Here is a 115,343-nt window from a genome sequence, read left to right as displayed (position 1 = left end):
TGGCCGCGAAGTTCATCGTGATGAGGCCGAGCGCCGGATGGCCCGCGGGCACGCCCGGCATGAGCCGCCGGAACAGCGGGCCGAGCAGGCGCGCGAGCCAGCCGACCAAGCCCGCCGCTTCCGCGATGCGCAGGAAGCCGAGCCACAGCGTGAGCGTGCCGAACAGCAGCACCATCACCTCGACCGCGAGCCGCGCCATGGCGAACAGGCTTTCGACGATGGCCGCAAAAACGGCCGGATCGCCGCCCACGAGCCAGCGCCCGAGCGCCGCGAGCATCGCCATTCCGAAGAAACCCAGCCACAAGCCGTTGAGCACGCGTTTTCTTTCCCTTTTTATGAGCGCGATCATAGGGGGCCGCACGCGCGCGTCGCGCGCTCCAGCTACAGTTCGGCCCATGCGCGCTTCCCTCGTCCGCAGTTTTACAGCCCTCGTGGGGGTGCTTGCGGCTGCATGGCTGACCGGTTGCGTCAGCCTGCCTCCGCCGGAGCCGCGCGCGGCGGTCACGGCTTTCACCGACGTGGCGCAGACCGAACTCGGGCAGCTCGCGGCCAAAGACGCGCCGGGCAACGCCGCCGCGCTCTCGGGCTTCCGGCTCTTGCCCGAGGCGGCCTTTGCGTTCGATGCACGCATTTCGCTCGCGCGCCACGCCGAGAAGTCGCTCGACGTGCAGTACTACCTGATCCAGAAGGACGACGTGGGCCTGCTGTTCCTCAAGGAACTGCGCGAGGCGGCCTCGCGGGGCGTGCGGGTGCGGCTCCTGGTGGACGACCTCTACACGGCCGGCGAGGACGAGGTGTTCAGCACCTTCGCCGCCTTTCCGAACGTCGAGGTGCGCCTCTTCAATCCGCTGCCGTCGCGGGCCAACTCGCTGACCACGAGGCTGTTGTTCTCCCTCACCGATTTCGGCCGCATCAACCACCGCATGCACAACAAGATGCTGATTGCGGACAACAGCTTTGCGGTCTCGGGCGGACGCAACATCGGCAACGAGTACTTCATGCGCAGCACGGCCGCGAACTTCATCGACATGGACGTGATTTCGAGCGGACCGATCGTGCGGCAGATGTCCGACGGCTTCGACCGCTACTGGAACAGCTCGCACGCCTGGCCCATCGAGCGCATTGCGCCGCTGCGCACCACGCCCGAGGCCGCGCAGGTTCGTTTCGACGAACTGGTGCGCGCGGCCGTGCCCGACGTGCCGATCCGCCCGCGCGACGTGCTGAACAGGTCGCCCGTCGGCGAGCAGCTCATCACCGGCAAGATCGACCGCTACTGGGCGCCGGGCACGCTGTTCATCGACGACCCCGAGAAGATCACGCGCAAGGCCGAGGAGGCCTATGCGGGCAGCGTGACCGAGGGCGCGCTGGGCGTGATCAACGCGGCGCGCAGCGAGGTCGTCATCGCCTCGCCGTATTTCATTCCGGGCTCCAAGGGCATGGAAGAGATGCGGGCCTGCATCGCCAAAGGCGGGCGCATCGTCATCGTGACCAACTCGTTGGGCGCGACCGATGAGCCGCTGGCCTATGCGGGGTACGAGCGCTACCGCGCCGACATGCTGAAGATCGGCGTGATCATCTTCGAGATTGCGCCCACGCTCACGGGCCGCTCGGGCCGCTTCGGCGATTTCGGCCAGTCGATCAGCCGGCTGCATGCCAAGCTCGCGGTCGTCGACAACGAGCGCTTCTTCGTCGGCTCGATGAACCTCGACCACCGCTCGGCCGCCGTCAACACCGAGGTCGGCCTGGTCATCGACAGCCCGGAACTGGTGCGCGACTACAACCAGTTCATATCGGGCGCGCGCGTCAACCTCGGCTACCGCCTGCGCCTGGGGCCCGAGAGCCGGCGCGTGCAGTGGCTCGAGTACGACGACGCCGGCGGCGACATCGTCCATGAAGACGAGCCCGGCGAGTTCCTCTGGCTGCGCTTCAAGAACTGGCTGCTGCTGCCGATCGTGGGCGAAGAGCTGCTGTAACGCGTACTCAGGCCACCTCGATCAGCAGGTTCGGCCGAAAGCCCTCCTGTTCGCCCTTGCCCTTGTAGCCGAGCGGATTGGCGACCACGCGGCAGCCGTCCTTCACATAGTCGAAGGGGCAATGCAGGTGGCCGTGCAGCCACAGCTGGGCGCGGGGAAGCAGCGCATCGAGCGAATTGCAGAAGCCCGCGGTGCCCGGCGTGAGGCCGTAGCGCGGATCGGCGCTCGCAAGACTCGGCGCGAAGTGCGTGACAGCGACGGTGGTGCCGTCGAAAGGCTCGGCCAGCGCCTGCTCGAGCCAAGCCTGGCATGCCAGCCCCTGTTCCCGCATGGCACCGGCCATGAACGGCTGGCCGTGGCGCACGGTGGCGGCTTTCTCCAGGTAGAAGTCGGCCGCGCGCATCGCCTTGCCGCGCTTCTTGAGCGCGTCCGCCAGGCCGTCGGTGGGCGTCACCAGCGCGTCGAAGTCGGCCCAGAGGGTGGTGCCGATGAAGCGGATGCCGTCGATGACCGCGGTCTCGCGTTCCAGCCACAGGATGTCGAGTTCGTTGCAGAGCGCGCGCAGGCGCTCGTGCGTTTCGTCGAAATCGGCGTTGTCGTACTCGTGGTTGCCCGGCACGTAGATCACGGGCACCGGCCAGCCGTTGCGCGGCGAAAAGCGGCCCAGGCCGAAGTCGGGGTCGGTCAGGCGGGAGCCTTCCTGGTAGGAGCCGATGTCGCCCGCCAGCACCAGCATGTCGGCGCCGGACACCGGCTCGGCGTGGAAGCGCGGATGGGATTCCAGGTGCAGGTCGGAGAGCAGTTGCAGCTTCATCGTCCAGCCAGTCTAGGGGAATGAGCCCATGCATAAAGCGCATGAGGTGGGGCTTTCAATATTAGGGATAACCCCTATTCTTAGGACATCAACCACTCCAGCGCAGCCAAGAGCAGCGCACTGTCATGTTCAGCCTTATCGCCCAAGTGGCCCGTTTCTTCCGTTCTTCGAATGCCAACGCCTCGGTCAGTCATGCCGCCGCGCTGATGGAAAGCGCCGATGCCCGTGCCGGCCTCGACGCCTACCAAGCGCAGGAACTGCGCGTTGCAGCCAGCGCCTGGCTCTCGGTCATTCGCTAAGAAAACCCCGGCCGGTCATCCGGGCACCTTCTGCCCGAGGACCGAATCCGCGAAAGCCGCCGCGGCGGAGCGCAGCAGCGCGGTGCGCAGCCATTCGTGCGAATGCAGGTGCTGTGCGCGCCGGTGCCAGATGGCGTCGACGTGCACCATCGGCTGGTCGAAGGGCAGGTCGCGCAGCACCAGCTGGTCGTCGATGCCGGTCACGGTCACAAAATGCCGCGGCAGCACCGTGAGCAGGTCGGAGTTCGCAACGACGCGCCCGGCCGTGAAAAACTGGTTCACGGTCACCACGATGCGCCGCTCGCGCCCCAGGGCGCCCAGCGTCTGGTCGATAAAACCGTACGGCCGCCCCGAAAAACTCACGAGCAGGTGCCGGGCGGCGCAGTAGTCGTCTAGCGTGAGCGGCGCGTCCGCGAGCGGATGGCCGCGCCGCATCACGCAGACATACTGGCCCAGGTAGAGCCGCTGTGTCTCGAACGCCACCCCCACGCCCGACTGCCCACGCGCCGCCAAGCTGGCGATCACGGCCGGAAAGTAGCCGATGGCCATGTCGACTTCTTCCTGCTCGAGCATCCGCCGGGGGTCGCGGGTGGTCAGCGGCAGAACGCGCAGCGAGATAGCGGGCGCTTCCTTCTCGACGATTCGCACCAGCCCGGGAATGAGCTCGGCAGCGGTCGCGTCGGCCATGGCCAGCAGGAAAGTGGTGTCGGCGACCGCCGCGTCGAACTCGCCCGGCGCCAGCGTGTGCTGCAGTTGCCGCAGCGCGTCCCGCACCGTGGGCCAGAGCGCCAGCGCGCGCGGGGTCGGCTCGACCCCGGCGCCGGCCCGGCTCACCAGCTCGTCGCCGAGTACATCGCGCAGGCGGCGCAGCGCATTGCTCACGGCCGGCTGGGTGATCGACAGGTTGCGCGCGGCCCGCGTCAGGTTGCGCTCCGCCATGACCTCGTCGAAGACACGAAGCAGGTTGAGGTCGAGTGTGCGGAAATTGACGTCCATCAGTGTTGTGAATGATAAACATCAGAAAGATAAAGTGGCGAAACACTAGGGCAAACCCTAATATCTCCCCATCGGCACCAGCCATTCATCCCACGGAGGGATTCATCATGACCAGCTTTGTCCACGTTGACCAACCTACTGTCCACCCCGGCGTCCAGCGCGCCGAGGTCCTGTTCGGCCAGATCAAGGCCGCACGTGCCGGCGCCAGCGGTTCGCGTCCGCTGATCGCCCTGCTCATCGTCGCCGTGGTTGCGGCGGTGCTGGTGGTGGGCGACAAGCTCGTTTCCACCTGGGACGAAGGCGCGCTGCTCGCCGCCTGGGCCGTGCTCTGCGGCGCCGTTTTCGCCGGCTTGGCGCTGTTTGCCGGTTCGCTGCGCAATGCGGCCGCCAAGGTTGCAGGCCTCTGGAACGCGGCCGCCCAGCGCCGCGCCGCCGATCGCGCCGACGCCCGCTTTCTCGCCACCGCACACAGCGACCCGCGCGTGATGCAGGAACTGCAGGCCGCCGTCTGGCGCCAGCAGTCCGAAGGCAAGGCTTCGGTCGCTGCCGTTGCCAAGGTGGATGCACTGGCCCGCGCGGCCGAACGGTCCAACGCCGCGCGCATGCCGACGCTTTACGAAGCCATGCGCCGCATGAACAGCTCGCGCTACTACTGATCGACTGGCTGGTCCGGCCAGCCCGAGAGTCAAAAAAAGAGCCGCCCTTGGGCGGCTCTTTCGTTTGTGCGGCCGGGCCGCCGCACAACGGGCGGGAATCAGGCCGCCAGGCGCTGCTCGATGGCGGCCTTGGTTGCCGGCAGTTCCTTCGGCAGGTGGTGCGCCAGCTGCTGGAACAGCTCGGCATGCAGCTTCAGCTCGGCCTGCCACGCGGCCTTGTCGATGCTGGTGACGGTGGCGAACTGCTCGGCGCTGAAATCCAGGCCGGTCCAGTTGAGGTCTTCGTAGCGCGGGCTCACGCCGAAGACATGGTCCACGCCCTCGGCCTTGCCTTCGATGCGGTCGATGATCCACTTGAGCACGCGCATGTTCTCGCCGTAGCCGGGCCAGACGAACTTGCCGTCCGGACCCTTGCGGAACCAGTTGGTCGTGTAGATCTTCGGCTGCTTGGCGCCCGATGCTTCCAGCTTCTTGCCCAAGTCGAGCCAGTGCTGGAAGTAGTCGCTCATGTTGTAGCCCATGAAGGCCAGCATGGCGAACGGATCGCGGCGCACCACGCCCACCTGGCCGACGATGGCGGCGGTGGTTTCCGAGCCCATGGTGGCGGCCATGTAAACGCCTTCGGTCCAGTTGCGGCCTTCGGTCACCAGCGGCACCGTGGTCGAGCGGCGGCCGCCGAAGATGAAGGCGTCGATCGGCACGCCGGCCGGGTCGTCCCAGGCCGGGTCGAGCGCCGGGTTGTTGGTGGCGGCCACGGTGAAGCGCGAGTTGGGGTGCGCGGCCTTGGCGCCGGTTTCCTTGGCGATCTGCGGCGTCCAGTCCTTGCCCTGCCAGTCGATCAGGTGCTCGGGCAGTTTCTTGCCGGGCGCGTCGTCCTCGAGGCCTTCCCACCAGACGTCGCCGTCATCGGTGAGCGCCACGTTGGTGAAGATCACGTCCCGGTCCAGGCTCTTGAGGCAGTTGGGGTTGGTCTTGAGGTTGGTGCCGGGGGCCACGCCGAAGTAGCCGGCCTCGGGGTTGATGGCGTACATGCGGCCATCCTTGCCGGGCTTGATCCAGGCGATGTCGTCGCCGATGGTCGTCACTTCCCAGCCGTCGAAGCCGGCCGGCGGCACCAGCATCGAGAAGTTGGTCTTGCCGCAGGCCGAGGGGAACGCGGCGGCCACGTGGTACTTCTTGCCCTGGGGCGAGGTCACGCCCAGGATCAGCATGTGCTCGGCGAGCCAGCCCTCGTCGCGGCCCATGGTGGAGGCGATGCGCAGCGCGAAGCACTTCTTGCCCAGGAGCGCATTGCCGCCGTAGCCCGAGCCGTAGCTCCAGATCTCGCGCGTCTCGGGGTAGTGAACGATGTACTTCGTCTTGTTGCAGGGCCAGGCCACGTCCTTCTGGCCGGCCTCGAGCGGGGCACCCACGGTGTGCACGCAGGGCACGAACTCGCCTTCGGTGCCGAGCACCTCGTACACGGCACGGCCCATGCGGGTCATGATCTTCATGTTGACCGCCACGTAAGGGCTGTCGGAAAGTTCGATGCCGATGTGGGCGATGGGCGAGCCGAGCGGGCCCATGCTGAACGGCACCACGTACATCGTGCGGCCCTTCATGCAGCCGTCGAACAGGGGCTGCAGCGTGGCGCGCATTTCGGCCGGGGCCATCCAGTTATTGGTCGGGCCGGCGTTTTCCTTCTGTTCGGAGCAGATGAAGGTGCGGTCTTCGACGCGCGCGACGTCGCTCGGGTCGGACGCCGCGAGGAACGAATTGGGCCGCTTGGCCGGGTTGAGCTTCTTGAAGGTGCCCGCGTCGACCAGTTGCTGGCACAGGCGGTCGTACTCTTCCTTGCTGCCGTCGCACCAGTGAATGGCCTCGGGTTTGCAAAGCGCGGCCATGTCGGCCACCCAGGCAATCAGTTTTGCGTTCTTGACGTATGAGGGTGCCTGAATGGCGAGGCCCTGCATCGTGGGTGCGTTCATCGGAAATCTCCTAAGTTGAAAAATCGTCTTTCCGAACGGGACGCCACGCCATCGAGGCACGGAGGTCCGTTTGAGAAAACGTTTCGCGTTGGGAGACTGCGTCAACGCGGGCCGCAAAGCCCGCGGACGAAGACGCAAATGGCTGTCAGGCCAAGTAGACGGCGATGGATGCGAGCAGCAGCATCAGCACGCCGCCGGCCAGCGGCAGCACGAGCGGCATCAGGTGCACGACCGATTCGACGGCGTCTTTTTCAACGGCGGCCGCGTGGTGCGGCTCGACGGGCGTAGGGTTGGACATGGAAAGTACCTCGAAGACACAAATACAAAAACTGCGGGCATTTTACCGATGGGCCCCGGCCCGGCGGTCTAGGGGCTTGCCAGGGCCCCCTCAGTGCTGCTCTTCGGCCTCGAAGCCCGCGTCGTGCAGCGCGCCCAGCACGCTGGCCAGGTGAGCCCGTCCGCGGGTCTGCAGCACCAGCTCGATATCGACATTCTGCGCTGCCAGCATGGTAAAGGCACGTTGATGGTGAACCTCATCGACGTTAGCGCCCGCTTCCGCTACAGTGGCCGTGATCTGGGCCAATGAGCCCGGCACATCGCGTGCGCTGACCCGCACGCGGGCCAGCCGGCCGGCGCGCACCATGCCGCGCTCGATGATCGCCGCGAGCAGCAGCGGATCGATGTTTCCGCCCGAAAGCACCAGCCCCACGCGCTTGCCCTTGAAGCGCTCCGGATGCCGGATCAGCGCCGCGAGCCCGGCCGCGCCGGCGCCCTCGACCAGCGTTTTTTCGATTTCGAGCAGCATCAGCACGCCCTGCTCGATGTCGCCCTCGTCGACCAGCAGCAGGTCGTCGACGTGTTTGGCGATGATCTCCCGCGTGAGCACGCCCGGCGTGCCGACCGCGATGCCCTCGGCGATGGTGCTCTTGCCCTGCAGGTGCTGCGTGCCCTTGACGGCATTCACCATGCCCGGAAAGCGCGTGGTCTGAACGCCGACGATCTCGATGCCAGGCTTGCGGTCGCGCGCCGCAACGGCCATGCCCGCAATCAACCCGCCGCCGCCCACCGACACCACCAGCATGTCGAGGTCGGGCACCACGTCGAGCATTTCGAGCGCCACGGTGCCCTGGCCCGCGATGATGGCCTCGTCGTCGTACGGATGAACGAAGGTCAGCCCTTCGCGTTCGGCCAGCTCCAGCGCATGTGCGCGCGCCGCGTCGAGCGTGTCGCCGTGCAGCACCACTTCGGCGCCGAAGCCGCGCGTGCGCTCGATCTTCACGCCCGGCGTGAAGCGCGGCATCACGATGAGCGCGCGCAAGCCGAGCCGCTGCGCGTGGTAGGCCACGCCCTGGGCATGGTTGCCGGCCGACATGGCCACCACGCCGCGCGTCGTTTCCTGGCCGTCGCCGCGAGCCCCGTTTTCCGAAAGATCGACCAGCTTGTTGCACGCCCCGCGTTCCTTGAACGAAGAGGTGAACTGCAGATTCTCGAATTTCAGGAACACCTGGGCGCCCACGATCTCGGAGAGCGTGCGCGACTCGACGCAGGGCGTATTGAGCACCTGACCCTGCAGGCGCGCCGCGGCGCGCCGGATTTCTTCGATTCCGACCATGGCGGGCATTGTGGCTGGAATCGCACCATCAGGGTTTTTACCGTTCCTGCGTCTTCCCGAAGGGAAAAGTCTGCGTTAAGGTCGCCCCAGGAAGTTCCTCGTCCGGAGGTTGTCTGATGGTCAAGCGTGCAGGTGTCGATGTCGTGGCTGCTGCGGTACGCGGGCAGGCATTGCCGTCGCCTGGGCTCAAGGGTGCGCCGGTGCTCGAGCTGATGTGCTCGCACTTCGTGCTCACGCTCGCCGCCAAGCAGGGGCCGCGCTTCAACGTGCGGCGCGACATCAACGGCCTCTTGTCGCTCACCGGCCGCCATCTGGTGTGGCCCGTCGCGGTGCTTCAGCGGCTGCGCGAATTCCTCGGCCGGCGCTGCGCGGGCAACGAGGCCTGGAAGGGCGTCGAGAACTTCGACGGCCGCACGCTGCTCGAGCGGCACGGCGTATGGCGCGGCCCGTATGAAGAAGGCACGCTCTTCTTCTATCTGGACGAGTACGCCAAGGACTACCCGAAGGATCTGCTCTCGGTACTGGCCGTGACGCGCGACTGGCTCACCCATGCGCTGCGCAAGCAGTCGACGCTGGTCGAGAAGAACATCGATGCGCTGGCGGGCCTGTTGCAACTCAACAAGGCCGAGCGCGCGCTGCTGCTCTACGGCACGCTGGCGCGCTACCAGCGTGACCTGCGCTCGCTCTTGGTCGAGTTCAAGGTCAACAACGCGCCCGAGGCTTATGCGGCCATTGCGGACATCGCAGGCGTCAATGCGAGCGAGGTGGGCGAGGCGCTGCGCGCGGGCTCGCGGCTCGAGCGCATCGGGCTGGTCGAGAACCTGATCTCCGAGCACAACATCACCGACTTGGCCGACCTGATGAAGGTCAGCGAAAAGCTGCCGCCGGTGCTGATGCGCGAGTACCGCGACCACAACGAGCTCATGGCCGTGTTCACGCGGCCCTCCGCCAAGAGCACGCTCACGGCGCACGACTTTTCCTTCGTCGAGGAAGATGCGCAAATGCTCGTCACGCTGTTGCGCGCCGCAGTGGCGCGCAAGGAGCCCGGCGTCAATGTGCTGCTCTACGGACCCCCCGGCACCGGCAAGACCGAACTCGCCAAGGTGGTGGCGCAGGCCGCAGGCCTCGAGCTGTTCGAGGTCGAATACGCCGACCGCGACGGCAACTCGCTGAGCGGCCGCGACCGCTACCGCTCGCTGCAGATCGCGCAGGTGTTCCTCAAGGGCAGCGCGCAGGCCGCGCTGCTGTTCGACGAGGTGGAGGACGTGTTTCCGCCCATCAGCACCGAGGCCGCGCAGTTCATGGCGCGCGCCGAGCAGATTCCGGCGCCCACCAGCGGCAGCGTGAGCGGCAAGGCCTGGGTCAACCAGATTCTCGAAGCCAACCCCGTGCCCACGCTGTGGGTCACCAACCGCATCGAGCAGATCGACCCCGCATTCCGGCGCCGCTTTGCGTACCACCTCGAACTCAAGTCGCCGCCGCCCGGCGCGCGCGAGCAGCTGGTCAAGAAAACGCTCGAAGGCATCGTCGTGTCCGAGGCCTTCACCGCCAAGCTGGCCGAGCGCAAAGGCCTCACGCCCGCGCAGATCCGCACCGCCGTGCGCTTTGCGGGGCTCGCGCAAACCGACGGCGCATCGATGGAGACGCTGATCGAGCGGCAGCTCAAGAACGCCGACCTCGCGCTGGGCACGCTCGACACCGGCCTGGGCGAGCGGCGCAGCGTCACCACCTACGACCTCGACATGCTCAACGTCGAGACCCGCTTCGAAGTCCCGCGCATCGTCGCGGCGCTGAAGGCGCGCGGCCACGGCACGCTGTGTTTCTACGGCGCGCCCGGCACCGGCAAGACCGCGCTGGCCGAGCACATCGCCAAGGCCATCGGCCGGCCGCTCATCATCAAGCAGGCCAGTGACCTCATGAGCAAATACGTCGGCGAGACCGAGCAGAACATGGCCGCCATGTTCAAGGAAGCGGAAGCCGAAAAGGCCGTGCTGCTGCTCGACGAGGCCGACAGCTTCCTGCAAGACCGGCGCGGCGCCCAGCGCACCTACGAGGTGACCGAGGTCAACGAGATGCTGCAGGGCATGGAACGCTTCAACGGCGTCTTCATCTGCACCACCAACCTGCTCGACCGGCTCGACCAGGCGGCGCTCAGGCGCTTCACCTTCAAGATCAAGTTCATGCCGCTCACCGCACTCCAGCGCGAGCGCATGTTCGTGACCGAGGCGCTGGCCGGCGATGCCGCGCTGCTGACCGGCGAGATCAAGGCACGCCTGGCGAAGTTGACGCAACTGTGCCCGGGCGATTTCGCGGCCGTGAAGCGGCAGACGGACATTCTCGCGGTCGAGTTTTCGGCCGCCGAATTCCTGGACCAGCTCGAGGCCGAGCACCGCATCAAGCCCGAGGTGCGCGAATCGCGCGGCATCGGTTTTGTGCAGTAGGTAGACAACAGCCAGTCACCGCCGCCGAACACGGCAGACAGAAAAACACCGTCCGTCGCAACGGACACGAGGAGGAGTTCGATATGAAAGCGTTCGACGCGCACGCGCGGGAGATGCCGCGTTCCACTGCACGCACCGCGGCCGCATCCGCGCTCGCTTGGGCAGCCTTCGTCCTGGCTGGTTGTGGCGGCGGCGGAGGTGGTGGCGGTGGCGGCGGGCTGCCGATCTTCCTGCCGCCCACCACCACGCCTCCTGCCGCCGACAACGATGCCATCGTCGCCTCGTCCACCGTGGCCGGCCTGTGCGCCGCGCCGCGTGGCGGCACGAATCCCGAAACCGGCGCGGCCTACCCCGACAAGGCCGGCATGCTGACCGACGAGAAGCGCTGGGTGCGCGGCTGGATCGACGAAACCTATCTCTGGTACGGCGAGGTGCCCGCCACGCTGAAGGCCGCCGACTACGCCACGCCCGTCGCTTACTTCAGCGTGCTCAAGAGCCCGGCCGTCACGGCATCGGGCCGCGCGAAGGACCGCTTTCACTACGTGTACGACACCGAGCGCTATCGGCAGCTCTCGCAGAACGGCGTGTCGCCTGGCTACGGCATGGAGTTCGCGTTCGTGCGCAACTCGCGTCCGCGCGACCTGCGCATCGCATTCACCGAGCCGGGGTCGCCCGCGGCCTCGGCCGGCATCGCGCGCGGTGCGAAGGTGCTCGAAGTCGATGGCGTCGACGTGATCAACGGTACCAACACCACGGTCATCAACCGCGGCATCTCGCCCGCGGCCATCGGCGAATCGCATACCTTCAAGCTGCAGGAAGGCACCGCGACCCGTACCGTGACGCTGGCCGCGGCAAGCGTCACGCGCACGCCGGTGCAGAACGTGAAGACCATCGACACCGCGAGCGGCCGCGTGGGCTACCTGCTCTTCAACGACCACATCACGACCTCTGAAGCGCAGCTCATCGATGCGGTCAACCAGCTGAAGGCCGGCAGCGGCATCCAGGACCTGGTGCTCGACATGCGCTACAACGGCGGCGGCCAGCTAAACATTGCCAGCCGGCTCGCGTACATGGCGTCCGCGCCGGCCGCGACCGATGGCAAGACTTTCGAGCGCCTCGTGTTCAACGACAAGAACCCGTTCCACCTGACGCCGGCGCAAACGATCATTCCGTTCTACGGCACCAGCCGCACGGGCACGGCGCTCCCGAGGCTCGGCCTTTCACAGGTCACGGTGCTGGTCGGCCCCGACACCTGCTCGGCGAGCGAATCGGTCATCAACAGCCTGCGCGGCGTCGACGTGAAGGTCAATCTCGTGGGCGGCGCCACCTGCGGCAAGCCCTATGGCTTCTCGCCGCAGGACAACTGCGGCACCAGCTACTTCGCCATCCAGTTCCAGGGTGTCAATGCCAAGAACTTCGGCGACTATGGCGACGGCTTCCCGGCTGACTGCGCCGTGGCCGACGATTTCGACCATGCACTCGGCGATCCGGCCGAGGCTCGGCTCGCGGCCGCGCTGGCGATTCGCACCGGCGGCGCTTGCCCCGCATCAGCTTCGGCCAAGACTGCGCCGGGGCTCGAGAAATCCGGCACGTCCGAGGAGCAGCCCTACCTGCTCAACCGCACGCCGCTGCGCGAAATCCGCTTGCTCGAAGCCGCGCCCTCGCCGAGCTGAGTCGCTTCGGCGGCGTCGCGGTTACCCCTTGAAACCTTGCCCTTCGCCACGCCCATGGCTCGCCTATTAGAGTTCAAGCAAACGTTTGCGCAATCGTTTGGCATTTAGTTCTACACGGCGAGAGCCACAGAGAAGGAGCCCGGAATGAAGATTCAGATTCAGCGCCGCCAATGGATGGCCGCGGCCTTGCTCGCCACGGTGCTGTCGGCCTGCGGCGGCGGTGGCGATGGCGGCAACGGCGGCATCGGACTCGCCCCGGGCTATGGCGCAGCCCCGCCTCCCGCGCAAAAGATCATCATCGACAGCGACTACAACACCATGAGCGACGACGGCCAGCTCGGCGTCATGGCCGCGCAGCTGCAGGCCTCGGGCAAGGTCCAGGTCATGGGCATCAGCGTGGTCTCGGGCAACCAGTGGCTCAAGCAGGGCGTGGCGGATGCGTTGATGTCGGTCGAGCGGCTCGGCGTCGGCAACCGCATCGGCATTTATGCGGGTGCGAACTACGCGTTCAACCACGACTACGCCACCATCGAAGCCGAGATGGCTGCCGGCTCCGGCGGCGACGGCTACCTGGGCGCCTGGAGCTCGCCCGAGCCCAAGACCGATGCCGACCTGAAGCCCTCGCCGGACGGTTTTGCCACCCACACCGTGTTGCAGCGCAAGACCGCTGTCGACTTCATCGTGGACACCGTGAAGGCCAACCCGAACGAGATCACCATCCTGGCCATCGGCCCGCTCACCAACATTGCACTCGCGGTGAAGCAGAACCCCGAAATCGTGCCGCTCATCAAGAAGATCATCTACATGGGCGGCGCCATCGACGTGGCGGGCAACACCACCAAGTTTGCCGAATTCAACTGGTGGTTCGACCCCGAGGCCGCACAGTTCGTGGTGCGCCTGCCGATCCCGCAGGTGGTGGTGCCGCTCGACGTGACCGACACCGTGTTCCTGACCAAGCCCATCTACGACCGCATCGCGCATCCGGCCAAGCCGACTGCGGTGACCGAGGTGTTCCGCAAGCTCAACGGCTACGGCTTCAGCGGCACCAACGGCTTCGAGAACAACCCGGCCTACACGCAGAACATCTGGGACACGTTGACGCTCGCCTATCTCATCGACCCGAGCTACGCCACGCAAACGGTGGAGCGCTATGTCGACGTGGTCGCCAAGCCCGGCGCCGCCGACAACGGGCGCTCCGTCGGCTACGGCGCGCAGCCCGCAGGGCCCACGCTGCAGAAGATGACGGTGGTGAAGAAGTTCGACAACGCGCGCTTCTTCGAGCTCTATGTCGATCTGCTCACGCGGCCGGTGCCGATCACGCTGCCGCCCGCGAGCTGACCGATACGCGGTCGACGACGGGCCTAGAAAGCCGAGGCGACCCGCAGCACCTCGGCGCCGTAGGCCTCGAGCTTCTTGGTGCCGATGCCGCTGATGCCCTGCAGGTCTTCGAGCGTGGCGGGCGCGCGTTCGGCAATGGCCGCCAATGTGGCGTCGTGAAAGATCACGTAGGCCGGCAGGTTGTGCTCGCGCGCCACCTCGGCGCGCCAGGCCTTGAGTGCCTCGAAGCGCTTCTTGCCGGTGTCGTCGAGCTTGGCCGCAGCCGGTGACGGTGCGCCCTTGGCCACCTTCTCGCGGCGGGGCTTGCGCTCCGCCGGCGACGAGATCGACTCGCGCAGCGTCACGTTCGCTTCGCCCTTGAGCACCGGGCGCGATCCTTCGGTGAGTTTCAGCGTGTTGAAGGCCTCGGCATCGACAGCCAGCGCGCCCGTCGCGATGAGCTGCCGCAGCACGCCGCGCAGCTGCACTTCGCTGAACTCCGCGCCGAGCCCGAAGGTGCTGATGCGCTCGTGCCCGAACTGCTTGACCTTCTCGGTTTCCTTGCCGCGCAGGATGTCCATGATGTGGCCCGCGCCAAAGCTGATGCCGCTGAGCTGCTGGACACGGTAGATGGTGGAGAGCAGCTTGCGCGCGGCATCGGTCCCATCCCACACCTGCGGCGGGTTCAAACAGTTGTCGCAGTTACCGCAGGGTGTGCTCTTCTCATCGAAGTAGCCGAGCAGCCGCACGCGCCGGCAATCGCTTGCCTCGGCCAGCGAGAGCAGTGCATCGAGCTTGCCGCGCATCACCTGCTTGAATTCTTCGCCGGCCGGGCTCTCGTCGATCATGCGGCGCTGGTTCACCACGTCGTTCAGGCCGTAGGTCATCCAGGCGTCGGCGGGTGCGCCGTCGCGGCCCGCACGGCCGGTCTCCTGGTAGTAGCCCTCGATGTTCTTGGGCATGTCGAGGTGGCCGACGAAGCGCACGTCGGGCTTGTCGATGCCCATGCCGAAGGCGATGGTCGCGACCATCACGATGCCTTCTTCGCGCAGGAACCGGTCCTGGTGCTTCTGGCGCACCGCGGCGTCGAGGCCTGCGTGATAGGGCAAGGCGTTGATGCCCGCGCCCTGCAGCGTCACGGCCACGTCTTCCACGCGCTTGCGGGACTGGCAATAGACCACGCCCGCATCGCCCTCGTGCTCGCGCTCGATAAAACGCAGCAGCTGCGTGGTCGCGTCCTTCTTCTCGACGATGGTGTAGCGGATGTTCGGCCGGTCGAAGCTGGAGACGAACTGCCGTGCTTCCTCGAGTTGCAGCCGCTCGACGATGTCGGCGCGCGTGAGCGCATCGGCCGTGGCCGTGAGCGCGATGCGCGGCACGCCCGGGTAACGTTCGTGCAGCACCGTGAGCGCGCGGTATTCGGGCCGGAAGTCGTGGCCCCACTGGCTCACGCAATGTGCTTCGTCGATCGCGAACAGCGAGAGCTTGCCGCGCTCCTTCAGCGAATCGAGCTGCGAGAGAAAGCGCGGCGTGTTCACGCGCTCGGGCGCCGCGTACAACAGCGTGATCTCGCCGCGCAGCATGCGGCGCTCCACGTCCTGCGTCTGTTCCCAGTCGAGCGTCGAATTCAAGAAGGCCGCGTTCACCCCGGCCTCATGCAGCGCGCCGACCTGGTCGTGCATCAGCGCAATCAGCGGCGACACCACCACCGACACGCCGTGCCCCGCGCGTTGCCGCGCAATGGCCGGGATCTGGTAGCACAGCGACTTGCCGCCGCCGGTAGGCATCAGCACCAGCGCATCGCCGCCGCCGACCACGTGATCGACGATGTCTTGCTGCGGCCCGCGGAACTGCGAGTAGCCGAAGACTTCGTGAAGGATGTCGGCGGGTGCGCTGCTGCTGCCGGGGGCGTCGAGGGGAAGGGGAGCGAGCGAGGACACAGGCAGCGGATGGGAAGGGCGGGGGCAAAAAAGGGGGAGCGCCGATTGTCCCCCAGCGGCATCGACATGACTGTGGCACGAGGTTTGCAATCGCAAAACCTGTCCCGCCACCCTCCCTGTATAGACAGCAATCTGGTGCGTTTTCCTGAAGGAATGCACCGAAATGGCTCTCTCGGGTTATCCTGTATATACAAGGTGGGGCGCTCGGCAACAATGCGAAGCGCGCGCAGCCCGGCTCCGGGTGCACCGCCGACCTTTTTCCCAGAGAACAGAACCAGGAGTACCCATGGTCAAGACCGTAGATATCAGTGCCCCCGAACCTGCCGCTGCGCGTCAGGCCCCCCGAGGGGGCCCCGAAAACTTGGGGCGGCCCGGCGTTTTCTTAAAAGTCGCTTCCCTGCTGGCAGCAGGCGCATGTGCAGCGGGCATGGCCGGAACAGCCGCCGCGCAGGACACCAAGATTGCGCTCGGCATGTCCGGCTGGACCGGCTTCGCGCCTCTCTCGCTGGCCGACAAGGCCGGCATCTTCAAGAAGAACGGCCTGGACGTCGAACTGAAGATGATCCCGCAGAAGGACCGCCACCTGGCCCTGGCCTCGGGCGCCATCCAGTGCGCGGCCACCACGGTGGAAACGCACGTGGCCTGGAACGCCAACGGCGTGCCCATCGTGCAGATCTTCCAGATGGACAAGTCCTACGGCGCTGACGGCCTCGCGGTGCGCAACGACGTGAAGAGCTTCGCCGACCTCAAGGGCAAGGCCATCGGCGTGAGCGCGCCCGGCACCGCGCCGTACTTCGGCCTGGCCTGGATGCTCAGCAAGAACGGCATGACGCTCAAGGACGTGAAGGTGGTGTCGCTCGAGCCGCAGCCCGCCGCCCAGGCCTTCGTGGCCGGCCAGAACGATGCGGCCATGACCTATGAGCCCTATCTTTCGACCGTGCGCGCCAACCCCGCCGCCGGCAAGATCCTGGCCACCACGCTCGACTACCCGATGGTGATGGACACCGTCGGCTGCGCGCCCACCTGGCTCAAGGCCAACGCCAAGGCCGCGCAGGCGCTCACGCAGTCGTACTTCGAGGCGCTCGACCTGATCAAGGCCGACCCGGCCAAGGCCAACGAGCTCATGGGCTCGGCCGTCAAGCAGACCGGCGAGCAGTTCGCCAAGTCGTCGGCCTACCTGCGCTGGCAGGACAAGGCCGCCAACCAGAAGTTCTTCGCGGGCGAGCTCACCAGCTTCATGAAGGAAGCCACGGCCATCCTGCTGGAGGCCGGCGTGATCCGCAAGGCGCCTGAAGACTATGCAGCCACCTTCGATGCAAGCTTCGTCAAGTAAGGCCCTGCCGCAGGTGACGCCGCGCGCGGCGGCGCCTGCATCGGCCCATTCCCCTCAGGCCGCTGCCGTGCCCACGCGGCGCCGTTCGCTCGCGCCGCTCGAGCCCATCGGCGCGCGCGCCCGGGTGCTGCTCGGGCTGGGCTTCTTCGTGGTCTTCGTGCTCGTGTGGTCCATTGCCACGCTCGGTGGCTTCGTGCCGCCGACCTTCCTTGCCAGCCCCGTCACCATGCTGAAGGAAGGCTGGCTGCTGTTCACCGAGTTCGGCTTCATCGGCGACGTGGGCATGACGGTGTGGCGCGTGTTCGGCGGCTTCCTGCTGGCCGCCGTGCTGGCGGTGCCGCTCGGCATTGCCATGGGAACCTGGAAGGCCGTGGAAGCCTTCTTCGAACCCTTCGTTTCGTTCTGCCGCTACCTGCCGGCCTCGGCCTTCATTCCGCTGCTGATCCTGTGGGCGGGCCTCGGCGAAATGCAGAAGCTGCTGGTGATCTTCATCGGCTCGTTCTTCCAGATCGTGCTGATGGTGGCGGTCACCGTGGGCGGCGCGCGGCGCGACCTCGTCGAGGCGGCCTATACGCTGGGCGCGAACAGCCGCGGCATCGTGGCGCGCGTGCTCATTCCGGGTGCCGCGCCCGGCATTGCCGAAACGCTGCGCCTCGTGCTCGGTTGGGCCTGGACCTACGTGATCGTCGCGGAGCTCATCGGTTCTTCGTCGGGCATCGGCCACATGATCACCGACAGCCAGGCGTTGCTGAACACCGGGCAGATCATTTTCGGGATCATCGTGATCGGCGTCATCGGGCTGGTGTCCGACTTCGCTTTCAAGGCGCTGAATCGCCGTCTCTTTGCATGGGCGGCACTGTGATGATGACGAACAACCAACTTTCCATTCAGGGCGTGTCGCGCATCTTCACCGGCACCAAGGGTCAAAGCACGCAGGCGCTGCTGCCGATCGACTTCGAGGTGAAGGAGAACGACTTCGTCACCATCCTTGGTCCCTCGGGCTGCGGCAAGTCGACGCTGCTGCGGATCGTCGCGGGGCTCGACTTTCCGACCACCGGCCAGGTGCTGCTCGATGGCGAGCGTATCGAAGGCCCGGGCGCCGACCGCGGCGTGGTGTTCCAGAGCTACACGCTGTTCCCATGGCTCACCGTGGCGCAGAACATCCGCTTCGGCCTGCGCGAGCGCGGCATGAGCGAAGCCGATCAGAAGGAGCGCAGCGAGTTCTTCATCGCCAAGGTGGGCCTGCGCGGCTTCGAGCACCATTTTCCGAAGCAGCTCTCGGGCGGCATGCAGCAGCGCACCGCGATTGCGCGCGCGCTCGCCAACGACCCCAAGATGCTGCTGCTGGACGAGCCCTTCGGTGCGCTCGACAACCAGACGCGCGTGCTGATGCAGGAGTTGCTGCTGGGCATCTGGGAGTCGGCGCAGAAGACGGTGCTGTTCGTCACGCATGACATCGACGAGGCGATCTTCATGGCCAACCGCGTGGCGGTGTTCAGCGCGCGCCCCGGTCGCATCAAGACCGAGATCGTGGTCGACTTTCCGCATCCGCGCAGCTACACGATCAAGACCTCGCCCGAGTTCATGGAAATCAAGGCACGGTTGACGGAAGAGATTCGCGCGGAGTCGATGGCTGCTGCGGAGCACTAGGGTGAAAGCTTGTTCTTTTATTGGTCGCAGTAGGGGGCATTCAGGGCGCGCTCCCGCCGACGGGGTACCTTGCTCCGCGAATGTCCCCCGCCCTTCGGGCTCCTCCTTGATTTCGCTGCGCAAGGCACCCCATCGACGAGAGCGTTGGAAAGAGCGGTTGTTGATCAGTCGCGCACCAGCAGCGTGCCCAGGTGCACAGGGCATCGGGTGCTCCCCGCAGCGAAATCAAGGAGGAGGGCGAAGCCCGGGGGACATTCGCGGAGGGGAGCACCCGGTGGCCTTTGCACAAGCCCTGAACGGCGGCGCCACGACAACAGCGTGCTTGGAACGCTGACATGAAGCGCGACCTCCCCTCTCTCGCGCTCTATGCGCAAGTCAAGGACCACATCTCCCGCAAGATCCAGGACGGCACCTGGCCGGCCGGCCACCGCCTGCCGTCCGAAAGCGAGCTGGTCGCCCAGTTCGGCATCTCGCGCATGACCGTGAACCGCGCGCTGCGAGAGCTCATGGAGCAGGGCCGCATCGTGCGCACGGCCGGGGTCGGCAGCTTCGTGGCCGAGAACAAGCCCCAGTCCACGCTGCTGCAGATTGCCAACATCGCGAGCGAAATCCGCCAGCGCGGCCATGACTATCGCTGCGAGATGCTTGCCGTGGAACGCCTGTCCGCCTCGCCCGACGTGGCGGCCTGGCTCGACATGCGCGCAGGCACCTCGGTGTTCCACAGCGTCTGCCTGCACCTGGAGAACGACACGCCCGTGCAGCTGGAAGAGCGCTACGTCAATCCGCTGGTCGTGCCCGACTACCTCGAGCAGGACTTTGCCGCCGTGCCGCCCAGCGAGTACCTGGTGCGCAACGTGCCGTTCGACCAGATCGAACACGTCGTCGATGCCGTGCTGCCCACCGCGGAGCAGGCGGGCCGGCTGGCCATGGAGCCCACCGACCCCTGCCTGCTGCTCACGCGCCGCACCTGGACGCGCAACACGCCGGTCACCTGGGTGCGCTGCCTGCATCCCGCCTCGCGCTACAGCCTGGGCAGCCGTTTCAAAGCCGACGGCAACCCGTCCTTCGGCTGATTTTTGTCGCTACGGAAACCGAAGGTTTTCCTTGCAACCACTTGTATAGACAGGTTCATATGCCAACAAGCAAACACACCGCCACGACCCTGACCCTCACGCCCGGCAAGGTGGACCTCGCGATGCTGCGCCGCCTCCAGGCCGGCGGCGTGCGGCTGGCGCTCGACCCCTCCGTGCAAGAGGGCATGGCGCGCGCCGAAGCGGCGGTGCGCCACATCGTCGAGAACGACCAGGTGGTCTACGGCATCAACACCGGTTTCGGCAAGCTCGCGAGCACGCGCATCGGCAACGACCACTTGGCCGACCTGCAGCGCAACCTCGTGCTCTCGCACAGCGTGGGCACGGGCGAGCCGCTGGCCGCGCCTGTCGTGCGCATGGTGCTCGCCACCAAGGCCGTGAGCCTGGCGCGCGGGCATTCGGGCGTGCGGCCTGCGCTGGTCGATGCGCTGCTGGCGCTGTTCAATGCGGGCGTCACGCCGAGCATTCCGTGCAAGGGATCGGTCGGCGCTTCGGGCGACCTCGCACCGCTCGCGCACATGGCCTGCGTGCTGATCGGCGAAGGCCAGGCGACGCTGGCCGATGGCAAGGTCGTCAGCGGCGCCGAGGCGATGCGCAGTATCGGCCTCGAACCTTTCGTGCTCGGGCCGAAAGAAGGCCTGGCGCTGCTCAACGGCACCCAGGTGTCGACGGCGCTGGCACTGGCCGGCCTGTTCGGCGCGGAAGACGTGTTCGCCGCCGCGCTGATGTCGGGTGCGTTGTCGCTCGAAGCGATTCAAGGCTCGATCAAGCCTTTCGACGCACGCATCCACGCCGCGCGCGGCCAGCCCGGACAGATCGCGGTGGCGGGCGCGGTGCGCGCGCTGCTCGAAGGCAGCGAGATCGTGCCGTCGCACGCCGACTGCGGCCGCGTGCAAGACCCGTACTCGGTGCGCTGCATTCCGCAGGTGATGGGCGCCTGCCTCGACAACCTCGCGCATGCGGCGCGCGTGCTGGTCATCGAAGCCAATGCCGCATCGGACAACCCGCTGGTGTTCACCGATACCGGCGAAGTGATTTCAGGTGGCAACTTCCACGCCGAGCCGGTCGCCTTCGCGGCCGACATCATTGCGCTGGCCGTGAGCGAAGTCGGCGCGATTGCCGAGCGCCGCATCGCGCTCTTGCTCGACACCGGCCTTTCGGGCCTGCCGCCATTCCTCGTGCGCGACGGCGGGCTGAATTCGGGCTTCATGATCGCGCAGGTCACGGCCGCGGCCCTTGCGTCGGAGAACAAGTCGCTCGCGCATCCCGCCAGCGTCGACAGCCTGCCCACTTCGGCCAACCAGGAAGACCATGTGTCGATGGCCACCTTCGCCGCGCGCCGCTTGGGCGACATGGTCAACAACACGGCGGTCGTCGTCGGCATCGAAGCGATGGCCGCCGCGCAAGGCATTGAATTGAAACGTGGGCTCAAGAGCTCCCCGCTGGTCGAAGCCGAATTCGCCACCATCCGCCAGAAGGTCGCTTTCCTCGAACGCGACCGCTACCTCGCGCCCGACATCGAAGCCATGCGCCAGTGGGCGCTCGCGGCCGAGCTGCCGGCCGCGCTGCTGAACATCCTGCCGAGCCGCTCGTAAGACATCACCCCATTAGGAGAACCACGCCATGAACGCTCCGGAAAAATTTGCGCTGAACAGCAGCAACCCCGATGCCGCCGATCCGCGCCACGACCCGACCCGCGTGATCCGCGCCCCGCGCGGCAGCACGCTCAGCTGCAAGAGCTGGCTCACCGAGGCGCCGTTCCGCATGCTGCAGAACAACCTCGACGCTGAAGTGGCGGAGCGCCCGCAAGACCTCGTGGTGTACGGCGGCATCGGCCGCGCGGCGCGCAACTGGGCCTGCTACGACCAGATCCTGGCATCGCTGAAGGAACTGAACGACGACGAGACGCTGCTCATCCAGTCGGGCAAGCCCGTCGGCGTGTTCAAGACGCACGAGAACGCACCGCGCGTGCTGCTCGCCAATTCGAACCTCGTGCCCAAATGGGCGAACTGGGAGCACTTCAACGAGCTCGACCGCCAGGGCCTTTTCATGTACGGCCAGATGACGGCGGGAAGCTGGATCTACATCGGCAGCCAGGGCATCGTGCAGGGCACCTTCGAGACCTTTGTCGAAGCCGGCCGCCAGCACTACGACAACAGTCTTGCGGGCAAATGGATTCTCACCGCCGGCCTTGGCGGCATGGGCGGCGCGCAGCCGCTCGCGGCCACGCTCGCGGGCGCGGTGTCGCTCAACATCGAGTGCCAGCAGTCGAGCATCGACTTCCGCCTGCGCACGCGCTACGTCGACAAGCAGGCGCGCGACATCGACCACGCGTTCGAACTGATCAAGCAGCACTGCGACGCGAAGGAAGCCGTGTCGATCGCGCTGCTCGGCAATGCGGCCGACATCCTGCCCGAGCTCGTGAAGAGCGCGAAGGCTGGCGGACTCAAGCCCGACCTCGTCACCGACCAGACCTCCGCGCACGACCTCATCAACGGCTACCTGCCCTCGGGCTGGACGGTGCCGCAATGGCAGGCCGCGATGAAGGACGCCTCGCAGCACGACGCGCTCAAGAAAGCAGCCGCCAAGTCGTGCGCCGTGCACGTGCAGGCCATGCTCGACTTCCAGGCCATGGGCATTCCCACGGTCGACTACGGCAACAACATCCGCCAGGTCGCGTTCGACGAAGGCGTGAAGAACGCCTTCGACTTTCCGGGTTTCGTGCCGGCCTACATCCGTCCGCTGTTCTGCGAAGGCAAGGGTCCGTTCCGCTGGGTGGCGCTGTCGGGCGACCCCGAAGACATCTACAAGACCGACGCCAAGATCAAGGAGCTGTTCCCGGAGAACACCCACACGCACCGCTGGCTCGACATGGCGCGCGAGCGCATCGCGTTCCAGGGGCTGCCGGCGCGCATCTGCTGGCTTGGCCTGGGCGAGCGCCACATCGCGGGCCTGGCCTTCAACGAGATGGTGAAGAACGGCGAACTGAAGGCGCCTATCGTGATCGGCCGCGACCACCTCGACACCGGCTCCGTCGCCAGCCCCAACCGCGAAACCGAGAGCATGAAAGACGGCACCGATGCCGTCTCCGACTGGCCGCTGCTCAACGCGCTGCTCAACACCGCGGGCGGCGCCACCTGGGTCAGCCTGCATCACGGCGGCGGCGTGGGCATGGGCTACTCGCAGCACTCGGGTGTGGTCATCGTCTGCGACGGCACCGACGCGGCGGCCAAGCGCATCGAGCGCGTGCTGTGGAACGACCCGGCGACGGGCGTCATGCGCCATGCCGACGCGGGCTACGACATTGCTGTCGCCACCGCGAAGAAACAGGGGCTCAAGCTGCCGATGGTGCGCTGAGGAAACGCGGCGCCGGCGAGGCATGGAAGCTGCATTGCCCGCAGGGCCGACGTCACGGGCTAGTCGCTCCGGCGCACTGCGTCAGTCGCTGCTGCATCCACTTTTTTCAACTCCACGGAAGCTTTTTCAAATGAACACCCGCCGCACCCTCATTGCCGCCGCACTCTCCAGCCTTGCGTTCTTCGGTTCCGCCGCCACCGCACACGCCCAGGGCGAGCCGCTGCGCGTGGCCACCGACGCCACCTTCCCGCCGATGGAATACGTGGAGAACGGCAAGCGCACCGGCTTCGACGTGGAACTGGTCGAGGCCATCGGCAAGACGCTGGGCCGCAAGATCGAATGGATCGACATCGACTTCAAGGGCCTTGTGCCGGGCTTGATCTCCAAGCGCTTCGACATGGCCGTGTCGGCCATCTACATCACGGACGAGCGCAAGAAGGTCGTCGACTTCACGACTCCGTACTACGCGGGCGGCCTGGTCGTGATGGTGAAGGACGGCAACACGGCCATCAAGACGCCGGCCGACATCAACGGCAAGAAGGTCAGCGTGCAGGTGGGCACCAAGTCGGTGGCCTACACCAAGGAGAAATTTCCGCAGGTGCAGTTGATGGAAGTCGAGAAGAACCAGGAGATGTTCAACCTCGTGGACATCGGCCGCGCCGATGCCGCCGTGACCGGCAAGCCCGCCGCCTACCAGTACGTGCGCACGCGCGGCGGCCTGAAGGTGCTGCCGGAGCAGATCACCACCGAGGAATACGGCATGGCGATCCGCAAGGACACGCCCGAGCTCACCAAGGCGGTGAACGGCGCCATCGAGAAGCTCAAGGCCGACGGCACCTATGCGCAAATCGTCGCGAAGTGGTTTAGCGCGAACGCGAAGTAACCCGGCCGGCTCATGGATTTCGATTTCTCGCCGGTCTGGCAAGGCTGGCCCGACCTGCTGCGCGGCGCGCTGGTCACGGTGGAAATCACCGCCTGCGCGCTCGCCCTCGGCTGCGTGCTGGGCCTCGTGGTCGGCATCGGCCGGCTCAACCCAAAGCGGCGCTGGCTCTACGGCCTGTGCACGGCCTACGTGGCGGCGATTCGCGGCACGCCGCTGCTGGTGCAGCTGTTCATCCTGTTCTTCGGACTGCCGCACTTCGGCATCCTGCTGCCGGCCTTCCTGTGCGGTGTGCTGGGGCTGGGCGTGTACTCGGGCGCGTATGTGTCGGAAATCGTGCGCGGCGCCATCCAGTCGATCGACAAGGGCCAAACCCTGGCGGCGCAGTCGCTGGGCATGACGCCCGGTGTCGCGATGCGCGAGATCGTGCTGCCGCAGGCGGTGGTGCGCATGATTCCGCCGCTGGGCAACGAGTTCATCGCGCTCATCAAGAACTCGGCGCTGGTGTCGCTCTTGACGATCCACGACGTGATGCATGAGGGGCAGAAGATCATCAGCGTGTCGTACCGCTCGCTGGAGGTCTATTTGGCCATCGCGCTCGTGTACTTCGTGCTCACGGGCACGATGACGCTGGTTCTCAGGCACTTCGAGCAGAAGCTGCGGCAGGGCGGGCTGGTGCGATGAGCCTGCTTCGGTTTTCCCGCGCCACGCTGCCCGCCATGCCCTGGAAAAACGGCGGCGGCACCACGCAGCAGATCGCCAGCTGGCCGCAAGGCGCGGCGCTCGACAGCTTCGGCTGGCGCGTGAGCATCGCGACCATTGCGGCGGCGGGGCCGTTCTCGGTGTTCGCGGGCGTCGACCGCAGCATCATGCTGCTCGAAGGCGACGGCGTGCGGCTGTTCACACACGACGGTCGCGTCGACCATGCGCTCGACGTACCGCACCGGCCGTTCGCCTTCAGCGGCGACGAAGCCATCGACTGCACACTGCGCGGTGCGGCATCGAGCGACTTCAACGTGATGACGCGGCGCGGCCTGTGGCGCGCGGATGTCCGGGTGCTGGACCGCGCATCGTCCGTCGAAGCCGCGCCGCATGGGGTTGTGTTGGCTCTGCGCGGCACGTGGCGCTTGAATCGCGATATCTGCCGCGAGGGCGAGGGGCTGTGGTGGGCGGACGGAACGCAGGCGTGGCAGCCCACACCGGAGAGTGAGCACGCACGGCTGGTGGCGGTTCGCATCGTGCCGGCGTAACCTCGGGAAGAGAAAAGATGATGATGATGAAACCTGCAAGCGAATACCCATCGGCCGACGGCCTCTGGACCGGGCTGCGTCTCGCGCCCGATGCGGCGTCCGGGGTTGCGCTGGAGGCCGGGGCCGAAGCGGCTATCGTGGTGGCGCAAGGCGCGATCCGCTGGGTCGGGGCCCGCAGCGTGCTGCCTGCCCAATTCGCGGGCCTCGCCACGCACGACGGCGGCGGTGCGCTCGTCACGCCAGGCCTGGTCGATTGCCACACGCACCTGGTCTACGGCGGCCAGCGCGCCAACGAATTCGCGATGCGGCTCGCGGGCGCGAGCTACGAAGAAGTGGCAAAGGCGGGCGGCGGCATCGTCTCGTCGGTGCGCGCCACGCGCGAGGCCGATGAAGACACGCTCTTTGCGCAAGCCGCGCTCCGGCTCGAGCAGCTGCTGGCCGACGGCGTCTGCGCCATCGAAATCAAGTCGGGCTACGGCCTTTCGCTCGAACACGAACGCAAGCAGCTGCGCGTGGCGCGCAGGCTGGGCGAGACCTACGGCGTCACCGTGCGAACCACTTTTCTCGGCGCGCATGCGCTGCCCCCCGAATACGCGGGCCGCAGCGGCGCCTACATCGACCTCGTGTGCCGCGAGATGCTGCCCGCGCTCGCAGCCGAAGGGCTGGTCGACGCGGTGGACGTATTCTGCGAACGCATCGCTTTCTCTCTCGAGGAAACCGAGCAGGTCTTCAAGGCCGCGAAGGCATTGGGCCTGCCAGTGAAGCTGCATGCCGAGCAGCTCTCCGACATGGGCGGCGCCGCGCTGGCCGCGCGCTACGGCGCGCTCTCGTGCGACCACATCGAGCATCTGTCGGCCGACGGCATCGAGGCGATGCGCCAATCGGGCACCGTGGCCGTGCTGCTGCCAGGCGCGTACTACACGCTGCGCGACACGCACCTGCCGCCCATCGCCGCGCTGCGCGCTGCGGGCGTGCCGATGGCGGTATCGACCGACCACAACCCCGGCACCTCGCCGGCGCTGAGCCTGCTCCTGATGATGAGCATGGCGTGCACGCTGTTTCGCCTGACCGTGCCCGAGGCACTGGCCGGCGTCACGGTGCATGCGGCGCGAGCGCTGGACCTTCAGCAAACACACGGCGTGATCGCCGAAGGCATGCCCGCCAACTTCGTGCTGTGGAATGTGCGCGAGGCGGCCGAGCTCGCCTACTGGTTCGGCCAACGCCCACTGCGCATCGCGGTGCGCCAGGGCCGTATTTGTATTTCTTTTCCCTCTCCCTCTGGGAGAGGGCAGGGTGAGGGCCTGCGGCCATGAATACGACGACGGCGTTATCAAAGGCCGACAGCCCTCACCCCAACCCTCTCCCAGAGGGAGAGGGAGCAAGACAAACGCTTTTCGCAGCCGACGCGCTGCTGCCCACGGGCTGGGCGAAGAACGTCCTGCTGGCGTGGAACGACGCCGGCCAGCTCCAGCAGGTGAAGTCCGCCACGCAATCGCCCGCAGGCGCGCAGGTGGCGACAGGTCCCGTGATCCCCGGCATGCCCAACCTGCATTCGCACGCCTTCCAGCGCGCCTTCGCCGGGCTCACCGAACACCGCGCGGAACAGCAAGACAGCTTCTGGAGCTGGCGCACGCTGATGTACCGTTTTGCCGCGCGCCTCGGTCCGCAGCATATGGAAGCCATTGCCACCTGGCTCTATGCCGAGATGCTCGAAGCGGGCTACACCAGCGTGTGCGAGTTCCAGTACGTGCACCACGACGCCGACGGCCGTCCCTACGCCGACGACGCCACCCTGAGCCTCGCATTGCTGCGCGCCGCGCACAAGGTGGGCATCGGCTTCACGCTGCTGCCCGTGCTCTACCAGACCAGCGGCTTCGGGGGGCTGCCACCCACCGAAGGGCAGCGCCGCTTCATCCGCTCGACGGATTCGATGCTCCGCCTGCTCGAAACGCTGAAGCCCGTGTGCAACGCGCAGGGCGCACGGCTGGGCCTTGCACCGCACTCGCTGCGCGCCGTGCCGCCCGATGCGCTGCGCGAAGCCATCGCCGGCCTTGAAGCCATCGACCGCAGCGCACCGATCCACATCCACATCGCCGAGCAGACCAAGGAGGTCGACGACTGCATGGCCTGGAGCGGCCAGCGCCCGGTGGCGTGGCTGCTCGACCATGCACCGGTCGATGCCCGCTGGTGCCTGGTACATGCCACGCACATGGACATGGCCGAATACGAGCGCGGCGCAAAAAGTGGCGCCGTAGCGGGCCTGTGCCCGACCACCGAAGCCAACCTTGGCGACGGCATCTTCGATTTCTCCGCCTGGCGCCACCATGGCGGCGCCTGGGGCCTAGGCTCGGACAGCCATGCCACGGTCAACGCGGCGGAAGAGCTGCTGATGCTCGAGTACAGCCAGCGCCTGGCGCGGCGGCAGCGCAACGTCGGTTCCGACGCCGCCCAGCCCCACGTGGCCACCGCGCTCACGCTCGGCGCAGTGAGTGGCGGTGCGCAGGCGTCGGGCCGGGCCATCGGCGGGCTGGCCGCAGGGCAGCAGGCCGACTTCGTCGTGCTCGATGCCGGGCAGCTTGCGCTGCAAGGGTTGCCCGCGCCCGACATGCTGTCGTCGCACGTCTTTGCCAGCCACCGCACTTCGGCCATCGATGCCGCGTGGGTGGCGGGCCGGCCGCGCGTGCAGGCGGGCCGCCACGCACTGCACAACGAGGCCGCCGCCGCATTCGTCACGGCGCGCAATCAACTTCTTTCGGACAATTGAGCCCATGAGTTTCACCACCACCGAACCCGCATTCCGCTTTCGCCAGGGCACGCGTCCCTTGCTGATCTCCATGCCGCACGTCGGCACCCATGTGCCGCCCGCGCTCGCCGCCCGCTTCACCGAAGAGGCGCGCCAGGTGCCCGACACCGACTGGCACCTCGAACGCCTCTACGACTTCGCCGACGAACTCGGCGCCTCGGTGCTCGTTGCCACGCATTCGCGCTACGTGATCGACCTGAACCGCCCGCCGGACGGCGCCAGCCTGTACCCGGGCCAGAGCGTCACCGGTCTGTGCCCGGTCGACACCTTCGACGACACGCCCATCTACGCGTCGGGTGACGACCTGCCGAACGACGAGGAAGTCGCCGCGCGCCGGGAGGCCATCTGGCGGCCGTACCACCAGCAGCTGCAGGCTGAGCTCGACCGCCTGAAGGCCGCCCACGGCACCATCGCGCTGTGGGACGCGCACTCGATTCGTTCTGTGCTGCCGCGCTTCTTCGAGGGCAAGCTGCCCGACCTGAACCTGGGCACCGGCAAGGGCACGAGCTGCGACCCGGCGCTGGCGCAAAGGCTGCGGGGCATCGCCGAAAGCGCCACGGGCTACACCGGCGTGCTCAACGGCCGCTTCACCGGCGGCTACATCACCCGCCAATACGGCAACCCCGCTGGCGGCGTGCACGCGGTGCAACTCGAGATGACGCAATCGAGCTACATGCAGGAGCAGCTGCCCTTCGACTACCTGCCCGAGGTGTCGGCCGGCGTGCAGCCGCATGTGCGGCGCATGATCCAGGCGGTGCTGGCCTTCGTGGAAAGCCGCTAAAGCACTGACGGCGGCCAAGGGCAGCTCCGCTTCCTACAATCAGGGGCTATGAAGCCCGTCATCTACACCCGCGGCCAGGCACTCGCCGGCATCCTCGAAAAGCGCATCGCCATCCTCGATGGCGCCATGGGCACGATGATCCAGCGCTTCAAGCTCACCGAAGAGCAGTACCGCGGCGAGCGCTTCAAGGACTTCGAGCGCGACGTGAAGGGCAACAACGAGCTGCTCTCGCTGACGCGGCCCGACGTGATTCGCGACATCCACGAAGGCTATCTCGCGGCGGGCGCCGACCTCATCGAGACCAACACCTTCGGCGCGACCACCATCGCGCAGGAGGACTACAAGATGGCGCACCTGGCACGCGAGATGAACCTCGAATCGGCCAAGCTCGCACGCGCCGCCTGCGACAAGTTCAGCACGCCGGACAAGCCCCGCTTCGTGGCGGGCGCCCTCGGCCCCACGCCCAAGACCGCGAGCATCAGCCCTGACGTGAACGACCCGGGCGCGCGCAATGTCGACTTCGAGCAGCTGCGCGCGGCCTACTACGAGCAGACCGAGGCGCTGGTCGAAGGCGGTGCCGACGTGATCCTGGTCGAGACGATTTTCGACACGCTCAACGCCAAGGCCGCGCTGTTCGCGGTCGACGAGTACTTCGACAACAGCGGCCAGCGCCTGCCGTTGATCATCAGCGGCACCGTGACCGACGCCTCGGGCCGCATCCTGAGCGGCCAGACCGTGACCGCGTTCTGGCACAGCGTGCGCCATGCGCAGCCGCTGGCTGTCGGCCTCAACTGCGCGCTCGGCGCGGCGCTGATGCGCCCCTACATCCAGGAACTGGCGAAGGTGGCGGGCGACACCTTCATCAGCTGCTACCCGAACGCCGGCCTGCCCAACCCGATGAGCGAAACCGGCTTCGACGAAACGCCCGACGTCACCTCGCGGCTGCTGCACGAGTTCGCGGCCGAAGGGCTGGTCAACATCGTGGGCGGCTGCTGCGGCACCACGCCGGACCACATCGCGGCCATCGGCCAGGCCGTGGCGCCGGTGCCTGGACGGCTCTTGAACAACAACGCCGGCTTCTACCGCGAAGCAGCCTGAGCAGGCACCGAGGGTTCGCGCCCCCGGCTGATTGACGGCATCCGGGCCGCCGCCTAGGCTGGCGGCGCAAAGGAAGCCATTCATGAACAACAAACTCTCCATGCGCTGGATCGGCGTTGGCGCGCTCGCCGTGGCGCTGCCACTCGCGGCGACAGCGCAGCAGGCCTTCACGCGCGGCACCGTCAACATGCGCGCGGGCCCCTCGGGCGACTATCCGCTGGTGGCACACCTCGGGCCGGGCCAGCCCCTCGACGTGATCGGCTGCACCGGCGGCTACAGCTGGTGCGACGTGGTGCTGCCCGACGGCGGACGCGGCTGGGTCTGGGCGAGGAGCCTCGACTACGCCTACCAGCAGCAGCGCGTGCCGCTGGCGACCTATGGCGCGGCGATCGGCATACCCGTCGTGACGTTTGTGATCGGCAGCTACTGGGCCGACTACTACCGCGACCGGCCCTGGTACGGCGAGCGCCGCTGGTGGGGCAGCCGGCCACCGCCGCCGCCGATGCCCGGCTGGCGTCCGCCGCCGCCGGTGCGGCCGGCCTGGCAGCCCAGGCCGTGGCCGGGGCCGGGTTTCAAGCCCGCACCGGGGCCGGGCGTTCGCCCGCAGCATGCGCAAGGGCACCGTCCGCCGCAGCCCAGGCCGGACTTCCGCCCACCTTCGGACCCCGGCTTCAAGCCGCCCCGGCCGCAGCCAGCGTTCCGGCCTGGACCGCCGCCCGGCCGGCCGCAGATGCATTCGGGAGGCGGCGGAGGCGGGCGGCATGGCGGTGACCGGGGCGGTGGTGGAGGGGGCGGTCGCCACGGCGGCGGAGGTGACGGCGGCGGCAAGGGTGGAGGCCACGGCGGAGGCGGTGGCAAGGGCGGACACGGCCACCGCGATTAACTAGCCCGCAGGCGCAATCCCCGCCGCGGCCTGCCGGTCGCGCGCAATCAGCGCCACGAAGCGCTGCGCGCCCAGTCCCAGCGGGCGCTCGCGTGACCACACCACGTCGACCCACAGGTCGAGCCCGTTGCTCAAGTTTTCGAACGGAATCTCGACCAGCGCGCCGGCGGCCACGTGGGGCTTGGCGAAATTGCGCGGCAGCCATCCCCAGCCGAGGCCGGCGGTGATCAGGCTCAGCGCGGCCAGCGCGTTGTCGGTGCGCCAGACGTGGCGTGCGAATACGAAGCGCGGATCGCTGGTGGCCAGGTCTCGCCCCGCCACCACGATCTGCCGCGTGTTCGTGAGGTGCTCCTCCCGCAGGCGCTCGCCCGCGGCCGCCATCAGCACGGGATGGTGGGGTGCCATCACGGCCACCATGGTGTCGCTGCCGACTTCCTGAAAACCTTCTCGGCCGTCGAGGCTCGGGCGCTCGAACACCAGCGCCAGTTGCGCGCGGCCGCTGTGCAGCAACGCCAGCGCGTCGGCCTGCGGTGCGGCCAGCACCTCGACCTGCAGCAGCGGATATTCCTCGGCCAGCGCGGCCAGCGGCCCGCTCCAGGGCGCCGCCAGCAGCTCGGGCGCAATGGCCAAGGTGAGGCGGTTCTCGAGCCCCTGCGTGAGCGCCAGCGCCTGCACCTGCAGCTGTTTCAACTGGGCCGCCAATAAACGCGCCTGCGGCTCCAGCGATCGGGCCGCCGCGGTCGGCTGCGGCTCGCGGCCGCTGCGGTCGAACAGCGGCAGCGCCAGTTCGGCCTCGAGGTTGGCAATGGCCATGCTGACGGCCGAAGGCACCTTGTGCAGCGAGCGCGCGGCAGCCGAGAAGGAGCCGTGGTCGATCACGGCCAGGAAGACTTCGACGTTGTCACTTGAGAAGCTCATCTATCAATAAAACTGAAATAAGTTGACTTTTTATATCAGCAGCCAGCACATAAAGTCCAACCATCACCTTCACTTGCCAGAGGAATTTCATGCAGGGATTTCAGCGTCGCGTCGTCTACATCACCCTTTACGAAGGGATCGCCATCATGGCCGCCAGCGCCGGCCTGGCGCTGATGACCGACGCCGGGCTGGGCCACTCCGGCGTGCTGGCGGTGGCGGCCTCGGTCATCGCGGTGATCTGGAACCTGGTCTTCAACGCCCTGTTCGAGCGCTGGGAGTCGCGCCAGGCCGTGCGCGGGCGCAGCGTGCGCCGGCGCGTGGCGCATGCCATCGGCTTCGAGGGCGGGTTGATCGCGTTCCTGGTGCCGCTGTTCGCCTGGGGCCTGGGCGTCACGCTCTGGCAGGCGCTGGTGATGGACCTCGGGCTGGTGGTGTTCTTCCTGGTCTACACCTTCGTCTTCAACTGGGCCTTCGACCGGGTGTTCGGTTTGCCGGCGTCGGCCGCGACCATCGGGCCGGCCGCGGCGGCCGGGCAGGGGGCCTGAACAGCCCCAACGGCCGCGGCCCTTGCCGCAGCCGGTAAAATTGCGCTCCCTTCCAAGGAGCGTTGCAGCGGCGGCCCATCATCAAGAGGCCCGCCGTCAGGCTTGGAAGGCGCCCTGTTCGCCAGGGCGCAAGCCGCAAACGACGCTCACCTGACGTTTTTTCCTGCACAGGTGAGCTCCATGTCCACGCCCTACGTTCCCCCGATGAAGTTGTCCGGCCTCGAACCGGTGGCCATCGACGCCGGGTCGCTGTTCGTCAACATCGGCGAGCGCACCAACGTCACCGGCTCCAAGGCCTTCGCGCGGATGATCCTGAACGGCCAGTTCGAAGAGGCCTTGGCCGTCGCCCGCCAGCAGGTCGAGAACGGCGCGCAGGTCATCGACATCAACATGGACGAGGCCATGCTCGACAGCAAGGCCGCGATGGTCCGCTTCCTGAACCTGATTGCGAGCGAGCCCGACATCGCGCGCGTGCCGGTGATGGTCGACAGTTCCAAGTGGGAAGTCATCGAGGCGGGCCTGCGCTGCATCCAGGGCAAGGGCATCGTCAACTCCATCTCCATGAAGGAAGGCGTCGACAAGTTCAAGCACGAGGCCAAGCTCGTGAGGCGCTACGGCGCCGCGGCGGTGGTGATGGCTTTCGACGAAAAGGGCCAGGCCGACACCTACGAACGCAAGGTCGAGATCTGCGAGCGCGCCTACCGCATCCTGGTGGACGAGGTGGGCTTTCCGCCCGAGGACATCATCTTCGACCCGAACATCTTCGCGATTGCCACCGGCATCGAGGAGCACGACAACTACGCGGTCGACTTCATCAACGCGGTGCGCTGGATCAAAGAGAACCTGCCGGGCGCCAAGGTGTCCGGCGGCGTGAGCAACGTGAGCTTCAGCTTCCGCGGCAACGACCCGGTGCGCGAAGCCATCCACACCGTGTTCCTGTACCACGCGATCAAGGCGGGCATGGACATGGGCATCGTCAACGCCGGCATGGTCGGCGTGTACGACGACCTGGAGCCGACCTTGCGCGAGCGTGTGGAAGACGTGGTGCTGAACCGGCGCCCCGACGCCGGCGAGCGCCTGGTGGAAGTGGCCGAAACCGCCAAGAGCGGCGCCAAGGACGACAGCAAGAAGCTCGAATGGCGCGGCACGCCGGAGAATCCGGTGCATGTGAACCAGCGGCTCTCGCATGCCATGGTGCACGGCATCACCGACTTCATCGTCGAAGACACCGAAGAGGCCTACCAGCAGATCCTCGCCAAGGGCGGCCGCCCGCTGCACGTGATCGAAGGCCCGCTGATGGCCGGCATGAACATCGTGGGCGACCTGTTCGGCCAGGGCAAGATGTTCCTGCCGCAGGTGGTGAAGTCGGCGCGCGTGATGAAGTCAGCCGTGGCCCACCTCATTCCCTACATCGAGGAAGAAAAGCGCCAGGACGAGGCCGCGGGGCGCGACGTGCGCACCAAGGGCAAGATCATCATCGCCACCGTGAAGGGCGACGTGCACGACATCGGCAAGAACATCGTCACCGTGGTGCTCCAGTGCAACAACTTCGAAGTGGTGAACATGGGCGTGATGGTTCCGTGCCACGAGATCCTGGCCAAGGCGAAGGTCGAGGGCGCGGACATCGTGGGCCTCTCGGGCCTCATCACACCGAGCCTCGAAGAAATGCAGTACGTGGCCGGCGAGATGCAGAAGGACGACCACTTCCGCATCAAGAAGATTCCGCTGCTCATCGGCGGCGCCACCACCAGCCGCGTGCACACGGCCGTGAAGATTGCGCCGCACTATGAAGGCCCGGTGGTCTATGTGCCCGATGCCTCGCGCAGCGTGAGCGTCGCGCAAAGCCTCCTGTCCGACCAGGCCAGCGCGTACATCGATGAGATCAATGCCGACTACGACAAGGTGCGCACGCAGCACGCCAGCAAGAAGCAGGTGCCGATGTGGCCGCTGGCCAAGGCACGCGCCAACAAGACGCCGGTAGCTTTTGCGAACTACCTGCCGCCGGTGCCCAAGTTCATCGGGCGGCGCCTGTTCAAGAACTTCGACCTGACAGAGCTTGCGAAGTACATCGACTGGGGGCCGTTCTTCCAGACCTGGGACCTGGCGGGCCCGTTCCCGGCCATCCTGAAGGACGAAGTCGTCGGCACCGAGGCCGTGCGCGTGTACGCCGATGGCCAACGCATGCTCAAGCGCCTCATCGAAGGCCGCTGGCTCAGCGCCAGCGGCGTGGTCGGCTTCTGGCCCGCCAACACGGTGAACGATGACGACATCGAGCTCTACACCGACGAGACGCGCAGCGAAGTCGCCATGACCTGGTACGGCATGCGCCAGCAGACCGAAAAGCAGGTGATCGACGGTGTGACGCGTCCGAGCCGTTGCCTGGCCGACTTCGTCGCGCCGAAGGACAGCGGGCTCAAGGACTACGTGGGCGTGTTCGCGGTGACCGCGGGCCTGGGTGTCGAGAAGAAAGAGAAGTACTTCATCGACGACCTCGACGACTACTCCGCCATCATGCTCAAGGCATTGGCCGACCGGCTGGCCGAGGCCTTTGCGGAAGCGCTGCACCACCGCGTGCGCACCGACCTCTGGGGCTATGCGCCCGACGAGGGGTTGAGCAACGAGGACATGATTGCCGAGAAATATCGCGGCATCCGCCCCGCGCCCGGCTACCCGGCCTGCCCGGACCACAGCGTGAAGCGCCCGATGTTCGACCTTCTGGGTTGCGCGGACATTGGCATGACGCTGACCGAAAGCCTCGCTATGATGCCGGCCGCCAGCGTGAGCGGCTTCTACCTGAGCCATCCCGACTCGACGTACTTCAACGTCGGCAAGATCGGGCACGATCAATTGCAGGACCAGGCGGCGCGGCGCAAGCAGAGCGAATCCGATCTCGAGCGCCTGCTGGCGCCGAACCTTTGAACCTGCCGGCCGGCTTGGCCGACCGGCGCCGGGAGTTGCTATTCAGAAGTTGATATTTGCCGCCGCGCACTACGCGGCACTGGCGGTCTTTGTCGTGGGCTGCTGGGGTTTCGGACGCGCGCTGCTGGCCCGCTTGGCCCCGCCGCCGCGCCGCGATGCCTGGCTCGACGCCGCGATGTCGGCGGCCCTGGGCGTGGGCCTCTTCATCTGCGCGTTTCAGGCGCTCGCCATCTTCGGTGCCTTCAAGGTGGGCGCCACCGTGGCGCTGATCGCGGCCGGCGTCCTCGCGGCCGTGCTGCAACTGCGGCCATGGCTGCGCGAGCTGCGCACGCTTCGCGCAGCATCGGCGGCCTCCGCACCGTGGACCCGCGCCGACAAGATCGCGACGATCGCGCTCGCGCTGGTCGCCTTGCCGGCGCTGGTCGCGCCGCTCGCGCCGCCCGCCGCCTTCGACGAACTGATGTACCACCTGCCCTATGCGCGGCAGGTGGCGGAGCAGGGCGCGCTGGGCATCCACGAGTGGCTGCGCTACCCCTGGTTTCCGTACAACTACAACCTGCTCTACGCTGCCGCGCTGCAGGTGGGCGACGACGTGCTGCCGCACTTCCTCAACGCGCTGGCCGGCGCGCTGTCGGTGGTGATGGTCTTTCGCCTCGGCATGCAGCACGCCAATCGGCTCACCGCCTGCATCGGCGCGGCCATCTGGCTCGGCATCGGCGACTATTCGAATGCGCTCATCGACATGGGCGTGGCGCTCTTCGTGCTGAGCGCCTGCGTGGCGCTGTGGTGGTGGCGCGAATCGGAGCCGGTGCACAGTGGCATGCGGTGGCTCGGCGTGGCGGCGTTCTGTCTTGGCGTGGCGGCGGGCTCGAAGTACCAGGCGCTGACCTTCCTGCCGCTGGTGGCGCTGTTCGTCGTGTGGCACGAGCGCCGGCCCAAGGCCTGGGCGCTGGTGCTGCTGTGCTTCCTGCTTCCGTGCGTGTACTGGTATGCGCGCAACGCCATCATGACCGGCGACCCGTTCAACCCGATCGGCGCGCGCGTGTTCGGTTTTACCGACTGGATTCCGGCCGACTACGTGCAGCAGCTGGCCGACGTGCGCGACCACGCGGCGCGGCCCAACGTGCTGATCTGGTCGGTGGTGCTGCTGCCCTTCAGCGCCCTGTGGAAGCGCTCCGCCGCGGTGCGCGCAGCCGGGTGGTTCTGTTTCTACTCCGTGGCGGTGTGGCTGGTGACCTCGCGCTATCCGCGCTACCTCACGGCGTCGTTTCCATTGCTCGCGTTCACCGCGGCGATCGGCTGGCAGGTGCTGTTCGGCTGGGCCGCCAATGGCTTGCGCCGCCTGTTCGGCCCCAAGGCCGGGCGGGCCGCGGGCCCCGTCGCGGTACCTGTCGAAGCCCCTTCCGGCCGCGCCGGCCTTGTCGGCGACTGGGTGGCCGTGCTGCTGCTCGCCGTGCTGGCGGCCGTGTCCGTGCGCCAGACCGCGGGCAAGGTCGCGATGATCTCGCCCACACAGGAGCAGCGCGAGGCGTTCCTCCGCCAGCACGTGCCGGGCTATGCGGTGATGGACTACCTGCGCCGCACCGCCACCGGCCGCGTCTACCAGATCAACCTCAACGAGGCGATCTACTACGGCCCCAATCCGATCTGGGGCGATACCCTCGGGCCGTGGCGCTACACCGACTTCGGCCGCCTGTCGGGCAAGGACCTGGCGGGCAAGCTCGGCGGCCTGGGCTTCGTGGCGGTCGTTCTTCCGAACGCAGTGGTGCCGGTGTTCAGCGGCCGGACCGACTTCGACAAATATTTCGCCCTGCAGTACGAGCAAGACGGCAGCCGGGTCTACCGTATTCTTCCTCCCGCACCATGACCGACCTCGACCCATCCGCTGCAACCCGCGCGCCGATGCGCATTGCGGCAGTGATCCCCTGCTACAACGAGGCGCTGTCGATCGCGCAGGTGGTTGCGCAATTCAAGGCGGCGCTGCCCGAGGCCGAGATCCACGTCTTCGACAACAACTCGAGCGACGACACCGCCGCCATCGCGCGCGCGAGCGGCGCGTTCGTGACGCACGTGGCCGCGCCGGGCAAGGGCAACGTGGTGCGACGCATGTTCGCCGACGTCGAGGCCGACGTGTACATCACCGTCGACGGAGACGCCACCTACGACGTGGCCAGCGCGCGCCGCCTCGTGGATGCGCTGGTGGCAGGCAACCTCGACATGGTGGTGGGCTGCCGTGTCGACGACGGGCAGAACGCGCTCACCTACCGCGCCGGCCATCGCTTCGGCAACCGGCTGCTCACCGGCGCCGTGGCGCAGCTGTTCGGCGGCGGCCTGACCGACATGCTCTCTGGCTACCGCGTGTTCTCGCGCCGCTATGCCAAGTCGTTTCCGGCGCTCTCGCATGGCTTCGAGATCGAGACCGAACTCACCGTGCACGCGCTGGAGCTGCGCATGCCCTATGCCGAGCTCGACACCGCCTACAGCACGCGGCCCGAAGGCTCGCACAGCAAGCTCTCGACCTACCGCGACGGCTGGCGCATTTTGAAGACCATCTGCAAGCTGTTCATCAGCGAACGGCCGCTGCAGTTCTTCTCGATCATTGCGGCCTTGCTGGCGGCGGGCGCCATCGCGCTGGTGATTCCGCTGCTGCTGACCTACCTGCACACCGGCCTGGTGCCGCGGCTCCCCACGGCGGTGCTGGCCACCGGCGCCATGCTGGCCGCAATGCTGTCGATGGTGTGCGGGGTCGTGATGCACGCCATCAGGCTCGGCCGCCGCGAGGCCAAGCGGCTGCGCTACCTGGCAACGCCGGGCGTGCGCCACCGCGCACCCAGATGAAGCTCGGCCGGGAGTTCCTGTCGTTCGCCGTGGTGGGGGCGATCGGCTTCGTGGTCGACGTGAGCGTGCTGTACCTCGCGGCGCCGCTGCTGGGTTGGTACGGGGCGCGGGTGCTGTCGTTTCTTGCGGCAGCCACCGCTACGTGGGTGCTGAACCGCCGCTATACCTTCAGCGAGCGGAATGCCGGTGCCTCCGTGCTGCGCGAGTACCTTGGCTATCTGGTGACGATGCTGGGCGGCGCGGTCGTCAACTATGGCGCGTATGTGCTCGTGCTGCATTGGCTCACCGGTCCTTGGGCGCCTGCGGCCGGCGTGGCGCTGGGGAGTTGCGCGGGGCTGGTGGTGAATTTCCTGTCTGCGCGGTACTTGGTATTTCGCGCGAAGTAGCCGTCTTGCTCCCTCCCCCTCTGAGGGAGGGCGGGGGTGGGGGCAAGCGGCGCATCCATCGGGCGCTCTGGCTGCCCCCATCCCGACCTTCCCCCTGAGGGGGAAGGAGAAAGAGGAAGCGCGGCGCTCAGGGGGCGCCTGAGACGACGACCGGAATCTCGGTCGCTGGCGGCGTGTTGCGGCTGCGGCCGCAGCGCACGATGCCGTCGATCATCACCATGCCCACGCCTGGAATGTCGCCGAGCTGCACGCTTTCGAGCAGACCCGGCGCGGGCGAATGCTGCGCGCGGTCCATGAAGACGAAGTCGGCATCGCGGCCCACTTCGATCAGCCCGCAATTGAGCTTGCGGATCTTCGCCGTGTTGCCCGTGGCAAAACAGAACACCAGCTCGGCCGGAATGTTCGCGATGGACGAGAGCATGGCCACCATGCGCAGGATGCCCAGCGGTTGCACGCCCGAGCCGGCGGGGCCGTCGGTACCGAGGATCACGCGATGCGGGCACTTGAGTTCGAGCGCCGCCTTGGCCGCCGCAATGGCCACCTTCTCGTTGCCGTTGTGCACGATCTCGATGGCGCGCGAGCTCTTCTCGCACAGCTCGCACACATGCGCCTCGGGCAGCGAGGTATGCCCGCCGTTGATGTGGCCGATGATGTCGGCGTCGGCCTCCAGCACCACGTCCTTGTCGATCAGGCCCGAGCCGGGGATCGACGGGCCGCCCGTGTGAATGGTGCTCTGGATGCCGTACTTGCGTGCCCAGGCCACCATTTCCTTGGCCTCGTAGCCGGCCTTGACCGAGCCCAGGCCCACTTCGCCGAGCAGGCCCACGCCGGCTTCGGCGAGTTCCTTGAAGTCGCTTTCGACCATGCCTTTCTCGATGACCGGCGCACCGGCCAGCACCTTCACGCCGCCGGGGCGGAAGTTGTCGAACGCGCGCTGCGCGGTGATGGCCAGCGCCTTCAGGCCCACGATGTCCTTCGGACGGCCAGGCAGGTGCACCTCACCGGCCGAAATCATGGTGGTCACGCCGCCGTGCATGGTCGAGTCGATCCAGCCGATCTGGCCCTGGCGCGGCGTCCAGTCGCCGAACACCGGGTGCACGTGGCTGTCGATCAGGCCTGGCGCCACGCAGGTTTTTTTCGCGTCGATGACGGTCTTGGCGCCTTCGAGGTCGCAGTCTTTTTCCTTGCCGACCGCAACGATCAGGCCGTCGTTCACCACGATGGTGTCGGCGTCGAGGATGGGCTTGTCGATGTCGCCCGAGAGCAGCAGCCCGATGTTCTTTATGACGACTTTGCCCGACTTGCCGCCGGCTGCGATTTCTGCCATTTCGTGTGGTCCTGGTCGTGGGATGGGGTGTTGTTGTCTTGTGCCTCGTCTGCGCGCACGGTGCGCAGCACGGTCTCGATCACGAAGTTTTCCCAGTGCGTGATCGCCTCCGGCGACTCCAGCGGCTCGCCGAGGAAAGCCGTGAGCGTGTGCCGGTTGGAGGTGTAGAAATAGCCGGTGGACGCAATCAGCAGGTAGATGTCGCGCGCAATCAGGTCCTTGCGGAACAGTCCCTGCGCTGCGCCGCTGGCCAGTATCTCGGCAATGATCGCCACCGCGCGCGACGAGTATTCGCGCGCCCTGAGCGACTTCGAAATGTGCCGGCCCTTGTGCAGGTTCTCGGTGTTCAGGAGCGTGACGAACTCGGGGTTCTTGCGGTAGTAGCCCAGCACGAAGCGAATGACTTCGGTCAGCGCCTCCACGGGCCGCGAGGCGTCGAGCGCGATGGCGGCCTCGGCGTCGTCCATGCGCTGGTAGATGCCTTCGAGCACCGCAATGAAGAGGCCTTCCTTGCTGCCGAAGTAGTAGTAGATCATTCGGTCGTACGACTTGGCGGCCTTCGAGATCTTCTCCACGCTGCCGCCGTCGTAGCCGTACTTGGCGAACACCTTGGTCGCCGCCTTCAGGATGCTGTCGCGCGTGGCCTGCGCCGCCGCCTCGCGCACACCGGTGCGGCGCTGGGGCTTGGTGCTGGCGGAGCGGCTGTCGGCCATCGTGCGCGTGAGCTTGGTCTACTTTTCCGCAAACGCGCGTTCGACCACGAAATCGCCCGGCGTCGAGGTGTTGCCTTCCTTGAAGCCACGCGCCTCGAGGATGTGCTTCAGGTCGACCAGGAGGCCCGGGCTGCCGCACAGCATCACGCGGTCTTCCGCGGCATTGATCGGGGGCAGGCCGAGATCGTCCGTGAGCTTGTTGCTCGAGATCAGGTCGGTGATGCGGCCCTGGTTGCGGAACTCCTCGCGCGTGACCGTCGGGTAGTAGAGCAGCTGCTTGGCGACCATTTCGCCGAGAAACTCATGCTTGGGCAGGTGGTCGGTCACGAGGTCGTGATAGGCCAGCTCGTCGACTTGGCGCACGCCGTGCACCAGGATGACCTGCTCGAACTTCTCGTAGGTGTCCGGGTCGCGGATGATGCTCATGAATGGTGCGAGGCCGGTGCCCGTGCCGAACAGGTACAGGCGCTTGCCCGGCAGCGTGTAGTCGATCAGCAGCGTGCCGGTGGGCTTGCGGCCCACGATGATGGTGTCGCCCACCTGGATGTGCTGCAGCTTCGAGGTGAGCGGGCCTTCTTCGACCTTGATGCTCAGGAACTCGAGATGCTCCTCGTAGTTCGGGCTCACGATGCTGTACGCGCGCAGCAGGGGCTTGTTGTTCACCTTCAGGCCGATCATCGTGAAATGGCCGTTCGAAAAACGCAGCGCCGGGTCGCGCGTGGTGGTGAAGGTGAACAGGCGGTCGGTCCAGTGGTGGACGCTCAGGACGCGTTCTTCGCTGAATGCACTCATACGGAACTCAAGAGTTGGTTGGTAACTGAGGAAGGTGGCTGAGCCGAAATGCGCGCCTTTGGGGCGCAAGCCGTCGGCCGGCTCCGAACCCTCCATTGTCGTTGGTCGGAAAAACCCCGATGAACACCGCGAGAAAACACCATTGCAAGCATCGGGCCTGTTTGCTACATTGACCGCGAATGTAGTGAACGCAACATGAAAGTGTAGGGAATGCTACACAAACGGCAGACGGCGCACAAGCGGGCAGACGGCACGTTTGTTGCAAACCCCGCCGCACCGGATAGACCCCTGCACACCGCCCACGAGACCGCCCCGATGACCGAACACACCAAGACAGACGGATTGCCCGGCATGGACATGCCGGTGGTTGCCGAAGCCGGCAGCGGCGCCTTCGGCAAGGCCCCGCCGCGCAACGACAAGATGAGCACGGCCAAGGTCGAGTGCAACGCCTGCCCGGTGCTCTGCCAGATTTCCGACGGCCGTACCGGCGCCTGCGACCGCTATGCCAACCGCGAAGGCGTGCTGGTGCGCGTCGACCCCGTGGTGCTCTTGCGCCGCGCGGTCGCGAGCGAGGCGCCCACGCTGGTGCCCTTCGATAGACCGGCCGCCGAAAAAACCGCAGTGGCGGAGGCTGGCGCCCCCGACTGGAACGGCGACCTGCTGCACGCCGACGAAGTCTTCGTCACCGGCGTGGGCTCGTCCACCACCTATCCGGACTACAAGCCTGCCCCGTTCATCGTGGCCTCGAAAGCCCAGGGTGTCGACATGGTCACTGTCGTCACCGAGGGCATCTTCAGCTACTGCAGCTTCAAAGTGAAGATCGACACCGACCGCTTCCTCGGCTCCGAGCAGGCCAACGTGCGCTACCGCGGCGAAGTGGTCGGCCACGTCACCACGGCCGAATATGGTTCGCAGATGCTTTCGCTCGGCGGCGTGCATCACCTCACCGGCGGCAGCAAGAAGGAAGGCCGCATGACGGCCGAGCTGATGCAGCTGCTGGGCAACAAGAAGGCCGTCGAGTGCACCATCGACGGCGGTTCCACCCTCGTGATCCAGGCCGGCAAGGCGCCCATCGTCAACGGGGTGGAGGAGCAGCGCATGCGCGTGGGCTGCGGCTCGGCGGCGGTCGGCATCTTCGCGCGCCAGTTCGCAGGCGTGGCCGACGAGGTGGTGGTGGTCGACGACCACATCACCGGCGTGCTCACCGAGCACCAGGCCGGGCGCTGCCTCGACATGGCGCCGTCGGGCATCCAGATGCTGGGCCGCAAGTCGACACCGGGGCGCTACTTCCAGGTGGCGAACCCGGGCAACGGCTGGGGCGGCACCGACATTGCCGATCCGCTCTCGATCATCGAAGGCTGGGAAGAAGGGGTCGCGCGCCCGGGCCTGCGCCTGCTCATGACCTCGACCACCGGCGAGCATGCGCAGTGGTACGTGCTCGACGAGGCGCTGAAGCCGGTCGAGCAGGAAATGCCCGCCGAGGTGCGCCGCATCGTCGAGCGCATCGGCGAGAACTGCGAGCCGTCGCTGTGTACCGTGCTGTTCCTCGGCGGCGCGGGCGGCTCTTTGCGCGCCGGCGTCACCGAAAACCCCGTGCTGCTGACGCGCGCCATCAAGCGCGCGCTCGTCAACGTCACCTGCGGCGGCGCGCCGGCCTATGTGTGGCCCGGCGGCGGCATCACCGTGATGGCCGACGTCATGCGCATGCCCGACAACAGCTTTGGCACCGTGCCTACGCCGGCCATCGTGGCGCCCATCGAGTTCAGCATGCGGCAAAGCGACTACCAGGCGCTCGGCGGCCACATGGAACACATCTTCTCGCTCGAGCAGGCGCTCGCGCGCGGCGCGTGGCAGGAAGACGGCGCGCCACTGGCACGGCAGTGGCTCGTCATCGACGACGCGAACCCGTGGCCGCTGGGGCACGCTCCCATGCTGGGCTGAGCGATGACCATCTTTCCCTGCGCCGTGGCTGTTTCTCCTTCCCCCGCCGGGGGAAGGTCGGGATGGGGGCGCACCCCGCGCCTCCACGAAACGCCGCGTGCCCCCACCCCAACCCTCCCCCGGAAGGGGAGGGAGAAACACCTGTTGCCATGACCGCCCAACGTACCGCACTCGATGCGAACCGCTGGCATTTCAACCATGGCCCGATCGACATCGTGGCCGAGGCGTATGGCGATCCGTATGCCGTCGCGGCCGCGCACGACGCCGCCTGGGCGCGCTTCGTCCATGTGCTCGACGAACTGGTGCGCGAGCTGCCGCTGCTGCGTTTGCCCGCAAGCGACAACATGCGCCCGCGCGGCGTGGTCGCCCAGCGCATGTGGAATGCGTGCGCCGCGTTCTCGCCGATGTTCATCACGCCCATGGCGGCGGTCGCGGGTTCCGTGGCCCAGGAACTGATCGCGTTTTACGAGCGCCCCGGCGTCGAACGCGCCTGGATCAACAACGGCGGCGACATCGCGCTGCATCTTGCCCTGGGCCAGTCGGCGCGTGTGGGGGTGTATGCCGACCTGGCGCGCTTCGACTGGCAAGACACCGGCATCCTCACGACCGACGGCCAGTTCGAGATCAAGGCCGAGCAGCCGGTGCGCGGCGTGGCCACCAGCGGCTGGCGCGGCCGCAGCTTCTCGCTGGGCATTGCCGACAGCGTGACGGTCCTCGCGGCCACCGCAGCCCAGGCCGATGCGGCCGCCACCGTGATTGCCAACGCCGTCGACGTGGACGATGCCGCCATTCGCCGGCTTCCGGCCAACGAATGCAAGGACGACAGCGACCTGGGCGACCTCCGGGTCACGGTCGATGTGCCGCCGCTGGCACCTTCGCAGATAAAAAGCGCGCTCGATACGGGCGCTGTCTGCGCCAGGGTGCTGCAGAAAGGCGGGCTGATCTGGGCCGCTCTGCTCGTTTGCCAGGGGCAGTGGCGACTTATTGAACCCTTATGCTCGAAGGCGCTGCCGACGGCGCGCGCCGATGCAGTTGGTTCAGTATTTGCTTAACGAAAAGCAAGGTTCCTTTTCATGATCGATATACGCCGCGTCTTCACCCATGTCGAGCACATCCACCACGAGTTCGGCCCGCGCGCCGACACCCCGTTGGTGCGCGGTGCCATCGGCGCGGTGCTGACGAATCCGTTCGCGGGCCGCTACGAGCCCGACATCCTGCCGATGATGGCGTTGCTCGACCCGGTGGGCGTCGACATGGCGCACCGGCTGCATGCCGCCATGGACGTGCCGCTCGAGCAGATCGCCACCTACGGCAAGGGCGCCATCGTCGGCGCCGCGGGCGAGCTCGAGCACGGCGCGCTCTGGCATGTGCCCGGCGGTTATGCGATGCGCGAACTGCTCGGCTGGAAGGGCAGCCGCGCCGCCTACACCGCGGGCAAGGCCGAAGAAAAAACCGGCCAGCCCGGCAATGCGCTGTCCATCGTGCCCTCGACCAAGAAGGTCGGCCCGCCCGGCGCCACGCTCGACGTGCCGCTCACCAACATCAACGCCAGCTACGTGCGCGGCCAGTTCGATGCCATCGAGGTGCGCGTGCCCGGCGCGCCGGCCGCCGACGAGATCGTCTTCATCCTGGCCATGAGCACCGGCTACCGCGTGCATGCCCGGGTCGGCGGGCTGCTGGCCAAGGACATCAGCAAGTGGGACGGCCTGCGCTGACCCGAACAAGAGACACGAAGGAACACAAGACATGACCGCCAACATCCGCAAGCTCGTCATCCAGGTCGACGAAACCCGCAAGGAAATGGGCCGCGACATCTCGCCGCCCACGCGCCGCGCCGTCGCCATCGCCGTCATCGAGAACCCCTACGCCGGGCGCTACAGCGAGAACCTCGACGAGCTGATCGCCATCGGCGAAGAGCTCGGCGCACTGCTCGGCCAAAAGGCCGTGAAGGCGCTCGGCATCGAGCCTGGCCAGGCACAGAGCTACGGCAAGGCCGCCATCGTGGGCGAGAGCGGCGAGCTCGAACATGCGGCCGCCATCCTGCATCCCAAGCTCGGCGCGCCGCTGCGCGTGGCCGTTGAAAAGGGCGCGGCGCTCGTGCCCTCGGCCAAGAAGCGCGGCACGCTCGGCACGGCCATCGACGTGCCGCTCGGCCACAAGGACGCCGCGTTCGTGCGCAGCCATTTCGATGCCGTCGAGGCCCGCGTGTCCGACGCACCGCGCGCCAACGAGATCGTGGTGGCGGTGGCCGTCACCGACAGCGGCCGTCCGCTGCCTCGCATCGGCGGGTTGCAGGCGAGCGAAGTCAAGGGTGAAGACGGGCTTCGCTGAATCCCGCCCACGCACTGCCTTCATCACATCGTTCAGTTTTTTCTCTCTCTTTCGATCCCAAGGAGTTTCCCCATGAACCCATTGCGTCACGTCTTCAGCGCCGCGGCCCTTGCCACGCTGGCCACGGCCCTCGTTCCTGCCCATGCCCAGGGCGTGATCAAGATCGGCGAGGTCAACAGCTACAAGGCCCAGCCCGCCTTCCTCGAGCCCTACAAGAAGGGCATGGAGCTGGCCGTGGAAGAGATCAATGCCAAGGGCGGCGTCAACGGCCGCAAGGTCGAGCTCATCACGCGCGACGACAACGCCAACCCCGGCGACGCGGTGCGCGTGGCCGAAGAGCTGGTGGCGCGCGAGAAGATCGACGTGCTGACCGGCACCTTCCTGTCGAACACCGGCCTGGCGGTGGCCGACTTCGCCAAGCAGAAAAAGATCTTCTTCCTGGCCGGCGAACCGCTGACCGACAAGATGACCTGGCAGGGCGGCAACGAATACACCTTCCGCCTGCGCCCCGGCACCTACATGCAGGCCGCGATGCTGGTGCCCGAAGCGGTCAAGCTCAAGAAGAAGCGCTGGGCCGTCGTGTACCCCAACTACGAGTACGGCCAGTCGGCCGTGGCCGCGTTCAAGACGCTCTTGAAGGCTGCACAGCCCGATGTCGAGTTCGTCGCCGAGCAGGCGCCGCCGCTCGGCAAGGTCGATGCGGGCGCCGTGGTGCAGGCGCTCGCCGATGCCAAGCCCGACGCGATCTTCAACGTGCTGTTCGCTGCCGACCTTTCCAAGTTCGTGCGCGAGGGCAACACCCGCGGCCTCTTCAAGGACCGCACGGTGGTGAGCGTGCTGACCGGCGAGCCCGAGTACCTCGATCCGCTCAAGGACGAGACGCCCAACGGCTGGATCGTGACCGGCTATCCCTGGTACGGCATCCAGACGCCCGAGCACAAGGCCTTCTTCCTGGCGTACCACGGCAAGTACAAGGACTATCCGCGCCTGGGCTCGGTGGTCGGCTACAGCATGATCAAGTCGGTGGCGGCCGGCATCGAAAAGGCCAAGAGCACGGAAACGCCGAAGCTCGTGGCCGCCTTCAAGGGCCTGCAGGTCGACACGCCGTTCGGCAAGATCAGCTACCGCGCCGAAGACCACCAGTCGACCATGGGCGCCTTCGTCGGCAAGACGAAGAACGAGAACGGCAAGGGCGTGATGGTCGACTACACGTACTTCGACGGCGCCAAGTTCCAGCCGACCGCCGCCGACGTCAAGAAGTCCCGCGCCGCGGACTGATCTTTTTCCTCTCCCCGGAACGCTTGCACCCATGAGCCTCTCGTCCCTGCTGCTTCAGTTCCTCACCGGGCTGTCGTCGGCTTCGTCGCTGTTCCTCGTGGGGGCCGGCCTTTCGTTGATCTTCGGCGTCACGCGCATCGTCAACTTTGCGCATGGCTCCTTCTTCATGGTGGGCATCTATCTCGCCTACACGCTGGTCGACAAACTCGGCACGCTCGGCTTCTGGCCGGCCGTGCTGATCGCCGCGCTCGCGGTGGGCGTGATCGGCGCGCTGATCGAGATGGTGCTGCTGCGCCGCATCTACAAGTCGCCCGAGCTGTTCCAGCTGCTGGCCACCTTTGCGCTGGTGCTCGTCATCAAGGACGCGGTGCTTTATTTCTGGGGCCCTGACGAATTGCTTGGCCCGCGCGCACCGGGCCTGTCGGGTTCGGTCGAAATCCTGGGCCGTCAATTTCCGACCTACGACCTGTTTTTGATCGTCGTCGGCCCGGTCGTGCTCGGCCTCATGTGGCTGCTGCTCACGCGCACCCGCTGGGGCACGCTGGTGCGCGCCGCCACGCAAGACCGCGAGATGGTCAGCGCGCTGGGCGTGAACCAGGCCTGGCTGTTCACGGCCGTGTTCGCGCTTGGCGCCACCCTGGCGGCGCTCGGCGGCGCGCTGCAGCTGCCGCGCGAGCCGGCCACGCTTGCCATGGACCTCAACACCATCGGCGCGGCTTTCGTGGTGGTGGTGGTCGGCGGCATGGGCTCGATTCCCGGTGCCTACGTGGCGGCGCTGCTGCTGTCCGAAATCAAGGCGGTGTGCATCTGGCTCGGCGTGGTCGAGATCTTCGGCTACAGCGTGTCGTTCTCCAAGCTCACGCTGGTGGTCGACTTCATCGTGATGGCCATCGTGCTGGTATGGCGCCCCTGGGGCCTGCTGGGCCGCCCGCAAGCGCCCAGCCGCTACGTGGGCATGCAGGAAGAACCGCTGCGGCGCGCGAGCAAGGGCTACCTGTGGCTCGTCGCCGCACTCGGCGTGGTGCTCATGGCCATGCCGCTGCTCACTGCCGATTCGCCCTACACCACCGTGCTGATGATCGACCTGCTGATCGCCGCGCTCTTCGCGGCCAGCCTGCACTTCATCATGGGGCCGGCCGGCATGCATTCGTTCGGTCATGCGGCCTACTTCGGCCTGGGGGCCTACGGCGCCGCACTGCTGGTGCGCACCAGCGGCCTGCCGATGGAGCTCGCGCTCATCGTCGCGCCGCTGGTCGCGGCCATCGGCGCTTTCGTTTACGGCTGGTTCGCGGTGCGGCTTTCGGGCGTGTACCTCGCGATGCTCACGCTGGCTTTCGCGCAGATCACCTGGGCGGTCGTCTACCAATGGGATTCGTTCACCGGCGGCAGCAACGGGCTCACCGGCGTCTGGCCGTCGGAGTGGCTGTCGGACAAGCGCACTTACTACTGGCTCACGCTGGTGCTCGTGGCGGCGGGCATTCTGATGCTGCGGCGCGTGCTGTTCTCGCCGTTCGGCTATGCGCTGCGCGCCGGGCGTGATTCGGTGCTGCGGGCCGATGCGATCGGCATCGATGTCAAGCGCATGCAATGGACGGCTTTTGTCGTTGCGGGCGCGGCGGCGGGGCTGGCCGGGTCGCTCTATGCTTTTTCGAAAGGCAGTATTTCGCCTGAAAGCCTGAGCGTGGACAAGTCGGTGGATGGTCTCGTGATGGTGCTGCTGGGGGGGATTCAGACGTTGGCGGGGCCGGTGGTCGGGGCTGTGACCTTCAGCTGGCTGCATGACACGGTGGCGCGCAATACGGACTATTGGCGGGCCACGCTGGGGGCGATCATCTTGCTGCTGGTGCTGCTGTTTCCGCAGGGGATTGCTGGGTTTGCGAAGCAGTTGAGCGATCGGTTGCTGCGGGGGCGTCGTTCGGAGGTGGATGTTGCTTTGAAGGAGAAGCAGACGTGAGGCGCGGTTGTCTTTCGTCTGACTGGGGCTTTGTTTTTTCCCGAGGCCGGGATATCCGCCCGGCGGCGGACTCACTTTCTTTTGCTTCGCCAAAAGAAAGTAAGCAAAGAAAAGGCGACCCTACTGTCTGCGTCCCTCCGCTGCGCTGCGGGCAACCTGCGGTGCTCGACTCCGGCGGGGGTCCGCAGAACTCGCTTCGCTCAAACAGCTGCGGCCCTGATCCCGCCTCCATCTGCGCTCCTCGGCGCATACAGAAGGGGTGGGGAGAAGGCAGGCCATCGCTGCGCTCGGCCGGGTGCAAGCTCAACAGCCCAACTCAATACAGACAGCTCAATACCAACCACCGCGGGCGCTACGCGCCTGCGGTGGCTTGGCGGCCGAGCACCGCAGGTTGCCCGCAGCGTAGCGGAGGGTCGCAGACAGTGGGGTCGCCTTTCTTTTGCCTACGTTTCTTTGGCGAAGCAAAGAAAAGTAGGTCGCCCGCCGGGGCGAGACCCGGCCTCGGGAAGCAAACGCCCGGCAGCAATAAAAGGCCGCGAGCCCTCACCCCAACCCTCTCCCAGAGGGAGAGGGAGTAAGCCAAAAATGACCCTTCTCAAAGTAGACAACCTAGGCAAGTCCTTCGGCGGCGTCAAAGCCGTAGACGGCATCAGCTTCGAACTCAAGGCAGGCGAACTGCTGGCGCTCATCGGCCCGAACGGTGCCGGCAAGTCCACCACCTTCAATATGGTCAACGGCCAGCTCAAGGCAGACCAGGGTTCGATCGTGTTCGACGGCCATGAACTCGTGGGCCAGAAGCCACGCGCCATCTGGCGCCTGGGCGTGGGCCGCACTTTCCAGATCGCAGAAACCTTCGCCTCGCTCACCGTCGTCGAGAACGTGCAGATGGCCATGCTCTCGCACGACGGCAAGCTGTTTTCGATGTGGCGCCGCGCGGCGGACCACAAGCGCGATGAAGCCATTGCACTGCTCGACCAGGTCGGCATGAAGGCGCAGGCCGACCGGCCCTGCAGCGAACTGGCCTACGGCGACGTCAAGCGCGTCGAACTCGCGATTGCGATGGCCAACGCGCCCAAGCTGCTGCTGATGGACGAGCCCACCGCCGGCATGGCGCCGAAGGAGCGCAATTCGCTGATGGCGCTCACCAAGGAACTCGTGGTCCAGCGCGGCCTGGCGGTGCTGTTCACCGAACACAGCATGGACGTGGTGTTCGCCTACGCCGACCGCATGATCGTGCTGGCCCGCGGCCGCCTGATCGCGCAGGGCAAGCCGCTCGAGATCCGCGACCATCCGAAAGTGCAGGAGGTGTACTTCGGCAGCGGCAAGACCTTTGAGAAGATTGCAGAAAAAGCCGCTGAAGTGAATGCGGCAATAGGAGCCGTCGCATGAGCACGCACGAAACACTGCTGAAGGCGAACGCGCTGTGCGCCTGGTACGGCGCCGCACAGATCCTGTACGACGTCGATCTTGAAGTGCGCCGCGGCGAGGTCGTCGCGCTCATGGGCCGCAACGGCGCCGGCAAATCGACCACGCTCAAGACGCTGATCGGCATGCTCGCCAAGCGCAAGGGCCACGTGAGCTTTCTGGGGCACGACATCTCGAAGAGCGAGCCTCATCACGCGGCGAAGCTCGGCCTGGGCTTCGTGCCTGAAGACCGCCGCGTGTTCACCGATCTCACGGTGATGGAAAACCTCGAGGTGGGCAAGCAGCCGCCGCGCCGCTGGGCCGACGGCACCGAGGCACCGCTGTGGACGCCCGAGCGGCTGTTCAAGCTGTTCCCGAACCTGGGCGAAATGCCCGACCGCCCGGGCGGCCGCATGAGCGGCGGCGAGCAGCAGATGCTCACCGTGGCACGCACGCTCATGGGCAACCCGTACCTGGTGCTGCTCGACGAGCCCTCGGAAGGCGTGGCGCCGGTCATCGTCGAGCAGATGGCCAACATGATCCTGGAGCTCAAGGCGCAGGGCGTGAGCATTCTGCTGTCGGAACAGAACATGCATTTCGCCGAGCTGGTGTCCGACCGGGCCTATGTGCTCGAGAAGGGCCAGATCCGCTACCACGCCACCATGGCAGAGCTCGCGGCCAACGAGGAAGTGCGCCGCGCCTACCTGAGCGTCTAGCGAGCCCGCGGGCGCTTTCGCTTTTTTTCATCAACCCACCGGAGCACACACCATGCACGACACGCACCGCAGATCCCTCCTCAAATCCACGGCTGCGTTGAGCTTGCTCGGCGCGACGGGAACGTTGTTCGCGGCGTCGAAGTTGAAGCCGAACGACAAGTCCGCGCTGATCGTGATCGACGTGCAGAACTGCTTCGTCGACGGCGGCACGCTGCCCGTGAAGGGCGGTGCCGAGGTGGTGCCGGTGATCAACAAGCTGGCCGAGTCGTTCGAGAACATCGTCGTCACGCAAGACTGGCACACGCAAGGCCATGCGTCGTTCGCGAGCGCGCATGCCGGTCAGAAGCCGTTCAGCAGCATCAAGCTTTCTTACGGCACCCAAGTGCTCTGGCCCGACCACTGCGTGCAGGGCACCGATGACGCGGCGCTGCACAAGAACCTGAAGCTGCCCACCGCGCAGGTCATCGTCCGCAAGGGCTTCCACAAGGGTGTCGACAGCTATTCCGCCTTCGAGGAGGCCGACCGCAAGACCGCCACCGGGCTGGGCGGCTATCTCAAGCAGCGCGGCATCAAGACGGTGTACGTGGTTGGGCTGGCCACCGACTTCTGCGTGGCCTGGACCGCGCTCGATGCGCGCAAGGCCGGCTTCGAGGTGTATGTGATCGAAGATGCCACGCGCGCCATCGACCTCAACGGCTCGCTCGCCGCGGCATGGAAGCAAATGACGGCCAAGGGTGTCAAGCGCATCCAGTCCGGCGACATTCAGGCTGCCTGAACACATCCATTCATCTCCACCGCGTTCACCCGCACGGCAACAACAACGACAACGGACTGACGATACGCATGAAGACTTCTATTTCGAGGCGCACCCTCGTGGCGGGCGGCGCAGCCCTGGCGATAGGCCCCGGCCTCCTGCGTTCGGCACGCGCGGAGAACGGCGTGACCGACAGCGTCATCCGCATCGGCCAGTCGGCCGTGTTCAGCGGCCCAGCCAAGGACTTCGGCATCGACTACCGTGCCGGCATCAAGCTGTACTTCGACCGCGTCAACAAGTCGGGCGGTGTCAACGGCCGCAAGATCGAGCTCGTCACGTATGACGATGCCTACGAACCCGCGAAGACCGCCCTCAACACGGCCAAGCTGATCGACGAGGACAAGGTCTTCGCGCTCGCGGGCTATGTGGCCACCGGCAACCTCGTGGCCGCGATGCCGCTCGCCGAGAAGGCCGGCGTGCCCATGTTCGCACCGCTGGTGGGCACCAGCTCGTTCCGCGCCAAGGTCAACCGCCTGCTGTTTCACGTGCGCGCAGGCTACGACCTGGAGCTGCGCAAGATCATCAGCCATCTCTCGACCATCAGCCTGTCGTCGATTGCCGTGGTCTACCAGGACAGCGCCTTCGGCAAGTCGAACCTCGCCACCTGCGAGCAGCTTGCCGCCGACTACAAGGTGCAGGTCGTGAAGACGCTACCGCTTGCCATCACCGCCGAAGACGCCAAGCAGGTGCTCGCCGGCCTGGCCGAGGTCAAGCCAGGCGCGGTTCTGATGATCATGGCGGGGCGCATGGTCGAAGTCTTCATGCGCGACTACCGCGCGGGCGGCGGGGCGGCGCCGCTCTACACGCTGTCGGTCGGCATCACCGATGCCGCGGGCTCGGCGAAACGGCTCGAGGGCAAGCTGGCCGGGCTGGTCACGGCCAGCATCGTGCCGCCGCCGGAGGCCGTGCGCGTGCCCATCGTGGCCGACTACCAGCGCGACCGCGCCGAGTTCGGCGAGAAGATCGACAGCTACACCACGCTCGAGGGCTACATCGCTTCGCGCGTGATGGTCGAAGGCCTCCGCCGTGGAGGCAAGACGCTCACGCGCGACAGCTTCATTGCCGGGCTCGAAAGCATCGGCAGCACGCGCTTCGGCGATTTCCCGGTCGAGTACAGCGCGAGGAACCACAACGGTTCGACGTTTGTCGACTTGGAGATGTACACCCGTGACGGTCACTTGCGGCGCTGAGCCGCTGCAACTGCAGGTCAACGGGCAGGCCTGTTCGCTCCCGGGCGTGCCGCGCGAGGCCACGCTGCTGCACCTGCTGCGCAACGACCTGGGCCTGAATGGGCCCAAGTACGGTTGCGGCCTCGGCCAATGCGGCGCCTGCACGGTGCATGTCGACGGCGTGGCGGCGCGCGCTTGCGTGATTCCCGCGCATGGCGTGGGGGGCCGTGCCGTCACCACGCTCGAAGGCCTGGGCACGCGCGGCCGTTGGCATCCGGTGCAGGCGGCCTTCGAAGATGCGCAGGCCGCGCAGTGCGGCTATTGCTTGAACGGCATGGTGATGCAGGCCGCGGCGCTGCTCGCGCGCGATCCGCAGGCGAGCGAGGCGCGCATCCGTAGCGAACTGTCGGGCAACCTGTGCCGCTGCGGAACACATATTGAAATTCTGGACGCGGTGCAGCGAGCCGCGGCGCGCATGCGAGAGATGGTGAATTTATGAGCCGCCTGTCTTGTCCCCTCTCCCTCTGGGAGAGGGCTAGGGTGAGGGCATCGGCCTTCACACAAGCACAGCCCTCGCCGCTGCCGCCGGCCCTCACCCAGAGGGAGAGGGAGCAATTCAGGAGGCAAAGACGGTGACACGCCGCGCCGATCTGCCGCTGACCCGCGCAGACTTTCTTTCAGCCGACGGCGTGCTGCTGGTGGTACGCGAAACACCGCCCGCACCCCCACCCGCCAAGGGCCAGCCCACAGCCGTGGCGGGCAACCCCATCGAAGGCGACGAGATCCTGCTCGCCGTATGGGACGACGGCAGCGCCTCGGCGCTCAACGGCCACGTCGATCTCGGCACCGGCATCCAGACCGCGCTCGCGCAGATCGTGGCCGAGGAACTCGACCTCGGCATGCCTTGCGTGCGCGTGATGCTCGGCGACACCGCGCGTGCCCCCAACCAGGGCGCGACCATCGCGAGCGCGTCGATCCAGATCCACTCGCAGCCGCTGCGCCTTGCGGCTGCGCAGGCGCGCGCATGGCTGCTCGCACGCGCCGCCGAGCGCCTTGGCGCGACCGCCGACGCGCTGCAGATCCGCAACGGCGTGGTGCGCGTGGCCGACGAACCCGATCGCCGCGTGAACTATGCCGACCTGGTGGCGGGGCAGCGCACTGTGCTGCGGCTCGACCCCCGCGCGCAGCCCAAGCACCCGGCCGACTACCGCATCGTCGGCACGCGTCAGCCGCGCATCGACATTCCCGCCAAGCTCGCGGGAGAAAGCGTGTTCGTGCACGACATGCGTGTGCCCGGCATGCTGCACGGCCGCGTGGTGCGCCCGCCGTATGCCGGTGCGGACCATGGCGATTTCATCGGCAACACACTCGAGTCGGTGGACGAATCGTCCATTGCGCACATTCCCGGCATTCGCGCGGTGGTCGTGATCCGCGACTTCGTCGGCATCGTGGCCGAGCGTGAAGAGCACGCCGAGCAGGCGTTGCGTGAGCTGCGCCTGACATGGAAATCCTGGCCCGGCATGCCGGATCTCTCGGACCTCGCCCAAGCCTTGCGCGACAACCCGTCGACCCAGCGCGTGCTGGTCAACGAAGGCGATGTCGATGGCGCGCTCGCCGCGGCCGCGCAGCCGATGCATCGCACCTATGTGTGGCCGTACCAGATGCACGCGTCCATCGGCCCTTCGTGCGCGCTGGCCGAATGGCAGCCGCAGGACGGCAGCGGTACACAGCTTCGCGTGTGGGCCGGCTCGCAGAACCCGCACGTGCTGCGCGCCGACCTCGCCAGGCTCATGGACCTGGACGACGTGCAGGTCGACGTCATCCGCATGGAAGCCGCGGGCTGCTACGGCCGCAACGGCGCCGACGACGTGGCCGCCGATGCGGCGCTGCTCGCGCGCGCCGTGGGTGCACCGGTGCGCGTGCAGCTCACGCGCGAACAGGAGCATGCCTGGGAGCCCAAGGGCGCCGCGCAGCTCATGGAAGTGGACGGCGGCCTCATGGCCGACGGCCGCATTGCGGCCTACGACTTCGAGACCTCGTATCCATCGAACGGCGCCCCCACGCTCGCGCTGCTGCTCACGCGCACCATCGAGCCGGTGGCGCAGGCCTTCGAGATGGGCGACCGCACGGCGCGCCCGCCGTATAGCTACGACAACCTGCGTGTGAAGGTCAACGACATGGCGCCGATCGTGCGCGCCTCGTGGCTGCGCGGTGTGTCGGCGCTGCCGAGTTCCTTCGCGCACGAGTCGTACATCGACGAGCTCGCCACCGCGGCGGGCGTCGATCCGGTGCAGTTCCGCCTGCGCCACCTGAACGATCCGCGCGCGGTCGAGCTGGTGCAGGCGACCGCGCAGAAGGCGGGCTGGCGTATGCGCGCCGGTCCGCAGGAGAACTCCAATGGCGGGCTGGGCGAGGGCGGCGACATCCTCTTCGGCCAGGGCTTTGCCTACGCGCGCTACATCCACAGCAAGTGGCCGGGCTTCGGCGCCGCCTGGGCCGCGTGGGTGGCTGACGTCGAGGTCAACCGCAGGACGGGCGAAGTGCATGTGCGCCGCGTGGTGGTGGGGCATGACGCGGGACTGATGATCAACCCCGCCGGGGTCGAGCACCAGGTGCACGGCAACGTGATCCAGACCACCAGCCGCGCGCTGAAGGAAGAGGTGAAGTTCGCGCCACCGCCGCAGCAGCAGGGCGCAGGCTCGACGGGTGGCGCGCAGCTGCTGGGCGTGCTGCCTTCGGGCGTGGTCGCGAGCCGCGAATGGGGCAGCTACCCGATCATCAACTTCCGCGAAGTGCCGGTGATCGAAATCATGCACATGCCGCGGCCCGGCGAACCTTCGCTGGGCGCGGGTGAGTCGTCTTCGGTGCCGGGAACGGCGGCGATTGCGAATGCGATCTTCGATGCGACCGGGGTAAGGTTTCGCGAGCCGCCGTTCACGCCGGAAAAGGTGCTTGCGGAGCTGAACCGGGGTTTGCTCCCTCCCCCTCTGGGGGAGGGCGGGGGTGGGGGCGAGTGGCGTTCGAATGGTGACACTGCCGTGCCCCCATCCCAACCTTCCCCCGGAAGGGGAAGGAGCAAAACCGATGCGCCGTGGCCCCAGCGCAAGGGCCTGTGGGCCACCGGCGCCGCCCTCTTCATCGGCGGCATCGGCCTCATCGCCGGCCTGCTCGGCTGGCGCTCCGCCGTCGCTCCCATCTCGTTGACCGCCCCGGTCTACAGCGAGTCCACCATCGAACGCGGCCGCGTGCTCGCCGCACTCGGCGACTGCGCCGTGTGCCACACCGCGCCGGGCGGTGCGCCCAACGCAGGCGGCCGCGCCATGGAAACGCCGTTCGGCACGCTCTACACCACCAATCTCACGCCCGATGCCGACACGGGCCTGGGCCGCTGGTCGTTCAGTGCTTTCCAGCGCGCAATGCGCGAGGGGGTCTCGCGCGACGGCCACCACCTGTATCCGGCCTTTCCGTACACCGCATTTGCCAAGACCAGCGACGACGACCTGCAGGCGCTGTACGCGTACTTCATGTCCATGCCCGCGGTCCGCGCCGAAACGCCCCAGGCCGAGCTGAAGTTTCCGTTCAGCATGCGGCCGTTGATGGCCGGCTGGAATGCGCTCTTTCATGATCCGGCGCCGCTGCAGCCGGTGGCCACGCAAAGCGCGGAGTGGAACCGCGGGGCCTACCTCGTCAACGGCCTGGGCCATTGCGGTGCCTGCCACACGCCGCGCAACGCGCTTGGCGCGGAGCAGGGCGGCAGCGCATTTCTCTCGGGCGCGATGATCGATGGCTGGGAAGCGCCCGCGCTCACCGGCCTGTCGAAATCGGCCGTGCCCTGGGATGCCGACGAGCTCTACCGCTATCTGCGCCAAGGCTACACGCAGCGCCATGGCATTGCGGGCGGCCCCATGGCGGAGGTGGTGCGAGAGCTGGCGCAGGTGCCAGACTCCGACGTGCGCGCGATGGCCACGTATCTCGCCTCGTTCAATCCCGCGCCCGCGGCCGAGCCGCAAGCCGTGGCACAGCAAGCCGTCGACACCTCTGCGCGCACGCAGGGCCAACTGCTCGGCCCCGCGCAGCGCATGTTCGACAGTGCCTGTGCGTCATGCCATCACGACGGCGACGGCCCCACGCTGCTCGGCGTGAACACGCCGCTCGCGCTCAACAGCAACCTCACGAGTGCGCGGCCTGACAACCTGCTGCGCACCATCCTCGACGGCGTGCGCGAACCCGCAAACCGCGACATCGGCTTCATGCCGGCGTTCCGCGAAGCGCTCGACGACCGGCAGATTGCCGAGCTCGCCGGCTACATGCGCGCACGTTTTGCACCCCAGGAGCCGGCATGGGCCGACTTGCAGGCGCAGGTGGCACGCGTGCGGGCGGCATCGACGCAGTAAAGCTGGCTGCCGATTACCGGGTCGTGCCTGGCCTGCAGGCCGCGCGGGGATTGAAATTTATTGTTGGCGAAGCCGGCCCAGATACAGAGGCATACGAAAGTCGCTCGCGCCGGGCGCTCTGCGCCGAACAATCGCGCCATCAGTTGGGAGATGCGCATCGATCCGGCTGACAAGCCCATCGTCCAGATGCCATCACCCGCCCACCCCCGAAAGGAATCTCAAATGACCGCTTCGCTCCCGTTGCCCCGCCGCTCTTTTCTTGCCAAGGCCGCTTTCGGCATGGCCGCCGCGCAGCTGACGTCGATGGTGCCCGCATTCGCGCAATCCGCAGGCGCAGGCAGCGCCAGGCGCCTCGAGCCGCTCAAGAGCATCGAAGCCGGCAGCCTCGATATCGGCTATTACGAAGCGGGCCCGGCCAACGGAGCGCCGGTGATCCTGCTGCACGGCTGGCCCTACGACATCCACATGTTCGTCGACGTCGCACCGCAGCTTGCGGCCGCGGGCTTTCGCGTGGTCGTGCCGTATCTGCGCGGCTATGGCACCACGCGTTTTCTCTCGGCGGACACGCCGCGTAATGGCCAACAGTCGGCCGTCGCCGTCGACATCATCGCGTTGATGGACGCCTTGAAGATCAAGACGGCCTCCATTGCCGGCTGCGACTGGGGCGCGCGCACGGCCTGCATCATGGCCGCGCTGTGGCCCGAGCGTGTGAAGGCGCTGGTGTCGGTCAGCGGTTACCTCATCGGCAGCCAGCAGGCCGGCAAGAACCCGTTGCCGCCCGAGGCCGAGTTGCAGTGGTGGTATCAGTACTACTTCGCGACCGAGCGCGGCCGCGCCGGCTACGAGAAGAACCGCCATGATTTCGCCAAGCTCATCTGGCAGCTCGCATCGCCCAAATGGAACTTCGATGCGGCCACGTTCGAGCGCAGTGCCGTCGCGTTCGAGAACCCTGACCACGTGGCGATCACCGTTCACAACTACCGCTGGCGCCTCGGCTTGGCCGAAGGCGAAGCGAAGTACCAGGCCCTTGAGGATCGGCTGGCCAAGGCGCCGGTGATTGGCGTGCCCACCATCACGCTCGAAGGCGACGCCAACGGCGCGCCCCACCCCGAACCGAGCGCCTACGCAAAGAAGTTCTCGGGGCGCTACGAGCATCGGCTGGTCAGCGGCGGCATCGGCCACAACCTGCCGCAGGAAGCGCCCGAGGCATTTACCAAGGCGGTGATCGACGTCGTTCGCGGGTGATGACCCCGGAATGCTCCAAACGGCTCTGGCGACTGTGGTCGACCATGAGCCGACTTTTGAGTGCCGGGCAGAATCGGCCGCCTCGGCAACATCCAGAGGCTCCTCATGACAGCGTGGACCATCGTTGAAGCGACACAAGAAGAGGTGAGGTCGGGCGAACTCGGCCGGCGGCTGCGCCACTTCAACTACGGTTTCGTCGGCGAGTATCCTGAATCGCAGCCGGTGTGGCTCAGCGCCAGGCACGAAGAAGGTCGCATGATCGGTGGGCTCCGCGGATACGTCTTCCTGTTCTGGCTTCACATCGACGTGCTTTGGGTCGATGAGGCGGTCAGGGCGACCGGGCTTGGCAGCGCGCTGCTCGGGCAGGCCGAGGCGAAGGCGAAGACCTTGGGCGCGCACAGCGCCAAGCTCGATACCTTCGAGTGGCAGGCGCCCGGCTTCTATGCAAGGCGCGGCTACCGTGAGTTCGGCCGCATCGACAACCACACCGATGGGTGGTACCTAAGCTTCATGATGAAGAAGCTCTGAGGGTCAAGGACGGAATGCGGCTGGAACCTGGCGTCCGCCACTGCGGCAGAATTCCGTTCCAAGGTCCGTCCTGCGTGCGAGTGCAGGTTGCCGATATCTAGAAGTTGACTTGAACCGCGGGGAAGCGATGGCGGGAAAGCAACTCCAGATTGCGATGAATGAGGCGGACGAAAAGGACTTCTTCTCGCGCAGCAATTTTCCGTCGGATGTCCCTGGGCGTCTGTTCTGGGCAGAGGACTTCGCTGCCTCCGATGGACTGGCATACGACGCTGCTCCCCTCTCCAAGCGGATCGACTGGGTGTGGCGGTGGGTTCGCGGACAACCCCGTTGAGTCGGATGTGACGCGCATCTGGTCGTTCTCATGGAGCAGAGTGCGGCAAGAATCAGCCATTCGCAGCACCTGCTGACCCCACGTAAAGCAGACTTTGGTCGCCCACTAACCGCTTGTGAGCCTTCCCATGATTCAAATAGCAACACCTGAAGAGGCGCCCGGCGCGTTTGAAGCCGCTTGGAATGCCCACGACATGAATTCCCTCGGCGCACTGTTCCATGACGATGCGACATTCGTCAACCGTTTCGGGCACTACGTGCGCGGCGCCGAGGAGATCGTCAAGCTGCATGCGCCCATCCACGCAACCATCTACAGCGATTCCACGCTGGAGAACGACCTGATCGACCGGGTCGCGATCGGCGACGACGCGGCAGTCGTGCACTTCTGGAGCCGCCTCGCTGCCGGTGCGGCTCATCCGGCGGGCCCGCATGCTGTCGACACGTTGATCCTGGCTGTTCTTACACGGCAGGTTGGCCAGTGGCGGATCAAGGCGCTCGAGAACGTCACCCTGACGAATCCTCGAACGGGAGAAGCCGTGTTGAGGGCCGACCGGTGATCGGCTATGGCGACGAGGACGAAGCCACAGCCATCACAAACGACTGCCCACGTTTATAGGGTACCAACTCAATGTTACTAATGTTGCAAGGAGTACTGCTAGGTTGGTGATTGACGCCAGTTGTGTAACGCCTAGTCTCTGTCACATAAATTCATAACGACCGGAGACAGCCATGATCCCCAAGCTGCGCAATCCTCGCGTTGGCCAGCATGCTGCGTCCGGTCTTATTCAGCAGGGCGAAGAGGGCGCCTGGGAACGGCTCAACAAGCAGCCTTTCGCGTTCAGGCACGGCCTTGCCGACCATCCCCTCTTGTCGATCGAGCGCCTGGCGCGTCTCTCCGAGCGCGCGTTCGACGGCGACCACTACAAGCGTTACTTCAAGGCCCCCGACTTGAAGTTGCCGCGCGACACGCTCAAGGCTCGCTTCCGCGAAGACATCGCGCAGATCGGCGAGAACGGCAAATGGATGGCGCTGCATTACATCGACGAAATGGATCCCGAATACGGCGATCTTTTCGATCTGCTGCTGGCTGACGTCGAGGAAATCACCCGCCGGCCGGTGCGCAGCCAGATGACATGGGGCAGTCTGTCGGTGTTCCGTATGCGTTCAATGAACCCCGTCCTTGAGCCGCAGGCTGAGACCTGACAGCCTACGTTCCCACGTAGATGAACGCGGGAACGTAGATGACAGACGATTTGGAAGACCTCAAGCGCCGGCTGGTGGTGGGGCACAAGAGCGACGGACGCAGCGTGTACGACGAAGCAGCGAAGTCGCAATTGGTCGCACTGTGCCTGCAGCCAGGCGCCTCGGTGTCGCGCCTGGCGCGCGAGTGCGGCGTCAATGCCAACCAGGTGGGGCGCTGGCTTCGCGAGCATGGCCACGGTGGTCGTGCGCGCAAGGCCGCTGCCAGCGTAGTGCCGGCGCCTGCGGCGTTCGTGGCGGTTGCAGTGCCGCCGGCGTCGCCGATCGCGGCCCGAAGCGGCGGCGACATCGTCGCCGTGATGGACGTGCAGGCACACTTGCCCAACGGCGTGACGATCGACATTCGCGGCGTCGAGCTGCGCAACGTCGGCGAAGTGATCGAGGCGCTCGGGAGGCTGCGGTGTTCCGCTTCGACGAAGGGCTGAAGGTCTATCTGCACCGCGAGCCGGTGGACTTCCGGCTGAGCATCAACGGCTTGGCGGTGCTGGTGGAGCAGGCCCTGGGCCTGGACCCGTTCGCCTCGTGCGCCTACGTGTTCAGCAACCGCCGGCGCGACCGGGTCAAGATCCTGGGCTGGGAACGCAACGGCTTCTGGCTGTTGCTCAAGCGCCTGGAGAAGGACAGGTTCATCTGGCCCTCGGCCGAGGCGGTGCCCACGCTGACCCCCGAGCAACTGCACTGGTTGCTCGAGGGCATCGACATCGCGCTGGTGCAACGCCACTCCCGTCTGCGCTATGCCAGCGTGGCTTGAGGTTTGACGGAACAATGATGGGGCATGCCGATCCAAGCGGGCGTGCCGTCGCCTGCCACTGCCTCCATCACCGCTGAAGAACTCGCTGGTCTCATTGCCGAGCGCGACGCGCTGGCCGGTGCGCTTCGGGTGGCGACCACCGAGCGGGACCTGGCCCTGGAGCGTTTGAAGGCGCTGCAGCGCCAGCTCTTCGCCGCCAAGAGCGAAGCCCGCGGCACCGATCAGAAGGACCTGTTCCTGAACGAGGCCGAGGCACTCGCGCCCACCGATCAGACGCCGCAGGCCGAGGTCGAAGACATCGACGAAGAGGAGTCGACGCCGGTCGCCGGTCACCAGCGCAAGAAGCGTGGACGCAAGCCGCTGGATCCGGCGCTGCCGCGCGACATCGTGCGCCACGAGCTGCCCGAGTCCGAGCGTGTGTGCGCTCACGATGGCCACGCATTGGTCGAGATCGGCGCCGAGGTCAGCGAGCAGATGGACGTCATCCCCGAGCAGGTGCGTGTGCTGCAGCATCACCGCATCAAGTACGCCTGTCCCTGCTGCGATCAGAGCCTGAAGGTCGCGCCGGTGCCGGCGCGCATCATCCCGCGAGGCCTCCTCACCGAAGAGGCCCAGGCCTGGGTCATCACCGGCAAGTACCAGTTCGGCATGCCGCTGTACCGCACGGCCGTCTTGCTGCGCCGCTTCGGTGGCGACATCGCGAGCAACACGCTGGCGTCGGGCATCGTGCGCATCGGCCAGGCTGTGCAGCCGGTCATCAACTTGCTGCGCGACCACTTGCTGGACTCGGACCTGATCTACGGCGACGAGACCCACGTCCAGGTACTGAAGGAGCCTGGGCGCAAGGCACAGACGAAGAGCTTCATGTGGGCGCAGATGAATGGCACGGGTCCACCGGTGCGATTGTTCGCCTATGCGCCGGGACGCGGCGCTGTGCACGCCGAGAAGCTGTATGCCGGCATCCGCCCCGGCACCACGCTCATCACTGATGGCTACGAGGTCTACAACGGCATCGCGAAGGCCGGTGGTCTCACGCACCTTGGGTGCTGGGTCCACGCGCGCCGACCGTTCATCAAGGCCGAGGAAGCCACCCCGAAGGCGGCTCGCTCGCCGGATCAGCTCGCGACCCGGTTCGTGCGGCTGATTGGCAAGCTGTACCGTGCCGAGTCCTTGGCCAGGGACTGGACGCCCGCGCGCCGGCTGCGGATGCGTTCGCGCTACAGCGCCGCGGTTGTGCGCGAGATCGAGCGGCTGCTGCTCACGCACCTGCACGCCGTCGCGCCATCGAGCTTGCTGGGCGAGGCACTGCACTACCTGCACGGGCAGTGGCCCAAGCTCGTGCGCTTCCTGGACAACGGCACCTGGCCGCTGGACTCCAACCCGGTGGAGAACGCGATCCGGCCCTTCGTCGTCGGAAGGCGCAGTTGGTTGTTCGCCGACACCGTGGGCGGCGCGAATGCCAGCGCCAACCTGTACTCGCTGATCGAGACAGCCAAGGCCAACAACGTCGAGCCCTACCGATACCTGGTCGCGTTGTTCAAGAAGCTGCCGCTGGCGCAGACGGTCGACGACTACGAGGCGCTGCTGCCCTGGAACATCGAGCTCGGCGGCGCGTAGGCCGCCCTGCACGGATCGGTTCCGACACCGCGCGCAAGGGCGTGGTTTATTGAGCGCTTACGGTGTTCCTCAGCGCGCCACGGCTGGCGGTGCCGTATCACTTTGACCACGAGACCAACTTTCTCATGCAGGTGCGGGGCGAGAAGGACTTGCGGCTCTATCCGCGCGAGCTCGGCACGCTGACGGCGTCCGAGATTGAAGACTTTTACCGCCACAACCCAGTGGCTGGCATCTACCGAGACGAGCTCGCGGATGTCTGCAGCGTCTGGAGACTCAAGCCGGGCATCGGCGTGCATCATCCGCCTCTTGCGCCGCACAGTATCCAGAACGACAAGGATGTGTCGGTGAGCCTGGCGCTCTATTACGCAATGCCGGAGATGGAAGAACGCGGACACGTCTACCAGGCGAACTATTGCATGCGCAAACTGGGCCTGCATCCTCGTGCGCCGGGCGAATCGGCGCTCTCGGATGGCATGAAGATCAAGTTCATGCGCGCACTCTCGACCTCAAACCCGCGTACGCACGATGAATTGCTTTATTCGGGCGTTTCGCGACTTGCCGCACCGTTCCGATGGGCCAAGCAGCTGCGGCACGGATGGGCGTAGCGCGGTGAGCTGATGAGGCTTGGATTGCTTGGAGTCGCCGAACACGGCCCGCAGTAGCTTGCCGATGCCAACCGCATCCAGTTCCGCGACATCGCCGTTCATCGGCGTAGCGCGCTCACAGTAGATGTCGTAGGGATACTGCCTTAGGGAAGTCTGATCAAGAGCAGGTTTCTTGCAAGAAGGACTGCACCTTGCAAAGAAGCACGAGGATGAGCGAGATCAGTTTTGCAGATCCCGAGCAAGCGGGCAAGAGGAAAAAAGACGAGGCGCGAAGTCTCTTCAAGAAGAATGCTTGCGCACAACTCAAGAGAAGATCTCCGAGCCGGATCTCGCATGCTTGATGCACTCGTTTCGACCGGGACGTTACGGCGATAGAACGGGGGCCTTTCCCTGAGGAACTTTGGGTGCCCTGGATTCAGTCCACTGCCGGGCAAGCCTTCGTGATGGTCGCTCGACCAATCGATGCAATGCATATGCCACACCAAAGACCGCAGCAATAGCCAGACACAGGGCAATCGAGTAAGGGGCACCCCAGCGCATCGAAAGCCCTAAGGCTGCAAAGCCCACTGGCCCATGCACCAAGTAGAGCGAATAGCTGATCTGCGCGCTGAACAGGATCGCTCGCGATGGTCTGAGATTGACCAGCATGGCAATCACGAACACGCCCATCGCCACAACGAACGAGAGCAGATAAGAGTTGTTCAGCGGAAGAAAGTCTGTGTGAATTTCCCGGATGCCATATTGAGCGACGGCGAAAGCGGTGACAACAGCCGTCATCAAGAATCTGTTCCCCACGATGCCACGTGATCGAAGATAAAAAATCTGACCTAGGACCAAATATGGAATGAAGGCAATCGAAGCTGCCAGCAGGAAGAAACTGTCGCCCAATTTCCGGCAGCACGCGATCGTTGCAGCACAGACAGCCAGATTGAGAAATACCGACATGCGGGGACGGCTTCGAAACCAGAGTGTCTGAAGGGCCACGAGCGAGTAGAAAAGCATCTCGATCACAAGTGTCCAGCCAACGCCCAGCACCACGTTCTGCGGCACGATCAAATAGTTGAGCAGCGTCATCCCCCACAACACTTTGCTCCAATCTCCGACGACGGACTCACCGGACCCCGGTGCAAGCAGCATTGCGAGAAGGATCGCCAACGCCAGCGGTGGATAGATCCGAAGGAGGCGACGAATGGTGAACTGACGAACCGTTTCGCGTTGTGCCACATGCGTGATCACATAGCCGCTGACAAGGAAGAAAAGGCATACGCCGAACCAGCCGAAATCCTGAATGATGCCCAGCGGCACGTTCACGTACATGTGAATCACCGAGTGCGGCCACCAGGACAGATGACTCTTCATCAAATAGTGGCCCACAAGGTGATCCCACAAAACCAGCAACACGGCCAAGCCTCGGAGCGTATCGATGAAGTCGATGCGCGGAGGCGCTTTCTCTGCGTTGTATGAAGTCGCCGTCGCCTCCCTGTCGGAAGACTTCTTCTCCGTCGTCAAGCCGCTGCCATGAGTGGCCGCGCGCCCCTTATCCGACATAAGACTCCTTTGATTCGACGGTGACTCGCCCGTCAATGCACCGGCGGGTCAGGCATCACTTTTGTGAAACCGCCGCAGAGGACGGGTTCTGGATTTTAGGGCTGAGCTCGATTCCGAAGAGCGTTCGGCAAGGCAGGCCGCCTCAGCGCCTGGGGGCGCCGCCCGCGCTAGACTGCTGCTCCGTTTTTGCAGGAGACGACGCCATGACCCGATTGCTCGTGCGCAGCTTCGGCGTGTCGCTCGACGGCTTCGCCGCCGGCCCGAACCAGAGCCTGGAGAACCCACTGGGCGTTCGCGGTCCCGAACTCATGGATTGGTTCTTTCCCACCCGTGTCTGGCAGCAGATGCAGAAGACGGGCGAGGCCAACGGCGAGACCGGCATCGACAACGAGATCGCCGAACAAGGCTTCGCCGAGATGGGTGCCTGGATCCTCGGGCGCAACATGTTCGGGCCGGTGCGCAGTCCCTGGCCCGACGAGAACTGGAAAGGCTGGTGGGGTGAGGAGCCCCCTTACCACGTACCGGTCTTCGTGCTGACCCACCATGCCCGCGCGCCGCTGACTATGCAAGGTGGCACCACCTTCCACTTCGTCACCGGCGGCATCCACGATGCGCTGGCGCAGGCGCAGGCCGCCGCGGGCGGACGCGACGTGCGCATAGGCGGCGGCGTGGCTACCGTGCGCGAATATTTGAAGGCCGGGCTGATCGACGAACTGCACCTGGCCGTGCGGCCGGTGCTGCTAGGTCAGGGCGAGGCGCTGTTTGCAGGCCTGGACCTGCCGGCACTGGGCTACAGCTGCGAGCGGTTGGTAGCAGGCGAGCGCGCCACGCATGTGTTCCTGCGCCGCAACGCGCCTTGACGCGGGAAGAGGGGCTCAAATGTCGATAGGGTCCTGTCACGTCAGCTCCCGAACGCCCGCTCCTGGCCGCATCCGCGTTCCAGGTCAGCCTGCCGGCAATGGCGCGGCGTTGATCGCCAGTTGTGCGGTGAACGCCCGCTGGTAGGCCGCCCGCGCTTCACCGCGGGCGACATAGGCGGCCAGGCTGGGGAACTCGTTCAGCAGCCCGGATGGTCGGAGCCGCAGCAGCACCGACGCCATCAGCAGGTCGCCCGCGCTGAAGCCGCCGTCCAGCCAGTCTTCATCGCCGAGGCGGGCCGCCAACTGGTTCAGCCGGGCGCGCACCCGGTCTTCGACGAGAGGCATGCGCTCGGCCTTCCAGGGCCTGTCGCCCTCCGCCAGCTTGGCGGTGACGAGTTCGAGAATAGGAAGCTCGACCGTATTCAGCGCCGCGAACATCCACGTGATGGCGCGCGCCCTTGCGTTGCCATCGGCGGGAAGCAGGCCCGGGTGGCGCTCGGCGATGTGCAGCACGATGGAGCCGGTCTCGAACAGCGCGAGGTCGCCTTCCTCGTAGGTGGGGATCTGGCCGAAGGGATTCAGCGCCAGATGCGCGGCCTCTTTCATCGCGCGGAAGGACACCAGCCGCACTTCGTAGGGCAGGCCGGCTTCCTCCAGCGCCCAACGCACGCGCGTATCGCGCGCCAGTCCTTTGCCGCCGTCGGGCGACCGTTCGAAGGCGGTGATGGTGATGGTCATCGTGAGTGCCTTTTCGCCTTCGAAGGAAGTACGGTAATTTGCAATGAGCGTTGAATTCGATGGGACGCGGTGAAGGCCGGTTCAAACCGCATTCAGTCACATGGCTGGAAACGCCGGCACTCGGCTGCCGCCTGCATGGTGATGACCGTATTCTCGCCATCGATGTGCTTCGAGGTGAACCTGACCCACGAACCCTCGGGAATATCAGCCAGCAGCGAACGATCGGGCAGCCTGAAGGTCTGCGTCGTGAAGGGAATCTTGGACCTGGGCAGCAGCTTCAATCGTACGTAGAGCTTGCCGCCCGGTTCCTCGTACGAGGATGTGAGCCGTGCTCGCGTGAATACGGTAGCCGGCTCCTTGGCTTGTGCCGCCGCTCCGCCGATCGCGATCGCGCTCAGTACCGATGCAATGGTTCTGTACACCGCTCTTGTCATGGTTGACTCCTCTGTAGGATGGGCCGGCCTCCAACGCGCCGCATTCTTGCATCAAAGCACGGCGCTACGATCACCCATCTACCGACACACCCAAGAGAGACAACGCCATGCCACTGAACCTCGACACCTCCTCGAGCCTCCCGCAAGATGCCGCGCGTGCCACGCTGGTCGGCCGCCTATGGCAACCCGGCGTCGGGCCGGTGCTGGTCGCCGTCCATGAGGGCGGGCTGCACGACCTGTCCCAGCTTGCGCCCACGATGAGCGACCTGCTCGAAGCGAAGGAACCGCCGTCCGATGCGGTCCGGCGTGCACTGCAGGGCGGCCAGGCACCGCGCATCGCCTCGCTAGCCGACGCCGTCGCCAACAGCGATGCAACCGCGCGCGACGAAGCCAAGCCGTGGCTGCTCGCGCCCTGCGACCTGCAGGCCATCAAGGCCAGCGGCGTGACCTTCGTCGAGAGCTTGCTCGAGCGCGTGATCGAAGAGCAGGCGCGCGGCGACGCATCGCGCGCCGAGGCCACGCGCGCGGCGCTGGGCGGCGTGCTCGGCGACAACCTCGCGGGCATCGTGCCCGGGTCGGCCGAAGCCGCGAAGGTCAAGGAGGTGCTGCTCGCACAGGGCGCATGGTCGCAGTACCTCGAAGTGGGCATCGGCCCCGACGCCGAGATCTTCACCAAGGCGCCCGTTCTCTCGGCCGTGGGCACTGGCGCCGACGTCGGTATTCATGCGGCATCGGTGTGGAACAACCCCGAGCCCGAGGTGGTGCTTGCGGTCAACAGCCGCGGCGAGACATTGGGCGCGGCGCTCGGCAACGACGTCAACCTGCGCGACTTCGAAGGCCGCAGCGCGCTGCTGCTCGGCAAGGCGAAGGACAACAACGCGTCGTGCGCGATCGGGCCGTTCATTCGCTTGTTCGATGCGCACTTCGGCATCGACGATGTGCGCCGCATCACCGTGGCGCTCGAAGTCACAGGACCCGAGGGCTTCACGCTCGAAGGCTCGAGCTCGCTTTCGAAGATCAGCCGCGACCCGCTCGACCTTGTCTCGCAAGCCATCGGCGCGCATCACGACTATCCCGACGGCTTCATGTTGTTTCTCGGCACGATGTTCGCGCCGACACAAGACCGTCACGGTCCTGGGCAAGGATTCACCCATGTCGTCGGCGATCGCGTGCGCATTGCCGCGCCGGAACTCGGCGCCCTCGTGAATCGCGTGGTCCATTCGGACCAGGCGCCACGGTGGACTTTTGGGTTAAGCGCGCTGATGCGCAATCTTGGCGGACGCGGATTGCTGTAATCGTTCTTTCTACGCTTTAAAAGGAGTTGTACTCCTTTGTAATTCATAGGCGGCACGTAGCAATGTGTTGCTGTTGACCGCGCTTCGCGTTCCCCTCAAGATAACCATTGTTGATGGTTGTTAATAAAAGGGAGACGGGGTTGTCGCTGAGCGAGATCGAACTACTGCAGTCGCCTGTTGAAGGCCCGCTCCCGTGCGGTGAAGACCTCGAATACGACCCTGACTTCATGGCGTTGCAGCAAGCAACGACAGGAAAGCGGGAGCAGCAATTCGGCTCGACCATCATCCCGGCGGAGCCGCCCGATTGGGCTCGCGTCGAACGCATTGCAAAGCAGCTGTGCCAGCGCACGCGTGACCTGCGCGTGCTGGTTCCATTGACGCTGGCGTGGACCGAAAGCCGGGGATTGCCGGGCTACGTCGACGGCCTTCGCCTGGTCGATGGCACGCTGCAAAAGTATTGGGACGAGGTGCATCCGCGCGTCGTCGACGAAGGTTTCGAAGACCCGCTGCCGCGCATGAATGCGCTGGCCGCATTGGCCGAAGCCGAGGGACTCGGACGCAGCGTGCGCGATGCGCGGCTGCTCGAGGATGCCGGCGCATCGATGAGCCTGCGGCAGGTCGAGGCCCTGCTCGATTCGAGCAAGGCCGACCAGATCGATTACCCCGGCGGCATCGGCCGGCTGCGGGAGGCGGCTCGCCGCGCGCAGGAGAAAGCGGCGCCGCCGGTGATGGCATTGCACGCAGCGCTGGAGCTGCTGCAGCGAATTCGCGAGACCTCGGAGCGAGCCCTCGGACAAAGCTGGGCGCCCGATTTTTCGAGGCTCGAGCGCTCGCTTCGCACCGTGGTCCAGCTGTTGCCCGAACAGGCCCAGCCGGCGCCGTCCGAGGCATTGCAAGTTGCAGAGGGCAATGACCCGTCGCAACCTGCTTCGTCGGGGCAAAGCGCCGCAGGCACTGCAAACGGCACGTCCCACCCGCGGCCCGCGAGCATTCAAGATATTGAAATATCGAATCGTGATGATGTGCAGCTGTTGTTGGAAAAGGCGTGCCGATACATGGAGCGCACCGAGCCCAGCCACCCGGCGCCCATGCTCATCCGAAGAGCGCAAAGGCTGCTGGACCTCAACTTCTTCCAGATCATCGAAGAACTCGTGCCGGAGGGCTTGCAGAAGATCGAAAGCCTGGCGGGGCGCCCGCTGAGCAATGGCGCCGAGTAGCGGCACTGGCGAACAGCAAGCGGCACGAGAACGCAGGATCAGATAGCCGGAGTCAGCTCCGACCCACACGCACAGAGATTCAAGAGGAAGCTTATGGCAGACAACCGTGTCAGAAACAGTGGTCAGAAGTTCATCGCGCGCAACCGCGCGCCGCGCGTGCAGATCGAGTACGACGTCGAGATCTACGGCAGCGAACGCAAGATCCAGCTGCCCTTCGTGATGGGCGTGATCGCCGATCTCGCGGGCAAGCAGGTCGACCCGATGCCTGATCTGGCGGACCGCGACTTCATGGCCGTGGACATCGACAACTTCGACGACCGCATGAAGGCGATCAAGCCGCGGGTGGCCTTCCAGGTGCCCAACACCCTCACGGGCGAAGGCCAGATGAATGTCGACATCACCTTCGACAGCATGGACGACTTCTCGCCCGCGCGCATTGCCCGCCAGGTGGGCGCGCTGCAGCATTTGCTCGAAGCGCGCACCGAGCTTTCCAACCTGCTGTCCTACATGGACGGCAAGAACGGCGCCGAGCAGCTGATTGCCCAGGCGCTGCAGAACCCGGAGCTGCTCAAGTCGCTCGCCTCCGCACCCAATCCCGCCGTGGCCAAGGCGGTGGAAGCGGCGAACGAAAAGTCGGGCGCACCCGGCACCCCTTCCGAGTAAGCCGAGTCAGACGACAGGATCTCCATCATGAGCACCGCACCCAAACAGACAGCGCGCGCGCAGACCGCCACCATCGAGGCGCTCGAGCCCAACGAGTTCTCCGACCTGCTGCAGCGAGAGTTCAAGCCCAAGACCGAGCAGGCCCGCGATGCGGTGCAGAGCGCCGTCAAGACCCTGGCGGTACAGGCGCTCGAAAGCACCGTCACCATCTCGAACGACGCCTACCGCACGGTGCAGGCCATCATCACCGAGATCGACCGCAAGCTCTCCGAGCAGATCAACCAGATCCTTCACCACGAAGACTTCCAGCAGCTTGAAGGCGCATGGCGCGGGCTGCACTACCTGGTCAACAACACCGAGACCGACGAGCAGCTCAAGATCCGCGTGATGTGCGCGTCCAAGCGCGAAGTGGCGCGCTCGCTCAAGCGCCACAAGGGCATCGGCTGGGACCAGAGCCCGCTGTTCAAGAAAATCTACGAGCACGAGTACGGCCAGTTCGGCGGTGAGCCTTTCGGCGCGCTGATCGGCGACTTTCACTTCGACCACAGCCCGCCCGACGTCGAGATGCTCGGCGAAATGGCCAAGATCGCCGCAGCCGCGCACTGCCCCTTCATTGCCGGCGCATCGCCCACCGTGATGCAGATGGATTCGTGGCAGGAGCTGTCGAACCCGCGCGACCTGACCAAGATCTTCCAGAACACCGAGCACACCGCGTGGCGGTCGCTGCGCGAGTCGGAAGACGCGCGCTACATCGGCTTGGCCATGCCGCGTTTCCTGGCGCGCCTGCCGTACGGTGCGCGCACCAACCCGGTCGACGAGTTCGAGTTCGAGGAAGAAACCGACTCGGCACTGCACAACCGCTACACCTGGGCCAACTCGGCCTATGCCATGGGCGTGAACATCAACCGCTCGTTCAAGCAGTACGGCTGGTGCACGTCGATTCGCGGCGTGGAGTCGGGCGGCGCAGTCGAGAACCTGCCCACCCACACCTTCCCGACCGACGACGGCGGCGTGGACATGAAGTGCCCGACCGAGATCGCCATCAGCGACCGGCGCGAGGCCGAGTTGGCCAAGAACGGCTTCATGCCGCTGGTGCACCGCAAGAACTCCGACTTCGCGGCCTTCATCGGCGCGCAGTCGCTGCAGCAGCCGGCCGAGTACCACGACGCGGACGCCACGGCCAACGCCAACCTGGCGGCGCGCCTGCCGTACCTGTTTGCATGCTGCCGTTTCGCGCACTACCTGAAGTGCATCGTGCGCGACAAGATCGGCTCGTTCCGCGAGCGCGAGGACATGGAGCGCTGGCTCAACGACTGGATCATGAACTACGTGGACGGCAGCCCGGGCACGTCGTCCCAGGACACGAAGGCAATGAAGCCGCTGGCGGCGGCGGAAGTCCAGGTGGAAGCCATCGAGGACAACCCCGGCTACTACGCCGCCAAGTTTTTTCTCCGGCCGCACTATCAGCTCGAAGGGCTGACGGTGTCATTGCGGCTGGTTTCGAAGCTGCCATCCAACAAGAAGGACAGCAGCTAGTTCAACGGTGTCCCGCAATCGGGCATATATATAACTTTGGGGGTTAATCATGGCAGTAGACATGTTCATGCGCGTCGAGGGCGCGAACGGCGAATCCAAGGACTCGAACCACAAGGACTGGACGGATATCAAGTCGTTTGCATGGGGAGCGACGCAGCCTGGAAACATGGTCAGCGGCGGCGGCGGCGGTGTGGGCAAGGCGAGCTTCAACGATCTGCAGGTTCTTGCGCGCATCGACAAGGCGGCCCCGTCCGTCATGAAGAACTGCGCCAGCGGCAAGCACCTGAGCAAGGTCGAAGTGTCGGTGTGCAAGGCCGGCGGCTCGCAGATCGAATACACCCGCGTCACGCTCGAAGAAGTGCTGGTCACCTCGGTGCAGTACACGGCCGAGCAGGGCAGCGATGCGGTCCTGGTGCAGTTCGCATTCCAGGCCGCCAAGGTGAAGCAGCAGTACTGGGAGCAGACCGACAAGGGCGGCAAGGGCGCCGAAACCGTGCTGGCCTGGAACATCAAGGAAAACCGGGAATCCTGATTTCCCGTGTGGCCTGACCGGACCCGCGCGCGCCCATTGCGGCGTGCCGCGGGCCGGTCTTTCCCCGCAGATATTCATCGACGGCCTGCGGCCGTGTGCGAGTCAATGAGGAAGTTTCATGGGCGATGGGTTTGCAGTGCTGGGCGAGCGCTCCGTGGCCGAGCACACCGAATGGGTACAGCGGCAGATCCGCGCGCAGCCCCAGAACGCCAGCCTGCGGCTCGCTCTGTGCCACTTTCTTGCGCTGCGCGGCGAATGGCAGCGGGCTGAAGACCAGCTCAAGCTCGCCGCAAAGATCGATCCTTCTTTTGCTCCCGCCAGCGCCACCTGTGCGATGGCGTTGGCGGCCGAGCGCCATCGAACCGAATTCTGGAATGGCGGCCGCGCGCCGGCCGTCATTGCCGGCCAGGCCGACTGGGTCGCCGGGCTGATCGCCGCCGCCGCGCTGCCGTTGCAGCAGGCCGCCGAAGCGTCCGACCTGCGCGAAGCCGCGCGGCAGGCCGCGCCCGCGTTGCAGGGCACGCTGAGCAGCGTCGACCGCTCCGACTCGCGCGCCGTGCAGGCGATCGACGGCGAGCCCGTGGAAAGCACCGAGTTCGCCTGGCTCTGCGACGGCGACGCGCGCATTGGCGCCGTGCTCGAACTTCTCACGCCTTCGGGCTATGCGTGGCTGCCGCTTCCGGCGGTGCGGCGCCTCAAGTTTTCCCGCCCGCAGCATCTGGTCGACCTGCTCTGGGCGCCGGCCGAGATCGTGCTGCACGACGGCCGCGGCCTCAACGGCCTGGTGCCGGTGCGCTACCCGGGCGCGCTCGACGGACTCGACGACGAAACCACGCTGGGCCGCCGCACCGACTGGCTGCCGCTGGCCGGCGAGGAGCAGTACGCGGGCGCGGGCCAGCGCACGTTGATCAGCGAGGCGGGCGACCATTCGCTGCTCGATGTGCGGCTGGTCGAGTTCGCCGCGGCGGAGGACGTTTCGCAGTGAGCTCGGTTCTGCCAGCCAGCCGTTCGGCCATGGACGTCGACGGCGACCCGCAGGAAAGCGTTGCACGCGACCGCCTGCAACCGGTGCTGCTCGACCGCCTGACCGACAAGCAGCCGCAAAGCCGCCAGGAGCGCGCGGGCGCGTTCCTGATGAGCGGCAAGCTGCTGCGCGATTCGGTGCTGCGCGATTTGCAGTGGCTGCTCAACACCACCAACTTCGGTGCGGAGCACAACATCAACACCATGCCGCGCGCGCGGCGCTCGGTCGTCAACTACGGTGTGCGCGGATGGGCCGGCGGGCGCATGTCGGAGGTCGACTTCGCAGACGTCGAAGCCGCCATCCGCGCCGCCATCATCGACTTCGAGCCGCGCATCATGAAAGACAGCATCGACGTGCGCTGCGTCACCGATTCGACCGACCTCGAGCACCACAACCTGCTCGCGCTCGAGATCCGCGGCACGCTGTGGTCGGTGCCCTACCCGATCGAATTCATCCTGCGCTCCGAGCTCGACCTCGAAAGCGGCCACATGGTCCTGCGGCCCACGGGAGGGCTTTGAATGGACGCCAAGCTGCTCGACTACTACAACCGCGAACTCACCTACATGCACGAGCTCGGTGCCGAGTTCGCGCAGCGCTATCCCAAGATTGCCGGGCGGCTGGGCATGCGCGGCATCGAGGTCAGCGACCCGTACGTGGAGCGCCTGCTCGAAGGCTTCAGCTTTCTCACGGCGCGCATCCAGCTCAAGATGGATGCGGAGTTTCCGCGCTTCTCGCAGCGGCTGCTCGAAGTGGTGTACCCGAACTTTCTGGCGCCGCTGCCCGCGATGGGCGTGGTGCAGATCGACGGCAACCTCAACGAAGGCTCGCTGAAGGCGGGCTACGAACTGCCGCGCCACACCATCCTGCGCGGCCGGATGATCAAGGGCGAGCAGACGGCCTGCGAATTTCGCACCGGCCACGCGGTCACGCTGTGGCCCATCAAGATCACCGAGGCGAGCATCGGCCCCGTGCCGGCGGAAATCGCGCACGCCATGCCGGCCGTCGGGCGCCAGGCCAAGAGCGCGATCACCATCAAGCTGGAAGCAGTGGGCGGCGCCAGGTTTGCCGAGATGCCGCTCGACCGGCTCGAGTTCTTTCTTTCGGGTGCCGAGCTGCATGCACTGCGCGTGCTCGAGCTGGCGGTGCACCACAGCGTAGGCACCGTGTGCCGCAGCGGCCCGGGCAGCACCGCGCGCATCGTGCCGCTCGGCGACGAGGCCATTCGCCACGAAGGCTTCGACCCCGACCAGGCGCTGCTGCCCTACGACGCGCGTTCGTTCCAGGGCTACCGGCTGCTGCACGAGTACTTCGCCTTCCCCGACCGCTACCTGTTCTTTAGCGTGAGGAACCTGCGCGCGGCGGCCGCGGCCATGAGCGGAACCACGATGGAAATCGTGATCCTGCTCGACCGTGCCGACGGCGACTTGGAGCGGGTGGTCGATGCGCGGCATTTCTCGCTGTTCTGCACGCCCATCATCAACCTGGTGCCGCGCCGCAGCGACCGCATTCCGGTCGGGCCTGGGCAGCACGAGCATCACGCGGTGATCGATCGCACGCGTCCGCGCGACTTCGAGATCTTCACCGTCGAGCGCGTCACGGGCCACATGGCGAGCGGTTCGGAAGAGCGGGAGTTCAGGCCGTTCCTGGGTTCGTTCGCGGCCGACGACGGCGACTTCGGTTCGTACTTCTCGCTGCGCCGTGAGCCGCGCCTGGTGTCCGACCGCGCCCGCGCGCAAGGCACCCGCACGAGCTACACGGGCAGCGAGGTGTATGTGTCGCTGGTCGATCAGCACGACGCGCCGTTTCCGCACAGTTTGCGGCACATCACCATCGATGCGCTGTGCACCAATCGTGACCTGCCGTTGTTGTTGCCCACCGGGCTCGAGTCGGACTTCACCTTGCGCGTGTCGGCGCCGGTGCGCGCGGTGCGCATCTTGCGCGGTCCGTCTCGGCCGTATCCTGCGTTGGCGGAAGGCGCGCTCACCTGGCGGCTCATCAGCCATCTGGGCCTCAACTACCTGAGCCTGACCGATGTCGATGCCGACCAGGGTGCAGCCGCTTTGCGAGAGATGCTCGACCTGTACGGCAACCTGGCCGACCCGTCGGTGCGCCGCCAGATCCAGGGCGTGCGTTCGATGGCGTTGGCGCCCGTGTTCCGCCGCCTGCCCGAGCCGGGACCGATCGTCTTCGGGCGCGGCGTGGAGGTGGCGCTGAAGATCGACGAGGTCGCCTTCTCGGGGTCGAGCCCTTATCTTTTTGGCGCGGTGCTGGAGCAGTTCTTCAGCCGGCATGTATCGCTCAACGCGTTCACCGAGTTCGCGCTCTCCAGCCTGCAGCGCGGAGAAATCGCGCGGTGGGCGCCGCGCATCGGACGCCGTCCCGCCGTATGAATGCCGTGGACGTCACCGACGATTCAACGGCGCCAGCGGCCGAGGCCGACTCGCCGGCAGCGGCCGCGCGCCCGGCGCGGCGCGGCGCGCCCGAGGCCGACCCGGTCCTGTGGGCCGGCCTCGTCGACCAGCCTTTCGAGCACGACCTCTTCATGCTGTTGCGTCGTCTCGATGCGCAAGGCGGCCATCCCTTGCTGGGCCGCGCGCCGCGCCCGCTCGACGAGCCGCTGCGCCTGGGGCAAGAACCTTCGATGGCGTTTGCGCCGTCGAACGTCTCGGGCGTGGATGTGGACGGCGACGGGCCGCCGCGCATCTCGATCTACGGCTTCGGCCTGTTCGGCCCCAATGGGCCGCTGCCGCTGCACCTGACCGAGTACGCGCGCGAGCGGAAGCGCCACCACAGCGACAACACGCTCAGCGCCTTCGCCGACCTGTTCCACCATCGGCTGATCCTGCTGTTCTACCGGGCATGGGCCGACGCGCAGTCTGTCAACAGCCTCGACCGTCCCGACGGCCACCGCTTCGTCGACTACGTAGCCAGCCTCATGAACATGGGGCAGCCGGGCCTCAAGGAGCGCGATCGCATTGCCGACCATGCGCGCACCTTCATGGCCGGGCACCTCGTGCGCCAGACGCGCAACCCCGAAGGCCTGATCCAGATCCTCAAGCTGTACTTCGGCGTGCCGGTGCGTGTCGACGAATTCGTGAGCGGCTGGGTGATGATCGACGAGCGGCAGGTGAGCCGGCTCGGCCTCTTCGGGCGCAACCACCAGCTGGGCGGCGGCGCGACCATCGGCTTGGCGGTGCGCGATGCGCAAAGCAAGTTCCGGCTCGAACTGGGCCCGCTCTCGCAAGACGAGTTTCGCGAGTTCCTCCCGGGCAGCAAGCGGCTCAGGCAGGTGGTCGACTGGGTGCGCCAGTACGTCGGCATCGAGTTTGCCTGGGAGCTCCGGCTCGTGCTCAAGAAAGAAGAAGCCCGCGGCATGCAGCTGAGCGGCGGGCAGCGGCTCGGCTGGGGCAGCTGGCTCGGCACGCGCCTTTCGGACACCGACGCCGGCGACATGGTGTTCCAGCCCGAAGCATTGTTTTCCCGTTCCGCATCGGCAGCTTCCGTGGCGGCTGAAGTTTCTTCCATGGCCTTATGACCGATATTCGCCGCGTCTCTCTTTTCTCGAAATTGAACCCGATGCTCTACAAGGCATTGGAGACCGCCACCGCGTTCGCCAAGCTGCGCGGCAATGCCTATGTGGAGCTGGTGCACTGGCTGCACCAGATATTGCAGTTGCAGGACAGCGACCTGCTGCGCATCGTCAAGCGCGCGGGCCTGAACATCGATGCGGTCGAGCAAGACCTGGTGCGCGCGCTCGACCGGCTACCGCACGGCGCCACGTCGATCAGCGACATCTCCGAGCATGTGGACAACGCCGTCGAACGCGCCTGGGTGTATGCGAGCCTGCGCTTCGAGGCCACCTCGATCCGCGGCGCCTATCTGCTCGCGGGCATCGTCAAGACGCCGGGGCTGCGGCAGGTGCTTTCGGGCATCTCGCGTGAGTTCGACAAGATCGTGCCCGACGTTCTGGTCGCGCAACTGCCCGCATGGACCGAAGGCTCGCCGGAGGACGACTTCGACGCCGTGCAACAGGGCCATGGCGACGCGGGCCACGCGCCCGCCACGGCGGCCCACCAGGGCGATGGCGCCGCGGCGGGCGGCTCCGCCCTGGCCAAGTACGCGAGCGACCTCACGGCCAAGGCGCGCGCGGGTGAACTCGATCCGGTCTACGGGCGCGACGACGAGATCCGCCAGATCATCGACATCCTGATGCGCAGGCGCCAGAACAATCCGCTGCTCACCGGCGAGGCGGGTGTGGGCAAGACGGCCGTGGTCGAGGGCCTGGCGTCGCGGCTTGCGGCGGGCGATGTGCCGCCGTCGCTCAAGGACGTGTCGCTGTGGGTGCTCGACCCCACGCTGCTGCAGGCCGGCGCGGGCGTGAAGGGCGAGTTCGAGCAGCGGCTTCGGCAGGTGATCGACGAGGTCGAGAAGAGCCCCAAGCCCATCGTGCTGTTTGTCGACGAAGTGCACACGCTGGTCGGCGCCGGCGGCACGGCCGGCACCGGCGATGCGGCCAACCTGCTGAAGCCCGCGCTCGCGCGCGGCCGGCTGCGCACCATCGGTGCGACCACGTGGTCGGAGTACAAGAAGTACATCGAAAAAGACCCGGCGCTCACGCGGCGCTTCCAGACCATCCAGGTGCACGAGCCCACCGAACCCAAGGCCGTGATCATGCTGCGCGGCATCTCGGCCGAGCTCGAAAAACACCACGGCGTGCTCATTCTCGATGCCGCGCTCGAAGCGGCCGTGAGCCTCTCGCACCGCTACATTCCCGCGCGCCAGTTGCCCGACAAGGCCGTAAGCCTGCTCGACACGGCGTGCGCGCGCGTGGCCTTGAGCCAGCACGCATTGCCCGCCGCCATCGAAGACCTGCAGCGCCGCATCGAGGTGCTGGGCATCGAGTCGGGCATTGCGGGGCGCGAAGCGGCCATCGGCGTGGGCGAGTACCAGCGCGTCGAAGACATTGCGGCTCAGGTGGCGACGGCGCAGGCCGAACTCGAGTTGCTCGAACAGCGGCGCGTGGAAGAAGCTGCGCTGGTCGAGCGCATCGTCGCGCTGCGCAAGCTGCTGTCGCCTGCGGCGGTGCCGGTGCAGGCCGAGGCGGCAGAAGCGACGTCGCCCCCCGTCGACGTCGAGCCGACCGAACCCGAGCGAACACCCGAAGAGATTCGCGCCGAACTCAACCAGGCGCAGGACGAGCTCGCGCAGCTGCAGGGCGAATCGCCGCTCATCCTGGCGGCCGTGGATGCGCAGGCCATTGCCACCGTGGTGGCCGACTGGACCGGCATTCCCATCGGCCGCATGGTGCGCGACGACGCGCAATCGGTGCTGCGGCTCGGAGAGATTCTTTCGGCCCGCGTGGTGGCACAGCCCGACGCGCTCGAAACCATTTCGCGGCGCATCCGCACCGCGCGTGCGCGGCTCGACAATCCGAACAAGCCGGTCGGCGTGTTCCTGCTCTGCGGCCCCTCGGGTGTCGGCAAGACCGAGACCGCGCTCGCGCTCTCGGAAGCGCTCTACGGCGGGGAGCAGAACCTCGTCACCATCAACATGAGCGAGTTCCAGGAGTCGCACACCGTCTCCACGCTCAAGGGTGCGCCGCCCGGCTACGTGGGCTACGGCGAAGGCGGCGTGCTCACTGAAGCGGTGCGCCGCCGGCCCTACAGCGTGGTGCTGCTCGACGAGATCGAGAAGGCGCACACCGACGTGCACGAGATCTTCTTCCAGGTGTTCGACAAGGGCTGGATGGAAGACGGCGAGGGCCGCCACATCGACTTCCGCAACACCGTGATCATCATGACCTCCAACGTCGGTACCGACCTGGTCATGCAGCTGTGCGAAGACCCGACCCTGCGCCCCGATCCCGAGCCGCTGGCGGCCGCGCTGCGCGAACCGCTGCTCAAGGTGTTCGCGCCGGCGCTTCTGGGCCGGCTGGTTGTAGTTCCTTATTACCCGTTGCACGCCGATGCGTTGCATCGCATCATCCGCCTCCAGCTCGACCGGATTGCCGCTCGCCTCGATGCGAACCACGGCATCGCGCTGGACTACGACGGCAGCGCCGTCGACCTGGTGGCGCGCCGTTGCACCGCCATCGAGTCGGGCGGACGGATGATCGATGCGATCCTCACGCACACCATCCTTCCGCGGCTGAGCGAAGAAGTCATCGGGGCCACGGTCAGCGCGCGCAAGCTCGCGGGGGTGCGGCTGTCCGCGGCGGGGGACGACTTTCAATACGAATTTTCCGAAGCGTAAAAAGACAAGGAGACAAACTCATGGCCAGAGTCGTACGAGCCCACACGCCGCTTGGCGAAGACCAGCTCCAGTTCCGTTCGATGCATGGCACCGAGGGGCTGTCGCAGTTGTTCGAGTTCGAGGTCGACCTGCTGAGCCCCAGTGCGTCGATCGACATGAAGGCCGTGCTGGGAAAGTCCATAGCTCTGGAAATCCAGACGGCCGGCGTGCCCCGTTTTCTGAACGGTCAGGTGGTTCGGTTCTCGATGATCGGCCGCGAAGGTGGAACCTCGCGCCACACGGTCTACCGCGCCACCGTGCGCCCATGGCTCTGGTATCTCACCCGCTCCAGCGACAACAAGATCTTCCAGAACAAGACGGTCGTCGAGGTGCTGGAGGAGGTCTTGGGCGACTATGACTTCCCTTTCGAGAAGAAGCTCAGCGGCACGTACCGGCAGTGGGAGCACTGCGTTCAGTACAACGAGACGGATCTCGCTTTCGTGAGTCGGCTCATGGAACTGGAAGGCATCTACTACTACTTCAAGCACGACAAGAACCAGCACACGCTGGTGCTGACCGACGACATCACAGCGCACGAGCCGATGCCCGGCTACGAGACCATCAACTACTTTGCGGCCGATCGCGATGTGACCGAGGACATGGAGGTCATCGACAACTGGCAGGTGACAGCCGAGATCCGCTCGGGCAGCTACACGGTGGATGACTACAACTTCACCACGCCGGGTGCCGATCTGAGCGGTGTTCGCTCCATGCCGCAGCCCTACGACCATTCAGGCTATGAGATGTACGAATGGCTCGGCGAATACACCAATCCGGGCGAAGGCGAGCACTACGCGCGCGTGCGGCTGGAAGAAGCGCAGTCGATGGCCGATCGCAGCGTGGGCCATGCGACGGTTCGAGGCATGGCTTCGGGCCATACCTTCTCGATGCAGAATTCGCCAAGATCGGACGACAACCGCGAGTACCTGATCGTCTCGGTGAACTACATGCTGCGCGAGGGTGGCTATGCCAGCGGCGCCGCGCCGGGCGAGTACAGCTTCAACTTTGTCGTTCAGCCGACGTCTTTACCCTTCAGGGCACCCCGGACTACACAGATTCCGCGCACCACGGGTCCTCAGACTGCCGTGGTGGTCGGCCCCGAAGGCGAGGAAATCTGGACCGATCAATACGGCCGCGTCAAGGTGCAGTTCCGTTGGGACCGCAGCGGACGCCGCAACGAAAACTGCTCGTGCTTCGTGCGCGTCTCTCACGTCATCGCGGGCGACGGGTTCGGCGCCGTGTTCACGCCGCGCATCGGCCAGGAAGTGGTGATCGATTTCGTCGACGGGCGGGCCGACCGGCCGCTCGTCGTGGGACGGGTCTACAACCCGCGCCAGATGCCGCCCTTCAACTTGCCCGGTGAGCAGACCAAGAGCGGGTTCGTCACGCGCTCGACCCCCGGGGGCTCGCCGGCCACGGCCAACTCGCTCGTCTTCGAGGACAAGATGGGCGCGGAGTTCGTCGCGCTGCATGCCGAGCGCGACCTCAACGTCTCCGTGGAGAAGAACGAGACGCACGACACCGGCGGCACGCGCACGACCGTTATCACGGGGCACGAATCGGCGACCTACAAGGACGGCGAGGAGCGGCACATCACGAACGGCGCGGTGGAGACCATCGACGGCGGCGAGACGCGCACGGTGACGGGCGGGGCGACCGAGAAGGTGTCGGGGGGCGAGACGCGGACGATTTCGGATGGGGCGACGGAGACGATCACAGGCGGCGAGACGCGGACCGTGAGCGGCGGAATGACGGAAACCATCAATGGCGGTCTCACTCAGACCATCAACGACGGCGTCACGGAAACCATCACCGGCGGTATCAACTCGACCATCACCGGCGGCGTGCGGCAGACCATCTCGGGCGGCGTGAACCTGACCGTCAACGACGGCATGAACTTCACCGTCAACGGCGGCTTCCACAGCAATGTGCTGGGGGACCACACCACCATCGTGCAGGGCGGCAAGACCACCACCACGACAGGGCCGGACACTACCAATACGCCGGAGAAGACCACCAACACGCCCAAGCACACGGTGAACGCCGCGAGCGAAGGCTGGTGGCGTAACTGGGACAACCACGGGACGCTGGAACACACGGGTTTGTGGGTCGGCGCGCTCGATGTCTACGGTTTCAAGACGCAGGTTTCATTGCTGAACGCGCAATTCAACGGCACCTTCGTCAACATCTCGCGGATCAACATGCTAGACGCTAAGCTCAAGATCGTCATTGAGGACTTCAATGTCAGAAGTGCCAAGGTCAGCACCGTCAGGGGAGGCCTTTGCGTCGCGGCGAAGAAACTCTTCATCCGGACTTGAATGTCTGGGCCCCCAGAGGAACAGGGCACGTGAGCTGGTGGGACATCGCCGGCGTTGCACTCACCGTCGCGGTTTTCGGTGGCGGTGCGGTGTGGGTCCTGACGGCCAAGGTGCCTGCGATGGCGAGCGTGGAGGAATACAGGACGGACGAGCGGCTATGGGAGGAGCTGAGGACCCAAGGCGTTCGCACCGAAGCCGTCGTTCGGCGTCTCACGCGGCCGCAGAACCGCCTGGGGACGTCGGGCCGCACGGCCTACACGGTGGCCGCAGTCGATCTTCTGCTTTCGTTCCGCGATGGTCAAGGCGTCGAGCGCGAGGCCAGCGTGTCGACCTTTATCGAAGCCGACCTGCTCACCAACTTCTTCGTCGGCAAGACCGTCGCCATTGTCTATTCGGCGCACGACCCGGACATCGCCGCCATTGATCGCGAGCGAACGCTGCTCGAGATTCCCGCTACGCCGCCCAGATGAAAGTCATCAAACCCTTGCGCCTGAGCGCCATGTACCGCGCATTCCACAGGGATGGACGCGAGTGGCTGGCATTGACGACGATTGCCATGACCGATCTGCAGGGCAAGCATGTGTTGCTGCCTGAACCGGATCTCTGGGAAACCGTGACCGCGGAGATCGGAAGCGACGGTGTCCTCGACATGTCGATGCCCAAGGCAAACCTCGAGTTCCTGGTCACTGGCAATGCCTACACGCAACATCAGACCGAAAAGAAGCTGTGTGCCGTGAGCGTCCAGGTGCGAGGCAGGAAGAAAACGCTGGCCGTTTTCGGAGATCGGTTCTGGATCGACGGCCGTCCGAGCGAGCCGCAGCCCTTCGAAGTGATGCCGATCGGCTGGCGCCGTGCCTACGGCGGACCGGCGTACGAAGAGAACCCGCTGGGCATCGGCCATGCCGAAGAGATCATCAATGGATTGCGTGTGCGCCGCGTTCCGAACATCGAGCATCCCGATGCGCTTCTGAAGCACTCGACCCAGGCCGCCGTGCCAGCGGGGCTCGGTGCCATCGACATGTCGCGGCCCTCTCGCTTGCGCCTGATGGGCCGGCAGTACGACGATCACTGGAGAGAGAACCTCTTCCCCGACTTCTCGCAGGACATGGACTGGCATTTCTTCAATGCCGCTTCATCGGACCAGTGGCTCGCCGACGGGGATGGTGAACTGGCCGGGGCGCCCTTCGAGATACGGAACATGCATCCCGCCGAGCCGGTGCTGCGCGGTGTTCTGCCCAACTGGCGGGCACGCGGCTTCATCGTGCGCGGCTACGAGCCGCCGGTCGGGATGGAAGTGGAGCCCGAGGCCAGCAACTTCGAGGGCTTGGCAATGCGGCTGACCACCGCCTGGTTCTTTCCCCATCGGGATCGGGTCGCGCTGATCTACCACGGTGTCGTCCCGGTCACGGAGAACGACGCGGAAGACGTGAGCCACATGATGATCGCGATGGAGGAGGAAGGCGCGCCGCGCCCCATCGCGCATTACTGGCAGACGCTGTCGCAGCGCTGCGATCCGGAGCAGGGCGCCTACCTCACGCTCGACGATGCGCAGCTCGTTCCGGAGAACGCAATGGGTCCGTGGCTCGATACCGAAGAGGAAGGCCTCGTGAATGCGCTGGAGCGCAACATGCAGGTTCGAGCCGAGCGTGCCCGTGCGAAGCTGTCCGAAGCGTACAAGGCGACCGGCGGCGACTTCTCGCGCTATCAGCTGCCTGTGGCACCGATCCAGAGCATGCCCACGCTCAAGGAACTGCCGGCCTTTCTCGAGAAGACCAAGGCCATGGTGCGGGAGCAGAAGCACAAGGCCGACGAGGCGCGCAAGAAGATGGAGCAGGCCGCGAATGCAAATGCGGTCGAATCCAGGAAGGTCGGCTTCGACACGTCCAAGTTCTTCGAGAAGGCGGACCAGGCAACTGCCAAGGGGCCGCCGAAGACCGGCATGCAGCCCTTGGTGGACGGCATCCTCGGCGTGTCGGCTGCCGTCGGCGCAGCCCCGCTGCCCCAAGACAAGCAGGACGAGATCAAAAGCGTGGGCCAGCGCGGCGAGCGGATGCTGACAGAGGCTTACAGGCGGATGGCGCATCATCAGTCGGCAGCCGATCCGATGCCGGAAGGAGAGGCACGAAGCGCCCGCGAACGGGCCGAGCGCATCCTTCTCGGCGATCGCGATTTCTCCGAAACCGATTTCACGGGCGCTGATTTTTCCGGAATGGATCTGCGCGGCACGCGCTGGCACCGCACTCTGCTTGAGAGCGCCGACTTTTCCGATTGCAATCTCGACGACGCGGACTTCGACCAAGCGGTGCTGGTACGCACCAAGCTGCATCGCGTGTCGCTGCGACGGGCGGTGCTTCATGGCTGCAACATGTCGCTGGCAAGCCTGGAATCGTCGAACTTCTCGGCCGCCACCTTGCGAAGCATGCTGATCGAGAAGCTGCAAGCGAGGCACTGCGACTTCTCGGACGCGGTCGTTGAAGAGATTCAATGCATCGCTCTCCACTTCGAAGATTGCGGCTTCGAGCGCGCGCGGATCACCGCGCTGCAGACCGTCGAAGGCGGCGCTTTCACGCGCGTTCGCTTCGACGAGGCGGCGTTCGAGCGATCAACACTCCTCGACTGCGAACTGCACGACGTGAGTTTCGTCGGCGCGAAGATGGTGCACTGCGCATGGACCGCCATGCCGAAGATCGAAGGCGTGGATTTTTCGGAGGCGACGCTGACGAAGACCTGCTTCGTCGGCGGCACCTCCTTGCGTGGAGCCGTCTTTCGCGACGCCTTGCTGAAGGACTGCAGCCTCCGCGAGGTTCCGCTTGATCAGGCGGATTTCACCGGGGCACGGCTGCAGAACACCGATTTCAGCAGTGCGTCTTTGCGGGGAGCGAATTTCGCGGAGGCCGACGCACCCGATTGCGTTTTCATCCGGACCGATTTCACCGGAGCGTCGATGGTGGACGTGAATCTTCAAGGCGCCTTGTTGGAAAAAGCCGTGTTGTCCTCCGCTGACTTTCGTCGCGCGAACCTGTTCGGTGCGGATCTGTCCGAATGCCTCATCGACGAGCGCACCTTGTTCGACGGGGCTTACACCGAGCAGGTAGTGACCACGCCCAAGCGCAAGAAAGAGACGGTGGCATGACGCCAGCGGACGTGGTGGGCATGGTGAAGGCCGGAGAGAGGATCGACGGCAGGCGGCTCGCCGGGCTGAACTTCCGGGGTCTCGACCTTTCGGGTGGGCTGTTCTCTTCCACGGATTTTTCGCGCGCCGACTTCACCGGCGCCGACGTGAGCGGCAGCATGTTCGAGGGCTGCAGGATGCCGGGCGCGATCTTTGACGAAGCAAGGATGAACCGCTGTGCGTTCGATGATTGCGATGCGGACGAAATTCGACTGAACGCAGCCTCGATCGATGGCATTGCGTTCCATGAGTGCCGGCTTCCCGGTGCGGTTTTCGATCGGGCAGACGCCGGCATGACCAACTTCGCGTCGTGCCTGCTCGACGGCGCGTCCTTCATCGAGGTTCGTTCCGAGATGCTGGTGTTTGCCGAAACCTCGCTGGCACGCGCTGACTTCTCCCGCACGCATCTGAAGCAGACAACCTTTTATGAAGCCGACCTTCGCACGGCCGTATTCGACGGCAGCCGTTTCGACCAGACCGTCTTTGTCGAGGCCAACCTGACGGGCCAGGCGTTTCGCGGCCAGGCGTTCGCGAATTGCCAGTTCATCGACGCGCAAGTCGGTGATTGCGATTTCGAAGGCGCGGCGTTGACGCGCTGCAATTTCATGGGGGCGTCGCTGGAAGGCGCCCGCCTGGTGGCAGTTCAGGCGCCGCAATGCGTTTTCCTGAATGCCAAGTTGCCGGGTGTGGTTGCGAGTGGCGCCGTGTTCACGCAGAGCATCTGGGTCGATGCGCACATCGAAGGGGCCGTTTTCGCCGGTTCCAATATGGAACAGTGCGCCTTTCATCAGGCGCGATGCCGCGGCGCCGACTTCCGTCGCGCTCGGCTCGTGTACGCCGATTTCACCGGCGCGGACCTGCGCAAGGCGGATTTTGGGGACGCGATTCTGCAGCACACCTCGATCCACCGGGCCTTGATGGAAGAGGCGAGATTCACCGACCGCAGTGGGCTGATGCCGGGACACCCCGACGTGCTGGCGGCGGAAGCCTTTTCGGCGCGCCGACCGCCACGGCAGCGCCGGCACATGCCATGATCTTCAAACCGCCGACCTCCAGGACGAGCACCGTCCCACACGCCATGACCACTCGCGCCACATCATCTTCAGCGGTCGCCACCGAACTGAACCACCGCGCCAGGGCTGAAGGTACTGCCCGCCCGCTCGCCGGCGGCGTGTTCAATGCGCTCGGCGTCGTTACCGGGGCACTGCCCGGCGGGGTCTATACGGTGATCGGCGACGACATGGAACTGCGCTGTCAGCGCGCGGCGAGTTGTCTGCTGCGCCCAGAGGTCGGAGACACCGTGCTGGTTTGCGGCCCCGACGCCCAGCGCCTGTATCTGACGGCCGTGGCAGAGCAGGCCAATGCTCGCGAATCCCGGATCGACGTGAGCGGCGACCTGACCCTGACGTCGACCCATGGCAGCGTTGCAGTCGAAAGCGAGACAGCACTTCATCTGCGAGGCAAGCAGAGCCTGGACATCGGCACGTCGGAACTCAAGGTCGACGCTTCCGCCGCCGACTTCCGGGTGGGTCGGCTGACGTACCAGGGAGATGAAATGGAAGCGACGGTGCTGAACATCCGGGTGATCGGACGGCTCTACGAAGCCGTGATGGACCGGTTGGTGCACCTGAGTCGCACCGCTTTCCGGATGACGGAGGGCGTCGACCAGGTGCGTGCGGGCCGCATCGACTATCAGGCCGAGGAGACTGTGCGCGTCCATGCCAAGGACACGCTCGTGACGGCCACGCGGCTCGCGAAGGTCGATGCCAGGCAGATTCACATGGGCTGAAGCCCGAAATTCACCACAGGAGAGACACTATGCAAGCTGACTGCCAACTCGGAGGCGTGGACATCGGTGTTCCGGATGTATGCAAATCGCCTGCCGCGCCGTTGCCGTGGCCCAATTTCGCGTTCGGCCCCACGGCCATACCGAGCCAGGGCAAGGTGCTCTACAAGTGCACGCCGGCGCACAACATGGCGACGGTCATCCCGTTCTCGGTTGGCGACAGTGCGGGCATTGGCCTTGGCGTGCGCAGACCGTTCGTAATGGGTTTCTCCCGCAAGACCAAGCCGGTCAAGAAGGTCGTGCTCGCTGGATCGCCTGCCACGCGCGTCACGTGTCCGACGAATCAGAATGGCGGCAACGGCAAGGGAATGCGCACCATCCTGAGCCAGCCCAATATCATTCTGCTGTAGCGTTGATGACCGCGGCGAGCGGGTTCGCTCAACGCGCCGCCGCAGGCGACGCCGTCCCCGCCAACGTCACCTGCTGCGGAAACCCCACCCACACGGCCAGCGCCGAGTAGTTGTCGCGCGACTCGTCGGCCTTGGCTTCGGCCGCGCGGCGCAGCAGCGCGAGCCATTCTTCGGCGCTGTCGGCCAGTTGCAGCGAGCGTTCCATCACCTGCTGCGAGATGAGCTGCCAGAGGCCATCGGTGCACAGCAGGAACGCGTCGCCGTCGGCGAGCCGCTGCGGCGTCGACACGGTCGACTCGGCCGTGGCCCTTGCCCCCAGTGCGCGATACAGCAGGTTCGTCTTCACCAGCCGTTCACCGCCATTGACGCCGTTGTCCATGGCGGCTTCGCCCGAGCGCTCCGACAGGCTGTGGTCTTCGGTGCGCTGCACCAGCGCGCCGCGGCGGAACCAGTAGAGGCGGCTGTCGCCCACATGGGCCCAGCAGGCTTGGCCGCTCGCGCGGTCGACGAAGAGCGAGACGATGGTTGCGCTCATCTTGCTCTGGTCGGCGAGCTCGCGCTGCCTGGCGAGGATGGCGTCGTTGGCTGCCTTCACGGCGTCCTGGATGTCTTCTTTCTCCACCGACGGGTTGCGGACGAAGGTGTTGAGCGCGGTGTCGACCGCGATGCGCGCGGCCAGTTCGCCGCCTGCGTTGCCGCCCACGCCGTCGCTCACGACGAAGCAGGCGTTGTATTCGTCGAGGTGGTAGCCGATGGCGTCCTGGTTGCCGCTGCGCTCGCCCACGCAGGAGAACTGCGAGGTGGAAATGGGCACCGCGAAGGCGCGGGTGGTTTCAAGCACGGCGTGCCTCCTTCAGTCGCTCCATCTCCTTGTCGTAGGCCTGCTGGAAGGCCCGGCCGAAGACGGCCTGGAAATCGTCCTCGACCGCCGCTGTGGTTTCCGCGTGCAGCTTCTGCAGCTGGCGCCACAGGCGGGCCTCGCGGCCACCGGGCAGCAGCTTTTCGCCCAGTCCGCCGTCGTGCGGCGTGGCGGTGTTCAACGCCGTGGGATCGAAGCGCTTGAGCACGGTGAGCAGCGCGGCGCGCATGCCGGCCACCATGCCGAGCTGGTGCGATTGCAGGTCGCCGAGCGCGTCGTGCACGGCGGCTTCGGGCGAGAGGAAGCCGGGCATGCGCGCGCCGAACATCTGCATCAGCACGGCACGGCCATTGGGAAGAATCTTGAAGGGGTTGTTTTCCTCTTCGACAATCATCGTGATCTCGGCGCGCACTTCGCGCTTGAGCATGGCGCGTGACGAGAGCAGTTCGATGGTGCCGTCGGTGAACGCGCGCATGAGGCGGCCGAGGCGCCGCATGGCGTCCGCGTCCAGCGGCTGCTGACCGGCCACGTCGGGCACGCCGGCGCCTTCGAGAAAGGCCCTGAAGAGTTCGTCCGAGGAGGATGAGGCCGGTGCTGTGGGCGATGCCAATGGTGCCGCCGCGACGGTCACCGGCGGCATCGCAGCGGGCTTCGGTTGCGGTGGGGCGGCCGGTTCGGGCGGCGCGGCCTTCGCGGGCGGCGTTGCGTCCACGCGGGCGGCCGGGGCCGGAGCCGATGCGGGAGGACTCACCGGCTCGGCGGGTGCCGATACTGCTTGCGGCGGCGACCGCAGAGGTTCCGCGGGTGCAGCGGCCACCTCGACCGTCATCGGCTTTGCAGCAGGCGGCGGATCGAATGCCACCGGGATCGGCGGCCTGAACTGCGCGGACACTTCCCGCGCATGGTTCGAATGGCTGGGCCCCTGCGACGTGACCGGCTTGGCAGCGAGCAGGTCGAGGGCGGGGTGCAGGTCGCTGAGCGGATCTTCGTGGGTGAGCGCGGTGGGGCGCGGATCGGAAAGCGGCGAGGGCGCGTTGCTGTCGGCGGCAAAGAACGAGAGCGGGTCCACGCCGCGCTTCAAAGCCACGTCGGACATGCCGCTCGCTGCATGCGGGTTGAGCTCGGCGAGCGGATCGACCGGGTTCCTGCGTGCCTGCGAAGGCAACTCGAAGGGCTCATGCGCCATGGGGTCGGGCATGGGCTCGGGCGCGCTCTTCTCGCGGCGCGGCGCGTTGGCAAGGATGGCGTCCCAGTCAGCCGCGGAGGGAATCTGCGAGGCGCTCGCCGGCGCGGGTGAGGGCGATGGCACTGGCGCAAGCGGCGAAGCGAACGCAGGTGCAGCAGGCATCGCCGGCATTGGCGCAGCCACAGGGGCTTCGGCGCGCAGCGGTGGCGATGCGGCCGGCGGCATCGCCACAGTGACAGCTTGCGCATCGCCGATGGGCAGCGCGCCCGCGCCGAAGAGGTCGGAGAACACGTCGGACACCGGCGCGGCCGGCAGCAGCGAATCCATGGGCGCTTGCGCCATTGCGCCGGCCACGGGGACATCGCGCATCGGCGCGGCGGCCGGAGGCGGCATCGGCACCGCGGCCGCAATGGGTGCGATGGGTGCGACTGTGGCCGCGCGATGCCTGGTCACCGCTTCGAGCACGTAGCTCCCGATGGTGACGCGGTCACCATCCGCCACTGGCGATTCTTCCTCGTGCTGCAGCGTGCGTCCGTTCACGCTGATGGGCAGCACCGCGCTCATGTTGCGCAGCACCTCGATGCCTTGCTCATCGAAGCGCACGGTGGCCTGCAGGCGCGAGATCTGGCGCTGCTCGTCGGGCAGCACCAGGTGGTTGTCGGGGCTGCGCCCGATGGTTCCGCCCGGCGCCGCGAGCAAGGCCGAAGGGCCCGATGTCACCGGCTTGCCGGCATGTTCGATCACCGTCCAACGCATGGCATCTCCGTGTTCATGTCGAGCTGCGGTGTGCTGCCGCTCAAAGCGCTCCAGGCGCTCAACGCTTCATCCGCTTGGCAGCCTCGAACGCAGGGCCCCACACCGGGTGCTTGCGTTCGGCAACGCTCAGGTCGAAGTTGGGGAACGTATCGAGAATCTTGCGAAACTGCGTGCGGCATTCGGGCACCTGGTTGGCCACGCAGTAGCTGAACGCCTCGAGCTTCATCGCATCGAGCCGTGTCGCGGGTTCCGCGGCTTCGAACACCGACACGCCGCCGCTCTTGAGCGTGGTGATCGTCTTGGCATAGTCGCCTTCGTCATACGCCTGTTGCGCGCGCTCGAGCGTGGTGCGCGCCACTTGCTGGCTCAGTCGTTCGGGTTGCGGCGGTTCGGGTGGCGTGGTCGTGCAACCAGCGGCCAGAAATAAGGAGAACGCCAAAGCAGGCAGACATGACTTCAATCTTCTCTCCAACCTTGCGAAAGGCAATGAAAGGCAATGCTTCATAAGACAGTGTGCCGCTGTCGTGCGACAGGCACGCAATACACACGCGATATGCGACTCGGTGGGTGCGCACGACTTCGATAATATAGGCCGCGAACCTCTGAGGGAGATCCCATGCATCGACGAACCTTGCTTCAAGGCGCACTTGCTACCGCACCGTTGTTTGGCGGCCTCAGTGGATGCGCATCGACTGCGAAGTCATTGCCCACACCTTATGCCGTGACCATTCGCATCGACGACGGTGTCAACCCCGACGGGCGCGGCCAGCCCGCGCCGATTCTCGTCAAAGTCTTCGAACTGAAATCTTCCGGTAACTTCGAGACAGCAGACTACTTTGCACTACAGGACCGCGACCGCGAAACGCTGTCGACGGAACTGGTCAACGCCGATCAAGCCATCATGCGCAGCGGCGAAGAACGTGTGTTCAAGCGAGAGGCAGGACTCGACTCGCGCGCCATCGGCATCATTGCCGGCTACCGCAAGCTCGAGGCCTCGCGCTGGCGCATCGTGTTGCCGCTCAAGGAACCGAAGCAAACCAATCTCTACAAGGTGTGGCAGTTTTCGCCGAGCGAGCAAACCGTGCGCATCGCGATCCGCAAGACAGGCATCGAGTTACTACCAAGTCGTTAGTTTCAATGCTTTGTAGCTAAAAAGTGCGACCCATTCGCACGAGAAATTCGGTGCAAAACGTAAGAAGCGCCGTGTAGCATCAGAGAAAAAAACCGGATCAATCGGGAGGACGTTAACAACGTACCTCTCGCTTCAGCGTGGGCATTGCCCAGGAGGTTCTTTCTTTGGTGACAGTTCGCAACCCGGGCGCTGGTAGACAGCAGGGCGCCCATCCGCAGGCATTGGCGAATCGCGTGGTGTGGTCCGAAGGCATGTACCTCCGGCCCCAGCACTTCCAGCAACTGGAGCGCTATGTCGAGCAGTACGTCACGCGCCGCACCGCGGGCCTGCAAGGCGCCTATTGGGGATGGCTTCACCTGGACATCGACCGCGATGCCTATGCGCTCGGCCGCGTGTCGCTGCTCGGCGGTGCGGGCGTGCTGCCCGATGGCACGCCGTTCTCTTTCGGCGCGGAAGATGCGCCGCTGCCTTATGAAGTGCCGAGCGACCTGACCGACGAGCTCATCGTGCTCGCGTTGCCGCTGCGCCGAACCGGCAGTGAAGAGGTCATCTTCTCGGAAGACGAAGGTTCGGCCGCACGCTTCGGCGTGATCGAGCGCGAAGTGGCCGACGGCAATGCGGTGGCGCTCGGCCCCGCGGTGCTGCAGCTGGCAAAGCCGCGCCTGCGCCTCGCGCGCGCATCGTCGCTCACGGCGGAATGGCAGGCCATTGGCGCGGTGCGCGTGATCGAGCGCCGCACCGACCACAAACTGGTGATCGATGCCAACTACATTCCGCCGGTGCTCGATGCGTCGGCCCACGCCATGCTGCGCAGCATGATCGCCGAGCTGCACGGCCTGCTCACGCAGCGTTCCGAGGCACTGGCTGCGCGCCTCTCGCAGCCGGGCCGTGGCGGCGTGAGCGAGGTCTCCGACTTTCTGCTGCTCGAGCTGGCGAATCGCTATCTCGCAACCACCTGGCATGCGCAGCAGGCGGTGCAGGTGCACCCCGAACAGCTGTTCGCCGATTGGCTCAAGTTGGCCTGCCATCTCGCCACGCACACCTCGCCCACGCGGCGCCCCGTGGTGTGGCCGGTGTACGACCACGACAACCTCAACGAGAGCATCCGGCCGCTGATGGAAGAGCTGCGGCGCTCGCTGTCGGCGGTGCTCGAGCAGAGCGCCATCGCCATCGAGCTCGAAGAGCGCAGCCACGGCGTGCGCGTGGGCCGCATGCCCGATCCGGTGCTGGTGCGCAATGCGGGATTCGTGCTCGCGGTGCATGCCGACCTGCCCGCCGACGCCATCCAGCAGCGCTTTCCCACGCAGGTCAAGATCGGTTCGGTCGAACGCATTCGCGACCTGGTGCAGCTGCAGCTGCCCGGCGTCACGGTGCGGCCGCTGCCGGTGGCGCCGCGGCAGATTCCATACAACGCGGGCTATCACTATTTCGAGCTCGACAAGAGCGGCGACATGTGGCGCCAGCTCGAAAAATCGGGCGGCGTTGCGATGCACCTGGCCGGCGACTTCCCAGGCCTGGCCATGGAGTTCTGGGCCATTCGTCCGTGAGAGACCCTATGAACGGTGTCAACGACATGGCTGTCGGTCCGGGAGGCTTCGTGCCTCCGAACCCGGGCGGCGGCAACAACAGCGGCCATGGGGACGCGCCGGGCATGCCCGCGGCGTCGCGCGGCCTCGGCCAGCAACCCCAGTCATTCACCGCATGGCATGACGCGCGCCGTCCGCATGCGGGCGACACGGCGCTGGCGGGCAACAATCCGCTCGTTGCCGCGGCCAATCCGCTGCTCGACCTGATTCCGCAGATCCGCGCCACCGGCCACCACGATGCGCCCGCGCAATTGCGCGAGCACCTGGTCGACGAGGTCAGGCGCTTCGAAACGCGCGCGCAGCAAAGCGGCATTGCGCCCGAGGTGATCATCGGCGCGCGCTACTGCCTGTGCACGGCCGTCGACGAAGCGGCCGCGCTCACGCCCTGGGGCGGCAGCATCTGGTCGTCGCAAAGCCTGCTCGTGATGTTCCACAACGAGACCTGGGGTGGCGAAAAATTCTTCCAGCTGTTGTCGCGTCTGGTGCAGAACCCGCAGCAACACCTGCAGCTCATCGAACTCATTTATTTCTGCCTGGCCATGGGGTTCGAAGGGCGCTTCCGCGTCATCGACAACGGCCGCACGCAGCTCGAAACCCTCAAGCAGCGGCTGCTGCAGATCATTCGCCAGGCGCGCGGCGAAATTGCCGTGCCGCTGTCGCCGCACTGGCAGGACGCGAGCGCGCCGGTGCGCCGCACGCGCAACTGGCTGCCGCTGTGGGCCGTGGGCGCCGTGGCGGCGGTGCTGCTGGTGCTGGTGTTCGGGGTGCTCACCTTCAGCCTGGCCGGCCGTTCCGACGGTGCGTTCTCCGCGGTCAATGCGGTGCGCCTGCCGCAGACGCAACGCGCCGTGGCCATGCCCGCAGCGCAAACGCGCCTGCAGCGCTTTCTCGAGCCCGAAATCCGCGACGGCCTGCTGACGGTGCGCGACGAGGCCGACCGCAGCGTGGTGGTGCTGCGCGGCGATGGCCTGTTCGCCTCGGGCTCTGACCGCGTGCTCGACCGCTATGCGCCCGTGCTCTCGCGCGTGGCCGATGCGCTCAATTCCGTCGAAGGCAACGTGCTGGTCAGCGGCTTCAGCGACGACCAGCCGATTCGCAGCGTGCGCTTTCCGTCGAACTGGCAGCTGTCGCAGGCACGCGCCGATGCCGTCAAGCAAATGATCGCCATGCGCGTGACCCGGCCCGAGCGCCTGCGCGCCGAGGGCCGCGGCGATGCAGATCCGCTGGTGCCCAATGACTCGCCGGCCAATCGGGCGCGCAACCGGCGGGTCGAAGTGACCTTGCTGGTAGCGCCCGTGGCCGGCGCCGCCGCAGCGCCGCAGCAGGGAGGAGCCCGCTGATGCTGCGCGCCATTTTCCGTTTCCTCGTGAGCCGCGACCTCTGGGTCTTTCTCGGGCTCCTGGCGCTCGCGTTCCTGATCTGGGTCATCGGCCCCGTCATCGCGGTGGGCCGCTACCGGCCGTTCGAAAGCGAGTTCGTCCGCATCGTCGTCATCGCGCTGATATTCGCGATCTGGATTGCGCGGGTGCTGTACCGCAAATGGCGCGAGCGGCGCCTCAACGCGCAGCTGCTGAACCAGCTGCGCACCCCGTCCGCGAAAGAAAAGGCCGCCAAGCCCGAAGACGCGCCCGAGATCAAGGAGCTGCAAAGCGGCTTCACCGATGCCACCGCCATCCTGAAGAACATGCGCTTCGGCTCGGGCGCCGAAGGCAAGGCCGCTGGACGCTTCGCGGTGTTCGACCGGCAGTACCTGTACCAACTGCCCTGGTACATCTTCATCGGCGCGCCGGGCTCGGGCAAGACCACGGCGCTGGTCAACTCCGACCTCGACTTCCCGCTGGCCGACCAGCTCGGCAAGGCCGCGGTGCGCGGGATCGGCGGCACGCGCAATTGCGACTGGTGGTTCACCAACGAAGCGGTGCTGATCGACACCGCCGGGCGCTACACCACGCACGAGAGCAACCGCGAAACCGACGAGAGCGAGTGGAAGGGCTTCCTCGACCTGCTGAAGAAGTTCAGGCCACGCCAGCCGATCAATGGCGCGATCCTCACGATCAGCATTGCCGACCTGCCGCTGGCCGACGATGCGCAGCGCGCACGCCACGCCATGGCGCTGCGCAAGCGGCTGCTCGAACTGCGCAACGACCTGGGCATCAATTTCCCGGTGTACGTGCTGGTCACCAAGACCGACTTGCTGGCCGGCTTCAACGAGTACTTCGGCTCTCTGGGGCGGGCCGAGCGCTCGCAGGTCTGGGGCTTTACCTTTCCGATCGATGCCAACCCGGCGGACCCGGCCAAGGCCGACCTGCGCGAGCGCTTCCACCAGGAATACAAGCTGCTGCACCAACGGCTCGACGAGCGCCTGCCGGAGCTGCTGGCGGCCGAGCCCGACCAGATGCGCCGCGCGCAGGCCTACCTGCTGCCGCAGCAGTTCGCGAGCTTCGAGGACATCCTCGGCACCTTTCTGGCCGACGTGTTCAACCCTTCGAAGTTCGAAGTCGCGCCGATGCTGCGGGGCGTCTACTTCACCAGCGGCACGCAGGAGGGCACCGCCTTCGACCGCGTGATGGGCGCCATCAAGCGCTATCTGCAGGTCAATGCGCCGCCGGCGCCGCCGCCGGGCCCGGGCAAGAGCTACTTCCTGAAGGAACTGCTGCAGCAGGTGATCTTCCGCGACGCGGGCGTGGCCGGCACCAACCTGCGCTGGTACCGGCGCAAGCGGGCCATCGACCTGGCGGGCTACAGCGTGATCGGGGTGCTGCTGGTGGTGCTGCTGGGCGCCTGCGTGAACAGCTGGCGCAACAACCGCGACTACGTGGCCGAGGTCGACACCAACGCCAAGGCCTTCAACAAGGCCGCGGCGCGCGGCGAGCTGCCGACCGTGGTCGATTCGAACAGCGACATCGCGAGCTCGTTGCTGGTGCTCGACCGCCTGCGCGACCTGCCCAGGTCGAGCCACTTCGACATCGGCGACCCGCCCATGAGCTACCGCTTCGGGCTCTACCAGGGCGAGAAGCTGCAGGCCGCGACCGACGGTGTTTATCAGCGCGCGCTCGAAAGCGTGCTGCTGCCGCAGGCGGCGCAGCGCGTGGAGCAGTCGCTGCGCGATGCAGCGAAGATCGATGCCGAATACAGCTACGAGGCGCTCAAGGCCTACCTCATGCTGTATGACGCGGAGCGCTACGACGCGGACTTTCTGCAGGCCTGGCTGCTCACCGACGTGGACCGCAAGATCGGCGCGTCGCTCACGCGCGAGCAGCGCACCAACCTCGAATCGCACCTGAAGGCGCTGTTCGCGGGACGCGTGGTGACGTCGCCCTTCGCCAAGGACGACCGGCTCATCACCGAAACACGAAACCGCCTGGCCGGCGTGCCGCTGGCGCAGCGCTCCTATGCGCGGCTGCGGCGCATCCTGCTGCAGACCAGCCCGCCCAATGCCTTCAGCATTGCGGAGGCGGCGGGGGCCGAGTCGGCGCTGGTCATCAAGCGCGCGAGCGGCAAGCCGCTGACCGACGGCATTCCGACGCTGTTCACCTACCGCGGCTACTGGGACATCTTCGACAAGCGCATGGCGGAGACCACGCTCGCGCTCGAGCAGGAAGACCGCTGGGTGCTGCAGATCCGCGCACCGGGCATGACCGACATCACCTCGCGCGAACTGCTGCTGCGCGAGGTGCGCCGGCTCTATCTCACCGACTACATCCGCGTCTGGGACGAGTACCTGGCCGACGTGCGCCTGGCCGACAGCCGCTCGCTGCTGCAGAGCATCCAGATGACGCGCGTGCTCTCGACCTCGGAGTCGCCGATGTCGCGCCTGATTCGCGGTGCCGCGCGCGAGACCGACCTGCTGCGCAACCACGACGAGGCTGCGCGCAGCCTGCTCGACCAGGCGCAGAACCGCGTGGCCAGCACGCGCGAGCGCATCGAACAACTCATCGGCCAGCCCGACGGCAGCCAGCGCCGCAACACCGCGCCGGACCGCCCCGAGTCGCTGGTGGACAACCACTTTGCACCGCTGCGCCGCATGGTGACCGCGCCCAAGGCCGGTGGGCAGGCGCCCATCGACGCCACGGCCGCGCTCATCAACGAGCTCTACACCTTCCTCACGGCCACCGACACGGCACTGCGCAGCGGCAACATCCCGCCCTCGAGCGATGCGGTGACCAAGGTGCAGGCCGAGGCGGGCCGCCTGCCGGTGCCGTTCCAGGGCATGCTGAACGATCTCTCGGCCACCGCGTCGTCCAAGGCCGCGGCCGTGACGCGGCAGAACATCGGACAGAGCGCGGCCGCTACCATCGGGCAGTTCTGCAACCAGGCCATTGCGGGGCGCTATCCGTTCACGCGCGGCTCGAACCGCGACGTGGCGGCCGGCGACTTCGCGCAGCTGTTCGCGCCGGGCGGCATGATGGACGACTTCTTCCAGAAGAATCTGGCCTCGCAGGTCGACACCGCCGTCAACCCGTGGGCCTTCAAGAAGGGCGTGGACGGCAGCTCGCCGGGCCGCTCGGCGTATCTCGATTCGTTCCAGAGGGCGCAGGCGATCCGCGATGTGTTCTTTACGGGCATGGCGGGCGGGCGTACGCCGTCGTTCACCATCGACCTCCGGCCCGAGGACATGGACGCCGCCATCAGCCAGTTCACGCTCGACGTCGACGGACAGACGGTGCGCTACGCGCATGGCCCGCAGGCACCCAGCACCGTGAAATGGCCCGGTCCGCGCAACAGCAACCAGGTGCGGCTGCAAGTGACGACCGCCAACGGTACGCCGGCCGGCGGCATCGTCACCGAAGGGCCATGGGCGCTGCATCGGCTTTTCGACAAGGCCTCGGTCTCGGCAGGCAGCTCGCCCGAATCGTTCAACGCGACCTTCGATCTGCAGGGCAAGAAGGTGGTGCTCGCGGTGACTGCGAACAGCGTCTACAACCCGCTGCGCCTGAACCAGATGAGCGGCTTCTCGTGCCCGGGAAAGTCCTGAGATGAACAGCGGCATTCCTTCGTCGGCGCGCGCGTGGGTGCCGGCCGACGAGCAGATCGGCTGGTACGGCAAGCTGCCTTCGGCCGGAGACTTTCTCTATCGCCGCATGCCGCGCGAACTCCAGGCCTGGTGGGATCGCTGGATGCAGAACGGCCTGGGCACTTTCAAGCGCTGGCCCGATGCGATGACGCGGCACTACGTCGTCGCGCCCGTGTGGAACTTTGCGATTCCCGCTACGCAGGGCGTGGACGCGGTGCAGTTCGGCTGCATTGCGCCGAGCTGCGACCGCGTCGGGCGCTATTACCCGGTGTGCGTGACCGTGCAGGTGGCCGCGCCGAACTATCGGCCTTCCATGCTGGAAGGCTCCGCCGCCTGGTACTGGCAATGCGGCACCGCGCTGCTGCAAGCCATTCGCCACAGCGTGGCGCCCGACCAGTTCGATCTCCAGGTGCTGGCTGCGGCGCATGGCGGGTTCCAGACGGCGAGCGGCGGCTCGGACGACATCCTGTCGATCCTCGGGCCGGCGGCCGGTGGAAGCACCGGCGCGGGTGCCCAGCAGCGGATCGGCTGGCCCGAGCTTCCGCTGTGCTTCGATGCATTCGGAAGCACCAGCTACTGGTGGACCAACCAGGCGGACGGCTCGCCGCTGCGCACCGCCGCGCACGGCGGAGGCCTCAACACGCCATTGTTTTCGAAGTTGTTTTCACAGGGGCATGTGCCATGGGCATGAATAAACAGACCCCCGCCGCGGGAGGAAATGCATGACGACGAACGCCAGCAGCAACACCAGCAGCAGCGCGCCGCCCGATCCGCAGGAGCGGCCCCATCCGCTGGAGGCCGGCCACCGGCTGGACGAGTTCGAACTGCTCGAAGTGATCGGCGAAGGCGGCTTCGGCATCGTCTACCGCGCCTATGACCATTCACTGCAGCGCGAGGTGGCCGTGAAGGAATACATGCCGTCGATGCTCGCGCGCCGCGTGGGCGACGACAGCGTGCATGTGCGTTCCGACCGGCTCACCGCCACCTTCCAGGCCGGGCTGCGCAGCTTCATCAACGAGGCGCGCACGCTCGCGCAGTTCAGCCATCCGGCCCTGGTGCGGGTGCATCGTTTCTGGGAGGCGAACAGCACCGCCTACATGGCGATCCAGCTCTACCGCGGCCGCACGTTGCGCCGCCTGGCCGAGGAAGAACCGGCGAAGATTTCCGAAGCCTGGCTGCTCGGCATGCTGGGCCCGCTGCTCGGCGCACTCGAAACGCTGCACCGCAGCCAGTGCTTCCACCGCGATATCGCGCCCGACAACATCTTCATCCAGCAGGACGACCTGCCGGTGCTGCTCGACTTCGGCGCGGCGCGCAAGTCGATTGCCGACCTTGTCGACGAAGTGGCGGTGATGGTGAAGTCGGGCTACTCGCCCATCGAGCAGTACGCGGACGACAACACGCTGCTGCAGGGCGCGTGGACCGATCTTTATGCGTTGGGCGCCGTGCTGTACCGCGCGGTCACCGGGCATCCGCCGCCCTCGGCCGTGGTGCGCAGCGTGCAGGACGCGTATGTGCCGCTGGCCTCGCTCGGCCGCGGCGACCTGAGCCCGGCGTTCTGCGCGGCCGTCGACCACACGCTCGCGGTGCACAGCAAGGACCGCACGCAAACCGTGGCCGCGTTCGCGGCCGAACTGGGCCTCGCCAAGCTTGGGGACACCTACGTGAGCGGGTTGACGGCCCCGACGGTTCTCGTTCCGCCGCCTGCGAAGGCCGCGCCTGCGGTGGCGCCGGAGCCGCCGCAGAAAGCGCCGGCCGTGTCCACGCCCCCGATGCCGGTGGCCAAGGCACCGGAAGCCGCCGCATCGCCTGGCGTTGCGCGGGCGGGCGCCGCCCGCCCCGAATCGGTCAAACCCGGCTACCCACCCGAATCTGCGCCTGCTCCGCTGCCCGCACCCCGGGTCGCCGCGCCGCGTGAAGCGCCCGCGCGCAGCGCACCATCGGTTGCTGGCAAGCAGCCGCCGCCCGCCAAGAAAACGTCGTCGCGGCCACCGTGGGGACTGGTCGGCGTGCTGTTGATCGCACTGGTCGCCGTGGGCAGTTGGATCGGCCTTCACCTGAGCTCGTGGAAGCAGGAGACCTCCACCGCCATGGCGCCGGTGCCACCGCCGTCGGGGCCGATGTCCGCCAGCGCGCCACCTCCCGCCGTGCCGCCCGGCGAAAGCGCCCCGAGCGGCAACGTCGCGGCTGGCCCTGGGAGCGCGGCCGCTCCCGCCGCAGCGGCCAGCGCGCCGGCCGGTTCGTTGACGCCGCTGGACAGCGTGCCGGTGATCGCGCCCAACCCGGCCCCGCCGGCCACCGCAGCAGTGCCCCCAGCGCCCGCAACGCCGACCACCCCGCCGGAACCCGCCCTCGCCACCTCCGAGGTCGAAGACTGGAACCTGGCCCAGGCCGAGAACACCCGGGAAGGCTACGAGGCTTACCTGCGCCGATACCGGCGCGGCCTGCATGCGCGCGAGGCGCGCAACGCCATTGCCGAGCTGAACCGGCTCTCGCCAACCATTCCCGCAGCACCCGGCACCACGCCGACCAACGCCGTGCCGACCGTGGTGGCGGGCGGCGCTACACCGCTTGCACCGCCGCCTGCGACGCCGGCGGCTCCGCCCGGCAATGGCCGCGTGGTACTCAATATCCGGCCCTGGGGCCAGGTCTTCGTCGACGGCGCGGACCGCGGCGTGAGCCCACCGCTCAAGTCACTGTCGTTGCGGCCCGGCATCTACAACATCGAAGTGCGCAACGGCGAGCTTGATGTGTACCGGCAGCGCATCACGGTGCAGGACAGCAAGTCCGCGCCCGTGGTGAGCCACGAGTTCAAGTAGACGTTAGGGGCGCGCGGCGCCAGCGCTGCGCGCCGACCAGTGCGAGCACCGCGACGACGCTGGCCGCCAGCAGCACCCAGAGGCCGGGCGTGTAGCCGGACTCCGGCTGCCACAGCACGCCGAGCATCAGCGGCGCCAGGGCGCGGGCGATGGCGCTCGGCAGGCCCAGCGCGCCGTTGAGCGTGGCCACGTGGTCGCGGTTCACATATTGCGCAATGGCGGTGCCCTTCACGATCGTGAGCATGCCGTTGCCCATGCCATAGAAAAACACGAACAGCAGCGCGGCGCCCGGATGGCCGGCGCCCGCAAGCAGCGCCAGGAGGCCGAGCGGAATCAGGCAGGGGATCAGCCGGTTCGCCAGATGCAGGTCGAAGTGGTGTTCGAAGAAATACAGCAGCGCCCGTCCCAGCACCTGCACCAGCCCGATGCTCGCGGGCACGGCAATGGCCCACGATTCGCTGAGACCCGCGCCCCGCAGCAGGCTCACCATGTGCGGCGGCAACGCGGCGGTGACGGCCATCAGCAGCACGGTGAAAACGCCCACGAGCAGGAAGGGTGCGGTGCGCATGTAGTGGCTCGCGGGTGTAACACCGGTCGCAGTGCCGGAGTGCGGCCGTCCGGTCGCTGCGGGCGCGGGCGCATGCCGCAGCACCCGCGCATGCAATGGCGCGCAGATGCACAGATGAACGGCCGCGAGCACCCACAGCGCGTGCCGCCAGCCCAGCTCTGCAATGAGCCAGGCCACCAGCGGAATGAACACCGTGCTGGCCAGCCCGCCGAGAAAAGTCAGCGTGATGATCGCGCGGCGGAAATCGTTAGGGAAGCGCCGCGTGACGATGGAGAACGCCGGGCTGTAGAGCGTGGCCGCCAGCCCCGCGCCGAGCAGTGTCCAGGCCGCGTAGAAGCCCAGGGCGCTGTGCACCACGCTGTGCAGCAGCAGGCCGGCCACGATGACCAGCGAGCCGCCCGTCATCACCGCCCGCTCATGGCCGCGGTCGATCCACCGGCCCACCGGCCAGGCCAGCGCGCCTTCGGCCAGCAGCGCAAGGCTGAAGGCCAGCGACGATTGCGCCCGGCTCAGCCCCAGCTCGCGTTCAACCGGCTCCATCAGCAGCGCGAAGGCGTAGAAGACGCTGCCCCAGGTGATGAGCTGGCCGAGCGAGAGCCAGCCCACCATGCGGCGGTTGTAGAGCGTGGGCGCGGGTGAGTTCACTGTTCCATCGGCTTCAGTTTCGCAACGCCCGACGGTACTGCACCGCCTCCGCCACATGCACCGCCTGCACCGATTCGGCGCCGGCCAAGTCGGCCACCGTGCGTGCCACCTTGAGTGCGCGGTGCGTGCTGCGCGCCGACCAGCCGAGCTTGGCGGCGGCGTTGACGATGAACTTGCGCGCCGCATCGTCCAGCGCGGCGTGCCGGTCGATGGCGCCGGCCTGCAGCGCCTGGTTGGGGCTGCCCTGGCGCTTCAGCGCGAAGTCGCGCGCGGCGACCACGCGGGTGCGGATGCTGCCGGTCGACTCTCCGGCGGGCGCATCGAGCAGCTGCTGCGCCGAGACCGCGGGCACTTCGATGTGCAGGTCGATGCGGTCCAGCAGCGGGCCGCTGAGCTTGCCTTGGTAGCGCGAGACCTGGTCCGGCGTACAGCGGCAGGCCTTGAGCGTCGAACCCAGGTAGCCGCAGGGGCAGGGGTTCATGGCGGCGATCAACTGAAAGCGCGCCGGCAACTCGGCCCGCCGGGCGGCGCGCGCGATGGTGATGGTGCCGGTCTCGAGCGGTTCGCGCAGCGCCTCCAGCGCGGAGCGTGCGAATTCCGGGAATTCGTCCAGAAAGAGAACGCCGTGGTGCGCCTGCGAGATTTCACCTGGCCGCGGGGGAGATCCGCCGCCCACCAGCGCCACGGCACTGGACGTGTGGTGCGGCGCCGAGGTCGGCCGGTTCATCCAGCGCGCCGTCGAGAAGCTGCCGCCCAGGCTTGCCACCGCCGCGCTCTCGAGCGCCTCGTCGATGCTCATGGGTGGCAGCAGCCCGGCAAAGCGCTGTGCCAGCATCGACTTGCCCGAGCCCGGCTCGCCGACCATCAGGAGGCTGTGGCCGCCAGCGGCAGCGATTTCGAGCGCGCGCTTGGCGCCGGCATGGCCCTTGACGTCGGCCAGGTCGGCATAAAGGGGTGTGGGCGCTGCGGCCGCGGCGTGAACTCGGGCCCAGCCGTCCGGATGGGGCGGCTCGGCCGGAGCCACGGCGGCGGCGTCCTCGGCCATGAAGCGCTGCACCACGTCCAGCAGGTGCCTGGCGCCATACACCTCGCCGCCGGGCACCAGGGCCGCTTCTTTCGCGCTTTCCGTGGGCAGCACCAGGCGTGTCGCAATGCCGCGGGTGTGCAGGGCGAGGGCCATGGCGAGCGCGCCGCGCACGGGGCGCAACTCGCCCGAAAGCGAGAGTTCGCCGGCAAACTCGTGTCCCGCGAGCCGGGCGGACTGTATCTGCCCGCTGGCGGCGAGGATGCCGAGCGCGATGGGCAGGTCGAGGCGGCCGGAGTCCTTGGGCAGGTCCGCCGGCGCCAGATTGACGGTGATTCTCTTGTTGTTCGGAAATTCGAGCCCGGCGTTCTGGATGGCCGAACGCACGCGTTCGCGCGCCTCCTTGACCTCGGTTTCCGCGAGCCCGACGAGCGTGAAGCTCGGCAGGCCGTTCGCCAGATGCACCTCGACCGTGACACTGGCTGCTTCCAGCCCAAGCAAAGCGCGGCTTTGCACCAAAGACAAGCTCATTTTTATGACTCTCCCCATTGTGGTGCGCCCGTTTTTGGTCGGACTTGTGCACCGCGAGCCCTTGAGGGCGTCGCATCTGAACACTCTTGTAACTTTTCATCGGTGTTGCGGATGCAGGGGCTGCGGCCATGCAGCAGGGCGGAACGAGCACTTTGGCACGCTCCCTGCTATGAAACGCTGTCCACCCCAACAATCCACCAACTCCGAGGAGTCTCGATGATGCACCGTAAATTCGCCCAGGCAGTGGCCGTGGTCGCCCTTGCAGCCCTGCCGATGCTGGCGAGCGCCCAGCTCTCGGGGAATGTGGCCCTGACCAGCAACTACAAGTTCCGCGGTCAGGACCAGGACATGATCGGGAAGAACGACTACGCCAAGACCAAGGGCTTCAAGCCCGCGATCCAGGGCGGTTTCGACTACGCGTTCGGCGAAAGCGGCTTCTACGTGGGCAACTGGAATTCCAGCGTCAACTGGCTCCAGGGCAACAGCATCGAGAGCGACATCTACGGCGGCTACAAGTTCAAGGCCGGCCCGTTCGACATGGACGTGGGCGCGCTGACCTACATCTACCCCGGCAATTCCATCGGCAACACGACCGAACTGTACGGCGCGGGCACTTGGGCCGACGAAGCCATCGGCTCGTTCACCCTGAAGTACTCGCACACGGTGTCCAAGGACTACTTCGGCTACGCCGGCTACAAGTCGGGCTCGGGCCTGAAGGGCACCAACACCGGTTACCTGAACCTGGCCTACAGCAAGGAAATCGTGCCCAAGCTCACGCTGAAGGCCGCCCTCGGCTACACCCACATGTCCAGCGACATCCGCAGCCTGGGCTACAAGAGCTACGTGGACTACAACGTGGGCGTGTCGTATGACTTCGGCAACGGCCTGGCACTGGCCGGCTCGGTGCAGGGCGCCAACAAGAAGAGCTCCTACCTCGCGCTGAGCAACCCGGGGGTCGACTTCGGCTTCGGCCCGATCGGCCAGCAGTACTACTCGCCCAACAAGGCGCGCTTCATCGTTACGCTCAGCAAGACGCTGTAAGCAGGCACAAGAACAAGGTGCGGCCCAAGCTGCCGCGCCATTCATTCCATCCAAGAAGGAGAAAGTCATCATGAAGCTGGTCACAGCCATCATCAAACCGTTCAAGCTCGACGAGGTGCGCGAGGCACTGTCGGCCATCGGCGTGCAGGGCATCACGGTCACGGAGGTCAAGGGGTTCGGTCGCCAGAAGGGGCACACCGAGCTGTACCGCGGCGCCGAGTACGTGGTCGACTTCCTGCCCAAGGTCAAGATCGAAGCAGCGGTATCCGACGACCTCGTCGACCGCGTGATCGAAGCCGTCGAGGGTGCGGCCCGCACCGGCAAGATCGGCGACGGAAAGATTTTTGTCTACAACCTCGAGCAGGTCGTTCGCATCCGCACCGGTGAAACCGGCCGCGAAGCCCTCTGATCAGCCCGGAAAAAAACAACCATGAAAAAACTGCTTGTTTCTCTTGCACTCGGCTTGAGCGTGCTCGCTGCCGGCACGGCCGCCTTCGCACAGGCGCCCGCGGCGGAAGCGCCAGCTGCAACCGCACCGGCGGCCAGCGCCCCGGCTCCCGCGGCTGCTCCTGCGGCTGCGGCACCTGCCGCAGCCCCCGCTGCTGCCGAAGCAGCACCCGCCGCAGCGCCGGCTCCTTCCTTCAACAAGGGTGACACCAGCTGGATGATGCTGTCCACGCTGCTCGTCATCATGATGACCGTTCCCGGCCTGGCGCTGTTCTACGGCGGCCTGGTGCGCAGCAAGAACATGCTGTCGGTGCTGATGCAGGTGATGGTCACCTTCTCGATGATCGTCGTGCTGTGGCTCATTTACGGCTACAGCATCGCGTTCACCGAAGGGAATGCCTTCTTCGGCGGATTCGACCGGCTCTTCATGAAGGGGATCTTCGATCCGGCCACCGGTGTGTTCGCGCCCGGCGCCACCTTCAGCAAGGGCGTCTACATCCCCGAACTGCTGTTCGCCGCCTTCCAGGCCACCTTCGCCGGCATCACCTGCTGCCTGATCGTGGGTGCCTTCGCGGAGCGCGCCAAGTTCTCGGCCGTGCTGCTGTTCATGGTGATCTGGTTCACCTTCAGCTATGCGCCGCTCGCCCACATGGTCTGGTTCTGGATGGGCCCTGACGCCTACGCCTCCAAGGACGTGGTCGATGCCATGAACGGCAAGGCCGGCCTGATCTGGCAGTGGGGCGCGCTCGACTTCGCCGGCGGCACCGTGGTGCATATCAACGCCGCCGTCGCCGGCCTGGTCGGTGCCTTCGTCATCGGCAAGCGCGTCGGCTACGGCAAGGAAGCCTTCACGCCGCACTCGCTCACGCTCACCATGGTCGGCGCTTCGCTGCTGTGGGTCGGCTGGTTCGGTTTCAACGCCGGTTCGGCCCTCGAAGCCGGCACCAGCGCCGTGCTCGCCTTCATGAACACCTTCACCGCCACCGCTGCCGCGGTGCTCGCATGGTGCATCGGTGAAGCGCTGATGCGCGGCAAGGCCTCGATGCTGGGTGCCGCTTCGGGTGCCGTTGCAGGCCTCGTGGCCATCACCCCGGCCGCCGGCAACGTCGGCCTGATGGGCGCGATCATCATCGGCTTCATCGCCGGCTTCGCCTGCCTCTGGGGCGTCAACGGCCTCAAGAAGCTGCTCGGCGCGGACGACTCGCTCGACGTGTTCGGCGTGCACGGTGTCGGCGGTATCGTCGGTGCGCTGCTCACCGGCGTGTTCAACACCCAGGCACTCGGCGGCCCCGGCCTCGTGGGCGACTGGGTCACGGCCAGCGTCATCTCCAACGGCATCGGTGCCCAGGTCTGGATCCAGCTCAAGGGCGTGCTGCTGACCATCGTCTGGTCGGGCGTGGTGGCGTTCATCGCCTTCAAGATCGCCGACCTCACCATCGGCCTGCGTGTGTCGGAAGAAGAAGAGCGCGAAGGCCTCGACATCTCCTCGCACGGCGAGACCGCATATAACAGGTAACCCCCCAGTCTTCGCGCACTTCGTGTCGCTTCGCCAACCCCCCTGCTGGGGGCAACACCAGCGGCCCGGCAAAGCCGGTTCCGCGGTGTTTCTGGAAGAAGGCATGCGGTGCGCGGGCTGGTGGTGAGAAGAAGAAAAAGCAGGAACGAGTTTTTCAGCAAGGTCTCCTTTGGATGTTCAGCCCGCGAGCGCTTCGGCGTCAGCGGGCTTTTTTTTTGGCCTGCGGGGGAGCGGATGCACAATGCCGAGATCATGTGGACCACCCTCGAAGACAGCCTTTGCGAGCTCGGCGAATCGCCGTTCTGGCACCCGCACGAACGCTCGCTTTACTGGCTAGACATTCCGGGGCGCGCGGTGCTGCGCACGCGCGGGGAAATCGGCACGGCCGGTGCCAAGGTGGAACGCTGGGCGCTGACCACCGAGCCCGGTTGCATGGCGCCAGCGCGAAGCGGCGGGTTGGTGATCGCGCTGCGCGACGGCATCTACCGGGCTCGTGAATGGGGCGGTGAACTGGTCGCAATGGCGCGCGTGGCGCACGACGTGCGCACCATGCGCTTCAACGACGGCAAATGCGATGCGCTGGGCCGTTTCTGGGCCGGTTCGCTCAACGAGGCCAAGGACAAGGCCAACGCCGCGCTCTACTGCTTCAACGCGCGCACCGACACCGGCGTGGCGCCGACATTGACGCAAATGGCCAACGAGTCCACCACCGGCAACGGCCTCGCGTTCTCGCCCGATGCCCGCATCCTTTACTGGGCCGACACCGCCGCGCATGTGGTGTGCGCGTGGGATTGGGATGCAGAAGCCAATTCGTTGTCACGTGCGCGTGTGTTCCACCAGTTCGAGGCCAAGCCCGAAGGTTGGACGCCCGGGTCATCCGTGCGCTACGAAGGCCGTCCCGACGGCGCGACGGTCGATTCGGAAGGCCACTACTGGGTCGCGATGTTCGAGGGCGCTCAGTTGCTGCGCTTTGCGCCGTCGGGCGAGATCGTGGCTTCCGTCCCCGTTCCCGTCCAGTGCCCGACCATGCCCTGCTTCGCCGGCGACGACCTGCGGACGCTCTTCGTCACCAGTGGTCGCAAGGGCCGGCCTGCGGCGGAGATCGAGCGGCTTCCGGCATCGGGCACGGTGATCTCGATGCGCGTCGATACGCCGGGGTTGCCTGTCAACTTCTTCGAGGACTAGGGTGCTTTATTCAGGGCGCACTCCCGCCGACGGGGTACCTTGCTTCGCGAATGTCCCCCGCCCTTCGGGCTCCTCCTTGATTTCGCTGCGCAAGGCACCCCATCAGCGGAAGCGTGATTCAGAGCAGTGGTTGATCGGTCGCACACCAGCCGCGTGCCCCAGTGCACAGGGCATCGGGTGCTCCCCGCAGCGAAATCAAGGAGGAGGCGAAGCCGGGGGACATTCGCGGAGGGGAGTACCCGGTGGCCTGTGCACAGGCCCTGAACAGAAGCGCCAGGAACAAGATCTCAGAGGGTAAAAGCACATGGCCCTCCAGCACATCCCCCCGATCCAGTGCCTGCTCACCTTCGAAGCCGTGGCCAGGCTGCGCCACGCGGGCCGCGCGGCCGATGAACTGTGCGTTACGCCCAGCGCCGTGAGCCACCGCATCCGCCAACTCGAAGCGCACGTCGGCTTCAAGCTCTTCGGCCGCAGCGATTTCAGCCTTACCGCCGACGGTGCCGCTTATCTCGCCAACGTGCGCACCGGCCTCGCCGCATTGCAGGCCACGCCGCTCGGAAATGCAGCACCGCATGCGACACGCCTGCGCATCGCCGTCACACCGACCTTCAGCCGCCAGTTCCTCATGCACCGGCTCGAGCTGTTCCGCAACATCTATCCGGACATCGAACTGGTGTTGCAGGTATCGATTCCGCTGCTCGACGTCACGGCCGAGCAGGCCGATCTTGAAGTGCGCTACGGCACCGGTGCGTACGCCGACTGCGAACACCGGCTGCTGCTCGAAGAAGAAGTGGTGCCCGCCTGCAGCCCGAGCTTCCTCAACGAGTTTGGCCCGTTCGACGGCTTTCGCACTGCCGCCGAAATTGCCAGCGCCCGGCTGATCCGCAGCCCGCTCGAACCCTGGAGCACCTGGTTCGCGAGCTGCGGCATCGACCAGCCCGAGCCGCATGTCGGCTCCCAGTTCAATGATCTGGGGCTCGTCTACGATGCCGCCGCGAGCGGTTTCGGCGTGGCGCTGGTCCGCCTGAAAATGGGCGCCGCCTGGTTCGAGTCGGGCCGGCTCGTGCCGCTTTCCGACCGGCCCGTGCCTTCGCCGCACCGCCACACGATTTGCTGGCAGCCGGGCACGCTCGATCGCTGGGAATGTGCGGCGTTCGTCGACTGGCTGGCGCAGAGTTTGCGCTGAGCCGGCAAAGTTCTCTCAAGTCCGGCGCGAAAAAGCTTCAACCCGGCGCCGCCGCATTTGCGTAGAGTGCGGAGCACCACGAGACACACACAGACATGAACGCGCCGCTCACCGCCGTCCAGCACGATTCGCTGCAGAAAACCGAGCGCCAGTCGCAGGTCGTGCACGCCCTGCAGGCCCACCTGCCCGCGCATGCGCTCATCTGGCACGCCGAGGACACCACGCCCTATGAGTGCGACGGCCTCACCGCCTACCGCCAGCGGCCGCTCGTCGTGGCCCTGCCCGAGACCGAGGCGCAGGTCGCTGCCGTGCTCACCACCTGCCATCAGCTTTCTGTGCCCGTGGTCGCGCGCGGCGCGGGCACCGGGCTCTCGGGCGGCGCCATGCCGCACGCGCTGGGCGTGACGCTCTCGCTCGCCAAGTTCAACCGCATCCTGAAGATCGACCCCGTGAGCCGCACGGCCGTTGTGCAGTGCGGCGTGCGCAACCTCGCCATCAGCGAAGCGGCCGCGCCTTTCAACCTCTACTACGCGCCCGATCCGTCGAGCCAGATCGCCTGCACCATCGGCGGCAACGTGGCCGAGAACTCGGGCGGGGTGCATTGCCTGAAATACGGCCTCACGCTGCACAACGTGCTTCGCGTGCGCGGCTTCACGGCCGAGGGCGAGCCGGTTGAGTTCGGCGGCGAGGCGCTCGACGCGCCGGGCCTGGACCTGCTCGCGCTGGTCATCGGCAGCGAAGGCATGCTGGCCGTGACCACCGAGGTCACCGTCAAGCTGGTGCCCAAGCCGCAGCTCGCGCGCTGCATCATGGCCAGCTTCGACGACGTGCGCAAAGCCGGCGATGCGGTGGCGGCGGTGATTGCGGCCGGCATCATTCCGGCGGGGCTCGAGATGATGGACAAGCCCATGACCGCCGCCGTCGAAGACTTCGTGCACGCCGGCTACGACCTCGATGCCGCCGCCATCCTGCTGTGCGAATCCGACGGCACCGCCGAAGAGGTGGAAGAAGAAATCGGCCGCATGACCGCCGTGCTGCGCGCCTCCGGTGCCACCGCCATCGCGGTGAGCACCAGCGAAGACGAGCGCATGAAGTTCTGGAGCGGACGCAAGAACGCATTCCCCGCGTCGGGCCGCATCAGCCCCGACTACATGTGCCTGGACTCCACCATTCCGCGCAAGCGGCTCGCGGACATCCTGCTGGCCATTCAGGAGATGGAGAAGAAGTACAGGCTGCGCTGCTGCAATGTGTTCCACGCGGGCGACGGCAATCTGCATCCGCTGGTGCTGTTCGATGCCAACGACCCCGACGAGCTGCACCGCTGCGAGCTCTTCGGCGCCGACATTCTCGAGACCAGCGTGGCCATGGGGGGCACCGTGTCAGGCGAGCATGGCGTGGGCGTGGAAAAGCTCAACAGCATGTGCGTGCAGTTCACCGCAGCCGAGAACGAACAGATGTTCGGCGTCAAGCGGGCCTTCGATCCGGCCGGGCTGCTGAACCCCGGCAAGGTGATTCCCACGCTGCAGCGCTGCGCCGAGTACGGCAAGCAGGTGGTGCGCGGCGGCAGGCTGCCGCATCCCGATCTGCCGCGCTTCTGAGAGCAACAACAAAAAGAGACCATGGATCAAGCTCTCAGCCAGATCATCGAGCGCATCCGCGCCGCAGCCGCCGATGCCACGCCACTTTGCATTCGCGGCGGCGGCACCAAGGACTTCCACGGCGAAGCGCCGCGGGGCGAAACCTTGAGCACCACCGGCCTCACCGGCATCACGAGCTATGAGCCCAGCGAACTGGTCGTCACCGTGCGCGCCGGCACGCCGCTCGCCGAGCTCGAAGCCGTGCTCGCTGAAAAAGGGCAGTGCCTGCCTTTCGAGCCGCCGCACTTCGACAGCAGCAGCACCACCCACGGTGCGACCACTGTCGGCGGCATGGTCGCCGCGGGCCTCGGCGGTCCGTCGCGTGCCAGCGTGGGCGTGGTGCGCGACTACGTGCTCGGCGCCACGCTCGTCAACGGACGCGGCGACATCCTGAGTTTTGGCGGGCAGGTGATGAAGAACGTGGCGGGCTACGATGTCTCGCGCGTGCTCGCCGGCTCCTGGGGCACGCTGGGCGTGATCGCCGAAGTCAGCCTCAAGGTTCTGCCCGTCGCGCCGGCCGAAGCCACGCTGGAATTTGCGTGCGTTCAAAGCGATGCGCTGCGGCTGCTCAACGAATGGGGCGGCCGGCCGTTGCCGCTGAATGCGAGCTGCTGGTTCGAGCATGCCGGTGCCGGCGCGCTCTGCCTGAGGCTGCGCGGCGCCGTCGCTGCCGTGGAGGCGGCGTGCACGCACCTCGGCGGCGAGCGCAAGGACAACGCGCGCGCCGCCGCCGACTGGCAAGCGCTGCGCGACCAGCAACTGCCATGGTTCGCCACCGCCGAAGGGCCGGATGCGCTCTGGCGCCTGTCGGTGCCGCAGACCGCACCGGTGCTCGCGCTCGATGGCAGTGCTGCCGCGCCGTTGATCGAATGGCACGGCGGCCAGCGCTGGTACAAGGCGCCGCCCGATCAGGCCGCGCGCATCCGCGAGAGCGCACGCGCGGCGGGCGGCCACGCCACACTGTTCAGGCTGCCCGCCGGTGCCGACGTGTACAACGGCATTCCACGCTTCGATGCGTTGAGCGCCCCGGTGGCACGCATCCATCGCGCGCTGATGCAGGAGTTCGATCCGCACCGCCTCTTCAACCGCGGCCGGCTGTTCGCGGCCGAATAAAAGACAAAACAGACGACACCCCGCGATGCAAACCGAACTCGCCCCCGAATTCCGCGACACCGACGAAGGCCGTGAGGCCGAAGCCATCCTGCGCAAGTGCGTGCACTGCGGCTTCTGCACAGCCACTTGCCCCACCTACCAGCTGCTCGGCGACGAGCTCGACGGCCCGCGCGGGCGCATCTACCTGATCAAGCAGGTGCTCGAAGGCAAGGCGCCGACGCGCAGCACGCAGCTGCACCTCGACCGCTGCCTGACCTGCCGCAACTGCGAGAGCACCTGCCCGAGCGGCGTGCAGTACGGCCACCTGGTCGACATCGGCCGCAAGATCGTCGACGAGAAAGTGCCTCGCCCTGCCACGGAATCGGCGCAACGCTGGCTGTTGAAAGAGGGCCTGCCGTCGCCGCTCTTCGGCCCCGCCATGAAGCTGGGCCAGGCCATGCGCGGCCTGCTGCCGGAAGTGCTCAAGGCCAAGGTGCCCGCCAAACAGGAGGCCGGCGCCTGGCCCACCGCCGCGCACGCGCGCAAGGTGTTGATGCTCGCGGGCTGCGTTCAGCCGTCGATGATGCCCAACATCAACAGCGCGACGGCGCGCGTGCTCGACGCGGCGGGCATCCAGACCGTGATCGCGAAGGAGGCCGGCTGCTGCGGCGCCGTGAAGTTCCACCTCAACGACCAGGAAGGCGGCAAGGCGCAGATGCGCGCCAACATCGATGCGTGGTGGCCGCAGGTTGAACGCAATGAAGTCGAAGCCATCGTGATGAACGCTTCGGGCTGCGGCGTCACAGTGCGCGAATACGGGCATATCCTGCAGCACGACGCGGCCTATGCTGCCAAGGCGGCGCGCATCAGCGAGCTGACGCGCGACCTGAGCGAACTGCTGCCCGACCTGGTTCCGGCACTGAAGGCCCGCGTGCGCGCCCCGGCCGGCCTGGTGGCGTATCACCCGCCGTGCACGCTGCAGCACGGCCAGAAGCTGCGCGGCGGCGTCGAGACGCATCTGCGCGCGCTCGGCTTCGACGTGCGTGTGGCTATGAACGAAGCGCACCTGTGCTGCGGTTCGGCCGGCACGTACTCGGTGCTGCAGCCCGAGTTGGCCTACCCGCTGCGCGACCGCAAGCTGGGGCATCTGCGGCAATTGCAGCCGAGCGTTATCGCCTCGGCGAACATCGGCTGCATCACGCACCTGCAAAGCGGCAGCCAGGAGACGCCCGTGCGCCACTGGGTGGAGCTGCTGGACGCGGCGCTGGCGGCCGCGGCCTGATCGCACACGCAAGAGCGCCTTGGTCCGACTCGCGCGGGAGACTTTCGCGCCGCATCATCGAGGCACCGATCTACCAAGGAGCAAGCCTCATGTCTTCCGTTCAAGCTTTCATCGCCCTGAGGAGCCTGCGGCGTGCCTTGCTGGGCTTCGCATTTGCCTGCGTGGCCGGCGCCGCCGGTGCACAGGCCGCCTCGGCCCTGCCGCAATGGAAGGGCGAGGGTGCGGTGCGATATGTCTGCGGCGGCATCGGTTCGGACGAATCCAACGCCATGCGCGCCGCCATGAAGGAGCATCCGCTGGCATTGCTTTTCGCGCGCGCCGACGGCGCCTATCTGGCGGATGTCCAGGTGGAGATCAAGGGCGCCGACGGCGCGCCTTCGCTGGCATTGCGCGCCAACGGGCCGGTCTGCCTGGTCGATCTGCCGGCGGGCCGCTACACCGTCGATGCCGCGATGGCGGGCGGCGGTGCGAAGAGCCAGGCGGTGACGGTGGGTGGCGGTTCGAAGACCGCCAGCTTCCGCTTTTGAACGGGCCTCAGGCCGCGGCCAGCGCCGCCTCCACATCGCGCGCGAGCGAAGCGGGCGTGTCGAGCGGCGCATAGCGCTTGTGCACCCGCCCGTCGCGCCCGACCAGGAACTTGGTGAAGTTCCACTTGATGGCGGTGCTGCCCAGCAGGCCCGGCTTTTCCTTGGTCAGCCACTGGTAAAGCGGCGCGGCGTTGCTGCCGTTGACGTCGATCTTCTCCATCATCGGAAAACTCACGCCGTAGTTGGTGGTGCAGAACGCGCCGATTTCCTCGTTGGTGCCCGGGTCTTGCGAGCCGAACTGGTTCGAAGGAAACCCCAGCACCACGAGCCCCTGGCCGGCATACTTCTTGTGCAGCTCCTCGAGCCCCCCGAACTGCGGCGTGAAGCCGCATTGGCTGGCCGTGTTGACGATCAGCAGCACCTTGCCCCGAAAGGCCGAGAGCTTCACGTTCTTGCCGTCGATCTGCTTGGCTTCGAAGTCGTAGATGCTGGTCATGGTGTACCTCAGGTAGGAGACGAAAGACGATCATCGCGCGCTGACGGCGTTCGCGCAAACGCCGACCAAACGGCCGCCAGCACGATCAGCGCGCCGCCAGCCAGGATGCGCGGGCTCATGTCGGCCGCGCCCAGCGCCACCGACGACACGCTGGCGAACAGCACCTCCGACAGCATGATCACCGCGGTAGCGCTGGCCGCCAGCCGGGCCGCGCCGTACTGCAGGCAGACATTGGCCGCGACGAAGCCCACGCCCAGCAATGCGGCCCAGCCGATCCAGCCCGGCGCGGCCGAGAGCGGCGAGGCAAACGCGCCGAGCAGGGTGCCGGTGGCCGCCGCAATGCCGGACACCAGCGCGCAGCCGCAGAACATCGCCAGCGCACGCGATTCGCCGGGTGCGTTGTGCAGATGGCGCAGCAGGATGTTGGTGACGGCAAAGCTGAACCCGGCCGCCACGCCCAGCCAGTCCGGCAGGCTCGACGGCACGGGCCAGTCGACGCCCGGCGCCTTGAGCACCACCACCACGCCGGTGAGCGCCAGCGCCACCCGTGCGAGCGCGCCGGCCGTGGGCCGCTCGCCCAGTACGGCCCAGCCCAGCAGCACGCTCCACAGCGGCATCAGGTAGAACAGCAGCACCACGCGTACGACGTCGCCCTGTGTCACGGCCCAGTTGAAGCCCAGGTTGGTGAAGCCCGCCGCAAGCCCCAGCGCCGCCAGCATCGGGAATGCCGCGAAGCCGCCCCAGGCGTGCCGGCGAAAGAAACCCATCGCCAGTGAAATGGCCACATAGATCAGGCAGGTGGTCCACACGGGATGCAGCCCGTGGCTTTCGATGTGCCGGAACGGAAACCACGAAACGCCCCACACAAAGGCATTAAAAATCAGTGCAAGTGCGGCCATGAAAATTGTTGCTCGCCCCCAAGCTGCGCGCACTTCGTGCCGCTTCGCCAACCCCTGCCGGGGGCAACACAGCGGCCCGGCAAAAGCCAGTCCCGCGGGGTTTCTGGTGAAAGCAAAAAAGGCCGCAGCGACCGGGGGCTAGTGATGCTTGTCGCTGCGGGCGATGGCGAGCAGGTGCTCGACTTCTTCGGGATACTTGCGCAGGTTGTGATGATGCCAGCGCTGGATGAGCCACATGCAGCCCGCCACCACGCCGCCGAAGGCGCCGATGGCCGCGAAGGCCGACAGGCCCAGGCCGGTGCAGGCGCTGTAGAAGCCGCCAAGCAGCAGGATGCAGGCTTGTTCGTTGAAGTTCTGCACGGCAATCGAGCGGCCCGCGCCCATCAGGTTGTGGCCGCGGTGTTGCAGCAGCGCGTTCATCGGCACCACCAGAAAGCCGCCCAGCCCGCCCAGCAGAATGAGGAACGGCACGGCGATCCAGACGTTGCCGATCAGGTTCATG

The 115,343-nt window shown here is 66.5% G+C and carries 99 protein-coding genes and 1 riboswitch (2 of these 100 only partly in view); of the genes, 77 read left to right on the top strand and 22 right to left on the bottom strand.

The genetic code is table 11. The features are described from left to right. Positions 1-316: the 5' portion of a nucleoside recognition domain-containing protein gene (locus QFZ42_RS24760; RefSeq protein ID WP_307703512.1), read on the bottom strand. The gene continues 914 nt to the left of window position 1, outside the view; only the first 316 of its 1,230 coding nucleotides appear in the window; its start codon is at positions 314-316; its stop codon lies off the left edge, out of view. A gap of 79 nt (positions 317-395) precedes the next feature. Here QFZ42_RS24760 and QFZ42_RS24755 point away from each other — a divergent pair, with 79 nt between their 5' ends. Beyond that, positions 396-1,973 (top strand): phospholipase D family protein, encoded by a 1,578-nt coding sequence (locus QFZ42_RS24755; protein WP_307703511.1) that lies wholly within the window; start codon positions 396-398, stop codon positions 1,971-1,973. A 7-nt stretch (positions 1,974-1,980) separates the two neighbouring features. On the opposite strand, the gene QFZ42_RS24750 is transcribed toward QFZ42_RS24755, so the two are convergent. Continuing rightward, the gene (locus tag QFZ42_RS24750; RefSeq protein WP_307703510.1) at positions 1,981-2,787 is read right to left on the bottom strand and encodes a metallophosphoesterase; all 807 of its coding nucleotides are present in this window, start codon (positions 2,785-2,787) and stop codon (positions 1,981-1,983) included. Positions 2,788-2,912: 125 nt separating this feature from the next. Here QFZ42_RS24750 and QFZ42_RS24745 point away from each other — a divergent pair, with 125 nt between their 5' ends. Further along, positions 2,913-3,086 (top strand): hypothetical protein, encoded by a 174-nt coding sequence (locus QFZ42_RS24745; protein ID WP_307703509.1) that lies wholly within the window; start codon positions 2,913-2,915, stop codon positions 3,084-3,086. A gap of 15 nt (positions 3,087-3,101) precedes the next feature. On the opposite strand, the gene QFZ42_RS24740 is transcribed toward QFZ42_RS24745, so the two are convergent. Then, positions 3,102-4,082, bottom strand: coding sequence for a LysR family transcriptional regulator (locus QFZ42_RS24740; RefSeq protein ID WP_307703508.1), 981 nt, complete (start codon positions 4,080-4,082; stop codon positions 3,102-3,104). Positions 4,083-4,189: 107 nt separating this feature from the next. Here QFZ42_RS24740 and QFZ42_RS24735 point away from each other — a divergent pair, with 107 nt between their 5' ends. Continuing rightward, positions 4,190-4,738 carry a hypothetical protein gene (locus tag QFZ42_RS24735; RefSeq protein ID WP_307703507.1) on the top strand — a complete coding sequence of 183 codons (549 nt, stop codon included), beginning with the start codon at positions 4,190-4,192 and terminating at the stop codon, positions 4,736-4,738. Between the two features lie 98 nt (positions 4,739-4,836). Here QFZ42_RS24735 and QFZ42_RS24730 read toward each other — a convergent pair whose 3' ends face one another. The 3 genes from QFZ42_RS24730 to QFZ42_RS24720 all read right to left on the bottom strand — a co-directional run bounded on the left by QFZ42_RS24730 (position 4,837) and on the right by QFZ42_RS24720 (position 8,317). Further along, on the bottom strand, positions 4,837-6,705 hold the full coding sequence (locus QFZ42_RS24730) for a phosphoenolpyruvate carboxykinase (GTP) (RefSeq protein ID WP_307703506.1): 1,869 nt from the start codon (positions 6,703-6,705) through the stop codon (positions 4,837-4,839). 145 nt (positions 6,706-6,850) lie between these two features. Beyond that, positions 6,851-7,003: a hypothetical protein gene (locus QFZ42_RS24725; RefSeq protein WP_165442056.1), complete on the bottom strand. Its 153-nt coding sequence runs from the start codon at positions 7,001-7,003 to the stop codon at positions 6,851-6,853. 90 nt (positions 7,004-7,093) lie between these two features. After that, positions 7,094-8,317, bottom strand: a complete 1,224-nt coding sequence (locus tag QFZ42_RS24720) for a threonine ammonia-lyase (RefSeq protein ID WP_307703505.1) — start codon at positions 8,315-8,317, stop codon at positions 7,094-7,096. Between the two features lie 116 nt (positions 8,318-8,433). Here QFZ42_RS24720 and QFZ42_RS24715 point away from each other — a divergent pair, with 116 nt between their 5' ends. From QFZ42_RS24715 to QFZ42_RS24705, 3 genes are all read left to right on the top strand, one after another. After that, positions 8,434-10,758: an ATP-binding protein gene (locus QFZ42_RS24715; protein ID WP_307703504.1), complete on the top strand. Its 2,325-nt coding sequence runs from the start codon at positions 8,434-8,436 to the stop codon at positions 10,756-10,758. 83 nt (positions 10,759-10,841) lie between these two features. Beyond that, on the top strand, positions 10,842-12,431 hold the full coding sequence (locus QFZ42_RS24710) for a S41 family peptidase (protein ID WP_307703503.1): 1,590 nt from the start codon (positions 10,842-10,844) through the stop codon (positions 12,429-12,431). Positions 12,432-12,575: 144 nt separating this feature from the next. Then, positions 12,576-13,769, top strand: coding sequence for a nucleoside hydrolase (locus tag QFZ42_RS24705; RefSeq protein WP_307703502.1), 1,194 nt, complete (start codon positions 12,576-12,578; stop codon positions 13,767-13,769). Positions 13,770-13,792: 23 nt separating this feature from the next. On the opposite strand, the gene recQ is transcribed toward QFZ42_RS24705, so the two are convergent. Then, entirely contained in the window at positions 13,793-15,688 is a 1,896-nt protein-coding gene (gene recQ, locus QFZ42_RS24700; RefSeq protein ID WP_307703501.1) for a DNA helicase RecQ, read from the bottom strand. A gap of 427 nt (positions 15,689-16,115) precedes the next feature. Between recQ and QFZ42_RS24695 the strand changes: the two genes are divergently transcribed. The 14 genes from QFZ42_RS24695 to QFZ42_RS24630 all read left to right on the top strand — a co-directional run bounded on the left by QFZ42_RS24695 (position 16,116) and on the right by QFZ42_RS24630 (position 30,814). After that, positions 16,116-17,021 (top strand): ABC transporter substrate-binding protein, encoded by a 906-nt coding sequence (locus QFZ42_RS24695; protein ID WP_307703500.1) that lies wholly within the window; start codon positions 16,116-16,118, stop codon positions 17,019-17,021. Further along, a complete protein-coding gene (locus QFZ42_RS24690; RefSeq protein ID WP_307703499.1) occupies positions 17,002-17,883 on the top strand; it encodes an ABC transporter permease in 882 nt (293 codons plus the stop codon). Before QFZ42_RS24695 ends, QFZ42_RS24690 begins: the two co-directional genes overlap by 20 nt. A gap of 2 nt (positions 17,884-17,885) precedes the next feature. After that, positions 17,886-18,671: an ABC transporter ATP-binding protein gene (locus tag QFZ42_RS24685; protein ID WP_373423366.1), complete on the top strand. Its 786-nt coding sequence runs from the start codon at positions 17,886-17,888 to the stop codon at positions 18,669-18,671. A 335-nt stretch (positions 18,672-19,006) separates the two neighbouring features. Beyond that, on the top strand, positions 19,007-19,744 hold the full coding sequence (gene hutC, locus QFZ42_RS24680; RefSeq protein ID WP_307703497.1) for a histidine utilization repressor: 738 nt from the start codon (positions 19,007-19,009) through the stop codon (positions 19,742-19,744). A gap of 59 nt (positions 19,745-19,803) precedes the next feature. Next, on the top strand, positions 19,804-21,357 hold the full coding sequence (gene hutH, locus QFZ42_RS24675) for a histidine ammonia-lyase (protein ID WP_307703496.1): 1,554 nt from the start codon (positions 19,804-19,806) through the stop codon (positions 21,355-21,357). Between the two features lie 28 nt (positions 21,358-21,385). After that, complete coding sequence (gene hutU / locus QFZ42_RS24670; protein WP_307703495.1) at positions 21,386-23,119, top strand: urocanate hydratase; 1,734 nt, start codon at positions 21,386-21,388, stop codon at positions 23,117-23,119. Between the two features lie 130 nt (positions 23,120-23,249). Further along, entirely contained in the window at positions 23,250-24,002 is a 753-nt protein-coding gene (locus tag QFZ42_RS24665; protein ID WP_307703494.1) for a transporter substrate-binding domain-containing protein, read from the top strand. Between the two features lie 12 nt (positions 24,003-24,014). Next, positions 24,015-24,683 (top strand): amino acid ABC transporter permease, encoded by a 669-nt coding sequence (locus tag QFZ42_RS24660; protein ID WP_307703493.1) that lies wholly within the window; start codon positions 24,015-24,017, stop codon positions 24,681-24,683. Next, complete coding sequence (locus QFZ42_RS24655) at positions 24,680-25,249, top strand: HutD/Ves family protein (RefSeq protein WP_307703492.1); 570 nt, start codon at positions 24,680-24,682, stop codon at positions 25,247-25,249. Before QFZ42_RS24660 ends, QFZ42_RS24655 begins: the two co-directional genes overlap by 4 nt. Before the next feature lie 26 nt (positions 25,250-25,275). Then, positions 25,276-26,562, top strand: coding sequence for an imidazolonepropionase (gene hutI / locus QFZ42_RS24650; protein WP_307704299.1), 1,287 nt, complete (start codon positions 25,276-25,278; stop codon positions 26,560-26,562). Continuing rightward, positions 26,559-28,013 (top strand): formimidoylglutamate deiminase, encoded by a 1,455-nt coding sequence (locus tag QFZ42_RS24645; RefSeq protein ID WP_307703491.1) that lies wholly within the window; start codon positions 26,559-26,561, stop codon positions 28,011-28,013. Before hutI ends, QFZ42_RS24645 begins: the two co-directional genes overlap by 4 nt. 4 nt (positions 28,014-28,017) lie before the next feature. Then, positions 28,018-28,833 carry an N-formylglutamate deformylase gene (gene hutG, locus QFZ42_RS24640; RefSeq protein ID WP_307703490.1) on the top strand — a complete coding sequence of 272 codons (816 nt, stop codon included), beginning with the start codon at positions 28,018-28,020 and terminating at the stop codon, positions 28,831-28,833. A gap of 48 nt (positions 28,834-28,881) precedes the next feature. Next, the gene (locus QFZ42_RS24635; protein ID WP_281149082.1) at positions 28,882-29,931 is read left to right on the top strand and encodes a homocysteine S-methyltransferase family protein; all 1,050 of its coding nucleotides are present in this window, start codon (positions 28,882-28,884) and stop codon (positions 29,929-29,931) included. Positions 29,932-30,013: 82 nt separating this feature from the next. Continuing rightward, positions 30,014-30,814: an SH3 domain-containing protein gene (locus QFZ42_RS24630; protein ID WP_307703489.1), complete on the top strand. Its 801-nt coding sequence runs from the start codon at positions 30,014-30,016 to the stop codon at positions 30,812-30,814. Here QFZ42_RS24630 and QFZ42_RS24625 read toward each other — a convergent pair whose 3' ends face one another. Next, positions 30,815-31,732 carry a LysR family transcriptional regulator gene (locus tag QFZ42_RS24625; protein ID WP_307703488.1) on the bottom strand — a complete coding sequence of 306 codons (918 nt, stop codon included), beginning with the start codon at positions 31,730-31,732 and terminating at the stop codon, positions 30,815-30,817. It lies immediately after the preceding gene. Between the two features lie 89 nt (positions 31,733-31,821). Between QFZ42_RS24625 and QFZ42_RS24620 the strand changes: the two genes are divergently transcribed. The 5 genes from QFZ42_RS24620 to QFZ42_RS24600 all read left to right on the top strand — a co-directional run bounded on the left by QFZ42_RS24620 (position 31,822) and on the right by QFZ42_RS24600 (position 38,420). After that, on the top strand, positions 31,822-32,277 hold the full coding sequence (locus QFZ42_RS24620) for a PACE efflux transporter (RefSeq protein ID WP_307703487.1): 456 nt from the start codon (positions 31,822-31,824) through the stop codon (positions 32,275-32,277). A gap of 48 nt (positions 32,278-32,325) precedes the next feature. After that, positions 32,326-32,432, top strand: a riboswitch (S-adenosyl-L-homocysteine riboswitch). Between the two features lie 49 nt (positions 32,433-32,481). After that, on the top strand, positions 32,482-35,196 hold the full coding sequence (gene metH, locus QFZ42_RS24615; protein ID WP_307703486.1) for a methionine synthase: 2,715 nt from the start codon (positions 32,482-32,484) through the stop codon (positions 35,194-35,196). 52 nt (positions 35,197-35,248) lie between these two features. After that, positions 35,249-37,063, top strand: coding sequence for an ArnT family glycosyltransferase (locus QFZ42_RS24610; protein WP_373423409.1), 1,815 nt, complete (start codon positions 35,249-35,251; stop codon positions 37,061-37,063). Then, on the top strand, positions 37,060-38,034 hold the full coding sequence (locus tag QFZ42_RS24605) for a glycosyltransferase family 2 protein (protein WP_307703484.1): 975 nt from the start codon (positions 37,060-37,062) through the stop codon (positions 38,032-38,034). Before QFZ42_RS24610 ends, QFZ42_RS24605 begins: the two co-directional genes overlap by 4 nt. Further along, positions 38,031-38,420 (top strand): GtrA family protein, encoded by a 390-nt coding sequence (locus QFZ42_RS24600; RefSeq protein WP_307703483.1) that lies wholly within the window; start codon positions 38,031-38,033, stop codon positions 38,418-38,420. Before QFZ42_RS24605 ends, QFZ42_RS24600 begins: the two co-directional genes overlap by 4 nt. A 127-nt stretch (positions 38,421-38,547) precedes the next feature. On the opposite strand, the gene QFZ42_RS24595 is transcribed toward QFZ42_RS24600, so the two are convergent. From QFZ42_RS24595 to QFZ42_RS24585, 3 genes are read right to left on the bottom strand one after another with little or no spacing between them, the layout of a single operon-like run. Beyond that, entirely contained in the window at positions 38,548-39,747 is a 1,200-nt protein-coding gene (locus QFZ42_RS24595; protein ID WP_307703482.1) for an amidohydrolase family protein, read from the bottom strand. Beyond that, positions 39,702-40,460, bottom strand: coding sequence for a TetR family transcriptional regulator (locus tag QFZ42_RS24590; RefSeq protein ID WP_307703481.1), 759 nt, complete (start codon positions 40,458-40,460; stop codon positions 39,702-39,704). Before QFZ42_RS24590 ends, QFZ42_RS24595 begins: the two co-directional genes overlap by 46 nt. Before the next feature lie 18 nt (positions 40,461-40,478). Then, on the bottom strand, positions 40,479-41,252 hold the full coding sequence (locus QFZ42_RS24585; protein ID WP_307703480.1) for a ferredoxin--NADP reductase: 774 nt from the start codon (positions 41,250-41,252) through the stop codon (positions 40,479-40,481). A 315-nt stretch (positions 41,253-41,567) separates the two neighbouring features. Between QFZ42_RS24585 and QFZ42_RS24580 the strand changes: the two genes are divergently transcribed. The 20 genes from QFZ42_RS24580 to QFZ42_RS24485 all read left to right on the top strand — a co-directional run bounded on the left by QFZ42_RS24580 (position 41,568) and on the right by QFZ42_RS24485 (position 63,589). Then, on the top strand, positions 41,568-43,193 hold the full coding sequence (locus tag QFZ42_RS24580; RefSeq protein WP_307703479.1) for a 6-hydroxynicotinate reductase: 1,626 nt from the start codon (positions 41,568-41,570) through the stop codon (positions 43,191-43,193). A gap of 149 nt (positions 43,194-43,342) precedes the next feature. After that, positions 43,343-44,245, top strand: coding sequence for a UPF0280 family protein (locus tag QFZ42_RS24575; RefSeq protein ID WP_307703478.1), 903 nt, complete (start codon positions 43,343-43,345; stop codon positions 44,243-44,245). Positions 44,246-44,266: 21 nt separating this feature from the next. Further along, positions 44,267-44,908 (top strand): amino acid synthesis family protein, encoded by a 642-nt coding sequence (locus QFZ42_RS24570; RefSeq protein WP_157611275.1) that lies wholly within the window; start codon positions 44,267-44,269, stop codon positions 44,906-44,908. A gap of 31 nt (positions 44,909-44,939) precedes the next feature. After that, positions 44,940-45,524, top strand: a complete 585-nt coding sequence (locus QFZ42_RS24565) for an amino acid synthesis family protein (RefSeq protein ID WP_307703477.1) — start codon at positions 44,940-44,942, stop codon at positions 45,522-45,524. Between the two features lie 72 nt (positions 45,525-45,596). Further along, a complete protein-coding gene (locus QFZ42_RS24560; protein WP_307703476.1) occupies positions 45,597-46,802 on the top strand; it encodes an ABC transporter substrate-binding protein in 1,206 nt (401 codons plus the stop codon). 31 nt (positions 46,803-46,833) lie between these two features. Then, positions 46,834-48,756, top strand: coding sequence for an ABC transporter permease (locus tag QFZ42_RS24555; protein ID WP_307703475.1), 1,923 nt, complete (start codon positions 46,834-46,836; stop codon positions 48,754-48,756). A 585-nt stretch (positions 48,757-49,341) separates the two neighbouring features. After that, a complete protein-coding gene (locus QFZ42_RS24550) occupies positions 49,342-50,145 on the top strand; it encodes an ABC transporter ATP-binding protein (protein ID WP_307703474.1) in 804 nt (267 codons plus the stop codon). Then, positions 50,142-50,876, top strand: a complete 735-nt coding sequence (locus tag QFZ42_RS24545; RefSeq protein WP_307703473.1) for an ABC transporter ATP-binding protein — start codon at positions 50,142-50,144, stop codon at positions 50,874-50,876. The genes QFZ42_RS24550 and QFZ42_RS24545 overlap by 4 nt, the downstream gene beginning before the upstream one ends. Before the next feature lie 52 nt (positions 50,877-50,928). Continuing rightward, positions 50,929-51,651 (top strand): bifunctional nicotinamidase/pyrazinamidase, encoded by a 723-nt coding sequence (gene pncA / locus QFZ42_RS24540; RefSeq protein ID WP_307703472.1) that lies wholly within the window; start codon positions 50,929-50,931, stop codon positions 51,649-51,651. Positions 51,652-51,719: 68 nt separating this feature from the next. Continuing rightward, the gene (locus QFZ42_RS24535; RefSeq protein WP_307703471.1) at positions 51,720-52,880 is read left to right on the top strand and encodes an ABC transporter substrate-binding protein; all 1,161 of its coding nucleotides are present in this window, start codon (positions 51,720-51,722) and stop codon (positions 52,878-52,880) included. Beyond that, positions 52,858-53,358 carry a (2Fe-2S)-binding protein gene (locus QFZ42_RS24530; RefSeq protein WP_307703470.1) on the top strand — a complete coding sequence of 167 codons (501 nt, stop codon included), beginning with the start codon at positions 52,858-52,860 and terminating at the stop codon, positions 53,356-53,358. The genes QFZ42_RS24535 and QFZ42_RS24530 overlap by 23 nt, the downstream gene beginning before the upstream one ends. Before the next feature lie 133 nt (positions 53,359-53,491). Further along, the gene (locus QFZ42_RS24525) at positions 53,492-57,253 is read left to right on the top strand and encodes a molybdopterin cofactor-binding domain-containing protein (protein ID WP_307703469.1); all 3,762 of its coding nucleotides are present in this window, start codon (positions 53,492-53,494) and stop codon (positions 57,251-57,253) included. 222 nt (positions 57,254-57,475) lie between these two features. After that, complete coding sequence (locus QFZ42_RS24520; protein ID WP_307703468.1) at positions 57,476-58,498, top strand: alpha/beta fold hydrolase; 1,023 nt, start codon at positions 57,476-57,478, stop codon at positions 58,496-58,498. Positions 58,499-58,603: 105 nt separating this feature from the next. Next, entirely contained in the window at positions 58,604-59,026 is a 423-nt protein-coding gene (locus QFZ42_RS24515) for a GNAT family N-acetyltransferase (protein WP_307703467.1), read from the top strand. A 458-nt stretch (positions 59,027-59,484) separates the two neighbouring features. Then, a complete protein-coding gene (locus QFZ42_RS24510) occupies positions 59,485-59,913 on the top strand; it encodes a YybH family protein (RefSeq protein WP_307703466.1) in 429 nt (142 codons plus the stop codon). Positions 59,914-60,085: 172 nt separating this feature from the next. Further along, the gene (locus tag QFZ42_RS24505) at positions 60,086-60,559 is read left to right on the top strand and encodes a hypothetical protein (protein WP_307703465.1); all 474 of its coding nucleotides are present in this window, start codon (positions 60,086-60,088) and stop codon (positions 60,557-60,559) included. Between the two features lie 38 nt (positions 60,560-60,597). Then, complete coding sequence (gene tnpA, locus QFZ42_RS24500; RefSeq protein WP_307700642.1) at positions 60,598-61,041, top strand: IS66-like element accessory protein TnpA; 444 nt, start codon at positions 60,598-60,600, stop codon at positions 61,039-61,041. Further along, positions 61,017-61,367, top strand: coding sequence for an IS66 family insertion sequence element accessory protein TnpB (gene tnpB, locus QFZ42_RS24495; RefSeq protein ID WP_307700641.1), 351 nt, complete (start codon positions 61,017-61,019; stop codon positions 61,365-61,367). Before tnpA ends, tnpB begins: the two co-directional genes overlap by 25 nt. Before the next feature lie 24 nt (positions 61,368-61,391). Next, positions 61,392-62,984 (top strand): IS66 family transposase, encoded by a 1,593-nt coding sequence (tnpC, locus tag QFZ42_RS24490; protein WP_307700640.1) that lies wholly within the window; start codon positions 61,392-61,394, stop codon positions 62,982-62,984. Between the two features lie 62 nt (positions 62,985-63,046). After that, positions 63,047-63,589: a hypothetical protein gene (locus tag QFZ42_RS24485; RefSeq protein ID WP_307703464.1), complete on the top strand. Its 543-nt coding sequence runs from the start codon at positions 63,047-63,049 to the stop codon at positions 63,587-63,589. Between the two features lie 363 nt (positions 63,590-63,952). Here QFZ42_RS24485 and QFZ42_RS24480 read toward each other — a convergent pair whose 3' ends face one another. Further along, a complete protein-coding gene (locus QFZ42_RS24480; protein ID WP_307703463.1) occupies positions 63,953-65,098 on the bottom strand; it encodes an acyltransferase family protein in 1,146 nt (381 codons plus the stop codon). Positions 65,099-65,340: 242 nt separating this feature from the next. Here QFZ42_RS24480 and QFZ42_RS24475 point away from each other — a divergent pair, with 242 nt between their 5' ends. Next, positions 65,341-65,997 (top strand): dihydrofolate reductase family protein, encoded by a 657-nt coding sequence (locus QFZ42_RS24475; RefSeq protein ID WP_307703462.1) that lies wholly within the window; start codon positions 65,341-65,343, stop codon positions 65,995-65,997. A gap of 84 nt (positions 65,998-66,081) precedes the next feature. On the opposite strand, the gene QFZ42_RS24470 is transcribed toward QFZ42_RS24475, so the two are convergent. After that, positions 66,082-66,735, bottom strand: coding sequence for a glutathione S-transferase family protein (locus QFZ42_RS24470; RefSeq protein ID WP_307703461.1), 654 nt, complete (start codon positions 66,733-66,735; stop codon positions 66,082-66,084). Between the two features lie 92 nt (positions 66,736-66,827). Continuing rightward, on the bottom strand, positions 66,828-67,169 hold the full coding sequence (locus tag QFZ42_RS24465; protein WP_307703460.1) for a hypothetical protein: 342 nt from the start codon (positions 67,167-67,169) through the stop codon (positions 66,828-66,830). A gap of 107 nt (positions 67,170-67,276) precedes the next feature. Between QFZ42_RS24465 and QFZ42_RS24460 the strand changes: the two genes are divergently transcribed. The 16 genes from QFZ42_RS24460 to QFZ42_RS24385 all read left to right on the top strand — a co-directional run bounded on the left by QFZ42_RS24460 (position 67,277) and on the right by QFZ42_RS24385 (position 87,413). Further along, on the top strand, positions 67,277-68,464 hold the full coding sequence (locus QFZ42_RS24460) for a fumarylacetoacetate hydrolase family protein (RefSeq protein ID WP_307703459.1): 1,188 nt from the start codon (positions 67,277-67,279) through the stop codon (positions 68,462-68,464). Between the two features lie 113 nt (positions 68,465-68,577). Beyond that, positions 68,578-69,681 (top strand): type VI secretion system protein TssA, encoded by a 1,104-nt coding sequence (tssA, locus tag QFZ42_RS24455; RefSeq protein WP_307703458.1) that lies wholly within the window; start codon positions 68,578-68,580, stop codon positions 69,679-69,681. A gap of 93 nt (positions 69,682-69,774) precedes the next feature. Continuing rightward, positions 69,775-70,344 carry a type VI secretion system contractile sheath small subunit gene (tssB, locus tag QFZ42_RS24450; protein WP_307703457.1) on the top strand — a complete coding sequence of 190 codons (570 nt, stop codon included), beginning with the start codon at positions 69,775-69,777 and terminating at the stop codon, positions 70,342-70,344. Between the two features lie 27 nt (positions 70,345-70,371). After that, a complete protein-coding gene (gene tssC, locus QFZ42_RS24445) occupies positions 70,372-71,880 on the top strand; it encodes a type VI secretion system contractile sheath large subunit (RefSeq protein ID WP_307703456.1) in 1,509 nt (502 codons plus the stop codon). Positions 71,881-71,929: 49 nt separating this feature from the next. Then, positions 71,930-72,412 (top strand): Hcp family type VI secretion system effector, encoded by a 483-nt coding sequence (locus QFZ42_RS24440; RefSeq protein WP_307703455.1) that lies wholly within the window; start codon positions 71,930-71,932, stop codon positions 72,410-72,412. Positions 72,413-72,530: 118 nt separating this feature from the next. Further along, entirely contained in the window at positions 72,531-73,397 is an 867-nt protein-coding gene (locus QFZ42_RS24435; RefSeq protein WP_307703454.1) for a type VI secretion system accessory protein TagJ, read from the top strand. A gap of 29 nt (positions 73,398-73,426) precedes the next feature. Beyond that, on the top strand, positions 73,427-73,954 hold the full coding sequence (tssE, locus tag QFZ42_RS24430; RefSeq protein WP_307704298.1) for a type VI secretion system baseplate subunit TssE: 528 nt from the start codon (positions 73,427-73,429) through the stop codon (positions 73,952-73,954). Next, positions 73,955-75,826, top strand: coding sequence for a type VI secretion system baseplate subunit TssF (tssF, locus tag QFZ42_RS24425; RefSeq protein ID WP_307703453.1), 1,872 nt, complete (start codon positions 73,955-73,957; stop codon positions 75,824-75,826). After that, positions 75,823-76,971 carry a type VI secretion system baseplate subunit TssG gene (gene tssG / locus QFZ42_RS24420; protein WP_307703452.1) on the top strand — a complete coding sequence of 383 codons (1,149 nt, stop codon included), beginning with the start codon at positions 75,823-75,825 and terminating at the stop codon, positions 76,969-76,971. The genes tssF and tssG overlap by 4 nt, the downstream gene beginning before the upstream one ends. After that, complete coding sequence (gene tssH / locus QFZ42_RS24415) at positions 76,968-79,688, top strand: type VI secretion system ATPase TssH (protein ID WP_307703451.1); 2,721 nt, start codon at positions 76,968-76,970, stop codon at positions 79,686-79,688. The genes tssG and tssH overlap by 4 nt, the downstream gene beginning before the upstream one ends. Positions 79,689-79,708: 20 nt before the next feature. Beyond that, a complete protein-coding gene (locus QFZ42_RS24410; RefSeq protein WP_307703450.1) occupies positions 79,709-82,045 on the top strand; it encodes a type VI secretion system Vgr family protein in 2,337 nt (778 codons plus the stop codon). A gap of 29 nt (positions 82,046-82,074) precedes the next feature. Continuing rightward, on the top strand, positions 82,075-82,515 hold the full coding sequence (locus QFZ42_RS24405) for a hypothetical protein (protein WP_307703449.1): 441 nt from the start codon (positions 82,075-82,077) through the stop codon (positions 82,513-82,515). A 29-nt stretch (positions 82,516-82,544) separates the two neighbouring features. Beyond that, entirely contained in the window at positions 82,545-85,178 is a 2,634-nt protein-coding gene (locus tag QFZ42_RS24400; protein WP_307703448.1) for a DUF2169 family type VI secretion system accessory protein, read from the top strand. Beyond that, positions 85,175-86,251, top strand: coding sequence for a pentapeptide repeat-containing protein (locus QFZ42_RS24395; RefSeq protein WP_307703447.1), 1,077 nt, complete (start codon positions 85,175-85,177; stop codon positions 86,249-86,251). The genes QFZ42_RS24400 and QFZ42_RS24395 overlap by 4 nt, the downstream gene beginning before the upstream one ends. Positions 86,252-86,295: 44 nt before the next feature. Next, entirely contained in the window at positions 86,296-87,006 is a 711-nt protein-coding gene (locus tag QFZ42_RS24390) for a DUF3540 domain-containing protein (protein WP_307703446.1), read from the top strand. A 29-nt stretch (positions 87,007-87,035) separates the two neighbouring features. Beyond that, positions 87,036-87,413, top strand: a complete 378-nt coding sequence (locus QFZ42_RS24385; protein ID WP_307703445.1) for a DUF4150 domain-containing protein — start codon at positions 87,036-87,038, stop codon at positions 87,411-87,413. Positions 87,414-87,441: 28 nt separating this feature from the next. Here QFZ42_RS24385 and QFZ42_RS24380 read toward each other — a convergent pair whose 3' ends face one another. Genes QFZ42_RS24380 through QFZ42_RS24370 form a run of 3 tightly spaced genes read right to left on the bottom strand, consistent with a single transcriptional unit; the run spans position 87,442 to position 90,572 of the window. Further along, complete coding sequence (locus tag QFZ42_RS24380; RefSeq protein ID WP_307703444.1) at positions 87,442-88,254, bottom strand: PP2C family protein-serine/threonine phosphatase; 813 nt, start codon at positions 88,252-88,254, stop codon at positions 87,442-87,444. Then, on the bottom strand, positions 88,247-90,214 hold the full coding sequence (gene tagH / locus QFZ42_RS24375) for a type VI secretion system-associated FHA domain protein TagH (protein WP_307703443.1): 1,968 nt from the start codon (positions 90,212-90,214) through the stop codon (positions 88,247-88,249). Before tagH ends, QFZ42_RS24380 begins: the two co-directional genes overlap by 8 nt. A 58-nt stretch (positions 90,215-90,272) precedes the next feature. Then, the gene (locus QFZ42_RS24370; protein ID WP_307703442.1) at positions 90,273-90,572 is read right to left on the bottom strand and encodes a TssQ family T6SS-associated lipoprotein; all 300 of its coding nucleotides are present in this window, start codon (positions 90,570-90,572) and stop codon (positions 90,273-90,275) included. A 258-nt stretch (positions 90,573-90,830) separates the two neighbouring features. Between QFZ42_RS24370 and tssJ the strand changes: the two genes are divergently transcribed. The 6 genes from tssJ to QFZ42_RS24340 all read left to right on the top strand — a co-directional run bounded on the left by tssJ (position 90,831) and on the right by QFZ42_RS24340 (position 100,765). Next, complete coding sequence (gene tssJ / locus QFZ42_RS24365; protein ID WP_307703441.1) at positions 90,831-91,346, top strand: type VI secretion system lipoprotein TssJ; 516 nt, start codon at positions 90,831-90,833, stop codon at positions 91,344-91,346. Positions 91,347-91,510: 164 nt separating this feature from the next. Beyond that, entirely contained in the window at positions 91,511-92,893 is a 1,383-nt protein-coding gene (gene tssK, locus QFZ42_RS24360) for a type VI secretion system baseplate subunit TssK (RefSeq protein WP_307703440.1), read from the top strand. 8 nt (positions 92,894-92,901) lie between these two features. Then, complete coding sequence (locus QFZ42_RS24355) at positions 92,902-94,272, top strand: DotU family type VI secretion system protein (RefSeq protein WP_307703439.1); 1,371 nt, start codon at positions 92,902-92,904, stop codon at positions 94,270-94,272. Further along, on the top strand, positions 94,272-97,907 hold the full coding sequence (tssM, locus tag QFZ42_RS24350) for a type VI secretion system membrane subunit TssM (RefSeq protein WP_307703438.1): 3,636 nt from the start codon (positions 94,272-94,274) through the stop codon (positions 97,905-97,907). Before QFZ42_RS24355 ends, tssM begins: the two co-directional genes overlap by 1 nt. A gap of 1 nt (position 97,908) precedes the next feature. Then, positions 97,909-98,637, top strand: a complete 729-nt coding sequence (gene tagF / locus QFZ42_RS24345) for a type VI secretion system-associated protein TagF (protein WP_307703437.1) — start codon at positions 97,909-97,911, stop codon at positions 98,635-98,637. A gap of 31 nt (positions 98,638-98,668) precedes the next feature. Further along, positions 98,669-100,765 carry a serine/threonine protein kinase gene (locus QFZ42_RS24340; protein WP_307703436.1) on the top strand — a complete coding sequence of 699 codons (2,097 nt, stop codon included), beginning with the start codon at positions 98,669-98,671 and terminating at the stop codon, positions 100,763-100,765. Here QFZ42_RS24340 and QFZ42_RS24335 read toward each other — a convergent pair. Both QFZ42_RS24335 and QFZ42_RS24330 read right to left on the bottom strand, forming a co-directional pair. Beyond that, on the bottom strand, positions 100,758-101,978 hold the full coding sequence (locus tag QFZ42_RS24335) for an MFS transporter (protein WP_307703435.1): 1,221 nt from the start codon (positions 101,976-101,978) through the stop codon (positions 100,758-100,760). The two genes, QFZ42_RS24340 and QFZ42_RS24335, sit on opposite strands and share 8 nt — an antisense overlap. A 13-nt stretch (positions 101,979-101,991) precedes the next feature. Continuing rightward, the gene (locus tag QFZ42_RS24330; RefSeq protein ID WP_307703434.1) at positions 101,992-103,533 is read right to left on the bottom strand and encodes a YifB family Mg chelatase-like AAA ATPase; all 1,542 of its coding nucleotides are present in this window, start codon (positions 103,531-103,533) and stop codon (positions 101,992-101,994) included. Positions 103,534-103,749: 216 nt separating this feature from the next. Here QFZ42_RS24330 and QFZ42_RS24325 point away from each other — a divergent pair, with 216 nt between their 5' ends. The 9 genes from QFZ42_RS24325 to QFZ42_RS24285 all read left to right on the top strand — a co-directional run bounded on the left by QFZ42_RS24325 (position 103,750) and on the right by QFZ42_RS24285 (position 113,446). Continuing rightward, on the top strand, positions 103,750-104,574 hold the full coding sequence (locus QFZ42_RS24325; protein ID WP_307703433.1) for a TorF family putative porin: 825 nt from the start codon (positions 103,750-103,752) through the stop codon (positions 104,572-104,574). 70 nt (positions 104,575-104,644) lie between these two features. Further along, positions 104,645-104,983 carry a P-II family nitrogen regulator gene (gene glnK / locus QFZ42_RS24320; RefSeq protein ID WP_007833403.1) on the top strand — a complete coding sequence of 113 codons (339 nt, stop codon included), beginning with the start codon at positions 104,645-104,647 and terminating at the stop codon, positions 104,981-104,983. A gap of 21 nt (positions 104,984-105,004) precedes the next feature. Then, positions 105,005-106,537 (top strand): ammonium transporter, encoded by a 1,533-nt coding sequence (locus QFZ42_RS24315; protein ID WP_307703432.1) that lies wholly within the window; start codon positions 105,005-105,007, stop codon positions 106,535-106,537. Between the two features lie 252 nt (positions 106,538-106,789). Further along, positions 106,790-107,722, top strand: a complete 933-nt coding sequence (locus tag QFZ42_RS24310; RefSeq protein WP_307703431.1) for an SMP-30/gluconolactonase/LRE family protein — start codon at positions 106,790-106,792, stop codon at positions 107,720-107,722. A 304-nt stretch (positions 107,723-108,026) separates the two neighbouring features. Then, positions 108,027-108,908 carry a LysR substrate-binding domain-containing protein gene (locus tag QFZ42_RS24305; protein ID WP_307703430.1) on the top strand — a complete coding sequence of 294 codons (882 nt, stop codon included), beginning with the start codon at positions 108,027-108,029 and terminating at the stop codon, positions 108,906-108,908. A gap of 95 nt (positions 108,909-109,003) precedes the next feature. Continuing rightward, entirely contained in the window at positions 109,004-110,506 is a 1,503-nt protein-coding gene (locus tag QFZ42_RS24300) for an FAD-linked oxidase C-terminal domain-containing protein (protein WP_307703429.1), read from the top strand. 21 nt (positions 110,507-110,527) lie between these two features. Beyond that, positions 110,528-111,658: a glycolate oxidase subunit GlcE gene (gene glcE / locus QFZ42_RS24295; RefSeq protein ID WP_307703428.1), complete on the top strand. Its 1,131-nt coding sequence runs from the start codon at positions 110,528-110,530 to the stop codon at positions 111,656-111,658. 25 nt (positions 111,659-111,683) lie between these two features. Beyond that, a complete protein-coding gene (glcF, locus tag QFZ42_RS24290) occupies positions 111,684-112,919 on the top strand; it encodes a glycolate oxidase subunit GlcF (RefSeq protein ID WP_307703427.1) in 1,236 nt (411 codons plus the stop codon). A gap of 89 nt (positions 112,920-113,008) precedes the next feature. Beyond that, positions 113,009-113,446 (top strand): carboxypeptidase regulatory-like domain-containing protein, encoded by a 438-nt coding sequence (locus tag QFZ42_RS24285; RefSeq protein ID WP_307703426.1) that lies wholly within the window; start codon positions 113,009-113,011, stop codon positions 113,444-113,446. Between the two features lie 7 nt (positions 113,447-113,453). Here QFZ42_RS24285 and QFZ42_RS24280 read toward each other — a convergent pair whose 3' ends face one another. From QFZ42_RS24280 to lplT, 3 genes are all read right to left on the bottom strand, one after another. Then, complete coding sequence (locus tag QFZ42_RS24280; protein ID WP_307703425.1) at positions 113,454-113,942, bottom strand: glutathione peroxidase; 489 nt, start codon at positions 113,940-113,942, stop codon at positions 113,454-113,456. 8 nt (positions 113,943-113,950) lie between these two features. Then, a complete protein-coding gene (locus QFZ42_RS24275; protein WP_307703424.1) occupies positions 113,951-114,841 on the bottom strand; it encodes a DMT family transporter in 891 nt (296 codons plus the stop codon). A 138-nt stretch (positions 114,842-114,979) separates the two neighbouring features. Then, on the bottom strand, positions 114,980-115,343 hold the 3' end of the coding sequence (lplT, locus tag QFZ42_RS24270) for a lysophospholipid transporter LplT (RefSeq protein ID WP_307703423.1). 941 nt of this gene lie beyond the right edge of the window; the window shows 364 of its 1,305 coding nt (coding positions 942-1,305); its start codon lies off the right edge, out of view; its stop codon occupies positions 114,980-114,982.

Source organism: Variovorax paradoxus, from assembly GCF_030815855.1.
Classification (GTDB): Bacteria; Pseudomonadota; Gammaproteobacteria; order Burkholderiales; family Burkholderiaceae_C; genus Variovorax; species Variovorax paradoxus_M.
Note: the sequence above shows the minus strand (reverse complement) of the source record. Positions and strands in the feature narration are given on the sequence as shown.

Coding starts and splice junctions, on each gene's coding strand:
- QFZ42_RS24755 (WP_307703511.1), top strand. CDS start 396: ATGCGCGCTTCCCTCGTCCGCAGTTTTACAGCCCTCGTGGGGGTGCTT.
- QFZ42_RS24750 (WP_307703510.1), bottom strand. CDS start 2,787: ATGAAGCTGCAACTGCTCTCCGACCTGCACCTGGAATCCCATCCGCGC.
- QFZ42_RS24745 (WP_307703509.1), top strand. CDS start 2,913: ATGTTCAGCCTTATCGCCCAAGTGGCCCGTTTCTTCCGTTCTTCGAAT.
- QFZ42_RS24740 (WP_307703508.1), bottom strand. CDS start 4,082: ATGGACGTCAATTTCCGCACACTCGACCTCAACCTGCTTCGTGTCTTC.
- QFZ42_RS24735 (WP_307703507.1), top strand. CDS start 4,190: ATGACCAGCTTTGTCCACGTTGACCAACCTACTGTCCACCCCGGCGTC.
- QFZ42_RS24730 (WP_307703506.1), bottom strand. CDS start 6,705: ATGAACGCACCCACGATGCAGGGCCTCGCCATTCAGGCACCCTCATAC.
- QFZ42_RS24725 (WP_165442056.1), bottom strand. CDS start 7,003: ATGTCCAACCCTACGCCCGTCGAGCCGCACCACGCGGCCGCCGTTGAA.
- QFZ42_RS24720 (WP_307703505.1), bottom strand. CDS start 8,317: ATGGTCGGAATCGAAGAAATCCGGCGCGCCGCGGCGCGCCTGCAGGGT.
- QFZ42_RS24715 (WP_307703504.1), top strand. CDS start 8,434: ATGGTCAAGCGTGCAGGTGTCGATGTCGTGGCTGCTGCGGTACGCGGG.
- QFZ42_RS24710 (WP_307703503.1), top strand. CDS start 10,842: ATGAAAGCGTTCGACGCGCACGCGCGGGAGATGCCGCGTTCCACTGCA.
- QFZ42_RS24705 (WP_307703502.1), top strand. CDS start 12,576: ATGAAGATTCAGATTCAGCGCCGCCAATGGATGGCCGCGGCCTTGCTC.
- QFZ42_RS24695 (WP_307703500.1), top strand. CDS start 16,116: ATGGCCGGAACAGCCGCCGCGCAGGACACCAAGATTGCGCTCGGCATG.
- QFZ42_RS24690 (WP_307703499.1), top strand. CDS start 17,002: ATGCAAGCTTCGTCAAGTAAGGCCCTGCCGCAGGTGACGCCGCGCGCG.
- QFZ42_RS24685 (WP_373423366.1), top strand. CDS start 17,886: ATGACGAACAACCAACTTTCCATTCAGGGCGTGTCGCGCATCTTCACC.
- hutC (WP_307703497.1), top strand. CDS start 19,007: ATGAAGCGCGACCTCCCCTCTCTCGCGCTCTATGCGCAAGTCAAGGAC.
- hutH (WP_307703496.1), top strand. CDS start 19,804: ATGCCAACAAGCAAACACACCGCCACGACCCTGACCCTCACGCCCGGC.
- hutU (WP_307703495.1), top strand. CDS start 21,386: ATGAACGCTCCGGAAAAATTTGCGCTGAACAGCAGCAACCCCGATGCC.
- QFZ42_RS24665 (WP_307703494.1), top strand. CDS start 23,250: ATGAACACCCGCCGCACCCTCATTGCCGCCGCACTCTCCAGCCTTGCG.
- QFZ42_RS24660 (WP_307703493.1), top strand. CDS start 24,015: ATGGATTTCGATTTCTCGCCGGTCTGGCAAGGCTGGCCCGACCTGCTG.
- QFZ42_RS24655 (WP_307703492.1), top strand. CDS start 24,680: ATGAGCCTGCTTCGGTTTTCCCGCGCCACGCTGCCCGCCATGCCCTGG.
- hutI (WP_307704299.1), top strand. CDS start 25,276: ATGAAACCTGCAAGCGAATACCCATCGGCCGACGGCCTCTGGACCGGG.
- QFZ42_RS24645 (WP_307703491.1), top strand. CDS start 26,559: ATGAATACGACGACGGCGTTATCAAAGGCCGACAGCCCTCACCCCAAC.
- hutG (WP_307703490.1), top strand. CDS start 28,018: ATGAGTTTCACCACCACCGAACCCGCATTCCGCTTTCGCCAGGGCACG.
- QFZ42_RS24635 (WP_281149082.1), top strand. CDS start 28,882: ATGAAGCCCGTCATCTACACCCGCGGCCAGGCACTCGCCGGCATCCTC.
- QFZ42_RS24630 (WP_307703489.1), top strand. CDS start 30,014: ATGAACAACAAACTCTCCATGCGCTGGATCGGCGTTGGCGCGCTCGCC.
- QFZ42_RS24625 (WP_307703488.1), bottom strand. CDS start 31,732: ATGAGCTTCTCAAGTGACAACGTCGAAGTCTTCCTGGCCGTGATCGAC.
- QFZ42_RS24620 (WP_307703487.1), top strand. CDS start 31,822: ATGCAGGGATTTCAGCGTCGCGTCGTCTACATCACCCTTTACGAAGGG.
- metH (WP_307703486.1), top strand. CDS start 32,482: ATGAAGTTGTCCGGCCTCGAACCGGTGGCCATCGACGCCGGGTCGCTG.
- QFZ42_RS24605 (WP_307703484.1), top strand. CDS start 37,060: ATGACCGACCTCGACCCATCCGCTGCAACCCGCGCGCCGATGCGCATT.
- QFZ42_RS24600 (WP_307703483.1), top strand. CDS start 38,031: ATGAAGCTCGGCCGGGAGTTCCTGTCGTTCGCCGTGGTGGGGGCGATC.
- QFZ42_RS24595 (WP_307703482.1), bottom strand. CDS start 39,747: ATGGCAGAAATCGCAGCCGGCGGCAAGTCGGGCAAAGTCGTCATAAAG.
- QFZ42_RS24590 (WP_307703481.1), bottom strand. CDS start 40,460: ATGGCCGACAGCCGCTCCGCCAGCACCAAGCCCCAGCGCCGCACCGGT.
- QFZ42_RS24585 (WP_307703480.1), bottom strand. CDS start 41,252: ATGAGTGCATTCAGCGAAGAACGCGTCCTGAGCGTCCACCACTGGACC.
- QFZ42_RS24580 (WP_307703479.1), top strand. CDS start 41,568: ATGACCGAACACACCAAGACAGACGGATTGCCCGGCATGGACATGCCG.
- QFZ42_RS24575 (WP_307703478.1), top strand. CDS start 43,343: ATGACCGCCCAACGTACCGCACTCGATGCGAACCGCTGGCATTTCAAC.
- QFZ42_RS24570 (WP_157611275.1), top strand. CDS start 44,267: ATGATCGATATACGCCGCGTCTTCACCCATGTCGAGCACATCCACCAC.
- QFZ42_RS24565 (WP_307703477.1), top strand. CDS start 44,940: ATGACCGCCAACATCCGCAAGCTCGTCATCCAGGTCGACGAAACCCGC.
- QFZ42_RS24560 (WP_307703476.1), top strand. CDS start 45,597: ATGAACCCATTGCGTCACGTCTTCAGCGCCGCGGCCCTTGCCACGCTG.
- QFZ42_RS24555 (WP_307703475.1), top strand. CDS start 46,834: ATGAGCCTCTCGTCCCTGCTGCTTCAGTTCCTCACCGGGCTGTCGTCG.
- QFZ42_RS24550 (WP_307703474.1), top strand. CDS start 49,342: ATGACCCTTCTCAAAGTAGACAACCTAGGCAAGTCCTTCGGCGGCGTC.
- QFZ42_RS24545 (WP_307703473.1), top strand. CDS start 50,142: ATGAGCACGCACGAAACACTGCTGAAGGCGAACGCGCTGTGCGCCTGG.
- pncA (WP_307703472.1), top strand. CDS start 50,929: ATGCACGACACGCACCGCAGATCCCTCCTCAAATCCACGGCTGCGTTG.
- QFZ42_RS24535 (WP_307703471.1), top strand. CDS start 51,720: ATGAAGACTTCTATTTCGAGGCGCACCCTCGTGGCGGGCGGCGCAGCC.
- QFZ42_RS24520 (WP_307703468.1), top strand. CDS start 57,476: ATGACCGCTTCGCTCCCGTTGCCCCGCCGCTCTTTTCTTGCCAAGGCC.
- QFZ42_RS24515 (WP_307703467.1), top strand. CDS start 58,604: ATGACAGCGTGGACCATCGTTGAAGCGACACAAGAAGAGGTGAGGTCG.
- QFZ42_RS24510 (WP_307703466.1), top strand. CDS start 59,485: ATGATTCAAATAGCAACACCTGAAGAGGCGCCCGGCGCGTTTGAAGCC.
- QFZ42_RS24505 (WP_307703465.1), top strand. CDS start 60,086: ATGATCCCCAAGCTGCGCAATCCTCGCGTTGGCCAGCATGCTGCGTCC.
- tnpA (WP_307700642.1), top strand. CDS start 60,598: ATGACAGACGATTTGGAAGACCTCAAGCGCCGGCTGGTGGTGGGGCAC.
- tnpC (WP_307700640.1), top strand. CDS start 61,392: ATGCCGATCCAAGCGGGCGTGCCGTCGCCTGCCACTGCCTCCATCACC.
- QFZ42_RS24475 (WP_307703462.1), top strand. CDS start 65,341: ATGACCCGATTGCTCGTGCGCAGCTTCGGCGTGTCGCTCGACGGCTTC.
- QFZ42_RS24470 (WP_307703461.1), bottom strand. CDS start 66,735: ATGACCATCACCATCACCGCCTTCGAACGGTCGCCCGACGGCGGCAAA.
- QFZ42_RS24465 (WP_307703460.1), bottom strand. CDS start 67,169: ATGACAAGAGCGGTGTACAGAACCATTGCATCGGTACTGAGCGCGATC.
- QFZ42_RS24460 (WP_307703459.1), top strand. CDS start 67,277: ATGCCACTGAACCTCGACACCTCCTCGAGCCTCCCGCAAGATGCCGCG.
- tssA (WP_307703458.1), top strand. CDS start 68,578: ATGGTTGTTAATAAAAGGGAGACGGGGTTGTCGCTGAGCGAGATCGAA.
- tssB (WP_307703457.1), top strand. CDS start 69,775: ATGGCAGACAACCGTGTCAGAAACAGTGGTCAGAAGTTCATCGCGCGC.
- tssC (WP_307703456.1), top strand. CDS start 70,372: ATGAGCACCGCACCCAAACAGACAGCGCGCGCGCAGACCGCCACCATC.
- QFZ42_RS24440 (WP_307703455.1), top strand. CDS start 71,930: ATGGCAGTAGACATGTTCATGCGCGTCGAGGGCGCGAACGGCGAATCC.
- QFZ42_RS24435 (WP_307703454.1), top strand. CDS start 72,531: ATGGGCGATGGGTTTGCAGTGCTGGGCGAGCGCTCCGTGGCCGAGCAC.
- tssE (WP_307704298.1), top strand. CDS start 73,427: ATGGACGTCGACGGCGACCCGCAGGAAAGCGTTGCACGCGACCGCCTG.
- tssF (WP_307703453.1), top strand. CDS start 73,955: ATGGACGCCAAGCTGCTCGACTACTACAACCGCGAACTCACCTACATG.
- tssG (WP_307703452.1), top strand. CDS start 75,823: ATGAATGCCGTGGACGTCACCGACGATTCAACGGCGCCAGCGGCCGAG.
- tssH (WP_307703451.1), top strand. CDS start 76,968: ATGACCGATATTCGCCGCGTCTCTCTTTTCTCGAAATTGAACCCGATG.
- QFZ42_RS24410 (WP_307703450.1), top strand. CDS start 79,709: ATGGCCAGAGTCGTACGAGCCCACACGCCGCTTGGCGAAGACCAGCTC.
- QFZ42_RS24400 (WP_307703448.1), top strand. CDS start 82,545: ATGTACCGCGCATTCCACAGGGATGGACGCGAGTGGCTGGCATTGACG.
- QFZ42_RS24395 (WP_307703447.1), top strand. CDS start 85,175: ATGACGCCAGCGGACGTGGTGGGCATGGTGAAGGCCGGAGAGAGGATC.
- QFZ42_RS24390 (WP_307703446.1), top strand. CDS start 86,296: ATGACCACTCGCGCCACATCATCTTCAGCGGTCGCCACCGAACTGAAC.
- QFZ42_RS24385 (WP_307703445.1), top strand. CDS start 87,036: ATGCAAGCTGACTGCCAACTCGGAGGCGTGGACATCGGTGTTCCGGAT.
- tagH (WP_307703443.1), bottom strand. CDS start 90,214: ATGCGTTGGACGGTGATCGAACATGCCGGCAAGCCGGTGACATCGGGC.
- tssJ (WP_307703441.1), top strand. CDS start 90,831: ATGCATCGACGAACCTTGCTTCAAGGCGCACTTGCTACCGCACCGTTG.
- QFZ42_RS24355 (WP_307703439.1), top strand. CDS start 92,902: ATGAACGGTGTCAACGACATGGCTGTCGGTCCGGGAGGCTTCGTGCCT.
- tssM (WP_307703438.1), top strand. CDS start 94,272: ATGCTGCGCGCCATTTTCCGTTTCCTCGTGAGCCGCGACCTCTGGGTC.
- tagF (WP_307703437.1), top strand. CDS start 97,909: ATGAACAGCGGCATTCCTTCGTCGGCGCGCGCGTGGGTGCCGGCCGAC.
- QFZ42_RS24340 (WP_307703436.1), top strand. CDS start 98,669: ATGACGACGAACGCCAGCAGCAACACCAGCAGCAGCGCGCCGCCCGAT.
- QFZ42_RS24330 (WP_307703434.1), bottom strand. CDS start 103,533: ATGAGCTTGTCTTTGGTGCAAAGCCGCGCTTTGCTTGGGCTGGAAGCA.
- QFZ42_RS24325 (WP_307703433.1), top strand. CDS start 103,750: ATGATGCACCGTAAATTCGCCCAGGCAGTGGCCGTGGTCGCCCTTGCA.
- glnK (WP_007833403.1), top strand. CDS start 104,645: ATGAAGCTGGTCACAGCCATCATCAAACCGTTCAAGCTCGACGAGGTG.
- QFZ42_RS24315 (WP_307703432.1), top strand. CDS start 105,005: ATGAAAAAACTGCTTGTTTCTCTTGCACTCGGCTTGAGCGTGCTCGCT.
- QFZ42_RS24310 (WP_307703431.1), top strand. CDS start 106,790: ATGTGGACCACCCTCGAAGACAGCCTTTGCGAGCTCGGCGAATCGCCG.
- QFZ42_RS24305 (WP_307703430.1), top strand. CDS start 108,027: ATGGCCCTCCAGCACATCCCCCCGATCCAGTGCCTGCTCACCTTCGAA.
- QFZ42_RS24300 (WP_307703429.1), top strand. CDS start 109,004: ATGAACGCGCCGCTCACCGCCGTCCAGCACGATTCGCTGCAGAAAACC.
- glcE (WP_307703428.1), top strand. CDS start 110,528: ATGGATCAAGCTCTCAGCCAGATCATCGAGCGCATCCGCGCCGCAGCC.
- glcF (WP_307703427.1), top strand. CDS start 111,684: ATGCAAACCGAACTCGCCCCCGAATTCCGCGACACCGACGAAGGCCGT.
- QFZ42_RS24285 (WP_307703426.1), top strand. CDS start 113,009: ATGTCTTCCGTTCAAGCTTTCATCGCCCTGAGGAGCCTGCGGCGTGCC.
- QFZ42_RS24280 (WP_307703425.1), bottom strand. CDS start 113,942: ATGACCAGCATCTACGACTTCGAAGCCAAGCAGATCGACGGCAAGAAC.
- QFZ42_RS24275 (WP_307703424.1), bottom strand. CDS start 114,841: ATGGCCGCACTTGCACTGATTTTTAATGCCTTTGTGTGGGGCGTTTCG.